General features: G+C 68.3%; 106 protein-coding genes, 4 tRNA genes and 1 pseudogene (1 of these 111 only partly in view). 49 read left to right on the top strand and 62 right to left on the bottom strand.

What is annotated here, in order from left to right; genetic code table 11:
- The 10 genes from QWI33_RS24595 to QWI33_RS24550 all read left to right on the top strand — a co-directional run.
- On the top strand, positions 1-909 hold the 3' portion of the coding sequence (locus QWI33_RS24595; RefSeq protein ID WP_289957797.1) for an ABC transporter substrate-binding protein. Its footprint begins 411 nt before the window's first position; 909 of the gene's 1,320 nt are visible here — the last part of the coding sequence; the start codon falls outside the window, past its left edge; the stop codon is at positions 907-909.
- A gap of 9 nt (positions 910-918) precedes the next feature.
- The gene (locus tag QWI33_RS24590) at positions 919-1,893 is read left to right on the top strand and encodes a carbohydrate ABC transporter permease (RefSeq protein ID WP_289957798.1); all 975 of its coding nucleotides are present in this window, start codon (positions 919-921) and stop codon (positions 1,891-1,893) included.
- Positions 1,890-2,747, top strand: coding sequence for a carbohydrate ABC transporter permease (locus QWI33_RS24585; RefSeq protein ID WP_289957799.1), 858 nt, complete (start codon positions 1,890-1,892; stop codon positions 2,745-2,747). Before QWI33_RS24590 ends, QWI33_RS24585 begins: the two co-directional genes overlap by 4 nt.
- Positions 2,744-3,697, top strand: a complete 954-nt coding sequence (locus QWI33_RS24580) for a glycoside hydrolase family 113 (protein WP_289957800.1) — start codon at positions 2,744-2,746, stop codon at positions 3,695-3,697. Before QWI33_RS24585 ends, QWI33_RS24580 begins: the two co-directional genes overlap by 4 nt.
- Positions 3,694-4,635 carry an N-acetylglucosamine kinase gene (locus QWI33_RS24575; RefSeq protein ID WP_289957801.1) on the top strand — a complete coding sequence of 314 codons (942 nt, stop codon included), beginning with the start codon at positions 3,694-3,696 and terminating at the stop codon, positions 4,633-4,635. The genes QWI33_RS24580 and QWI33_RS24575 overlap by 4 nt, the downstream gene beginning before the upstream one ends.
- Positions 4,636-5,024: 389 nt before the next feature.
- Positions 5,025-6,257 carry a mannose-6-phosphate isomerase, class I gene (gene manA / locus QWI33_RS24570; protein ID WP_289957802.1) on the top strand — a complete coding sequence of 411 codons (1,233 nt, stop codon included), beginning with the start codon at positions 5,025-5,027 and terminating at the stop codon, positions 6,255-6,257.
- On the top strand, positions 6,254-8,788 hold the full coding sequence (locus QWI33_RS24565) for a glycoside hydrolase family 2 protein (RefSeq protein WP_289957803.1): 2,535 nt from the start codon (positions 6,254-6,256) through the stop codon (positions 8,786-8,788). The genes manA and QWI33_RS24565 overlap by 4 nt, the downstream gene beginning before the upstream one ends.
- A gap of 82 nt (positions 8,789-8,870) precedes the next feature.
- Complete coding sequence (locus tag QWI33_RS24560; protein ID WP_289957804.1) at positions 8,871-9,989, top strand: sulfite oxidase; 1,119 nt, start codon at positions 8,871-8,873, stop codon at positions 9,987-9,989.
- Positions 9,990-10,238: 249 nt separating this feature from the next.
- Positions 10,239-10,685 (top strand): hypothetical protein, encoded by a 447-nt coding sequence (locus tag QWI33_RS24555; RefSeq protein WP_289957805.1) that lies wholly within the window; start codon positions 10,239-10,241, stop codon positions 10,683-10,685.
- Positions 10,686-10,819: 134 nt separating this feature from the next.
- The gene (locus QWI33_RS24550) at positions 10,820-11,686 is read left to right on the top strand and encodes a PD-(D/E)XK nuclease domain-containing protein (RefSeq protein WP_289957806.1); all 867 of its coding nucleotides are present in this window, start codon (positions 10,820-10,822) and stop codon (positions 11,684-11,686) included.
- 37 nt (positions 11,687-11,723) lie between these two features.
- Here QWI33_RS24550 and QWI33_RS24545 read toward each other — a convergent pair whose 3' ends face one another.
- The 3 genes from QWI33_RS24545 to QWI33_RS29485 are packed head-to-tail and all read right to left on the bottom strand — an operon-like array spanning position 11,724 to position 13,791.
- Positions 11,724-12,614: a hypothetical protein gene (locus tag QWI33_RS24545; RefSeq protein ID WP_289957807.1), complete on the bottom strand. Its 891-nt coding sequence runs from the start codon at positions 12,612-12,614 to the stop codon at positions 11,724-11,726.
- Positions 12,615-12,663: 49 nt separating this feature from the next.
- The gene (locus QWI33_RS24540) at positions 12,664-13,413 is read right to left on the bottom strand and encodes an SDR family NAD(P)-dependent oxidoreductase (protein WP_289957808.1); all 750 of its coding nucleotides are present in this window, start codon (positions 13,411-13,413) and stop codon (positions 12,664-12,666) included.
- 51 nt (positions 13,414-13,464) lie between these two features.
- Entirely contained in the window at positions 13,465-13,791 is a 327-nt protein-coding gene (locus QWI33_RS29485) for a 2OG-Fe(II) oxygenase (RefSeq protein ID WP_353895552.1), read from the bottom strand.
- 605 nt (positions 13,792-14,396) lie between these two features.
- Between QWI33_RS29485 and QWI33_RS24535 the strand changes: the two genes are divergently transcribed.
- Entirely contained in the window at positions 14,397-15,212 is an 816-nt protein-coding gene (locus QWI33_RS24535; protein WP_289957809.1) for an ATP cone domain-containing protein, read from the top strand.
- 212 nt (positions 15,213-15,424) lie between these two features.
- Here the strand turns inward: QWI33_RS24535 and QWI33_RS24530 are convergent, their stop codons facing one another.
- Together QWI33_RS24530 and QWI33_RS24525 are read right to left on the bottom strand one after the other, a co-directional pair.
- Positions 15,425-15,718 (bottom strand): hypothetical protein, encoded by a 294-nt coding sequence (locus QWI33_RS24530; RefSeq protein ID WP_289957810.1) that lies wholly within the window; start codon positions 15,716-15,718, stop codon positions 15,425-15,427.
- The gene (locus QWI33_RS24525; RefSeq protein ID WP_289957811.1) at positions 15,715-16,038 is read right to left on the bottom strand and encodes a hypothetical protein; all 324 of its coding nucleotides are present in this window, start codon (positions 16,036-16,038) and stop codon (positions 15,715-15,717) included. Before QWI33_RS24525 ends, QWI33_RS24530 begins: the two co-directional genes overlap by 4 nt.
- Before the next feature lie 359 nt (positions 16,039-16,397).
- On the opposite strand from QWI33_RS24525, the gene QWI33_RS24520 reads away from it, so the two are divergent.
- Both QWI33_RS24520 and QWI33_RS29480 read left to right on the top strand, forming a co-directional pair.
- The gene (locus tag QWI33_RS24520; RefSeq protein WP_289957812.1) at positions 16,398-17,786 is read left to right on the top strand and encodes a helix-turn-helix domain-containing protein; all 1,389 of its coding nucleotides are present in this window, start codon (positions 16,398-16,400) and stop codon (positions 17,784-17,786) included.
- Positions 17,783-18,688, top strand: coding sequence for a flavoprotein (locus tag QWI33_RS29480; protein WP_353895473.1), 906 nt, complete (start codon positions 17,783-17,785; stop codon positions 18,686-18,688). Before QWI33_RS24520 ends, QWI33_RS29480 begins: the two co-directional genes overlap by 4 nt.
- Before the next feature lie 187 nt (positions 18,689-18,875).
- Here QWI33_RS29480 and QWI33_RS24515 read toward each other — a convergent pair whose 3' ends face one another.
- Positions 18,876-20,033, bottom strand: a complete 1,158-nt coding sequence (locus QWI33_RS24515; protein WP_289957813.1) for a hypothetical protein — start codon at positions 20,031-20,033, stop codon at positions 18,876-18,878.
- Positions 20,034-20,199: 166 nt separating this feature from the next.
- Here QWI33_RS24515 and QWI33_RS24510 point away from each other — a divergent pair, with 166 nt between their 5' ends.
- From QWI33_RS24510 to QWI33_RS24470, 9 genes are all read left to right on the top strand, one after another.
- Positions 20,200-20,595: a hypothetical protein gene (locus tag QWI33_RS24510; RefSeq protein ID WP_289957815.1), complete on the top strand. Its 396-nt coding sequence runs from the start codon at positions 20,200-20,202 to the stop codon at positions 20,593-20,595.
- A gap of 354 nt (positions 20,596-20,949) precedes the next feature.
- Entirely contained in the window at positions 20,950-21,087 is a 138-nt protein-coding gene (locus QWI33_RS24505; protein ID WP_289957816.1) for a hypothetical protein, read from the top strand.
- Positions 21,084-21,332 carry a hypothetical protein gene (locus tag QWI33_RS24500; RefSeq protein WP_289957817.1) on the top strand — a complete coding sequence of 83 codons (249 nt, stop codon included), beginning with the start codon at positions 21,084-21,086 and terminating at the stop codon, positions 21,330-21,332. The genes QWI33_RS24505 and QWI33_RS24500 overlap by 4 nt, the downstream gene beginning before the upstream one ends.
- A 79-nt stretch (positions 21,333-21,411) precedes the next feature.
- Positions 21,412-21,588 carry a hypothetical protein gene (locus tag QWI33_RS24495; RefSeq protein ID WP_289957818.1) on the top strand — a complete coding sequence of 59 codons (177 nt, stop codon included), beginning with the start codon at positions 21,412-21,414 and terminating at the stop codon, positions 21,586-21,588.
- Positions 21,589-21,654: 66 nt separating this feature from the next.
- Positions 21,655-21,870 carry a hypothetical protein gene (locus QWI33_RS24490; protein ID WP_289957819.1) on the top strand — a complete coding sequence of 72 codons (216 nt, stop codon included), beginning with the start codon at positions 21,655-21,657 and terminating at the stop codon, positions 21,868-21,870.
- Between the two features lie 504 nt (positions 21,871-22,374).
- Complete coding sequence (locus QWI33_RS24485; protein WP_289957820.1) at positions 22,375-24,564, top strand: type IV secretory system conjugative DNA transfer family protein; 2,190 nt, start codon at positions 22,375-22,377, stop codon at positions 24,562-24,564.
- Positions 24,561-25,511 (top strand): replication-relaxation family protein, encoded by a 951-nt coding sequence (locus tag QWI33_RS24480; RefSeq protein ID WP_289957821.1) that lies wholly within the window; start codon positions 24,561-24,563, stop codon positions 25,509-25,511. Before QWI33_RS24485 ends, QWI33_RS24480 begins: the two co-directional genes overlap by 4 nt.
- Complete coding sequence (locus tag QWI33_RS24475) at positions 25,508-26,557, top strand: DNA-methyltransferase (protein ID WP_289957822.1); 1,050 nt, start codon at positions 25,508-25,510, stop codon at positions 26,555-26,557. The genes QWI33_RS24480 and QWI33_RS24475 overlap by 4 nt, the downstream gene beginning before the upstream one ends.
- A gap of 89 nt (positions 26,558-26,646) precedes the next feature.
- Positions 26,647-26,955: a ribbon-helix-helix domain-containing protein gene (locus QWI33_RS24470; RefSeq protein WP_289957824.1), complete on the top strand. Its 309-nt coding sequence runs from the start codon at positions 26,647-26,649 to the stop codon at positions 26,953-26,955.
- 53 nt (positions 26,956-27,008) lie between these two features.
- Here the strand turns inward: QWI33_RS24470 and QWI33_RS24465 are convergent, their stop codons facing one another.
- Positions 27,009-27,845 carry a hypothetical protein gene (locus QWI33_RS24465; protein ID WP_289957825.1) on the bottom strand — a complete coding sequence of 279 codons (837 nt, stop codon included), beginning with the start codon at positions 27,843-27,845 and terminating at the stop codon, positions 27,009-27,011.
- A 197-nt stretch (positions 27,846-28,042) separates the two neighbouring features.
- Here QWI33_RS24465 and QWI33_RS29475 point away from each other — a divergent pair.
- Positions 28,043-29,231: pseudogene (locus QWI33_RS29475) on the top strand (recombinase family protein); the annotation flags it as partial.
- Between the two features lie 709 nt (positions 29,232-29,940).
- On the opposite strand, the gene QWI33_RS24450 reads toward QWI33_RS29475, so the two are convergent.
- A tRNA-Leu gene (locus QWI33_RS24450) sits at positions 29,941-30,025 on the bottom strand.
- Positions 30,026-30,181: 156 nt separating this feature from the next.
- Here QWI33_RS24450 and rph point away from each other — a divergent pair.
- Both rph and rdgB read left to right on the top strand, forming a co-directional pair.
- A complete protein-coding gene (gene rph, locus QWI33_RS24445) occupies positions 30,182-30,910 on the top strand; it encodes a ribonuclease PH (RefSeq protein ID WP_270116194.1) in 729 nt (242 codons plus the stop codon).
- The gene (gene rdgB / locus QWI33_RS24440) at positions 30,907-31,491 is read left to right on the top strand and encodes an RdgB/HAM1 family non-canonical purine NTP pyrophosphatase (protein WP_289957828.1); all 585 of its coding nucleotides are present in this window, start codon (positions 30,907-30,909) and stop codon (positions 31,489-31,491) included. The genes rph and rdgB overlap by 4 nt, the downstream gene beginning before the upstream one ends.
- A gap of 211 nt (positions 31,492-31,702) precedes the next feature.
- On the opposite strand, the gene QWI33_RS24435 is transcribed toward rdgB, so the two are convergent.
- Positions 31,703-32,152, bottom strand: coding sequence for a peroxiredoxin (locus QWI33_RS24435; RefSeq protein ID WP_289957829.1), 450 nt, complete (start codon positions 32,150-32,152; stop codon positions 31,703-31,705).
- A gap of 189 nt (positions 32,153-32,341) precedes the next feature.
- Here QWI33_RS24435 and QWI33_RS24430 point away from each other — a divergent pair, with 189 nt between their 5' ends.
- Complete coding sequence (locus QWI33_RS24430; protein ID WP_289957830.1) at positions 32,342-33,472, top strand: lytic polysaccharide monooxygenase; 1,131 nt, start codon at positions 32,342-32,344, stop codon at positions 33,470-33,472.
- Positions 33,473-33,607: 135 nt separating this feature from the next.
- Entirely contained in the window at positions 33,608-34,489 is an 882-nt protein-coding gene (locus QWI33_RS24425) for a CHAD domain-containing protein (RefSeq protein ID WP_289957831.1), read from the top strand.
- A gap of 96 nt (positions 34,490-34,585) precedes the next feature.
- Here the strand turns inward: QWI33_RS24425 and QWI33_RS24420 are convergent, their stop codons facing one another.
- Genes QWI33_RS24420 through QWI33_RS24410 form a run of 3 tightly spaced genes read right to left on the bottom strand, consistent with a single transcriptional unit; the run spans position 34,586 to position 37,258 of the window.
- Positions 34,586-36,244 (bottom strand): DUF885 domain-containing protein, encoded by a 1,659-nt coding sequence (locus QWI33_RS24420; RefSeq protein WP_289957832.1) that lies wholly within the window; start codon positions 36,242-36,244, stop codon positions 34,586-34,588.
- Between the two features lie 10 nt (positions 36,245-36,254).
- On the bottom strand, positions 36,255-36,800 hold the full coding sequence (locus QWI33_RS24415) for an NADH-quinone oxidoreductase subunit J family protein (RefSeq protein WP_289957833.1): 546 nt from the start codon (positions 36,798-36,800) through the stop codon (positions 36,255-36,257).
- Positions 36,797-37,258 carry a 4Fe-4S binding protein gene (locus QWI33_RS24410; protein WP_289957834.1) on the bottom strand — a complete coding sequence of 154 codons (462 nt, stop codon included), beginning with the start codon at positions 37,256-37,258 and terminating at the stop codon, positions 36,797-36,799. Before QWI33_RS24410 ends, QWI33_RS24415 begins: the two co-directional genes overlap by 4 nt.
- Before the next feature lie 423 nt (positions 37,259-37,681).
- On the opposite strand from QWI33_RS24410, the gene QWI33_RS24405 reads away from it, so the two are divergent.
- Complete coding sequence (locus QWI33_RS24405; protein ID WP_289957836.1) at positions 37,682-38,158, top strand: hypothetical protein; 477 nt, start codon at positions 37,682-37,684, stop codon at positions 38,156-38,158.
- A gap of 79 nt (positions 38,159-38,237) precedes the next feature.
- Positions 38,238-38,912: a class F sortase gene (locus QWI33_RS24400; protein WP_289957838.1), complete on the top strand. Its 675-nt coding sequence runs from the start codon at positions 38,238-38,240 to the stop codon at positions 38,910-38,912.
- Between the two features lie 145 nt (positions 38,913-39,057).
- Here QWI33_RS24400 and QWI33_RS24395 read toward each other — a convergent pair whose 3' ends face one another.
- The 5 genes from QWI33_RS24395 to QWI33_RS24375 all read right to left on the bottom strand — a co-directional run bounded on the left by QWI33_RS24395 (position 39,058) and on the right by QWI33_RS24375 (position 45,185).
- Positions 39,058-39,861, bottom strand: coding sequence for a sugar phosphate isomerase/epimerase family protein (locus tag QWI33_RS24395; protein ID WP_353895481.1), 804 nt, complete (start codon positions 39,859-39,861; stop codon positions 39,058-39,060).
- A gap of 5 nt (positions 39,862-39,866) precedes the next feature.
- A complete protein-coding gene (locus QWI33_RS24390; RefSeq protein WP_289957841.1) occupies positions 39,867-40,958 on the bottom strand; it encodes a dihydrodipicolinate synthase family protein in 1,092 nt (363 codons plus the stop codon).
- Positions 40,955-42,109, bottom strand: coding sequence for a Gfo/Idh/MocA family protein (locus QWI33_RS24385; RefSeq protein WP_289957842.1), 1,155 nt, complete (start codon positions 42,107-42,109; stop codon positions 40,955-40,957). Before QWI33_RS24385 ends, QWI33_RS24390 begins: the two co-directional genes overlap by 4 nt.
- A 278-nt stretch (positions 42,110-42,387) precedes the next feature.
- Positions 42,388-42,753 (bottom strand): UCP033725 family protein, encoded by a 366-nt coding sequence (locus QWI33_RS24380; protein ID WP_344473611.1) that lies wholly within the window; start codon positions 42,751-42,753, stop codon positions 42,388-42,390.
- The gene (locus QWI33_RS24375) at positions 42,750-45,185 is read right to left on the bottom strand and encodes an SseB family protein (RefSeq protein ID WP_289957843.1); all 2,436 of its coding nucleotides are present in this window, start codon (positions 45,183-45,185) and stop codon (positions 42,750-42,752) included. Before QWI33_RS24375 ends, QWI33_RS24380 begins: the two co-directional genes overlap by 4 nt.
- 282 nt (positions 45,186-45,467) lie before the next feature.
- Here QWI33_RS24375 and QWI33_RS24370 point away from each other — a divergent pair, with 282 nt between their 5' ends.
- The 9 genes from QWI33_RS24370 to QWI33_RS24330 all read left to right on the top strand — a co-directional run bounded on the left by QWI33_RS24370 (position 45,468) and on the right by QWI33_RS24330 (position 52,978).
- Positions 45,468-46,565 carry a S8 family serine peptidase gene (locus tag QWI33_RS24370; RefSeq protein ID WP_289957844.1) on the top strand — a complete coding sequence of 366 codons (1,098 nt, stop codon included), beginning with the start codon at positions 45,468-45,470 and terminating at the stop codon, positions 46,563-46,565.
- A complete protein-coding gene (gene nth / locus QWI33_RS24365; protein ID WP_289957845.1) occupies positions 46,562-47,326 on the top strand; it encodes an endonuclease III in 765 nt (254 codons plus the stop codon). The genes QWI33_RS24370 and nth overlap by 4 nt, the downstream gene beginning before the upstream one ends.
- Positions 47,323-47,883 (top strand): TlpA family protein disulfide reductase, encoded by a 561-nt coding sequence (locus QWI33_RS24360; RefSeq protein ID WP_289957846.1) that lies wholly within the window; start codon positions 47,323-47,325, stop codon positions 47,881-47,883. Before nth ends, QWI33_RS24360 begins: the two co-directional genes overlap by 4 nt.
- On the top strand, positions 47,880-48,533 hold the full coding sequence (locus QWI33_RS24355) for an NUDIX hydrolase (RefSeq protein ID WP_289957847.1): 654 nt from the start codon (positions 47,880-47,882) through the stop codon (positions 48,531-48,533). The genes QWI33_RS24360 and QWI33_RS24355 overlap by 4 nt, the downstream gene beginning before the upstream one ends.
- 11 nt (positions 48,534-48,544) lie before the next feature.
- Positions 48,545-49,741, top strand: a complete 1,197-nt coding sequence (locus QWI33_RS24350; protein WP_289957848.1) for a MarP family serine protease — start codon at positions 48,545-48,547, stop codon at positions 49,739-49,741.
- A 304-nt stretch (positions 49,742-50,045) separates the two neighbouring features.
- A complete protein-coding gene (locus tag QWI33_RS24345; RefSeq protein ID WP_026924818.1) occupies positions 50,046-50,723 on the top strand; it encodes a Crp/Fnr family transcriptional regulator in 678 nt (225 codons plus the stop codon).
- 164 nt (positions 50,724-50,887) lie between these two features.
- On the top strand, positions 50,888-51,169 hold the full coding sequence (locus QWI33_RS24340; protein WP_289957849.1) for a F0F1 ATP synthase subunit epsilon: 282 nt from the start codon (positions 50,888-50,890) through the stop codon (positions 51,167-51,169).
- A 2-nt stretch (positions 51,170-51,171) separates the two neighbouring features.
- Positions 51,172-51,609, top strand: a complete 438-nt coding sequence (locus QWI33_RS24335) for a DUF2550 domain-containing protein (protein WP_270116170.1) — start codon at positions 51,172-51,174, stop codon at positions 51,607-51,609.
- 118 nt (positions 51,610-51,727) lie between these two features.
- The gene (locus QWI33_RS24330) at positions 51,728-52,978 is read left to right on the top strand and encodes a serine hydrolase domain-containing protein (RefSeq protein WP_289957850.1); all 1,251 of its coding nucleotides are present in this window, start codon (positions 51,728-51,730) and stop codon (positions 52,976-52,978) included.
- A 53-nt stretch (positions 52,979-53,031) separates the two neighbouring features.
- Here the strand turns inward: QWI33_RS24330 and QWI33_RS24325 are convergent, their stop codons facing one another.
- The 9 genes from QWI33_RS24325 to QWI33_RS24285 all read right to left on the bottom strand — a co-directional run bounded on the left by QWI33_RS24325 (position 53,032) and on the right by QWI33_RS24285 (position 62,383).
- Positions 53,032-54,531, bottom strand: coding sequence for an alkaline phosphatase D family protein (locus QWI33_RS24325; RefSeq protein WP_289957851.1), 1,500 nt, complete (start codon positions 54,529-54,531; stop codon positions 53,032-53,034).
- Between the two features lie 195 nt (positions 54,532-54,726).
- Positions 54,727-54,927, bottom strand: a complete 201-nt coding sequence (locus QWI33_RS24320; RefSeq protein ID WP_353895483.1) for a helix-turn-helix transcriptional regulator — start codon at positions 54,925-54,927, stop codon at positions 54,727-54,729.
- Between the two features lie 40 nt (positions 54,928-54,967).
- Positions 54,968-55,819, bottom strand: coding sequence for an ABC transporter permease (locus QWI33_RS24315; protein ID WP_289957853.1), 852 nt, complete (start codon positions 55,817-55,819; stop codon positions 54,968-54,970).
- A complete protein-coding gene (locus QWI33_RS24310) occupies positions 55,816-56,739 on the bottom strand; it encodes an ABC transporter ATP-binding protein (RefSeq protein ID WP_289957854.1) in 924 nt (307 codons plus the stop codon). Before QWI33_RS24310 ends, QWI33_RS24315 begins: the two co-directional genes overlap by 4 nt.
- Before the next feature lie 135 nt (positions 56,740-56,874).
- Positions 56,875-57,903 (bottom strand): ABC transporter permease subunit, encoded by a 1,029-nt coding sequence (locus tag QWI33_RS24305; RefSeq protein WP_289957855.1) that lies wholly within the window; start codon positions 57,901-57,903, stop codon positions 56,875-56,877.
- Positions 57,900-58,949 (bottom strand): ABC transporter permease, encoded by a 1,050-nt coding sequence (locus tag QWI33_RS24300; RefSeq protein WP_289957856.1) that lies wholly within the window; start codon positions 58,947-58,949, stop codon positions 57,900-57,902. The genes QWI33_RS24305 and QWI33_RS24300 overlap by 4 nt, the downstream gene beginning before the upstream one ends.
- Entirely contained in the window at positions 58,946-60,478 is a 1,533-nt protein-coding gene (locus QWI33_RS24295; RefSeq protein WP_289957857.1) for a sugar ABC transporter ATP-binding protein, read from the bottom strand. Before QWI33_RS24295 ends, QWI33_RS24300 begins: the two co-directional genes overlap by 4 nt.
- A 108-nt stretch (positions 60,479-60,586) precedes the next feature.
- On the bottom strand, positions 60,587-61,576 hold the full coding sequence (locus QWI33_RS24290; RefSeq protein WP_289957858.1) for an ABC transporter substrate-binding protein: 990 nt from the start codon (positions 61,574-61,576) through the stop codon (positions 60,587-60,589).
- A 132-nt stretch (positions 61,577-61,708) separates the two neighbouring features.
- On the bottom strand, positions 61,709-62,383 hold the full coding sequence (locus tag QWI33_RS24285; protein ID WP_289957859.1) for a cob(I)yrinic acid a,c-diamide adenosyltransferase: 675 nt from the start codon (positions 62,381-62,383) through the stop codon (positions 61,709-61,711).
- A 24-nt stretch (positions 62,384-62,407) separates the two neighbouring features.
- On the opposite strand from QWI33_RS24285, the gene QWI33_RS24280 reads away from it, so the two are divergent.
- A complete protein-coding gene (locus tag QWI33_RS24280; protein WP_289957860.1) occupies positions 62,408-63,259 on the top strand; it encodes a 3-hydroxyacyl-CoA dehydrogenase family protein in 852 nt (283 codons plus the stop codon).
- A 79-nt stretch (positions 63,260-63,338) separates the two neighbouring features.
- Here QWI33_RS24280 and QWI33_RS24275 read toward each other — a convergent pair whose 3' ends face one another.
- The 7 genes from QWI33_RS24275 to QWI33_RS24245 all read right to left on the bottom strand — a co-directional run bounded on the left by QWI33_RS24275 (position 63,339) and on the right by QWI33_RS24245 (position 67,533).
- A complete protein-coding gene (locus tag QWI33_RS24275) occupies positions 63,339-63,758 on the bottom strand; it encodes a MaoC/PaaZ C-terminal domain-containing protein (protein ID WP_289957861.1) in 420 nt (139 codons plus the stop codon).
- Positions 63,755-64,153, bottom strand: a complete 399-nt coding sequence (locus QWI33_RS24270) for an FAS1-like dehydratase domain-containing protein (RefSeq protein ID WP_289957862.1) — start codon at positions 64,151-64,153, stop codon at positions 63,755-63,757. Before QWI33_RS24270 ends, QWI33_RS24275 begins: the two co-directional genes overlap by 4 nt.
- Positions 64,154-64,171: 18 nt before the next feature.
- Positions 64,172-64,339 (bottom strand): 50S ribosomal protein L33, encoded by a 168-nt coding sequence (rpmG, locus tag QWI33_RS24265; protein ID WP_270116154.1) that lies wholly within the window; start codon positions 64,337-64,339, stop codon positions 64,172-64,174.
- Between the two features lie 101 nt (positions 64,340-64,440).
- Positions 64,441-64,512: transfer RNA gene (locus QWI33_RS24260), tRNA-Met, on the bottom strand.
- A gap of 75 nt (positions 64,513-64,587) precedes the next feature.
- Positions 64,588-64,660, bottom strand: a tRNA-Thr gene (locus QWI33_RS24255).
- Positions 64,661-64,770: 110 nt separating this feature from the next.
- Complete coding sequence (locus QWI33_RS24250) at positions 64,771-67,296, bottom strand: putative bifunctional diguanylate cyclase/phosphodiesterase (RefSeq protein ID WP_289957863.1); 2,526 nt, start codon at positions 67,294-67,296, stop codon at positions 64,771-64,773.
- A gap of 39 nt (positions 67,297-67,335) precedes the next feature.
- Positions 67,336-67,533: a hypothetical protein gene (locus QWI33_RS24245; protein WP_289957864.1), complete on the bottom strand. Its 198-nt coding sequence runs from the start codon at positions 67,531-67,533 to the stop codon at positions 67,336-67,338.
- A 275-nt stretch (positions 67,534-67,808) separates the two neighbouring features.
- Here QWI33_RS24245 and QWI33_RS24240 point away from each other — a divergent pair, with 275 nt between their 5' ends.
- Both QWI33_RS24240 and QWI33_RS24235 read left to right on the top strand, forming a co-directional pair.
- The gene (locus tag QWI33_RS24240) at positions 67,809-68,810 is read left to right on the top strand and encodes a biliverdin-producing heme oxygenase (protein WP_289957865.1); all 1,002 of its coding nucleotides are present in this window, start codon (positions 67,809-67,811) and stop codon (positions 68,808-68,810) included.
- A gap of 263 nt (positions 68,811-69,073) precedes the next feature.
- Positions 69,074-69,853, top strand: coding sequence for a M23 family metallopeptidase (locus tag QWI33_RS24235; protein ID WP_289957866.1), 780 nt, complete (start codon positions 69,074-69,076; stop codon positions 69,851-69,853).
- Positions 69,854-69,963: 110 nt separating this feature from the next.
- Here the strand turns inward: QWI33_RS24235 and pcrA are convergent, their stop codons facing one another.
- The 4 genes from pcrA to QWI33_RS24215 form a co-directional block, all read right to left on the bottom strand.
- Entirely contained in the window at positions 69,964-72,192 is a 2,229-nt protein-coding gene (gene pcrA / locus QWI33_RS24230; RefSeq protein ID WP_289957867.1) for a DNA helicase PcrA, read from the bottom strand.
- A gap of 121 nt (positions 72,193-72,313) precedes the next feature.
- On the bottom strand, positions 72,314-72,577 hold the full coding sequence (locus QWI33_RS24225; RefSeq protein ID WP_289957868.1) for a chorismate mutase: 264 nt from the start codon (positions 72,575-72,577) through the stop codon (positions 72,314-72,316).
- Between the two features lie 277 nt (positions 72,578-72,854).
- Positions 72,855-73,964, bottom strand: a complete 1,110-nt coding sequence (locus QWI33_RS24220) for a Cys-Gln thioester bond-forming surface protein (RefSeq protein ID WP_289957869.1) — start codon at positions 73,962-73,964, stop codon at positions 72,855-72,857.
- Between the two features lie 428 nt (positions 73,965-74,392).
- Positions 74,393-75,520, bottom strand: coding sequence for a Cys-Gln thioester bond-forming surface protein (locus QWI33_RS24215; protein ID WP_289957870.1), 1,128 nt, complete (start codon positions 75,518-75,520; stop codon positions 74,393-74,395).
- Positions 75,521-75,757: 237 nt separating this feature from the next.
- Between QWI33_RS24215 and QWI33_RS24210 the strand changes: the two genes are divergently transcribed.
- Entirely contained in the window at positions 75,758-77,008 is a 1,251-nt protein-coding gene (locus QWI33_RS24210) for a phosphatidylserine decarboxylase (RefSeq protein ID WP_289957871.1), read from the top strand.
- Here QWI33_RS24210 and QWI33_RS24205 read toward each other — a convergent pair.
- Together QWI33_RS24205 and guaA are read right to left on the bottom strand one after the other, a co-directional pair.
- On the bottom strand, positions 77,005-77,922 hold the full coding sequence (locus QWI33_RS24205) for an NUDIX hydrolase (RefSeq protein ID WP_289957872.1): 918 nt from the start codon (positions 77,920-77,922) through the stop codon (positions 77,005-77,007). The two genes, QWI33_RS24210 and QWI33_RS24205, sit on opposite strands and share 4 nt — an antisense overlap.
- A 124-nt stretch (positions 77,923-78,046) precedes the next feature.
- Positions 78,047-79,591 carry a glutamine-hydrolyzing GMP synthase gene (guaA, locus tag QWI33_RS24200; RefSeq protein WP_289957873.1) on the bottom strand — a complete coding sequence of 515 codons (1,545 nt, stop codon included), beginning with the start codon at positions 79,589-79,591 and terminating at the stop codon, positions 78,047-78,049.
- Between the two features lie 57 nt (positions 79,592-79,648).
- Here guaA and QWI33_RS24195 point away from each other — a divergent pair, with 57 nt between their 5' ends.
- Positions 79,649-81,727, top strand: coding sequence for an FUSC family protein (locus QWI33_RS24195; protein ID WP_289957874.1), 2,079 nt, complete (start codon positions 79,649-79,651; stop codon positions 81,725-81,727).
- Here the strand turns inward: QWI33_RS24195 and QWI33_RS24190 are convergent.
- The 3 genes from QWI33_RS24190 to QWI33_RS24180 form a co-directional block, all read right to left on the bottom strand.
- Complete coding sequence (locus QWI33_RS24190) at positions 81,724-82,026, bottom strand: hypothetical protein (RefSeq protein ID WP_289957875.1); 303 nt, start codon at positions 82,024-82,026, stop codon at positions 81,724-81,726. The genes QWI33_RS24195 and QWI33_RS24190 overlap by 4 nt on opposite strands.
- 5 nt (positions 82,027-82,031) lie before the next feature.
- On the bottom strand, positions 82,032-82,817 hold the full coding sequence (locus QWI33_RS24185) for a Bax inhibitor-1/YccA family protein (protein WP_289957876.1): 786 nt from the start codon (positions 82,815-82,817) through the stop codon (positions 82,032-82,034).
- Between the two features lie 154 nt (positions 82,818-82,971).
- Entirely contained in the window at positions 82,972-84,708 is a 1,737-nt protein-coding gene (locus QWI33_RS24180; protein WP_289957877.1) for a bifunctional metallophosphatase/5'-nucleotidase, read from the bottom strand.
- Positions 84,709-85,095: 387 nt separating this feature from the next.
- Here QWI33_RS24180 and QWI33_RS24175 point away from each other — a divergent pair, with 387 nt between their 5' ends.
- Positions 85,096-86,292 carry an acyl-CoA dehydrogenase family protein gene (locus QWI33_RS24175; protein WP_289957878.1) on the top strand — a complete coding sequence of 399 codons (1,197 nt, stop codon included), beginning with the start codon at positions 85,096-85,098 and terminating at the stop codon, positions 86,290-86,292.
- 78 nt (positions 86,293-86,370) lie between these two features.
- Here QWI33_RS24175 and QWI33_RS24170 read toward each other — a convergent pair whose 3' ends face one another.
- The 6 genes from QWI33_RS24170 to QWI33_RS24145 form a co-directional block, all read right to left on the bottom strand.
- Complete coding sequence (locus QWI33_RS24170; RefSeq protein ID WP_289957879.1) at positions 86,371-86,964, bottom strand: GAF domain-containing protein; 594 nt, start codon at positions 86,962-86,964, stop codon at positions 86,371-86,373.
- An 11-nt stretch (positions 86,965-86,975) separates the two neighbouring features.
- On the bottom strand, positions 86,976-87,578 hold the full coding sequence (locus tag QWI33_RS24165) for a GTP-binding protein (protein WP_289957880.1): 603 nt from the start codon (positions 87,576-87,578) through the stop codon (positions 86,976-86,978).
- Entirely contained in the window at positions 87,556-87,927 is a 372-nt protein-coding gene (locus tag QWI33_RS24160) for a DUF742 domain-containing protein (protein WP_289957881.1), read from the bottom strand. The genes QWI33_RS24165 and QWI33_RS24160 overlap by 23 nt, the downstream gene beginning before the upstream one ends.
- A complete protein-coding gene (locus tag QWI33_RS24155) occupies positions 87,927-88,358 on the bottom strand; it encodes a roadblock/LC7 domain-containing protein (protein WP_289957882.1) in 432 nt (143 codons plus the stop codon). The genes QWI33_RS24160 and QWI33_RS24155 overlap by 1 nt, the downstream gene beginning before the upstream one ends.
- Entirely contained in the window at positions 88,358-90,148 is a 1,791-nt protein-coding gene (locus QWI33_RS24150) for a sensor histidine kinase (RefSeq protein ID WP_289957883.1), read from the bottom strand. The genes QWI33_RS24155 and QWI33_RS24150 overlap by 1 nt, the downstream gene beginning before the upstream one ends.
- Before the next feature lie 366 nt (positions 90,149-90,514).
- A tRNA-Leu gene (locus tag QWI33_RS24145) sits at positions 90,515-90,597 on the bottom strand.
- 494 nt (positions 90,598-91,091) lie between these two features.
- Here QWI33_RS24145 and QWI33_RS24140 point away from each other — a divergent pair.
- On the top strand, positions 91,092-92,777 hold the full coding sequence (locus QWI33_RS24140) for an HNH endonuclease signature motif containing protein (RefSeq protein ID WP_289957884.1): 1,686 nt from the start codon (positions 91,092-91,094) through the stop codon (positions 92,775-92,777).
- Between the two features lie 439 nt (positions 92,778-93,216).
- Entirely contained in the window at positions 93,217-93,591 is a 375-nt protein-coding gene (locus QWI33_RS24135) for a hypothetical protein (RefSeq protein ID WP_289957885.1), read from the top strand.
- 31 nt (positions 93,592-93,622) lie between these two features.
- Here QWI33_RS24135 and QWI33_RS24130 read toward each other — a convergent pair whose 3' ends face one another.
- The 14 genes from QWI33_RS24130 to QWI33_RS24065 form a co-directional block, all read right to left on the bottom strand.
- Positions 93,623-94,141, bottom strand: coding sequence for a hypothetical protein (locus tag QWI33_RS24130; RefSeq protein ID WP_289957886.1), 519 nt, complete (start codon positions 94,139-94,141; stop codon positions 93,623-93,625).
- Between the two features lie 102 nt (positions 94,142-94,243).
- A complete protein-coding gene (locus tag QWI33_RS24125) occupies positions 94,244-95,278 on the bottom strand; it encodes an ABC transporter ATP-binding protein (RefSeq protein ID WP_289958323.1) in 1,035 nt (344 codons plus the stop codon).
- Between the two features lie 5 nt (positions 95,279-95,283).
- A complete protein-coding gene (locus QWI33_RS24120) occupies positions 95,284-96,429 on the bottom strand; it encodes an ABC transporter ATP-binding protein (RefSeq protein WP_289957887.1) in 1,146 nt (381 codons plus the stop codon).
- 2 nt (positions 96,430-96,431) lie between these two features.
- The gene (locus tag QWI33_RS24115; protein WP_289957888.1) at positions 96,432-97,343 is read right to left on the bottom strand and encodes an ABC transporter permease; all 912 of its coding nucleotides are present in this window, start codon (positions 97,341-97,343) and stop codon (positions 96,432-96,434) included.
- Positions 97,336-98,361, bottom strand: coding sequence for an ABC transporter permease (locus tag QWI33_RS24110; RefSeq protein ID WP_289957889.1), 1,026 nt, complete (start codon positions 98,359-98,361; stop codon positions 97,336-97,338). The genes QWI33_RS24115 and QWI33_RS24110 overlap by 8 nt, the downstream gene beginning before the upstream one ends.
- Positions 98,362-98,551: 190 nt before the next feature.
- Entirely contained in the window at positions 98,552-100,285 is a 1,734-nt protein-coding gene (locus tag QWI33_RS24105; RefSeq protein WP_289957890.1) for an ABC transporter family substrate-binding protein, read from the bottom strand.
- A gap of 480 nt (positions 100,286-100,765) precedes the next feature.
- Complete coding sequence (locus QWI33_RS24100; RefSeq protein ID WP_289957891.1) at positions 100,766-102,466, bottom strand: ABC transporter family substrate-binding protein; 1,701 nt, start codon at positions 102,464-102,466, stop codon at positions 100,766-100,768.
- Between the two features lie 345 nt (positions 102,467-102,811).
- The gene (locus tag QWI33_RS24095; protein WP_289957892.1) at positions 102,812-104,512 is read right to left on the bottom strand and encodes an ABC transporter substrate-binding protein; all 1,701 of its coding nucleotides are present in this window, start codon (positions 104,510-104,512) and stop codon (positions 102,812-102,814) included.
- Between the two features lie 241 nt (positions 104,513-104,753).
- Positions 104,754-106,442 carry an ABC transporter family substrate-binding protein gene (locus QWI33_RS24090; RefSeq protein ID WP_289957893.1) on the bottom strand — a complete coding sequence of 563 codons (1,689 nt, stop codon included), beginning with the start codon at positions 106,440-106,442 and terminating at the stop codon, positions 104,754-104,756.
- Positions 106,443-106,562: 120 nt separating this feature from the next.
- Entirely contained in the window at positions 106,563-108,617 is a 2,055-nt protein-coding gene (locus QWI33_RS24085) for a HelD family protein (protein ID WP_289957894.1), read from the bottom strand.
- A gap of 91 nt (positions 108,618-108,708) precedes the next feature.
- Complete coding sequence (locus QWI33_RS24080; protein WP_289957895.1) at positions 108,709-109,215, bottom strand: histidine phosphatase family protein; 507 nt, start codon at positions 109,213-109,215, stop codon at positions 108,709-108,711.
- Between the two features lie 142 nt (positions 109,216-109,357).
- Positions 109,358-109,648 (bottom strand): GNAT family N-acetyltransferase, encoded by a 291-nt coding sequence (locus QWI33_RS24075; protein ID WP_289957896.1) that lies wholly within the window; start codon positions 109,646-109,648, stop codon positions 109,358-109,360.
- A gap of 10 nt (positions 109,649-109,658) precedes the next feature.
- Positions 109,659-111,149 (bottom strand): MFS transporter, encoded by a 1,491-nt coding sequence (locus QWI33_RS24070; protein WP_289957897.1) that lies wholly within the window; start codon positions 111,147-111,149, stop codon positions 109,659-109,661.
- A 1-nt stretch (position 111,150) separates the two neighbouring features.
- Positions 111,151-111,807: an LppX_LprAFG lipoprotein gene (locus QWI33_RS24065; RefSeq protein ID WP_289957898.1), complete on the bottom strand. Its 657-nt coding sequence runs from the start codon at positions 111,805-111,807 to the stop codon at positions 111,151-111,153.
- A 207-nt stretch (positions 111,808-112,014) separates the two neighbouring features.
- Between QWI33_RS24065 and QWI33_RS24060 the strand changes: the two genes are divergently transcribed.
- From QWI33_RS24060 to QWI33_RS24050, 3 genes are all read left to right on the top strand, one after another.
- Positions 112,015-112,332 (top strand): DUF3817 domain-containing protein, encoded by a 318-nt coding sequence (locus tag QWI33_RS24060; protein WP_270116107.1) that lies wholly within the window; start codon positions 112,015-112,017, stop codon positions 112,330-112,332.
- Positions 112,333-112,379: 47 nt separating this feature from the next.
- Positions 112,380-112,619, top strand: a complete 240-nt coding sequence (locus tag QWI33_RS24055; protein ID WP_289957899.1) for a hypothetical protein — start codon at positions 112,380-112,382, stop codon at positions 112,617-112,619.
- 174 nt (positions 112,620-112,793) lie between these two features.
- On the top strand, positions 112,794-113,727 hold a 934-nt coding region (locus QWI33_RS24050), incomplete at its 3' end, for an alpha/beta hydrolase family protein (RefSeq protein WP_289959507.1).

Here is a 113,727-nt window from a genome sequence, read left to right as displayed (position 1 = left end):
ACCCAGTACGGGCTCGCCATCGGCGGCAACGCGAACGGCGTCCTCTACAACAAGCGCGTCTTCGAGCAGGCCGGGATCACCGAGCTGCCCACCACCCCTGAGGCGTTCATCGCCGCGCTGCAGCAGGTCAAGGACAACACCGACGCCATCCCGATGTACACCAACTACAAGGACGGCTGGCCCCTCGGCCAGTCCTTCGGGAACCTCGGCGGCGTCACCGCCAACCCCGACGCCTCCAGCGAGATGGCGAAGGACACCGCGCCCTGGACCGAGGGCAAGGACATGTACGCGATCGACGGCCTGCTCTACGACGCCGTCGCCGCGGGCCTGACCGAAGAGGACCCGCTGACCACGAACTGGGAGCAGTCCAAGATCGACATCGCGACCGGCAAGATCGGCACGATGACCCTCGGCTCCTGGGCGATCTCGCAGATGCAGGCCGCCGCCGAGGCCAACGGCGCCTCCGCCGACGACATCGGCTACATGGCGTTCCCCTCGAACGTCGACGGCACCCAGCACGCGGTCATCGGCGGCGACTACAACCTCGCCGTCAGCCGCCACTCCGAGTCCAAGGCCGCGGCCTGGGCCTGGATCCAGTGGTTCATCGAGGAGTCGGGCTTCGCCGAGAACGAGGCCATGATCTCCACCGTGAAGGCCGACCCGCTGCCCGAGAACCTGGCCGGCCTCGAGGAGAACGGCGTCCAGCTCATGGAGATGAACGCCGCCCCCGCCGGTGAGGAGGGCCTGCTCAACGAGGTCTCCAGCGACTCGCAGGTCGACCTGTTCGGCAACATCTACCGCCAGGAGCTCGTCGACGTCGCCCGCGGCGCCGCCGACGGCGACAAGGAGAGCGTCTTCGCCGACCTGAACGCCCGCTGGGGCGAGTCGGTCGAACGGGTCGCGGGCTAAGGAAACCCCATGGCGATCAACGCAACCGGTGCCGCCTCGGCGGAAACCAGCGCCGACCGCCTCCACCCGGAGGGCCGCCCCGCGCGGCCCTCCGGGGCCGCCCGGCGGCGGACCTGGAGGCAGACGCGGCGCCAGCTCACCCCGTACCTGTTCATCGCGGCGGCCGTGGCGCTGCTGATCCTGCTCACGTACTGGCCCGCGGCGAACCTGCTGTACTTCAGCGTCACCGACTGGGACGGCCTCGACCAGGACCTGAACTACGTGGGCTTCGAGAACTACGTGCAGGTCTTCACCGACCCGCGCATCTTCGAGGTCTTCTACGTCAGCCTCTACTACTTCGGGGCCTCGTTCCTCCAGATCGGGCTGGCCCTGTACTTCGCGACGATCCTGAGCTTCAACACGAAGTTCAGGAACTTCTTCCGCGGCGTGCTGTTCTTCCCCTACCTCATCAACGGCGTCGCCATCGGGTTCGTGTTCCTGTACCTGTTCCAGCCGGACGGGACGCTCGACACGGTCCTGTCGTGGTTCGGCCTCACCGACCCGCCGCAGTGGATCGGCGACCCCGAGATCGCGAACTGGTCCCTCGCCGGCACCAGCGTGTGGCGGTACATGGGCATGAACTTCGTGCTGTTCCTCGGTGCGATCCAGTCGATCCCGAGCGACATCTACGAGGCGGCCGAGCTCGACGGCGCCAACAAGTGGCAGCAGTTCTGGGCGATCATCCTGCCGGGCATCCGCCGGATCATCGGCCTGTGCTTCGTGCTCTCGATCGCGGGCTCGCTCAGCGTCTTCGAGATCCCGTTCATCATGACCGGCGGCGCGAACGGCACCTCCACGTTCGTCATCCAGACCATCCAGACCGCGTTCACCCACCGCCAGGTGGGCACCGCCTCCGCGATGGCCGTCGTCCTGCTCGCGATCGTCCTCGTGGTGACCTTCGTGCAGCGCAAGCTCTTCCCCGACGAGAAGGTGGACCTGACATGACCACCATCCACAATGTCCCGCGGCCGGGCGTGAAGGCGCAGAAGGCCACCGTCGGCACCGCGAAGTACCTCAGCCTGGTCATCGCCGCGGCGTGCACGCTCCTGCCGCTCGTCACCGTGCTGTTCGCGAGCCTGAAGACCTCGGAGGAGTACGGCTCGACCGGTGCGCTGACGCCGCCGTCGAACTGGTTCAACCTGTCGAACTTCGTGACCGCCTTCGACAGCGGCAAGATGCTCGAAGGCATCCTCAACACCGGGATCGTCCTCGTCGTCTCGCTCGCCGGCACGATCTTCATCGGCACCATGGCCGCCTACGGCCTCGACCGGTTCGAGTTCCGCGGCAAGAAGCTCGTGTTCGCCCTGTTCCTCATCGCCACGCTCGTCCCGGGCGTGACGAGCCAGGTCGCCACGTTCCAGGTCATCAACGGCATGGGGCTGTACGACACGAAGGCCGCCCTGATCCTGCTGTTCATGGGCACCGACATCATCGCGATCTACCTGTTCATCCAGTTCATGCAGGCCATCCCGCCGTCCCTGGACGAGGCCGCGATGATCGACGGCGCGAACCGGTGGACGATCTACTGGAAGATCGTGCTCCCGCTGCTGCGGCCGGCGATCGCCACGGTCGTGATCATCAAGGGCATCGCGATCTACAACGAGTTCTACACGCCGTTCCTGTACCTGCCCTCGCAGGACATGATCTCGACCTCGCTGTTCCGCTTCAAGGGGCCGTTCGGCGCGCAGTGGGAGGTCATCTCGGCCGGGACGCTCATCGTCATCATCCCCACCCTCATCGCGTTCCTGTTCCTCCAGCGGTGGATCTACAGGGGCCTCACCTCGGGAGCCGTGAAATGACCGCGAACCCTCTGGCCCCGTACGTCGCGGGTATGACCTGGGGCTGGACCGGCGTGCGCGGGACCTGGGCGGCCCCGGAGGCCGCCGAGTCGATGCGCGCCATGACCGGCATCGGCGCCAACTGGACCGCGCTCGCGTACGCCGCGGTCCAGGAGACCGCGCAATCGACCGAGGTGCCGTTCCGCGAGGCGCCCACGGTCCGCGACGACGAGGTGGTGTGGGCGATCCGCGAGGCGAAGTCCCACGGCCTCAAGGTCTGCCTCAAGCCCGTGGTGAACGTCGGCGACGGCACCTGGCGCGCCCACATCGGCTTCTTCGACCAGGACGTGCCGGGCGAGCCGACATGGGGCGAGTGGTTCGCGTCCTACCGGGAGTTCATCCTGCACGCGGCCCGCATCGCCGAAACCGAGGCCTGCGAGATGCTCTGCGTCGGATGCGAAATGGTCCGCGCCGATGCCCGCGAGGCCGAGTGGCGCGCGCTCATCGCCGACGTGCGCGAGGTGTACTCCGGGCTCGTCACCTACAACTGCGACAAGTACCAGGAGGACCGCGTCACCTGGTGGGACGCCGTCGATGTGGTCTCCTCCTCCGGCTACTACCCGATCGACGGCTGGGAGGCCCAGCTCGACCGCATCGAGCCGGCCGTGGCCGCCGCGGGCAAGCCGTTCTTCTTCATGGAGGCCGGCTGCCCCTCCCGCACCGGCTCCCCCGACAAGCCCAACGACTGGGCCCTGCCCGGGACGCCTTCGGGCGAGGAGCAGGCGCGATACTACGAGGCCATGTTCGCGGCGTGCGACGCCCGGCCGTGGGTCGGCGGGTTCATGCTCTGGGACTGGCCGCCGCGTCTCTACACCGAGGACGAAGCGGCCGCGAACGACGACTACTGCCCCTACGCCAAGCCCGCGGCCGATGTGATCGCCCGCCACTACACCGAGAGGACCGCCCGGTGAACGGTGCGACCGCGACACTGGCGATCGACGCAGGGCAGACCAGTGTCAAAGTGCGCCTTCGGGACGGGGACCGCGCCACCGAGTGGTCGGCCCCCGGCGTCCGCACCGACGGCCCGCTCCTGCCGCAGCTCGCCGCCGTGGTCGACCGGGCCGTCGCCGAAGGCCACGCCTTCGAGCGGCTCGCACTCGGCGTCTCGGGCCTGGAGTCCGCGCACGCCGAGGCGGCCGGGCTCCTCGAGCGGTACCGGCGCGGCGGCGTGCGATCCGTCCACATCGCACACGACTCGGTCTCGGCGTTCCTCGGCGCGCTCGGCGACGGGCGCGGGGCCGTGGTCGCCGCCGGGACCGGCGTCGTGACACTCGCGGTGGGCCGCACCGAGGTCGCCCGCGTCGACGGCTGGGGCCACCTCATCGGCGACGCCGGCAGCGGCTACTGGATCGGGCGGGCCGGCCTGGACGCGGTCATGCGCGCCCACGACGGCCGCGGCGACGCCACCGCACTCACCGACCTGGTCAGGGCCGACTTCCCGGACCTGGAGCGGGCGTACCTCGAACTCCAGGCCGACGCGGACCGCGTGCGCCGCACCGCCGGGTACGCGCGCGCCGTCACCACCGCTGCGGCCGAAGGCGATCCGGTCGCCGCCGCCGTCCTCGGCGCCGCGGGCCGCGAACTCGCACTCTCGGCCCTCGCGGGCCTGCGCCGCACCGGTGAAGACGCCGCCGAACGGCCGCGCGTGCGGGGCATCGGCGGCGTCTTCACCGCCCCGGCGCTGGCCGAGGCGTTCACCCGCGAGGTGTGCGCGAGCCTCCCTGGAGCCGATGTGGCCGTGGGCGAATCGAACCCGCTCGACGGCGCGGGCCTGCTCCCGGACGTCGCCGAGTCGAGCGCCCTCGCCGCACGCATCGCCGCCGCGAGCGTGCCGCAGGCCGACGCCTGAGGAGCATGGTGGCGATGCCGAACGGGATGGAGCGAAGGGGCCTCGGCGGCGCGGGGCTCGGACCTGAGTGCCGCATTCGCTCTGCAGCGCAGCCGGAACGGGGAGGCGGGGGTCCGACCGCCATACCGCTCGGTTCACCGCGCGAACCGGGCGGCACGCCCGGCATCGCAGCGCGATCGGTACGCCTGACGCCGACGCTGCAGGTCGCAGCCCGCAGCACCGCATACCGGCCCCTCCGGCCGAAAGCCGTGCGGCCGGCGCTGGTGCCCGCGGCCCGGCATCGCAGCGCAGCCGGTACGCCTGGCGCCCTCGCTCCGGACCGCGAGCGCGGCCACCGCATCACCGGACCTGACGACGACTCCGCAACAACCTGAAGAGAGGCAACGGCTTTGCTCATCCCCATCGACAACGGCCCCCGCCCGTACGCGTGGGGCGCGGTCGGCCGGATCTCGGCACTGCTCGGCCGCCCGGCCGCGGGCGGCCCCGAAGCCGAGCTGTGGCTGGGCGCCCATGCGGGTTCGCCCGCGCGCGTCCTCGACCCGGCTGCGACCGGCGGCGCCGTCGACCTCCGGGAGTGGATCGCGCAGGATCCGGGGAGCGCTCTCGGAGCGCACGTCGCCGCCGGGGGTCGCCTGCCGTTCCTCCTCAAGGTGCTCGCGGCCGGCTCCCCGCTCTCGCTCCAGGCCCATCCGAACCCGGAGCAGGCGGCCGAGGGCTTCGCCCGCGAGAACGCCGCCGGGCTCGCGCTCGACGCCCCGGACCGCAACTACAAGGACCCGTTCCACAAGCCCGAGCTGATCGTGGCCGTGAGCGAGACGTTCGACGCGCTGTGCGGGTTCCGGCCCGTCGCCGAGGCCCGCTCGATCCTGGACACGATCGTCGAACTCGACGCCGCCTCAGCCGATCCGGAGCCGGAACCGCTGCGGGCGTTCACGAAACACCTCGAGGACGGCTACAGCTCCACGGTCGCGTGGCTCCTCGGAGGCGAGGCCGGACCGGCCGTGGCCCGCATCGTGCACCTCGCAGCAACCGTCCCGGACTGCCCCGCCCCGCTCGCCACGGTCCGCGACCTCGCCGCCGCCTACCCCGGCGATCCCGGTGCGGCCGTGTCGCTCCTGCTCAACCGGGTGCGCCTGCACCGCGGCGAGGCGCTGTACCTGCCGGCCGGGAACATCCACGCCTACCTCGACGGCGTCGGCATCGAACTCATGGCCGCCTCCGACAACGTGCTGCGCGGCGGCCTCACCGCCAAGCACATCGACGTGCCGGAGCTGCTGCGCGTGCTCGACTGCGACCCGCTGCCGGTCCCGCGGCTCGACCCCGAGCGCCCCGCGCCCGGAGTGCGCCTGTTCCGCCCGGACGTGCCCGACTTCGCGCTCTACCAGCTCGACCTCGACACCGCGCCCGCCTCGATCCGCCTCGACGGCCCGGCCATCGCACTCGCGACCAGCGGCCGCGGCCGGATCGTCGGCACCGACTTCGCCCCCGGTACCGCCTGGTACCTCACGCCGGAGGAGTCGCCCGTGACGGTCACCGGCAGCGGCGAGGTCTTCCTGGCCACGGTCGCCGCACCGCCGACCCGGCACCACCTGACACCCGAACACCAAGAGGACCAGCGATGACCGACCTTCCTTCGACCTTCCGCGCGCTCCACGAGGGCTGGACGCTCACCGCCGCCGACCTCGCCGCCGGCGCACCCGAAGCGGTCGCCGCGCCGCTCGCGGACGGCATCCCGGCCGCCGTTCCCGGTGAGGCCCACCTGGATCTGGTCCGCGCCGGATTGATCGACGACCCGTTCGACGGGGACAACGAGTCCGCGCAGCAGTGGATCGGCGACACCGCCTGGCGATTCACCACGGCGTTCGACTGGACCGACGACGGCTCGGCCCGCCACGACCTCGTCGCGCACGGACTCGACACCGTCGCCGTCGTGTCGCTCAACGGGATCGAGATCGGCCGCACCGAGAACCAGCACCGCGGCTACCGCTGGGACGTGCGCAAGGCGCTCCGCGAAGGCGCCAACACGCTCACCGTGGCGTTCGCCGCGCCGGTGCCCGAGACCGAGGCCCGCGCCGAGCGCGACGGCGCGCTGCCCCGCGTGAACCACCACGAGTACAACCAGATCCGGAAGATGGCCTGCTCGTTCGGGTGGGACTGGGGCATCGACGTCGCCGGAGCCGGGATCTGGAAGCCGATCGGCCTCGAATCCTGGTCCGGCGTCCGCGTCGCCGCGGTCCGTCCCCTCGTGGACGTGGTCGAGCGCGTCGGCGGCGGCCATGACGGCGTCCTCACCGCGCATGTCGACATCGAACGCGCCCAAGGCGACGCGCCCGTTCCGGTCACCGTGACGGTGACCGACCCGGACGGCGGAACCCGCCGGGCCACGGGCACCGTCGCGCCCGGCGCGTCCTCGGCGATCGTGGAGATGCGGGTCCCGGACGTGCGCCGCTGGTGGCCGGTCGGCTACGGCGACCAGCCGCTGTACGGCGTCGAAGCCGCCACCGCCGATGCCGCCTGGCGCGGCCGGGTCGGCTTCCGCACCGTCGGACTCGACACCGCCCCCGACGAGGGCGGCGCGCCGTTCCTGCTGCGGGTCAACGGCGAACGCGTCCTCGTGCGCGGCGCGAACTGGATCCCTGACCACGCGTTCCTCACCGAGATCGACGCCGACCGGTACGCGCGCCGCTTCGCGGACGCGTTGGACGCCAACATGAACCTGCTGCGGGTGTGGGGCGGCGGGATCTACGAGGCCGATGCGTTCTACGACCTCGCCGACGAGCGCGGCCTGCTCGTCTGGCAGGACTTCCCGTTCGCCTGCGCCGCCTACAGCGAGGACGCGCAGACCAGGTCCGAAGTGGAGGCCGAGGTCCGCGAGAACGTCACGAGGCTCAGCCCCCACCCCTCGCTCGTGCTCTGGAACGGCAACAACGAGAACACGTGGGGCTCGGTCGACTGGGAGTGGGCGCACCGCGTCGACGAGCGCGGCTGGGGCGACGCCTACTACAGCGAGGTCCTGCCGGGCCTCCTGGCCGAGCTCGACCCGACCCGCCCGTACTCCCCCGCGAGCCCGTACTCCTTCGGGGACTACCGGCACCCCAACGACGAGCGCTACGGGACCATGCACATCTGGGACGTGTGGAACCGCGAGGACTACACGAAGTACGCGGAGTACAAGCCGCGCTTCCTCTCTGAGTTCGGGTTCCAGGCCCCGCCCGCGTGGTCGACCCTCACCGCCGTGGTGCACGACGAGCCGCTCGACCCGTTCGGGCCGCAGATGCTCGTGCACCAGAAGGCGAACCTGGGCAACGCGAAGCTCGAACGGGGCTGGCAGGGCCACCTCCCCGACCCGCAGTCCATTCAGGACTGGCACTGGACGACGCAGCTCAACCAGGCGCACGCGATCCGCTTCGGCGTCGAGCACTGCCGCTCGCTCACCCCGCACAACACGGGCACGATCCTGTGGCAGCTCAACGACAACTGGCCCGTCGTCTCCTGGGCGGCCGTGGACTTCAACGAGCACCGCAAGCCCATGTGGCACGCCCTGCGCGACGCCTACGCCCCGCGCCTGGCCACGCTCCAGCCGCGCGCTTCCGAAGCGGCGCAGGCGAACGCGTGGGAGGGCACCGAGCCCGCGCCCGACCACCTGGCCCTCGTGCTCGTCAACGACACGGGCGAGGACTACGCGGGCGCGTTCACCCTGACCCGCGAGACCTTCGACGGCACCGTGCTCGCCGAGGCCGTGCTCCAGGTCGGCGTCCCCGCACGCGGCAGCGCCCAGCTCGCGGTGCCGGCGGACGTCGCCGCGTTCGGCGACCCGGCGTCCGAAGCGCTCGTCGCCGTCGCCGAGCCCGGCTCCGGGTTCGCCCCCGCGTTCCGCTACGCCGCCGAGGTCGTCGACCAGCGACTCGACCCGAAGCCGCTGCGCGTCGAAGCGGTCGGCGAGGGCGACACGGTCCTGCTGCGCCTGACCGCGACCTCCCTCGTGCGCGACGCGCACTGCCTCGCCGACACCGTCCACCCGAGCGCGAAGCCCGACCGCGGCATGGTCACCCTCCGCGCCGGAGAGACCGCCGAGATCCGCGTCAGCGCGACCGGCGACGCCGACCCGGCCGCGTTCGCGGCGGCCGTCCGCTGCGCCAACGACCTGCTCTGACCGCGTGCGTGCTCAGCGCGAGGGCCCTGGCCTTTGCGCTGAGCACGGCCCTTTTCGGGCCCCTGAGCAGTACGATCGAGGCGTGGTCCGCTTCGAGGACATCAGCTCACCCGCACGGCTGGCCGAGCCCGACGAGGGCATCGGCCCGGACGAGCTCTCGCTCGCCGCCCGCAACCACGGCCTGCCGCTCGAGGGCCTGCGCTACAGCCTCACCCCGCCAGGCATGCACTACGTCCTCACCCACTACGACATCCCGTACGTCCCCGACGACACGTCCTGGGAACTGACCGTGGGCGGCCACGTGGAACACCCGCTGTGCCTCGGCATGGCCGAGCTCCGGGCGCACCATCCGGTCACCACCCGCGTCACCATGGAGTGCGCCGGGAACGGGCGGGCGCTCCTCTCGCCCCGCCCGGTGAGCCAGCCGTGGCTGCTCGAAGCGGTCGGCACCGCGGACTGGACCGGCGTGCCCCTGCGGGCACTGCTCAGTGAGGCCGGCGTGCGGGACGGCGCGGTCGACGTGGTCTTCACCGGCGCCGACCACGGCGTGGAGCGCGGCGTCGAGCAGGACTACCAGCGCGCCCTCCCGCTGGACACGGCCCTTGGCCACACGCCCGAGGTCCTCGTCGCCTACGCGATGAACGGCGCGCCGCTGCCGCCGCAGCACGGGCATCCGCTCCGGCTGGTCGTCCCCGGCTGGTACGGCATGGCGCACGTCAAATGGCTGCGCGACATCACCGTCGCCGAGGAGCCGTTCACGGGCTTCCAGCAGACCGTGGCCTACCGGCTCCGGCAGGAACCGGACGAGGAGGGCACGCCGGTCACCCGGATCGCCCCGCGCGCGCTGATGATCCCGCCCGGCTTCCCCGACTTCATGTCCCGCTCCCGCGTCGTCAGCCCCGGCGACGTGCTGCTCGAAGGCCGCGCCTGGTCCGGCCGGGCGCCCATCATCGCCGTGGACGTCAGCACCGACGAGGGCCGGACCTGGAGCCCCGCGAACCTCGAACCGCCCACCGACCACCGTTGGGCTTGGCGCCATTGGCATGTCACCTGGACGGCCACCCCCGGCAGCCACGTCCTGTGCGCTCGGGCCACCGACGCCGAAGGCCGCACCCAGCCCCTCGAGCAACCCTGGAACCGGGGCGGCTTCGCCAACAACCTCGTCCAACGCGTCCCGGTCCTCTGCGCCGAACCGGACTGACGCGGACAGCGAAAAAGGCCCCGAATGCTCAGGGCCTCTCGATGGTGCACCTTATCGGGGGTCTTTCGAGGCCGGACCCGACCGCTCAACGCCTCCTTGACCAGCAATAACGGCCCTAGGGTCCGTGCCGTGGAGCACGGACCCTTCGCCTTCCCGTGTCCACGATAGTGAGTCTCAGTGCCTCTCAGTGATACACTGGTCATCACAGCGACTAACAGTGGTCGCTGAATAGTCACTAAGAGGTTCATAGTGAAGATTCAGATCCAATTCGACACAACAGAGGACATCGCCTACGACGTGGCACTGTCGGTGGCTCGGGCATACGGGCTGAGCTCCGTCGAGGAGTTCATCGAGCCCGACGACGAGGAAGCAGTCATCGACGACGAACCGACTCCGTCTCCGATCCCTGGCGGCTGGACGAAGACCAAGATGAACCGCTATGTCAAGGCCCTCCAGCCCAACGCGAAGAAGGTGCTGGGGATTATCGCCGAGTATGCGCCGGCTGTGGACGTTGACGTGGTGCAGCGCCGCTCGGGCCTTGAGGGATACACGTACGCGGGGTCCATGTCCTCCTTTGGGTTTGCAGTGCGCAACACCCACGGGGTCAAGGAGAAGCCGTTCACGAAGGTAGGACGCTCCTACCGGATGGATGAGGCGGTTGCGCAGTTGGTACTCACGGTGCTCAAAGAGGCTTAGGATTCTCCTGTGAAAGCCCCGGCTCCGACGAGCCGGGGCTTTCTTGCTCCCCGTTGCCCCTGGGGCAGCGATCTCCAACAGGCAAAGCTCTGAGCGGACGGACAACCCCTGCTCGGTACTATCGAATCGTGAGCATGGAATGGGACGTGTCCGAACTGCTTGAAGAGGCGGAACGCATCGTTGTGCAGGTCGAGGCGATGGTCGAATCGCCCGGAGATCCCGACGAAGACTCGAAGCGGTTGAGGGAGCTCTACTCACCGTGGAAGGCTGCGGCGGTCAGATACCTCAGCGACGAGCAGCGGAAACGATTTGACGCTGAATATACGGGTTCGATGATGTTTCCAAAGATTCGTCGGTGTCTCGAAGGCATCGATAAACGTCCGGGAGTAAGCAGGACCCAGAAGAGCCTTGAAAGCATTTCTGGAAGCTGGCATGAGCAGCTGCCAGCACGTTTCGTTAACCCGATTCGCGAGCAATGCGACATACTTCGGGAGCTCGACGATTTCCAAGTTCTCAGGCCCGAGAAGACCTTGAGTCAGCTTGAAGCGATGGGACGTCGACTCCCCGAGGTATTCAGAGAGCTTCGAGAGCAGACCCGGCGCCACGATGCCTGGGTTATGAAGAACGAATATGACGTTCAGGATGTGCTGTCCTTGATTCTGAAGGGGCAGTTTGATGATGTTCGCGACGAAGAGTCTGCCCCGAGCTTCGCGGGATCGGGCTATAGGATGGATTTTTGGCTCAAGAAAGAGCGGATCGCCATCGAAGTCAAGATGACTCGCCAAGGACTCTCAGCTAAAAAGCTCCGCGATGAGCTTCTTGTCGATATCGTTCAGTACCAGAAGTTCCCTGAGGCGAAGGGGCTTTTTATATACGTGTACGACCCCACCCATCGAGTCGGCAATACGACGGCGTTCGAAACAGACTTGAATCAGGCGGACGCACGCTTTCCGATCCGCACAGTCGTTGGCCGCTTAGGTAGATTCGGCACTTCAAACTGAAATGCACTCGCTAATCTGCGGCTTTACTATATTTTCCCTAGGGCAGAGGTTCAAGCTTGTCAGAGTATGCCAGCAAATTGTCGAAATCAGATCGGCATCGCGAAATCTCGGCATTATTCATCGTTACGTATCCGCGAGCAGTTCCATCGTGAGAGTGTTCATCGATCAATGCAACTCGACTTCCGATTGCAATCAGGCCGTCTCCAACTCGGGTCAGAAGTTGCGGATCAAGGCGTTGAAGACGCTCCCTGAACACATATCGGATATTACTCAACGGGCCGGCTCCGCATTGCTGCACGACAGGTGGTAGTACTCGCACCTTGTCGTAGTCAGCTTGAGGGAACACAAAAATACGCGACAGCCGCACGCCTCGAGCCACTGCGTCCACGTTTAGGTTCAAGAACTCACGCTCTTCAGGTGAGTCGTCCCATTCGCAGTCCATCATCATTGATATGGCCCAAATTTCGGAATCCGGAGTGGCAGTGCGTAGGATGGGCAGGAGCCAGTTGTAGTATTCTCCTGTGAAAAGCGTTCCGGATCGCTTTTGATGAGCAAGCCGATCAAGCTCCATTCGGGCGTCCTCAACTACCCTATCCTTGACCCGCATAAACTCTGGTTCAATTGTGCGGAAATACAGGTCGCAAAGCTGGCGCAATGAATCTGCCTTTGCATGGGCCGTAGTGTCCACAACGTTTGCAAGACCACGAATAGTATCAAGTTCCGTGTCGATTCTCTGGGAGAAAGCCTTCAAATCATCGCGGACTGAACGCGCGAGTGTGTATCGCGCTAGGATCTGGAAAGACCCAATTATCCACGTGATTTGAGCAAGCTCCTTTACGTCCAAGAGAAACAGGAGCAGCCCTAGAAGCCCTGTGGCAGTTATTTCTGCCGCAAGGATAATCCACTGGCGATGGCTGAAACCTTCCATATCATTCCTAGCGGCGAGGGGTACGGGCCAATAGGTCTACGAGGAAAAGCTAGTCCTGCTCGAATTCATGGTCGAATTCATACTTCGAGATCGTATCTACGCCGGAGTACCCGCCGTCGGCAGTCACGGTCGATCCGTTAACGAAACTTGAGTCGCCGCCGAGGAGGAAGGAAACAACCCCCGCAATTTCTTTTGCTTCTCCAAGTCTTGCAAGAGGAGTGATGCGGCGTGACATGTTGAATACTTCATCGGTGTCCATCACTCCACCGATCCAACCAGCAGCAACCGCGTTAACTCGGACTTGCTTGGCACCCGCGATGTTAGCCAATGATTTGACCAAGTTGTGCGTTGCCGCCTTAGTTGATGCGTATGCATGTGCGCCGAACGATCCTATGAAGCCTTCGGTGCTCGTGACGAAGACAGTGGATGACGCGGTATCAAACTTTTCGATCAGGCCGTGGAAAGCCAGTTTCGGAAGAGTGAGATTGACTGCCAGGCTACGGTTCCACTGGGCGAGATCGAAGTTGTTAGGGTCCTCCATTGCAAAATAGAACTCAGCGACTACAAGGCCCGCAAGAGGTCCCTTGATTGAAGCAAGATATTCTTCGACGGCACCGAGGTCTGAATGATCAAGCTCGATGAGGTTCATCGACGGATTCTGGGCGGCGAATTCGTTCCCTTCGTCGGCGTAGTCGTTATCGAATGTTCCCTGTATCGAGTATCCATCTTGCTGAAGCCGAAGAGCAGTTGCCTGGCCATAGCCGGGCCTTCCTGCGCCGAATACAACGATATTCCTCATGATATTCCTTTCCTATTCATAAAACCAGTGTAATGGAATTATGAGCGTGATTCAATCGTCCCCGAAAAGATGCTTTGTAAGATCCGTGGGTCGAGAAGATTCAGGAGAGTCTGGTGTATAAAAGTTCATTGCGGCGACTACCCGCACAGCATCAGAGGACCGCAGAGACCTCACATAGTGGGCGTGCTTACGTGCATCAAAAAGCACCAAGTATCCAGCCTTCGGGTAAATTTGTGCCGAATTCTCCTCGATTTGGGTGATTCCGCTGGCATCATAACACTGGGCTACGACAAGCTCGCCACCCGCCCCCGGGGGGTGGTCAGTGACGTAGAGAAGACCTTGCAGAGGATTCGAATCTACGTGCGCCTCGTATCGCATCTCCGTGCCGACCTGGAGATTCAGATTCACCTTTATTCGTGTGTCAGAGGCAGTGTGCACCCTCGACCCCGCGACTCGGCATGCGAGCTCTCGAAACGCTGATTCATAAAGCGCCAGAAGCCAGGGGGCTTCCTCCTGGAGTTTTATGCCATCGACAGTCGCCAGCACAAGATTCGTAGTTTGTTCGTCCTCGCGAGAAGTTACCGACTCGGGGATGATCTCATTAAAAGTCGCGCTACGCCTGGCAATCTGCACGAGCTCAGCATCCCATCCGGGGGGCAAGAGTGGGCGTACGTCGATTGTGTGCCATACGAACATTTGGTCGGTTACGGGGCTGTAGGTCGAGCGGGCTCCGTCTGTGAAGTTCTCTTCGAGGGGCAAATCTGGCTCCCGGCTAAGCTTGCGAAATGCAGGTTAGTATGCCGACTAATTCCGCACTCTCGCAAGGTGTCTTGTGGCCAGATGTAGCGTCGGATCGTCTTGATAGTCTGTAGGGCGCGCAGGAATCCATATCTGCGGGCTAATTAGGAGAAAGCTTAAGTTGATCTTGATATAGCCCCGCCGCTCGCTCACCCACCGTCTCGGGCGCACCCTAGGATCGTGGCATGACCTGTGCGCACTGCGGAAGCCCGCAAACGCGAGTGAAGGAAACAAGGAAGAGTAAAGCTGAGGTGATTCGTGCCCGAATTTGTCTCAAATGCGGGCAAAAGTTCACTACTTCCGAGCGAATCACTGCTGACTATATTCAGGTGCGTTATCGCGACGGCACAACGCAGCCGTTTGCTCGGGAGAGACTCCGCAAGTCCATCGCTCGAGCTGATCCTGAAGGTTTGCTCTCCTCGGGGGAGATCGACGAGCATGTGAATCGGGTTGTTGAGCTTCTCCAGCCTGACGCACCGAACGTACCAGTTCGAAGCAGCCGCATCGGGGACCTGGTGCTGCAGCAACTTCACCAAAGTGAGCTCGCGGACATTGTGGGCATGCGTTACGCTCTGGCACTGCTTGGGCCCTCCAGTGAACACAAGTTGTTCAGACGACTGCGAGACCTCGCGACTTGGCTACAAGAAGAGCGCGGCAACCCGACGGTCTCGAAGCCGGACCGCATACCCGCGATCGTGATAAAGCGGGGTGACACGAGAGAGAAGTTCGAACCGGATAAGCTCGCTCGAAGCATTGTCAGGGCGGCCGAGGGTTGTGGCACCGAGGCCGACCTACGCAGCCTCGGTAGCCGGGTAGCGTTTGTGGTACAGGATGAGCTGAAGAACCAAGTACTCGTGACCACGGGCCAGATTGCCGCTGAGGCTCTCAAAGAACTTTTGCAGCACAATGAGCTGGCATATCTCCGCTACGCATCGGCCGTCAAGAGATACAGGTCACTAAACGACTTTTGGCTAGACATCCATCCTCTAGTCGAGGATTAAGAAGACTCCACGGTTTCTGTGTCTCTAACACAGCTGCCGAGAGCAGGCGGATGCCCGGCCGCATCCACCCATGCGACCGGGCATTCTCGCCAGCACTCAGAGGCGCGGCGAACTATCCAAGGTCGGAGGGCTGCCCCACCGCAGCGCCAGAACTCCGCCTCAGAGGTTGAGCGACGGCCGGAGGAGTCTCGGCGTTCGCCCGCGAAGAAAGATCAGGGATCGGGGTGCGGCTCTTGTAGCTGCTTGATCAACAGCTGCTGAACCCTCCCGATCAGCTGGATGCGGATATTCGGAGCCCACATCCGTTGCCAGTACTCAACCCAGCGAACCTCTCGGATTCGCCCCCGTTCGTGGATCATCCAGAGCACGGTGTCGGCTTCGCTCGCCCACAGCTTCGCGCGGTAGCGCACCACCGCGTTTGTCTCGTCCAGCTCCACCGAGAACGGAAGTTTCCGCTCAGGCTGCTGGCTGATGGGAATCTCGAACTGGACGACGGTGACCGTCATGCGTCTGACCGTGCTGCATGCCAGTCCGCGAGGATAGCCGCAGCCTTGCTGCGCTGGATTTCCTTCCAGCCGGCCGTCTGCTGGCGCCACAGCTCTTCCCATCGGGTCGAGCGGAGGACACCTCCGGCATGTTCGACCCGTCCGATCTTCCGCGGCATGCCACCGTCGCGCTGCATCCAGATGGAGGCGTACTGTCCGCTGGCCTTGCCGACGAGGGACAAGGTGGTGCCGCCCTCGGTGGTCCACTCGCCCAGGACCTCGGGCAGCTCGCGTTGATCTTGCTCGGTTGGTGGAACTACTCGTAGGCTGGTATTTGGCATCAGAGGTTCGCCCTTCTGGTGTCGCTGCAATGGCGGGCCGCTGACCAGTCGCTCTCACACATCCGGGCAGCGGCCCGTATGAAGTTGTGAACAGTCGCCCTAGGCGTCTCGGCGCTACCCGGTCCACTCGCTGGGTCGATCGGACCGAACAACGGCCGGATCAGTTGAGACGTCCAGACGACCGTCCCGCCGCGCGGGCGGCGAGACACGGCCGGATCGGCCCGTTTTCCCACGTCAGTGGGCTTTCGGGACGGCGGCCGTATCTGTAGTGTGGGACACGGCAAGATCACGATCAAGAATCTCAATGGGACAAGACCGGTCCGGACCGCTTGTCCAATTCGACCGGTCGAGGAGGCGACGTGCCCAAGCCGCTCAAGACCCTGGAGCCGTGGAGGAGCGTCGACCATTGGGTCGGTGCCGAGCTCCGCCACCGCCGGACTGCGGCCGAGTTGGATCAGCCTGAGCTAGCAGCTCGGGCGACCGTGTCGACCTCGCTCATCAGCAAGCTCGAACTCGGTCAGCGCTCGCTCCAGTTGGACATCGCCAAGAAGCTTGATGAGGTGCTCCACTCGGACGGCTTCTTCGTTCGAGCCATGCCGCTCGTGGAAGGCCAAAGAGACAAGGCCACTGCCGAACTGGACAACCCGCTAAACGCGGGCCCGCTTCTTGGCAAACATGCTGGGCTGCGAGGCATGCTGGGGCAAGCTGACCAGTCCATGACCGAGGAGCCCGAGGTGAACCGCAGAGAGTTCTTGGCGAGTACCGGCGCGTGGGCTGCGCTGCTCGCCACGGGGACCACCCGCATGCCGGGTCTCGCAAACTTGATCGCCGTCGTGCTCGACACGGCACCGACCTACTCCGGTGACCTCGCAACTCTGGATGCGCTCGAAGGCGGATTTGCTCTCGCCAAGCGGGAGTATCAGGCCTGCAAGTACCGCGAGGTGCTCGAACGGCTGCCGGGTCTCGTGCAACAACTGCACCTGGCGGAGGGCGAAACGACGGACGCAGATCGCTTGGCGGCCCTGCGGGCCAACGCGTATCAAGTCGTCGCGGGCGTCATGTTGAAGCACTCCGAGCAGACCCTAGCGACCCTGGCCGCCGACCGCTCCATGACATCGGCGAACCTCTTGGGCGACCCGATCGCGGTGGCCTCGAGCGCCCGAGCGGTCACCCACGTATTGCTGCGCACCGGATATGCCGACGTCGCGGCCGACTTCGCGGCCAAGCAAGCGAGCCTGCTTGAATCCGAGGCTCGAACTCCGGTGAACCTCTCTGTCCAAGGCGCGCTGCTCCTACGAGGAGCCGTGGCCGCCGCGGACGCCGGCAGGCGAGCGAAGTCTTCGGAACTGCTCGACGCTGCCGACGTCGCGAGCGCGCAGCTTGATGACGCGGACAACCTGCGCGGCACGGGATTCAACCGGGTGAACGTCTCCCTGCACCGTGTCCGTATTGCCATTGCCCTTGGCGACGCTGGCCGGGCAATCGAGATCGCTCGGGACATCGACATGACCTCGATCAACTTGGTGGAGCGCCAAGTGAGCCTGGCAATCGACGTAGCGCGAGCGTTCGCCTTGTGGGGTCGGTATGAGCGAGCCATGGACACGCTGTACTACGCCGAAGCCACTGCCCCGCAGGAGGTCCGCGTACGAAAGGGTGTGTCTGAATTGCTGACAACGATCGAGGGCGCGGCACCTCCCTCGATTCGCTCTCACGCCCGTGAGTTCGCCAAGAAGTTGGCGACCGTATGAGCAGGGTCGTCTACCTGATCGTCTGCGGCGCTGGTCCCGCGCCGCACGCAGGTGAGTTCATCGCGGCCGCGAAGGCTAAGGGCTGGGACTGCCACGTGATCACGACGCCCGCGGGGCGCGGGTTCGTGGACGTCCAGGCGCTCGAGGAGGCTTCAGGCAACCTGGTGATTTCGGAGCACCGCCGGCCAGGTACGCCGCGCCGGGGGCGACCTCCAGCTGATGCAGTGGTGATAGCTCCCGCGTCGGCTAACACGATCTGCAAGTTGGGGGCCGGGATTGCGGACACCTACGCGCTGGACATCGCTTCGGAGTGCATTGGACTCGGTGTGCCCATGGTGGTGGTGCCGTTCGTGAACTCGGCACTCGCCGGGAGGGCGCCGTATCAACGTGCCGTGACTGCGCTGAACGACGAAGGTGTTGCGGTACTTGGGATCGAGCCGCATGAGCCGAAGCAAGGTGGAGAGCAGATCACGAGCTTTCCATGGCAAGCAGCCCTTGAGCGGATCGGTTCGTTAGAACGCACGCACTTGTCAGAAACCCCATACCTGCAGCCACGGAGGACAAGCACATGGAGGACCCAACTCAGTTCTGGATGCTCTTTTGGACTGCGACGACCGCTGCAGCCACTATCGCCACCGCGATCTCGACGTCATGGGTGCTCTGGCTTCGTAGGAGGGAGCGGCCCGAACCCGACTGGATCATCCATGGGGAGGCTGTCTCGGCTGACGAGGAAAGTATCCGACGCGGAGAGAAGCCGACAATCCTCGGAAGACTCAACAACGTTGGCGACGGGAGGGCGTTTCAAGTTTCACTCACAGGAATCAATTGCGAGGCGAAGGCAACCGAAGAGCAAAAAGGTCATCCTCTCGCTCGTGCTGGAAAAATTCCTGTTGTTGCTCTGATCGAGCCCGGAGCAAGCGTCCGAGTTTCAATAAGTTGGGATCCCGACGAATGGCCTGACGCCAAGGTGAAAATCTCCTGGATATCTCCACCTACTCGTCTTCGTAAAGGCAATTCCACTACCATGACGCTCCGAGAAATTGGGCGATTCATTTCATTACCCCTGGGGTGTTCGACAGTAGGCCGAAGCTAATCCTCGCAGAGTGCGATCCTTTCTGGCGGATCATCACCCGGCACCTTCGGGGTGTTCACGAAGATGTCTGGAATCCAGTAGCCATTATCGAGCTTGTTCCAGACTGGCCAGTCCTCGTCGTACCGAGGTGACACCTCACCATCTGCGAACTCCTCTGCGGTCATGACCTCTCCGTTGCGCTCCTGGCAAACGATGTTGAGGTCCTCACCCTCCGGCAGCGCTTCACCCGGCACGGCATCCCGTGAAGGTCCGGCGTTGGTGATCGCTCCTACGCCGTAGGTGTAGGCGACCTCGTACTGGGTCGAAGCTGGCACGACCGCTGAGTCATCCCCTTCGCCGGGAGTCTCAGAACCGGTGTCTGAGCTAGCGCTGTCCGCCAGCAACTTGCCCGCGAATGCGGAGAGTCCCACCGCGAGGGCCAAGATCAAGGCGGTAATGACGACTCGATTTTTCGGCCAACCAGACGACCGCGCCAAGTTCGAAGGTGACGCAGCCGGCGGGGGCATCGGGGTCGGTACTTCGGGAGGCGGCGGCTGGACCGGTGCAGGTTGGGCTTCCCAGTGGCGCGCATACCTTGAGCTCAGCGTCTCCCGGACTTCAGGGCGTGCCACGTAGACCTTGACCGCAGACAACAGCGCAAGGACACACTCGTCCTCGCGACGCTCCCCAGTTTTCGCCGAGGCTGCCGCCAGCCACAGTGACGCTCGCAGTCGTCGATGGTTGCGTTCGCCCTGGTTGTCGTCCTTCTCGATCAGCTCTGACCATCGCCATGTGGCGTTCTGCATTTCAAGGTGCGTCCTCAATTGGATGAAGCGATCTTCGTCTGAGATCCCCAGTAGCTCACCGGCTGCCGCAACCTTGAAGCAGTCGTCCAAGCTCTGGCGCGACTTACGTATGTCGGCGCGCCGGTTGAACGCCGTCTCTTGTTGCTCACCAATCACCTGGGTGAGCACCTCCCTGACAAGCGTTGCCTGCCAACCCGTCAGGCCATGCTCCGGTACCACGATCGCAGACACGCCAAGCTCATCCAGAATGACCTTGGCGAGCGCCTGACACCCGTGTAGCGAAGTTGGAGTGACGCCGACAGCTGCGAGACCGCGCAGGTTGTCGACAGCGGTTGGTTCACGGTCTGCGGCTTGTCCGTCTACAGACATCCCCCGAAGCTCCTTTGAGTACGTGCCTGAGGTAATCAATACCTCACGGACGGTCCTCCTGGCTAGAGCAACCTCGTGCCAATTCAGATAACGGTCACCTTGACATAAATACCCTAATCAGGCATAAGTAAGTACAGGCTGGCCTTCTACGTCAAAGGAGGCCGCAGTGAGAAATCTAGGTGAAGCCGCAGCCCAGTCGTTTCAAGACTTCGTCGTCGGATTCGACGGTCTTGGGCTCAACGAGGACGGCTCTCTCGACGCCAGGATCACCGGCGACCTATGTCTCGCCGACTACATCGCCGCATGGCTGACTGAGGGCGAGGGTCTGCGCATCTGCTGCGGCAGCCGGGAGATGTTCCTGGAGACCATCATCGCAATCACCGAGGCGTGGGCTGGGGACCCCGAGCTCTTGTACTACGTCGCCGGACAGGGCCGCATCATTCCCCGAACCGTGGATTCCGTCTTCGGCGAGGATGGTTTCGATCATCGAATCCTTGAGCCGTATTGGTTCGAGCGGATCACGTACGACTCACAAAGCAAGACGACCGCACCGAATCACTAGTTCACAAGCCACAGGCCAGCCTGCCCGCTCATCGAGCGGGCTTTCTCTTGTCCTCGGACCGTCGATTTGCTGTCCTCCACCTGTCCTACGACTGTCTTTGCAGGTGGTACAGGGACATACCAGGGACATTTTTGACGCTCCTTAAAGAGGCGTGGATAAAGGAATCACGCACTCAAACGAGAGGAGCAAGAAATGTCAGAGCTGAGTCCACGCCTCGGTGACGCCCTTGCGTCGCTACGCGGAGACGGGCAGACCTCCCGCCTCAAGAGGGAGGTCGCGCGTGAAGTAGACCGTGAGCAGGGCGCCGCCGTCGTGCGGGCTGCCCGCGTCGATGGCCGCGCTCTCGTCGCCCATGTGGCGCTCGCCAGCACGGCGGCGCTGAGCAACGAAGAGGCCCTGTACATCCAGGCCGCGCCGCTGGGCGAAGCCCGGTACAAGGCCATCGTCGATGCCTTCGCCATCGCCGTCGCGAACGAGGTCGGTCACCCGTGACCACCTTCATCGTGGTGCTGGTCCTCATCCTCATTCTCGGCGGTGTCGTAGACGGATGGATCCTGCACCAGTACTGGCACGAGGAGAGGGAGCGCGAGCTTGGTGCTCGTGAAGCCGTCCTCGAGGAACGGTGGCAGGCGCTAGAGCAATCGCAGCGGGTTCACCTCGCGTTCTGGCGGGCGCGAAACCTGATGCGGGACGAGGCCATCAAGGCGCAGCGGGACAAGTTCGGGGACATCACGTAACTCGTCCTTCCATCTCCGGCCGCCTCGATCTGGGGCGGCCGGTCACCAAGCTCAACCACACTCACTTAGGAGGAGTCATGTGCCGAGGCGTACTCGGAAGCAGATCGTCGGCAAGCGCGAGGACCACGAGCGCAGCGAACGTGAAGCGCAGATGCAGGAGCTCGGGAGCGAGCTTCACCGCGACCACGAGTTGAACGAGGCCTTCAGCGGGCCGAAGCGGCGTCGTCGGGCGTCCGCCGCAGAAGAGAAGGACTAGGAACCAGTGGGCAGGTGCGCGCCGCGTACGTGCCCACTTCTCGTGGAAGGAAGTATACGAGGTGAAATGCATCAGGTGCAGCCCCGTGGTGATGCCGGGATGAGCGAGAGGCCGAAGGTGCCGCCCGCCGGCCGCGTCCTTGGGTGGGTGCTCGTGGTGGTTGCAGTAGCGTTCGCGGCCCGCATGGTATGGGAGATCCTGCGCCCGCTGGTGCCGGTGTTGATCGCGCTGCTGGCGGTTGGCATCGTCTACCTGCTGATATTCCGGCGGTGGTTCAGCTGAGTTTCCGTTGTGGACAATACTGTGGTAGGAGCCTGCCGATCGGTGTTGTGAAAGCTGCCAAGTCCCTTTACCGCCGAGTTGTCAAGGCTCACAATAAGAAATGTAGCGAGGGCCTGGGCGCTCGGGACGGAATTCGTCCGGCATCACCAGCGCAGAGATCGCCCCTCGCGTCACGTCTGCTGGTCGTTCCCGGGTCTCGCCGATGCACCCCTGAGCCTTCATGTGGGGTGTGTTCGTGGTGCCCCAAAGACTCTCGAGCGACTGGCTTTTCCCGAAGCGTCATCAACAACGTCACAAGGAGAGGAGGTCGCCTATGAGCAAAGAATCAACGGGACCAGTACACGTCACAGGGGAGGAACGGGAACGACCAGAGATCAGGAAGCTGGCCCGCGCCTGTTTGGAGCTGGCACGCATCGAGATCCAAGCGCAGCATCACCAGGAGCTGCCGCCCGGGGAGGAGAGCGTTCGACCGCGCTCCGAGCCCGAGGACCCGGGAGCCGCGCAATGAGTGAGCTGCGCTGGTTCGACCTCACCCCGCCGCGGGATCTCGATCTCGAGACCGTGACGACCCTCCTTCGTCCGCTCGCCCATCGGCCGCGCGTCGGGTGGCTTCACACAACGCCGCCGGTCGTCCTGGAACTCTGGGGCGAAGGTGAACGCCTCGGCTGGCGGCTTGGGGTAGATGCCCGTGTACTTGGGCATGTAGCCGAAACCTTCCATGCCCACCTGCCACGTCTTGGCATGGCTCCGGTTTCGCCGGAGATTCGTCGGCCGCTCTCGCTTGCTGCGGACGTCCGGCTTTCAAGTCTGGCCGCTCCGCTTCGACTGGATACGGCCGGAGGCACCAGCGCGCAGTTGACCGAGGTTCTCGCCCAACTCACCGGGGATGAGACGGCCTGCCTGCAATGGGTGCTCGGTCCGTCCCAGGGCCGCACCCAACCATCGGGGCCGCTGAACCTGGCGGAGTCGTTGGGACTGCGGGCTCCTTCGACGTCGGACGCCCGAGCCCAACGCTCGTGGCAGCAGAAATCTTCGGAAGCCCTGTTCGCTGCTCAAGGACGGATCGGGGCGATGGCTCGAAACCCTCAGCGAGCGCGAGCGATCATCGGGCGTATCGGTAGTGCACTCAAACTGGCGAACAGCCAACATGCCGCGCTCACTTTCAGCCGGCCGACCGCGGCCAGGGCGCTGCGGCAGCACCATGCGGTCTCGCCGGTGGTCAGCTGGTCCTGCGTTCTCAACGCTGCCGAGCTGGCGGCGCTTCTGGGCTGGCCGGTTCAGGACAGGCTGCCGGAGACGCTGCCAGTGATCGGCGGGCACATCTCGGAGGTGCCGAACAAGCTCCTGACAAACGAAGACGATCGGAAGGCCACTCACCACCGGACGCTCGGCGAGAGTCTGCACCCTGGGCAGCGGGGCCGGCTGGTGGTCGTACCGCCTGCGACGAGCCTGCATCATCTGCACGTCATCGGGCCGACAGGTTCGGGCAAGTCCACACTCCTGTGTGGGCTTTCTCTAGCCGACATCGAAGCTGGGCGCTCGGTGCTCGTGGTTGAGCCTCGTGGCGATCTGGTGCGTGACTTGCTCGCGCGGATTCCTGAGCATCGCCGTAAAGACGTCGTAGTAATCGACCCTGCGGGCGAGCGCAGCGTGGGGATCAACGTGCTTGGTGGGGATCACTCAGGTGCAGAGCGACGGGCGGATCAGATCGTCCATCTGCTTGCGGAGATGCACGGGCCGAACTTCGGGCCGCGCACCACCGACGTGGCGCTGCATGCGCTGGTCGCGGTGAGCCGACTCAAAGACGGCACCATCTGCGACGTGCCCATGCTGCTGACCAACCCAGCGTTCCGGCGACGGGCACTCGCAGAAGTTGGTGACCCGCTCACTCTCGGCCCGTTCTTCGCCTGGTTCGACGGACTCTCGGAAGGTGAACGCGCCCAGGTGATCGCGCCGCTGCTGAACAAGTTGCGAGCACTCACGAGCCGCGAGACCACCCGCCGAATGCTCGGCCAGACTGCACCGAAGTTCGACCTGGAAGAGTTGTTCACCAAGCGTCGGATCGTGTTGGTGAACCTTAACCGTGGACTCCTCGGATCGCCTGCGGCGAACTTGCTGGGTGCGCTGCTGCTGAGCCAAGTTTGGTCGGCGGCGCAGCGGCGCGCGGCTGTACCGCAGGAGAAGCGGCATGAGGTGATGATGGTCGTTGACGAGTTCCAGGATTACCTGCGACTCTCTGGCGGCCTCGACTTCGGGGACGCGCTCGCGCAGTCCCGAGGGCTGGGGGTCGGATGGACGCTGGCGCATCAGCATCTGAACCAGCTCAGTCTGAATCCGAGGGCCGCAGTCCTCGCTAACGCCCGATCACGCGTGACCTTCCGACCCGCAGCTGAGGACGCCAAGGCGCTAGCCGCGTCGCTCGGTGGTGACCTCACGGGCGACGACCTCTTGCGCCTGCGTGCCTTCGAGGCGTGTGCACAGCTTCTTCTTGATCGTCACCCCACCGCGCCATTCTCGGTGAAGACCCAGCCGCTCCCCCCGTGGGTGAGCGACCCGGATGAAGTCCAGCACGAGAGCGAGTCGCGCTACGGTGTCGACGGTGCCGAGCTGGACCGCGCGCAACTTGAACGTTGGGAAGGCGGTGACCTGCCGCCTGTCGGTCCCATCGGGACGAAGCCAAGGAGGTCGGCATGACCGATTGGCCTACCTACAGGGGTGAAACTGGGGCTACCGGTCGGACTGCCGATCGCGCTGAGCAAGGGGTGGCCCCGACGTGCGAAATCAGCTCACAGGACACAACGACTCTTGAGCCGTCTGGTGAGCACTCTCCGACGACTCGTCCCGCGCGCGGCCGGGTGGAGCGGCTGCGACAGAAACTCAGCGAACGAGACTTCGCAGTCCTGCGTTCGCTTCACAAGTTGCGACTCCTTACTGGTGCTCAGATCGCGCGACTTCACGTAGCGGGCGGGTCGAGGGCGACGCAGGCGCGGCGGACACGGGCTTTGCTTCAGCGGTTGAGCGAGCTCAACGTCGTGGTGCGTCTTGGCCAACGCGTCGGCGGCGTGCGAGCTGGATCGGCAGGGTTCATCTACGGGCTGTCCGGCTACGGGCAAGCTGTGCTGGAGGTTGATGGCCCGACCGGCAAGAAGCGGCGACGGGTATGGGAGACCAGTCCGCCCCACCAGCGGCACGTGCTGGCCGTCTCGGAGTTGTTTGTCCAGCTGGTCGAGGCGGATCGAGACGGTCGTGTGGACCTTCTGGAGTTCCAGCCTGAACCGACATGTTGGCGTCGGTTCCCGGGGGCTGCCGGTGGCGTCGTGACCCTCAAACCTGATGCAGCGCTCCGTCTTGGCGTGCGAGCCGTTGAACTGTCGGTCTTCATCGAGGTCGACATGGGCACCGAGAGCACTCCGACGCTCACCAAGAAGTGCCAGTCCTACATCGCTTACTGGCGCAGCGGCATCGAGCAGCAGGCACACGATGTCTTCCCAGTGGTGCTGTGGCTGGCCGAGGCCACACGACGCGCCGACCAGCTCTCCGAGGTAATCCGGCGACTACCGCATGAAACCCAAGCGCTGTTCCGCGTCGCTCTGCTCAGCGAAACCATCCATCTGCTTAGCGCCGAAGGAGGCGAACAATGAACCTCGGCCCCGACCATCTCCCGCTGAGGCGCATCCTCCTCGGTGACGCACGCGAACGGTTGGCCGATCTGCCCGCGAACAGTGTGGACTGCGCGATCACCAGCCCGCCCTACTTCGCTCTTCGCGACTACGGCCACCCGGAGCAGATCGGCTTGGAGAGCGACGTGGACGGCTGGGTACGCGCACTCGTGGATATCTGCCGCCGACTCGCCCGCGTTCTCAAACCGGGCGGCGCCCTGTGGTTGAACGTCGGCGACGGCTACAGCAACCACGTCCGGCAAGGTGCACCCCCGAAGGGCCTGCTGCTTGGGCCGCAGCGCTTGGCTCTGGTGCTGGCCGAGGACGGCTGGATCATGCGCAACCAGATCATCTGGGCCAAGACCAACCCCATTCCATCGAGCGTGGCTGACCGCTTCAGCTGCGGATACGAGGTGCTGTTCCTCCTGGTGCGATCACGGCACTACTTCTTCGACCTCGACGCTGTTCGAGTTCCACCTCGTTCTCGGGCCGGCCGCCGGACCGACGTCGAGGGTTACCGCTACTTGCCCGAGGAGGCGCTGCCGGAGGGTGGCGGCGTCGATGACAACCGCGGGCTCAACCGCATGAAGGGCGCGGGCAAGGTGTCGCATCCCTTGGGCAAGAACCCCGGCGACGTCTGGCAACTGTCCACTGCGGCCTATCGAGGCGAGCACTTCGCCACCTTCCCGCTGGGACTGGTGGAGACGCCGCTACTCGCAACGTGCCCCGAGAAGGTGTGCGCGGAATGCGGCACACCCTGGCTGCGAGCCAAGGTGGATCGCGACCGGCAGCCGCCACAGCTCGGCGAACTTCGCCCAGGTTGCACGTGCGATGCGGAGACGGTGCCGGGCGTGGTGCTCGATCCGTTCATGGGCTCGGGGACGGTGGCGCTGGCTGCGGAGATGCACGGGCGGGACTGGATCGGCTGTGAGCTTAACCCGGTGTACGTCGCGCTGGCTCGACAGCGCTTGGCGGAGTGGCGGGCCGAGCATCGCTCAGCTACCGAGCGGGAGGGCTGCGACCCGTGAGGTGTTCAGGGGCTCGTCGGGGGCCTGCGGCTGAGAATCGTCATCTCTACAGGGAGATGGCCAGCCGCACCACACCGAGGAGGAGCGTTATGGAGCCCAAGAGTTCGGGCATCAAGACGCTAGGCATCAAGCTGCCGGATGAACTGCACGCGCAGTTCACGCTGGTGGCCCAGCTGGACGGGCTGTCCCTCGCCGATGCCCTGCGGCGCGCGGTCGAGGAGTACGTAGCCCGCAAGCGTGCCGAAGGCGACTTCGCCGCTCGTGCCGCTGCTGCGCTCGAGGAGATCGAGCGCGAGGCGGCGGCCCGGCGCGACGCCATCCAGGCGCTGTTCGGGTCTGAGACTCCGGCGAGCGCAGAGGCGAAGACGACGCCTCGTCGCAAGAGCAACCAGAGCTAGAACTTTCTGCTCAGGTCAGGGGTGAAGAGTGGCGTGCTAGCCCCTCTTCACCCTCATTTCCCGGACGGCGCTTCGACTGTGTTCGATTCGCTCCGAAGCGATTGAGGCTGGATCAAAGTAGCTTCCTTCCAGAATTTCTCGATCGTAGCGACGTACGACCGCTGCAAAGATGAAGGTAGAGGGTAGATCACGGTGAGATGACTATGAATACCCGTAAGCGAAGTCCCTAGAAGGGAGACTGTTTTATCCTCGCTGATTATGCAACGGTCATGCAGGTTAGTGCTCGTGGAATACCTCACTTCCAATCGGTCCTTCACCTCAGCCTGAAGATCATGCAATGCGGAAGCAAGCAGTTGGATCGGTCCCGCCTTCTTCTTCGGCGGGTGCTTCGGTTCCTTGACCAGGACTCTTGTAATTTTGGTGCTCCGAAGAAGCCACGGAAGCATGTCTGGAAGAAAATAGGGGTCGACAAGTAGGCCCGCTCCAGCTTCGCTTGTGAATCGAGTTAGCTGGGTGACAGGGAGGCCACTCTCATCTTCTGAGGAGTTGAGAACTTCGCAAACTTGCGTGGCCTCATCCGAGATGCCAGTGAGCATCCGATGGGCTTGTAGAACGTGGCGACCAAGATCAGTAATTATCAATCCATTATCACCATGCGCGACCCAACCAGAATTCAAGAAGAAGTCGACGACTTGCTCCGGCTCACGACGGTACATCATGAGTCTCTGCATTCTCTCGATTGAGGACTCGTATTTCTCGTCTGATGGCATCGGAGTGGAAGAGTAGCCGTCGATTGCGAGCGGATGGGGCTCGTGACCTACGTCATTTAGTGCCGAAATTAGAACTAGGGACCGATACGTCACGTTCGACATGATGGGTGAGTTGCTCATGGCGGAACTATAGCCCACGACTCGATTGAAAGCTGTCAAATCCACAGCTCCCAAGAGTCGAAAAGGCTGAAATAATAAATACATGGGAATGTATTTATATGAACAAAATCGTGTCTGGCGGGGACGTTTTCCCAGGTGTACCCTGCCTGGACTGAGACGCGGATAGACGCGTTCTCGTGAGAGAAAGGAGAATCGGCATGAAAGAAGAATCGTCGTACACGGATCAAGGAATGGATCTTGATCTCACCGGAATCGCGGAGAGCACCCGCATTCGGAACACCAGAACCGCTCGATACCAGGGCAAGCGCGAGCTGCTTATCGAACAGCTCAACGACCCCTCCGGCGGCCTCGGTTCACTGGTTCGCGAGCTACAAGGTGAGGAGCCGCCGTCGCTTGACCACGTGCTCCGAATCGTCATCTACCTGCGGGTGAGCACCGAGGAACAGGCCCGCGTCGGGGGCGAGATGGAGGGCTACTCGATCCCGGCGCAGCGTGAGGCATGCCTGCTCAAGGTGCGACAGCTCGGTGGCATCCTGGTCGAGGAGTACGTGGACGCTGGTGAGTCAGCCAAGTCCGCCAACCGCCCGCTCCTCCAGAAGATGTTGCGCGAGTTGAAGTCTCGCCGAATCGAACGTCGTCGTGCACAAGATCGACCAGCTCGCTCGCAACCGAGCGGACGACGTGGAGATAAACGCCGCGATTGCTCGGGCGGGGGCCAAGCTCATCTCGGTGTCTGAGCCGGTGGACGAGACGCCTGCAGGGCGACTGCTTTACAACATGATGGCCGACGTGGCGCAGTACCACTCGGACAACCTCGCCGTGGAAGTCCTCAAGGGTATGGACGGCAAGGCTAAAGCCGGAGGCACGCCGTACCGAGCGCCGATCGGGTACCTCAACCACCGCGAGTTTCGGGACGGGGCGGACATCCGCACGATCATCGTTGACCCCGAGCGCGGGCCGCTGGTGCGCTGGGCGTTCGAGCAGTATGCCCTTGGCGACTGGGCCATCCGGCAACTGGTCGACGCGCTCAACGCCCAAGGGCTGCGGACTCGCGCCACCCGCAAGCGCACCGCGAAGCCACTCACCATCAACGGCGTCCACCACATGCTGCGCAACCCCTACTACATGGGGGTCGTCCCCTATCGAGGTATCTACCACGAAGGCAAGCACGAGCCACTAGTGAGCAGCGAGACGTGGCTGCGCGTCCAAGACGTGCTTTCAGCCCATCGCCTCACCGGGGAGAAGGAGCGCAAGCACCCGCACTACCTCAAGGGCACGATCTTCTGCGGTGAGTGCGGCGCACGCCTCATCTACTCCGAGAACACCGGCAAGTCCGGTGGCGTCTACGTGTACTACGTCTGCCTGTCGCACCTGACCAAGCGCCAGCCCTGCACCCGCAAATACGTACGACTGGACAAAATCGAGCCCGCCATCGAGGACTTCTACCGCTCGTTGCGGCTGCCAGCCGACCGGGCCGAGATGATCCGCGCAGGCGTCATGAAGGAGCTCGAAAGCGAGCGCGAAGAGGTTGCCCAGAACAAGCGCCGAGCCGAGAAGCGGCTCAAGGACGCCGAAGAACAACGCGCCAAGCTGATCCAGGCTCACTACGCCGGTGCGGTACCGCTCGACCTCATGAAGGGCGAGATGGCCCGGCTCACGCGGGACATTGACGAGGCACGGCAGGCGATCACGGACGCAACGAGAAACGTCACGAACCTGGAGGACACGCTGGATCTCGCCCTGGAGATGGCGAAGGACTGCGCCAACCAGTACCTCGCAGCCAACCCACGCATCCGGAGATTGATTAATCAAGGGCTGTTCAAAAAGCTCTACATCGGCGAAGACGGCGCCGTGGACCGCTTCGAGATGACCGAGCCGTTCGCTACGCTCCTTGATCCGGAGCTGTTGGAGGACCTTGCGAGCGCTGAGCCGGCCACTTCCATTCGCGGCGAGGCGACAGCCGAGCTGCCGCCAGCTACGGATCATGGGGACGAGGCACGGGCCTCGCTCTCACACATGTTCACATGCGAAAAACGGACAAAAAAGAACCAGCCGGACGTTTCGTACGTCCGGCTGGGTTCAAACATGATTACTCTGGTGCGCGAGGGGGGACTCGAACCCCCACGTCCTAGGACACAGGAACCTAAATCCTGCGCGTCTGCCAGTTCCGCCACTCGCGCGCAGCGCGGCGCGGCGGATCGGAAGGATCAGTCGCCACTCGCGCCAGCAGTGGCCGGCGGCATCGTCGCCGATGCGCCGGGTGCCGTGCCGGGTGGTCCGGCGATGGGCAGCAACTAGTGTTTCACACGCGTCAGGGGTCCCGTAGTCTGGTGGGGATGACTCGACCTGACAAGCGCGCCGCCGATGAGCTGCGCCCCGTGAAGTTCACCCGCTCCTGGACCGACCACCCCGAGGGCTCGGTGCTCGTTGAATTCGGCCGCACCCGGGTGCTCTGCACCGCGACGGTGACGCCCGGCGTCCCGCGCTGGCGCCGCGGGTCCGGCGAGGGCTGGGTGACCGCCGAGTACTCGATGCTCCCGCGGTCCACGCACTCGCGCTCCGACCGCGAGTCGATCCGCGGGAAGATCGGCGGCCGGACCCATGAGATCTCGCGTCTCATCGGCCGTTCCCTGCGCGCCTGCATCGACTTCAAAGCCCTCGGCGAGAACACGATCACGCTCGACTGCGATGTGCTGCAGGCGGACGGCGGGACCCGCACAGCCGCGATCACCGGGGCCTACGTGGCCCTGCACGACGCCGTGGACTGGCTCAAGGAGCAGAAGATCGCCCGCAAGCCCGACAAGATCCTGACGACCTCGGTCGCGGCGATCAGCGTCGGCGTGGTCAACGGCGTGCCGGTGCTCGACCTTCCTTACGAGGAGGACGTCGCCGCTTCGGTCGACATGAACGTGGTCTGCACCGGCGAAGGCGACTTCGTCGAGGTCCAGGGCACGGGCGAGGAGGCGGTGTTCAACCGCGCCGAGCTCGACTCGCTGCTGGACCTGGCCCTCAAGGGCTGCAAGGAACTCGCCGGCCTCCAGGCCCGGACCCTGCTCTCGCCATGAGGGTCCTGCTCGCCACCCGCAACGCCGGGAAGATCGACGAGCTGCGGGAGATCCTCGCCGAGGCCGCTCCGCACATCGAGCTCGTCGGCCTGAACGCCGTCGCCGACTACCCCGAGACCCCCGAGACCGAGCTGACGTTCGCAGGGAACGCGCTGCTCAAGGCCCATGACGGTGTCAAGCACACCGGGCTCGCGACGATCGCCGACGACTCCGGTCTCGCCGTTGACGCCCTCAACGGGATGCCCGGCGTGCTCTCGGCCCGCTGGGCCGGCAGCGCCAAGGACGACGCGGCGAACAACGCGCTGCTGCTCGACCAGCTCGCGGACGTCCCTGACGGCCTGCGCGGCGCGAAGTTCGTGTGCGCCGCCGCGATCGTCTGGCCCGACGGGCGCGAGCTCGTGGTCCACGGCGAAATGCACGGGACCGTGGGACGTGAACCGAAGGGCGCCAACGGCTTCGGCTACGACCCGCTCTTCACCCCCGACGGCTTCGACCGCACCAGCGCCGAGCTCACCGCGGCGGAGAAGAACGCGATCTCCCACCGGGGGAAGGCATTCCGGGAGCTTGCGAGCGGAATCTGAGGCTCTGCCGCGAGCTTGCGAGCGGAATCTGAGGCTCTGCCGGGAGCTTGCGACCGGAGTCTGAGGCTCTGCCGAGAACTTGTGAACGGAATCTGAGGCTCGCGAGCCTGCGACTGGCATCTGAGCCACGGCTGGGAGCTTGCGACCTAAAACTGAAGCACCGCAACACCTGAGCGTTGCGATTGAGGCGGCCCTAGGGCCGCCTCTTCGCTTACCGGTTCTTCAGCAGCTCGAGGGCTTTGTCCGCGTGGGCGTTCATGTTCAGCTCGCTCTTGAACGCACCGAGGATGACGCGGCCCTCGCCGATGACGAAGGTCTTGCGCTTGGTGGCGATGATGCCGAGCTTGCGGCGCACGTCGAAGGCCTCGGCGATCTTCCCCTCCGGGTCGGACAGGAGCGGGTAGCCGAAGGAGTGCTTGGCGGCGAACGCGGCCTGGCGGTCGACCGTGTCGTTGGAGATGCCGACCGGGGTGGCGCCGGCAGCCTCGAAGTCGGCGGCGAGGTCGCGGAAGTGGCAGGCCTCGGCGGTGCAGCCCGGTGTCATCGCCTGCGGGTAGAAGAAGAGCACGACGGGGCCGTTCTCGAGGAGCTCGTCGAGGCTGCGGGGCGTCCCCGTCTCGTCGTCGAGGGTGAATGCGGGGGCGGTGTCTCCGGTGTCCATGGAGCCGAGTGTATCCGCGCGTCCGCGAATCGAATCGTTCCTTGCCGGGCGGCCGGATACCGTTGCGTTCCACCAAGTGATATAGATACACTCGAATATCACGATATCGTCAGCAGCAGTCCACAAGATCGCGCTGGCTCTTCGAGGGCCAGGTTGGGAGCGCTCCATGTCCGGCAGAGGAGTAATTCCATGTCCACCACCGCCACGTCGGCGCTCGGCGGCAGACGCCGCAGAATCGCCGCCGTCATGTCAATGGTCCTGGCCGCAGTAACGGCCATGACCATCACGGGGCTCTTCAGCAGAGACGAGGCCGAAGCCCACGGCGCCACGGTCTTCCCGGGCTCGCGCCAGTACTTCTGCTACTTCGACGGCCTCAGCGGGGGCGGCCAGCTCGACCCCTACAACGAAGCCTGCCAGGCCGCCCTCGACCAGGGCGGGTCCACCCCGTTCTACAACTGGTTCGGGAACCTCGACTCCAACGGCGCGGGCAAGACCGTCGGCTACATCCCCGACGGGCAGATCTGCGACGGCGGGGGCCGCGGCCCGTACGACTTCTCGGCGTTCAACGAGCCGGGCAACTGGCCGAAGACCCACGTGACCGCCGGCGCGAACGTCGAGTGGCGCTACAACAACTGGGCCCACCACCCCGGCAAGTTCGACCTCTACATCACCAAGGACGGGTGGGACCCGAACCAGCCGCTCGCCTGGGACGACCTCGAGAAGTTCCAGACCTTCACGAACCCGGCCTCCAACGGCGGGCCCGGGAGCGACGACCACTACTACTACGCGAACCTGAAGCTGCCGCAGAAGTCCGGTTACCACGTGGTCTTCACGCACTGGGTGCGCTCGGACTCGACCGAGAACTTCTACGCCTGCTCCGACGTCGTCTTCGACGGCGGCAACGGCGAGGTCACCGGCATCCGCCCGGGCGCGAACCTGCCGGGCAACGACGGCGGCGTCGTCGACCCGCCGACCGAGACCGAGACCCCCACGGGCGGACCGACCGGCGGCCCGACGGGCGCCTGCACCGCCACCGCCTCCATCTACTCGTGGAGCGGCGGCGCGACGGTCAACATCACCGTCAAGAACACCAGCGCCTCGACCATGAGCGACTGGATGATCCACTGGCTGTGGGCGCCGAACTCCGGCGTCACCATCCGGGACTCGTGGAACACCACGATCACCACGATGGGCGATATGCAGATGGCCGGACCGTCCGGCTGGAACGCGACCATCGCATCGGGCGGGACGGCGAGCTTCGGCTTCAATGTCAGCGGCAACCTGTCGACGATGCCGGCCATGGAGTGCATGCCCGCGTGACAACGCGGTGATTCGTGAAGGCGACGCGCGCAGGGCTGGAACCTGAACGTTCGTCGACATAATCGCCGCTTCGACTCCTCCCTCCGGAGGCCTCCTGGAATACTTGAACCAGCAGGTCTTCCGGGGGGAGGAGCCATGTCAGCACCCGCAGCGCCGGCAAAAGCCGGCCCGCAGCCGATGACGGCGTCGACACGCGCCGGCGTCGTCGTCCAGACCTACATCTCCGATCACGTCGACGCGCTCAACCGCGCCATCGCGGCCTTCGAGCGCCAGGCGCCCGGCTCCGCCGGGACCGTCCGCGTCACCATCCACCAGCTGCGCACCGTGATCCGCGGGTACGCGCACCTGTTCACCGAGACGCCGCCGCGCAGCCAGGAACTCGACCACCTGCTCGAAGCGCTCAAGCACACCGAGGACCTCGAGAAGCTCCGCGTCCACTTCTCCGACCGCTTCGACCAGCTCGCGCTCGAGGCCTCTGAGCACCCGAAATGGTATGCGGCCCTTGAATACGAGATGCGCGAGTCCTACCGCCAGACCGAGGGGATCGCCTCCCAGACCTGGGTCGCGGTCCTGCTCAGCCAGGTGCGGCTCTTCACCGAGCACGCCCGGCTCAGCCGGGACGGCGACAAGCCCGCGTCCTCGCTCATGGGCGTCCTGTCGCAGGCCAGGACGCACCTGCTCGACACCTACGGGCGGCTCAGCCACGCCACCGACCTCGTGCTCGCGCGGGACGAGACGCGCATCGCGGCGCGGGAGGCGCACTACCTCGCCGAAGCCGCCGCGCCCGCGCTCGGGCAGGTCGCCATGGACGTCGTGGCGCCGATGGCGGACCTCGAGCGCCTGCTCGACCGGTACCGCCAGGCCGTGATCGCCCGCAACTGGCTGCTGCGGCTGCCGGGCGCGGACCGGGCCGACCGCCTCACCGCGAGCCTCGCCGAGCTCGAGAAGGAGCACCTGCGCCAGCTGGGCGAGGAGATCGACCGGGCCGCATCGGAGATGGCCGAGCGCTGGTCCTAGAGCAAAGAACAGTGGTCTTGTGAGCGTGACGAAGTCGCGCACCGGAACGGGCCCGAGGCTTTCGCCTCGGGCCCGTTGCTCATGCGTGGATACCGACTACCCGCGCAGCACCGAGGCGAGGTTGTCGAGGCCGATCGGGCCGAGGTTGAGGGCCCTGGTGTGCCAGGCCTTCAGGTCGAAGGCCGCTCCGGCGGCGGCCTGGGCCTCGGCGCGGGCGTCGACCCAGGCGCGTTCGCCGAGCTTGTAGCAGATGGCCTGGCCGGGCCAGCCCGCGTAGCGGACGATCTCCGGGTAGGCGCGGTGCTCGGCGATGCGGCCGCGGGTCTTGAGCACGTCGAGCGCGACGTCGAAGTTCCAGCGCTCGCCGTGGAGCTTGGCCTCGGCGGCGGGCAGCGGCAGGTCGAGGTGCCAGCCGATGTCGATCACGACGCGGGCGGCCCGCAGGGCCGAGCCCTTGAGCATCCCGAGGCGGGTGCCGGTGTCGGCGAACCAGCCGAGCTCGTCGGAGAGCCGCTCGGCGTACAGGGCCCAGCCCTCGGCGTGGCCGGAGACGGAGCCGAAGACCTTCGCGAAGCGGGAGAGGCCGTCGCCGGTGACCTTGGTCTGGCCGATCTGGAGGTGGTGGCCGGGCACGCCCTCGTGGAAGACCGTGGTCAGCTCGCCCCAGGTGCGGAACGTCTCGCGTTCGGCGACGGGCCACCAGGTGCGGCCCGGCCGGGAGAGGTCCTCGCTGGGGCCGGTGTAGTAGGCCGAGCCGGCGGAGGAGCCGTGCACGATCTGAACGTCGAGGTTCATCAGGCGCGGGTCGATGTCGAAGTGGACGCCGTTGAGCGCTTCGAGGGCGCTCTGGTGCTTCTCGGTGAGCCAGGCCAGGTACGCCTCGTGGGTGTCGACGGCCTGGGTGGCGTCGAGGTGGGCGATGACCTCGTCGAGCCCGGCGCCGGAGAGCCGGTGCGCGGCGGCGATGCCCGCGGCCTCGGCGATCATCTCGTCCTCGATGCGGTGCAGTTCGTCCCAGGCCCAGTCGTAGGCCTCGCGGGGGTCGAGGACCGCGCCGAGGGTGGAGCGGGCCGCGAGGAGGTACCGCTCCTCGCCCACGCCGTCGCTCGCGGCGGCGTGCGGGGCGTAGGTGCGCTCCAGGAAGTCGGCGATGCCGTTGAACGCCTGGTAGGCGGCTTCGGCGGCCTCGCGCAGGTCGCGGGCCTGGGGGCCGTCGCCGTACGCGGCGAGGTGCTTGTCGAAGGTGCGCGACTCGGCGTTGCGGCGGGCCTGCTTCGCGCCTTCGGTGACCTGGAGGAGTGCGACGGTCTGGCCCGCCGCGATCCCGGCCTCGAGGGTCTGACGCCAGGTCGTGAGCATCTGGGGGATGGCGCGCATCCGCGAGGCGTTGAGCCGCCAGTCGTTCTCGGTGCGGCGCGGCGTCAGGTCCACATAGCTCACCAGGCTCTGGAGCATGCCGTAGGGCACGCGCAGGGCGCGGCGCCATTCGCCGGCCTCGTGCTGGGCGACGCTCACGTCGAGGCGCTCGGCCATGTGGAGGCGGGCGAGGTCGTCGGCGGGGCCGGTCGAGGTGAGCGCGTTGAGCTTCGCGAGCGTGTCGCGGTCGAGCTCGGCCCGCTCGGCGACGGCCTCGGGGCCGAAATCGGTGGCGACGCCGAAGTCGCCCTTGATGCCGGCCGACCCGGCGAACATGGGGTGCAGCCGGGCGAACGCGGTGATGTACTCGTCGGCCAGTGCGAATATCGGTGAGGTCATGGCCGCCAGCTTACCGCGCGGCTAGTAAACCTTCGTTACGTGATTGTTGCTCGGTGGCGCCGCTGCTCCGGGTCGAGACGACGACCGCTCCGACCAGGGCCGCGAGCAGCAGGAGCGACAGCACTTCGAACGGCAGCACCCAGTCGGCGAAGACCGCTTCGCCCATGACGGCGGCCCCGCCGCTCTCGCGGTCGGCGGTCCCGGCCCTGGTCCAGCCGAAGGCGCCGGTGACGACGGCCGCGAGGCCGAGCCCGACCCCGCCGGCGATGAGCGCGCCGGGCAGCCTCGCCCGGTCGAGGTCGTCGGCCGGATCGGTCGGGGCCCTGGTGAGCATGGTCGCGAAGAGCAGCAGCACCACGATCGCGCCGACGTAGACGAGGACGAGCACCCACGCGAGGAACTCGGCGGTGAGCACGAGCGCGGCCCCCGCGATCCCGGCGAACGCGACCGCGAGCCACAGTCCGGCCCGCACGATCCGCTTCGTGGTCACGACGGCGAGCGCGGCACCGAGCGCGAGGAGCCCGAACGCCAGGAGCAGGACGTCGGCGAGCGTCACTCGACACCGTCCGGCTTCGCGGCGTCCGGGACGGTGCCCATCCACTCCCCCAGGTGCTCCTTGTCGTGGAGCAGGTTGCGGATGTCGCCTTCGGCGTAGGCGAAGTCGGGGGCCCAGAAGAGGGCGTCGAAGGGGCACACGTCGACGCAGATCCCGCAGTACATGCACAGCGAGAAGTCGATGTCGAAGCGGTCGAGGACGTTCACCTGCCGCGGCCGGGCGGCGCCTTCGACCTCGACGGTCTCCTTGTGCGAGTCGATGTAGATGCACCAGTCGGGGCATTCGCGGGCGCACAGCATGCAGGAGGTGCAGTTCGGTTCGTGCAGGGCGATCACGCCCCGGGTGCGCTCGGGCAGTACCGGTTCGTTCTCGGGGTACTGGCTGGTGACCGTGCGGCGCGCGGCGGTGCGCGCGGTCGCGGCGAGACCGCTGACCAGACCGCTCCCGGGAAGCCTCATGCCCTCATCGTGGCAGACGCCGCCGCTTAATTCCAGACCTGCAGCCGCGAAGCGCGGCTTAATTGCCCGTCCGCTTCGCAGCTGGGCCGCCCGTCTTCATCGCAGCTCGGTCGCCGGTCCTCTCCGCGGCGGCATTGCCGGTCCGCTCCGCTGAGGTGCCGGTCCGCTTCGCAGCCGGGTTGTCCCTCCGCTTCGCGACTGGGTTGCCGGTCCGCTTCGCGACTGAGTTGCTCGTCCGCTTCGCGACTGAGTTGCCCGTCCGCTTCGCGGAGCAGCTTGTCCGATTCCCGACTCCGCAGGCGTGTCCGGTAGTGCCGGTTTTCCCTTGAAACCGCCTGCTGCGTCCACAAGAGCCGTTACCGTGAGCCATTGACACGTCACGTGCCGGGCGCGACCCGGCGCCGTTCGGGAGGAACCGTGCCCATGCGAATGACGCAGCCCATCCGAGGGATGCTCGCCGCGCTGAGCCTCAGCGTCGCACTCGTGCTGACCAGCGCCGTTCCTGCGAACGCGGCCATCACCGTCACGCTCTCGCCGACGGCGGGCGCCGTCGGCACCCGGGTGGACGTGCTGGCCGCGAACTGCGACATGGACGCGACGGGCGATGTCGAGAACACCGACACCAGCTTCAAACTGCCGAAGAACAACAACAACGCGCAGGGCAGCTTCACCGTCACGGAGAAGATGAAGCCCGGCACGTACACCGTGACGGTGACCTGCGGCTCCGACACCGCCTCGACGAAGTTCACGGTGACTTCGGGGACTGGCGCCGCCACCGGCGGCGGCTCGACGGCCTCCGATGCGGCCACGGCGGTCCTGTGGACGGGCGCCGCCGCGGTGCTGATCGCCGCCGCGGGGCTCTGGGTGCTCAAGCGCCGCAGCAATGTCACTGCCGTCTGAACCGGCGGGCGACGCGTCGCCCGAGGAACGACCTGAAACCGCAAGACCCTGCCACCGGCCGGAACCCGCGTTCCGGCCGGTGGCCGCTGTCATCCTCTCGTTCGTGCTCGCCGGGGGCCTCGGGCTCATGCTCGGCAGCGTCGTCCCGGTGCCCTCGCTGCGGATGCCGCAGTTCGGGAGCCCGTTCCACGACGACCCGTTCGCCGTCGCCGACCCCGCGGGCGGCACCTGGCTCGACCGCTCGGAGCCGACCCGCGTCGACATCGACGCGGTCGGCGTCCACGCCCCGCTCACCGCGCTCGGCCTCGACTACGAGGGGAACTTCGAGGTCCCCCGCATGTGGCGCCCCCACGAGGCGGGCTGGTTCGAGGCCGGTCCCACGCCCGGCGAGTTCGGGCCCACGGTCCTCATAGGGCACGTGGACACCGAGCGCTCCGGCCCCGCAGTGTTCTTCCCGCTCAGAGAAGTCGACAAGGGCGACCGCATCGAGGTCACCCGGGAGGACGGGATCGTCGTCGCCTTCAAGGTGACCGCGATCGAGTCCTACGCGAAGCGGCGCCTGCCGTACGAAGAGGTCTTCGGCATCGAGCCCGAGCCGGCCCTGCGCCTGATCACCTGCGGCGGCGCCTTCGACCGCGAGACCGGCGACTACACCGAGAACCTGGTGGTCTTCGCGAGCTACACCGGCCACCGCGACGCCACCGAAAAGGACCGCGAGCGCCTCCTCAACGGCCGCGACCACTTCAACGACTGAACCTCCGCACGGCTTGGAAAAACCGACCGCGGGGGCGGGACCGGGGTCTTGACCCCAACCGGTCCCGCCCCCGCGGCATTCCGGGGGGGTCGTCCGCGGGCGCGGGGTCCGGCCAGTCCAACCTGCCGGTCCGCGCCCGCGGCGCCTATGTCAGGACCCGCTCGAAAGCGGCCCTGGTCTCTTCGAAGACCTCCGCGCCCGGGCGGGCCCAGAGCGCGTCGTTGAACAGCTCGACCTCGATCGGGCCGTCGAACCCGGTCGCGTCCACCGCGTCCAGGTACCGGCGCATCTCGATGCAGCCGTCCCCGAGCTGCCCGCGCCCGGTGAGGACCCCCGCCGGGAGCGGGGTGACCCAGTCGGCGAGCTGGAACGAGGCGATGCGCCCTTCGGCGCCGGCCCGCTCGATCCCGTTCCACACCTCCGGGTCCCACCAGAGGTGGTACGTGTCGACCACGACGCCGACGGCGGCCGGGTCGAACGGCGCGGCCAGGTCGAGCGACTCCTTGAGCGTGGTCACCACGCACCGGTCGGAGGCGAACATGGGGTGCAGCGGCTCGATCGCGAGCGTCACGCCCTGCTCGAGCGCGTACGGCGCGAGCTCGGCGAGTGCGGTCTTGACGCCCTCGCGGGCGCTGTCGATGGTGCCGCCCGGCTGGATCGGGCCCGAGACGAGCACGAGCGTCGGCGCGCCGATGGCGGCGGCCTCGTCGATCGCCTTGCGGTTGTCCTCGAGGGCGGCCTCGGTCGGGTCGGTGAAGAACCCGGCCCGGCACAGGCTCGTGACGGCGACGCCGAAGTCCTCGACGAGCTTCGCGCTCGCCTCGACGCCCATCTCCTGCACCGGTTCGCGCCACAGGCCGATCCCGGAGCCGGTGCGCGCGCAGGCCTCGACGGCCTCGCGCTGGTCCCAGAACTTCGCGGTGGCGTGGTTGAAGGAGAACCGCTCCATGATGCTCATGCGAGCGTCCGCTTCGGCTGGCCCGCGACCTTGAGCAGGGCGTTGAAGCGGTCGACGGCGAGCGCTTCGTCGGGGAAGAGGTGCACTTCGAGGGCGAGGTCGACGATCTCACCGAGGTGCGTGATCGACCGGGCCGATTCCAGTCCGCCGACCATCCTGAAGTGGTCCTGGTGGCCCGAGAGCCAGGCCAGGAACACGACGCCGGTCTTGTAGTTGAACGTGGGAACCTCGAAGACCTTGCGCGCCAGCGGGACCGTGGGGTCCAGGATCGCGTGGAAGCCGGCGATGTCGCCTTCGTCCAAGCGCTGCACGGCCTTGGACGCGAGCGGCGCGAGCGGGTCGAAGATGCCCAAGAGCGCGTCGGAGTGCCCGAACTCGTCGCCGGCGATGAGGCGCGGGTAGTTGAAGTCGTCGCCGGTGTAGCAGCGGACCCCTTCGGGGAGCCTGCGGCGCACCGCGATCTCGGCTTCGGCGTCGAGGAGGCTCATCTTGATGCCGTCGATCTTCGCCGCGTTCTCGGTGATGATCTCGATGAACGTGTCCGCGGCGGCCTCGAGGTCCGAGGAGCCCCAGTAGCCTTCGAGCGACGGGTCGAACATCGGGCCGAGCCAGTGCAGGATCGCCTTGCCGCTGACCTCCGAGAGGAGCTCGGCGTAGAGCGCCTTGTAGTCGTCGGCGCTCTTCGCACTCGCGGCGAGGGCCCTGGAGCACATGAGGATCGTGCCCGCGCCGGCGTCCTCGACCACGCCGAGCTGCTCGAGGTAGGTCGCGCGGATCTCGTCCATGGTGGTCGGTGCGGCGCCGAGCTGGTCGGTGCCGACGCCGCAGGCGAGGAGGTCGTCCGGGCCGGCCGCTTCGGCGGAGCGGCGGATGAGCTGCTTGGTGGCCTCCCAGTCCAGGCCCATGCCGCGCTGGGCGGTGTCCATGGCGTCGGCGATGCCGAGGCCGAGGTCCCACAGGTGCCGGCGGTAGGCGATGGTGGCGTCCCAGTCGACCTGGGCGGGGCGGCCGGGGCCGTTGTCCGCCAAGGGGTCCGCGACCACGTGGGCCGCGGAGTAGATGACGCGTGAGGTGAACTTGCGGGTCACAGGACCAGGTCCTCCAGCTCGATGCGGCGGCCTTCGCGGGCGGACCGGTAGCCGGCCTCGGCCAGCTGCACGCCGCGGGCGGCGGCGAGGAAGTCGTGGTGCCACGGCTCGTCGTCCACGACGTGCCGCAGGAACTCCTCCCACTGGATCTTGAAGCCGTTGTCGAAGACCTCGTTGTCGGGGACCTCGTGCCACTGCTGCCGGAACGGGATCGGCTGGTCGATGTCGGGGTTCCAGACGGGCTTGGGGGTGTGGACGCGGTGCTGGGCGCGGGCCTTGCGCAGGCCGGCGATCGCGGAGCCCTCGGTGCCGTCGACGTGGAACTCGACGAGCTCCTCGCGGTCGACGCGGGTGGCCCAGGAGGAGTTCATCTGGACGACGGTGCCGTCCTGGAGTTCGAAGACCGCGTACGCCGCGTCGTCGGCGGTGGCGGCGTAGGCCTTGCCGTGCTCGTCGAAGCGCTCGGGGATGTGGGTGGTGACGTGGGCGGAGACGGACTTGACCTTGGCGAACGTCTCCTCGAAGACGTAGGACCAGTGGGGGAACATGTCGAGGACCATGCCGCCGCCGTCTTCGGCGCGGTAGTTCCAGGAGGGCCGCTGGGCCTCCTGCCAGTCGCCTTCGAAGACCCAGTAGCCGAACTCGCCGCGGACGGAGAGGACCCGGCCGAAGAAGCCGGAGTCGACCAGGCGCTTGAGCTTGCGCAGGCCGGGGAGGTACAGCTTGTCGGCGACCGCGCCGTTCTTGACGCCGGCGTCGCGCGCGGCGCGGGCCAGGGAGAGGGCGTCGTCGAGGTTCGTGGCGATGGGCTTCTCGGTGTACACGTGCTTGCCGGCCTTGATGGCCGAGTTGACGGCGGCGAGGCGGTGCTGGGTGGTGAGGGCGTCGAAGTAGACGTCGATCTTGTCGTCGCCGAGGGCCTCGTCCAGGCTGGTCGTGTACTTGTCGAGGCCGTGGCGGCCGGCGATCTCGGCGAGCTTGTCGGCGCTGCGGCCGACCAGGGTGAGCTCGGGCCAGATCACGCTGCCGTCGGCGCGCTCCACGCCGCCCTGCTCGCGGATGGCGAGGAGTGAGCGCACGAGGTGCTGCCGGTAGCCCATGCGCCCGGTCACCCCGTTGAGGGCGATGCCGACGGTGATTCTCTCTGCCATAGGGATGTGCTCCAGACCTTGCCGAACATGGCTGCGGAAGCGCTTGCCGGCCGGACGCGGAGGCACGGCCGCGGATTCGCCGCGGACTGCGCGAGATCTACGGCTCGCACGCGCCGCCGAAGACGGAGGCAAACGCTTTCTTATTTTCCTGAACTATACATCAAACGGCATCCATGTGAAAGCGGTCTCCTGACACTTTCGCCTCACGGTCGAGCCCAGCGGATTCGCCCGGGCACGCGGAAAGCCCCGGCCGGTCGGCCGGGGCTCGCCAGTAGGTCTTAGAGGTACTGCTCGCTGATGTCGGTGACTTCCTCGGCGGGCGCCCAGATCTGGTACACGCCGTTGTCGTACGGCTCGAGCCCGAGCGAGCGGGCCACGTCGCTGCGGCCGCCGCGGTACTCCAGCCGCAGCCACTCCCCCGACGCGCCGAGCACCAGGAACGGCTCGCCGCGCCAGGTGGCGACGGTGCGCACGTAGAAGAAGTCCTCGAGCTCGCCGATCGGCACGCCGCGCCGGAACCGGCCGTCGGCGACCTCGACGAACCCGTCGCCGCCCGTGGGCGAGTACAGCCGCACGTGGGCGCCGTCGGGGCTCGAGTCGTATTCGGCGCCCTTCCAGCGGGCGATGTAGCCGTCGCGCATCAGGCGTCCTTCCATTCGCGGTCGCGGGTGTCGAGCACGTGCGCGGCCCGCTCCTCGGGCTTGGGCCGCACGAGGTCGTAGTGGCCGTCGGCGTCGCCCCAGGCCTCGCCCAACGCGGAGTCGTACCCGTACGCCTCGCCCATCGGGCCGCTCGGCGCGGGCACGGCCGGCGCGGCGGGCAGCGCCGGCGTCGGCGGGGCCTCGATGGCCGCGGGGCCCTTCGCGTAGGCGCCGTCGATCGGCGTCCACTCGCGGGTGTCGGCGTCGTAGAACGCCAGTTCGGTGACCTCGCCGCGGGAGTCGATCCGGAGGATCTTCGCGCCGTGCGGGAGGCGCACCGAGTCGACCTTGTGCTCGGGGATGCGCTCGTCGCCCTCGGAGGGCGCGAACCCGTCGCCGCGGAACGGGCCGGGCTCGACGACGGTGCCGCCGCGCGCTTCGGCCGTCGCGTAGTCGTTGCCGCCCAAGGCGGTCGGGTAGAGGTCCGTGCGGTAGCCGATCCAGCGGAGCACGTGCACCGAGTCGTCGGCGGGGCTGAACTCCTCGTTCAGGCGGATGAGCCCCAGCGCCAGGTACAGCTGCGCGGGCGTGCGCAGGTGGTCCACGGCCTCGGCCGGGTGCACGAAGCCGCCGACGCGGTCGTAGCCGCGGTCGAGGTAGAACGGCACCTGCTGGTGCGGGATGGTCTTCTGCCACAGGATCGGCTGGACCTTGTGCGACGGCGATTCGGCGCGCGCGGCCGCGGCCTGGCGCTTCTCCATCTCGGTCGCGAACGCGAGCAGGTCCTTCGCCTCGGCCCACTTGATGAGCGGTTCGATCTCGGGGCCGCTCATGTTGGCGCCCACGGAGGTCCCGGGGTTGACGTACAGCGCGTAGTCCTGCGCGGGCCAGTGCTGGATGAGCCAGCCGAACGGGACGACCGTGTGCGGGGTGTCCTCGCCGGCGCGCTCGGCCATGCGCTCGATCGTGGTGTAGACGGTGATGCCGATGATGCCGTCGACGATGTCGCTGGCCCACCGGAACGCCGGGTCGCCGACGCGCAGGTGCGCGGCCTCGGGGTCGCCGATCGGCAGGATCACGCTGGCGCACAGGAGGGTCTGGAGGAACGCTGCGGTGTCGCCGGAGGAGGCGGCCTCGGCGAGCAGCGGCTCGGCCTCGTCGCCGGTGAGCTCGGTCGGCTGCCCCTGGTCCTGCGTCTGGACGCTCGGCTGCGGTTCGTCGGCGGGGCGCCGGCCGAACGCGCTCGACATGGACGCGAACGATTCGGCGGAGCGCGCGTCGGCGTCGAACGGGTCGTTGCCGAAGGCGCCGCCGCCCTGGTACGCCTGTTGCGGCGCGGCCGGGGTCGGGGCGCCGAACGCGGCGGCGCCGCCGAAGGACTCGCCGGCCGGGTACGGGGTGGGCGCGGCGTGCGGCGGGGCCGGTGCGCGGGTCGGCAGCGTCGACGGGTCGGGCTGCTGATCGCGGAGCCAGTCGGGCGCGTCGGGCCACTGGTCCTGCGGGTTCGGCTGGCTCGGCCACTGCGAGTCGCCGGGGAACGCCTGCGGGGTCGGCACGGCCGGCGGCTGCGAGTGGTGCTGCGGCTGGGAGCCGAAGCCCTGGGGCTGCGACCCGAAGCCCTGCGGCTGGGAGCCGAACTCGCGCGGCTGCGATCCGGTGCCGCGCGGCTGGGAGCCGAACCCCTGCGAGCGGGGCTGGGACTGCTCGGGCTCGGGCGGCGGCTGGGACGCGAAGGCGTGCCCGTTGAACCCGTCGGGTTCAGGGGTCTCGTCGCGCGGCGGCTGGCGCAGCGGCAGGCCCGCGGGGGTGGTGCCGCCGACGGTGGACTGCTGCTGCGCGGTGCCGTTCAGGTCCGAGGAGCGCCGCGGGGCGGGCGGCACGTCGGGCACCGGCGGGGCCGGGGGCATGAAGCTCTCGCGGCGCGGCTCGGGGGCGGGCGCCATCGGGTTCGCGAACGGGTCCGACTGCGCGGCCGCGAACGGCGACGCTTGCGCGCCAGAGGAATAGGTGTCGCCGTACGGGTCGGCGGCGGGTTCAGGGGCGGACTCGGCCGGGACCGTGGTCATGCCCTGGGCGACCTGGGTGACGAACCAGGCCGGGAGGTAGCCCTCGATCGGCAGGCCGGGGTTGACGGCGAGCCACCACTCCTCGTCGGGCCAGGCCTCGGCCAGCGCGGCGAAGGAGACGCGGCGGGAGGCGCCGGCGTTGTCGCGCAGGCACGTCTGGAGGGCGGTTTCGGAGGTGAAGGCGAGGATGTGGGTGCGGTCGTCGGTGGTCCAGGTGGCCCAGGTGTCGGCGCCGGACCCGTTCGAGTCCTCATAGGACAATGGAAGGACGAGTTCGATCTGCGCCAGGATGCGGAAGTATCCGTCCTGGTCCTCGGCCCGCAGCGCCTCGCGGAGGCGGTGCTCGATCTCGTTACTGGGTTCCCACATCGATCCCACTCAGCCCTTCCCCCCTACCGGTCTTGGATGGGGCGGTGCACGGTTGCGGCTCGCAAGCTTCGCCGTGCATGTCGAGCGAACGCGGCGTCCCCTCGCGATCGTCACCGTAACGCGAGGGCGCTGTCAAGTTTCCGTCAGTAGGGCGAGAATAACGAATTCATAAAGGAGAACGTGTGTCATTCCCACGCTGTGGGCCTGTCGCTGTGTAACGATCCGGTTCTCATGGGAGACCGCTCTGCACGCTTCGTTCTCGCCTGTCTGTGCTCGACGCTGTTGGCGCTCTTGCTCTCCGCGCACACGGGCCGGGCGTCCGCGCCCGGCGCCTGGCACCTCTCCGCGGTGCGGGCCCCGGAGGCCTGGCCGGTGGCGACGGGCGAGGGGGTCACAGTGGCGGTGATCGACTCGGGTGTGGACGCGGATCACCCGGCCCTGGAGGGGGCGGTGCTCCCCGGCCGCAGTTATGTCGACATCGACCCGGGTGCGGAGCCGCGGCTGCTGGCGTTCGGGTCGGATCCGGGGCCGGTGTACGAGCGGGCGTTCGGGCAGGCCGACCCGGTGGGGCACGGTACGGCCGTGGCGGGGCTGATCGCGGGGAGCGCGGAGTCGCGGCACCCGGGGATCGCCCCGGACGCGGCGATCCTGCCGGTGCGGGTCCTGGACGACGAGAACCGGTACCACGATTCGGCGATGGTGGGCGCGGCGGTCGAGTGGGCGGTCGACAACGGTGCGGACATCGTGAACCTGTCCCTGGGGGGCCATTACGACTCGCCGCCGTTCGCGGAGGCGATCGCGTACGCGGAGCGGCATGACGTGCTGATCGTGGCGTGCACGGGGAACCAGCACGAGGACGCGCCGGACGAGGACGTGTGGTTCCCGGCGCGGGTCTCGGACGTGCTGGCGGTGACGGGCTCGGACCAGCACGGCGACCGGTGGCGGACGGCGGTCACGGGCGGGGAGACGGACCTGGCGGCGCCGGGCGTGGATCTGCACGCGGCGAAACCGGGCGGCGGGTACAAGACGGTGACGGGGACCTCGTTCGCTTCGGCGGTGGTGTCGGGGGCGGCGGCGGTGGTGCGTTCGGCGCATCCGGAGTGGAGCGCCGACCAGGTGCGGCGGGCGCTCACGGAGACGGCGTCCGCGGGCGGGCCGGGCCTGGGCGAGGGGATCGTGGACGTGGCCGCGGCGGTGGCGGCGGAGGTGCTGCCGCGGGCGGCGGCGCCGGTCGAGGCCGGGATCTCACCGGTGTGGAGTGCGGCGGCGACGGCGGCCGGGGGCGGCCTGATCGGGGTGTCCGCGCTGGTGCTGCGGGGCGGGCGCGGCGTGCGGCGAGGCGGTCGGCTGCCCGGGCGCCCGCGTACGATGGCGGGGTGACCGCCGCCGACGCCCGGAAGGGCACTGAAAGCGAGCTGGCCAAGAAGCGCCGGGCCCGCGTCATCGACCGCCTCCTCGCTGCGGCCCACCCGGACGCGCATTGCGAGCTGGACTACACGAATCCGCTGGAGCTGGCGGTGGCGACGATCCTGTCGGCGCAGTGCACGGACGTGCGGGTCAACCTGACGACGCCGGCGCTGTTCAAGAAGTACCGCTCCGCGGAGGACTACGCGGAGGCGAATCCCGAAGAGGTCGAGGCGATCATCCGGCCCACGGGTTTCTACCGCAACAAGGCGAAGTCGATCATGGGCCTGGGGAAGGCCCTGGTCGAGCATCACGGCGGGAGGCTCCCGGAGGACATGGAGTCCCTGGTGAAGCTGCCGGGCATCGGCCGCAAGACGGCGAACGTCATCCGCGGCAACGCGTTCGGCGTTCCGGGGATCACCGTGGACACGCACATGATCCGGATCACGAACCGGCTCGGACTGGTCGCGGGCAAGGACCCGGTGAAGCTCGAGTTCGAGTTGCAGAAGCTCATCGACCACCGAGAGTGGACGATGTTCTCGCACCGGATCATCTTCCACGGCCGCCGCGTCTGCATCGCGCGCAAGCCCGCGTGCGGGGCGTGCACGCTCGCGAAGCAGTGCCCGTCGTACGGCGAGGGCCCCACGGACCCGGCCGAGGCGGCGAAACTCCTCAAGGGCGACAACGTCGACGAGCTGATTCGTCTCGCGGGCGTCGAGAACGCGGTGAGCGCGTGAAGCGGGTCCTGACGGCTGCCGCCGCACTCTGCTTCTTGGCGGCCTGCACGAGCGAGTCCCCGGAGCCGGGCGTCTCGGTCCCCGACGAGGGCGAGCCGACCTGGTCGGTCGCCTGCGCCTCCGGTTCGGCGCCGATCGAGGGGGTCGGCGACCTGGAGCTGGACTGCCTCGGCGACGAGGCGGCGACGTCGGTCGGCCCCGGCGGGAAGCCGATGGTCGTGGTCCTGTGGGCGAGCTGGTGCGGGCCGTGCCAGGCGGAGGCGCCGGAGGTCGAGGCGTTCTACCAGGCGTACGGCGACCAGGTCGACGTGCTGGGGGTGGACACGGCCGATGCGCGGGACGTCGGGCGCTCGTTCGCCGAGGGGTTCGGGATGACCTTCCCTTCGGTGTTCGATCCCGATGAGGCCGTGCGGATCGGGCTCGGTGTGCCGGGCCTGCCGGGCATGGCCTACGTGCGCACGGACGGCACCGTGGCCGCGCTCGTGGCCGAACCGGGCGTCACCACCGAGTCGATGGTCGAGACCGCCGAGTCGGCGTTCGGTCTGGAGCTTTCATGAGCGATCCCCGCCCCGACTGGTGGCCGCCGCTGCTGAAGGCCGCGGCCGAGGCCGAGCCGCCCTCGGTCATGCGGGTGATCGCCGATCACCTGCAGCCGTACGAGGAGGCCGACGCCCGGACCGCTTCGGTCCTGGTGCTGCTCAAGGACGGCGACGAGGGCCCCTCGGTGCTCCTGCAGCAGCGCGCCGCGACCCTGCGCCACCACCCGGGCGAGGTCGCGTTCCCCGGCGGCGGCACCGAACCCGGTGACGCCGACGCCGCGGCGACCGCGCTGCGCGAGGCCGCCGAAGAGCTCGCGGTCGACCCGGCATCGGTGTCCGTCGGCCGGTCGCTCCCGAAACTGTGGATCCCGGTGTCCGGCTTCGCGGTCACGCCCGTGCTGGCCCTGTGGAAGCGCCCGCACCTCGTCGCGCCGCAGGCGGCCTCCGAAGTGGCCGCCGCGCACCAGGTGCCGCTGCCGCTCCTGGCCGACCCGGCCTCCCGTGGCACCGTCAGATTCCCGTCCGGCCGCAGCGGCCCCGGCTTCGAGATCGAAGGCGTGCCCTTGATTTGGGGCTTCACCGCCGGGGTACTGTCGTGGCTGCTGGACCTGGGCGGCTGGGCCCGCCCCTGGGACGCCGAACGGACGATGGAGCTCGAACGGCACTGAACGGAGGGCGCATGGAGCCGACCACTGCCGGACTCCTCGTCGACGTCGTGATCGTGCTGCTGGCGCTCCTGTTCGCCATCAACGGCTACCGCGAGGGCTTCATCGCCTCCGCGACCACGTTCTTCGGCTTCCTCGGCGGAGCGATCCTCGGCACGCAGCTCGCGCCGTTCGCCGCCGACTTCTACACCGAGGCGCTCGCGAAGCTCATCGCCTCGCTCCTGGTCGTCTTCGCACTCGCCTTGGGCGGCATGGCCATCGCCACCTCCATCGGGTACAAGCTCCGCCGGCGGCTGCGCCGGGACGGCTCCAAGCGCCTCGACCACCTCGCGGGCCCGCTCGTCTCCGTCGCCGCGGTGCTCCTGGTCACCTGGGTCGCGGCCGCGCCGCTCGCGAACTCCTCGATGCCCGCGGTCGCCTCCGCCGTCCGCAACTCGAGCCTCCTCACCGGCATCGACGAGCACATGCCCGAGGCGGTCAAGGGCGTCTACGAGTCGATGCGCGAATCGCTCAACACCTCCGGGATGCCGGACGTGTTCTCCGGGCTCGACCCGACCGAGGCCCGCGACGTCGACCCGCCCGACCCCGAGCTCGCCGCCTCCAGCGTGGTCGTCAACGCCGAGGACTCGGTCCTCAAGGTCCACGGCTCGGCCCCCTCCTGCGACCGCCAGATCGAGGGCTCCAGCTTCGTCTACGCCGACGGCCTCGTGGCCACGAACGCGCACGTCGTCGCCGGCACCGAGCAGGTGCAGGTCGAATCCGACGGCGACCTGTACGACGCCGAGGTCATCGTGTTCGAGCCCGAGAAGGACCTCGCGATCCTCAGCGTCCCCGACCTCGACGCCGCACCGCTCCCGCTCCAGTCCGACACCGCCGCCTCCGGCGACGACGCGATCGTCCTCGGCTACCCCGGCGGCGGCCCCTACACCGCGACCGCCGCCCGCATCCGCGAGGCGCGCATCGTCACCGGCCCCGACATCTACGACGACGGCACGGTCACCCGCGAGGTCTACCAGCTCTACGCGCGGATCATCGGCGGCAATTCCGGCGGCCCCCTGCTCAACCCGCACGGCGAGGTGATCGGAGTCATCTTCGCCGCCGCCATCGACGACCCGGAGACCGGATACGCGCTCACCATGGACGAGTCCGCGCCTGTCCTGGACGCGGGGCGCACCGCTTCGGGCCCCGTCGGCACCGGATCTTGTACGTGATCTGTGGGTTCCTGTGGGAATACGCCATTGCCTGATACTGGGCGTGGCGTCACATTGCAGGTAGGCTGTACCGGTCGCTGTCGACGCTTTCCGTTTTCCGGAACGTACACCCTGCTGAGACGGCGTGGTGAGTCTCTCGCGGTGACGCTCGGAACCGACGGAACGCATTCATTCGGATACGAATGTCGATTCCGGCGTCTACGTGCGCATGTGGATTTACGGGGGTCTCGCTCCCGCAATGCGGACAAGAGGCATAGACTCAGTACTTGCACTAGCGGTGCGTTGAAGAAAGGTGCGAACGGACATGGAAGATGTATTGGCCAGGGCCGCCCTGTTCAAGGGCGTAGATCCCGAAGCTGTCGAGTCGCTCATCAAAGAGATGGAGTACGTCGACGTCAACAAGGGCCAGACCGTCTTCACCGAGAACGAGCCGGGTGACAGTCTCTACATCGTCATGTCCGGGAAGGTGAAGCTGGGGCGTCGCTCTGCCGACGGCCGCCAGAACCTGATCGCGGTCATGGGCCCGTCCGACATGGTCGGCGAGCTCGCGCTGTTCGACCCCGGTCCCCGCACCGCCACCGCCACCGCTCTGACCGACACCCGCATGGCCCGCCTGTCGAAGACGGCGCTGCGCCCTTGGCTGGCCAACCGGCCCGAGATCGCCGAGCAGCTGCTGCGCGTGATAGCACGCCGGCTGCGTCGCACGAACGACTCGATGGCGGACCTCATCTTCACCGACGTCCCCGGTCGTGTCGCGAAGGCCCTCCTGCACATGGCGAGCCGCTTCGGCACCCGCGACGGCGGCGTCCTGCGCGTCACCCACGACCTGACGCAGGAGGAGCTCGCCCAGCTGGTCGGCGCCTCCCGCGAGACCGTGAACAAGGCCCTCGCCGACTTCGCCGGCCGCGGCTGGCTGCGCCTGGACGGCAAGAGCGTCATCATCATGGACCCCGAGCGGTTGGCTCGGCGCGCCCGCGTGTAACGCTCACGTGTGAACTTGCAGGCCCCCGGCATCGCCGGGGGCCTTCTTCATTCCCCGGTCAGTGCCGGTGATCACCCCGTCCCCCGCCCTTGGGCGATTCGACGTTCGCACCCGCGTCCGTCTAGACTTCCGGTAACCATCCCGGAGTCTGCTGAAGGAGCGTTGTGGCAGGGCAACTGAACGTCGAAGTCGTAGCAGTCGACTCGAAAGTGTGGTCCGGAGCGGCCAAGGCCGTGTACGCGCGCACCACTGAAGGCGAACTGGGAATCCTCCCGAACCACCAACCCCTGCTGGGCGAGCTGCGGGTCGACAGCACCGTGAGGGTGCAGCCGGTCGACGGCGGCGAACTGGCCTGGCAGATCGAGGGCGGCTTCCTGTCGGTGACCACCGACGGGGTCACCATCCTCGCCGAGACCGCCGAGGCGGTCGCCCCCGCTTCGGCATAGTCATGCTGAAGGCACTGCTCGTCGTCGCCGCACTGGCGGCGGCCGTCGCGGTGTTCTTGGTGCTGACCTACGTCCGCCGCTCCTTCCTGTCCCGCTCGGGCTCGGTCGCCATGGCGGCCAGGCTCTCCCGGCACATGGAGGGGCGCGGCTGGGCCCCCGGCTTCGCCGTCTACGAGAGCGGCACGCTCCGCTGGTACCGGATGTTCTCCCTCGCGTTCGGCCCCCGCTACTCGCTCCTGCGCCACGACGTCCAGGTCTCCGAGCGCCGCAAGCCGGTCGGGCCCGAAGCCCAGATCTTCCCCCCCGAAGTCGCGATCCTGCGATGCAAGAGCGCCACAGGCGAAGTGGAGCTCGCGATGACCACCTCGGCCGTCACCGGCTTCCTCTCCTGGCTCGAGGCCGCCCCACCAGGGGCGGAGTTCTACTCGGGCCGCGACTGACCCGCGCCTCCTCCCCACAACGGAGGAGGCGCTTCGCCGTCGCGTCCTCCTTGCGGCCCATGCGAACTTCAGCCGTTTCGGGGTGGACCCGCCCGATTCGGGCCGATACCGTGGCGGCATGCGCACTCACCTCCCCCTGGCGGGCGCACTCGCGCTCGCGATCATCGCCACCCCCGGCGCCGCGGGCGCCGCACCCACCGGCCTCGATGAGGACCTGCTCGACCGGAAGCTCGAAGCGCTCCACGACGTCGCCGACCACTCCGTCACCGCCGAAGTCCGCCTCGGCGACGACACCTGGGCCGAGACCGCCGGCACCCGCCGCATCGACGGCGGCGGCGGGCAGGTCGACGAGGACGACCGCGTCCGCATCGCCAGCCTCACCAAGTCCATGGTCGCGACCGTGCTCCTCCAGCTCCAGGACGAAGGCGACGTCGACCTCGACCGGCCCCTCAGCGACTACCTCCCCGGCCTCCTCCCCTACGAGCAGGAGCCCACGGTCCGGCAGGTCATGCAGCACACCAGCGGCATGTTCGAGTACTTCTACTACCTGTACGTCTCGCTGTGGGAAGGCGACCCCGCCGACTTCTACGCGAACTACCGGACCCATTACAGCCCAGAGGAACTCGTCGAGATCGGCACCCAGGACCCGCTGCTGTTCGAACCCGGCACGAACTGGTCGTACTCCAACACCGGGTACATCGCGCTCGGCCTCCTCATCGAGGAGCTCACCGGCGACGACCTCCACGAGGTCCTCGACGACCGGGTCTTCGACCCCGCCGACCTGGACGACACGTACCTCCCGAAGGACGACACCTCCGGCATCCGCGGCGCGAACCCGGTCCCGTACCTGACCACCGGCGACCCGCGACACCCCTACTTCGACACCACGAAGCTCTCCAACAACCAGTTCTGGGCCGCGGGCGGCGTCATGTCCACCATGGAGGACGTCAACGACTTCTACGACGCCCTCACCGACGGCACCCTCCTGGACGACGCCGCACTGGCCGAGATGAGCCAGTACGTCGAGACCGGTGACGGCACCGTCTACGGCCTCGGCCTCATCGGGCTCCCGCTCACCTGCCCCGGCGCGTCCGAGCAGGAGGTCTTCCTCGGCCACACCGGCGGCGGCCTCGGCCACCAGACCTACTCGTTCCACTCCGCCGACGGGGAACGGCAGGCGACGTTCACCTGGAACATCGACGACCGGCACGGCGCCGCCGACCCGGCCGAACTGAACTGGGCCCTCAGCGCCCTGCTCATCGCCGGCCTCTGCGGCGCCGACATCGGCGACATGCCCGCCGGCGCGGACCAGCGGGCCCAGGCCGCGCCGCTGATCCCGGCCGTCGAAGACCTGCTGCTCCTCGGCTGACCCGACGCGAGAGGCCCGCGGGAGTCGCCTCCCGCGGGCCTCTCTTCGCACGCCTAAGCGACCGGCTCGAGCGCCTTCGTGAACAGCGTCCCGCCGTCGAGGTCCTTGAGCGACACCGTGAACACCTCCGTCTCGGCGTCGATCGCGACCTCGCCGAAGAACTGGAAGCCCTGCGCCGGCGACGTGTTCGCCGCCGGAGGCGCCTGCACGAACACCGCCTCGGGCCCGAACGTCGCATCGAGCTTGTTGGGCCCGAACGCGCCCGCGTTCAACGGCCCGGACACGAACTCCCAGAACGGGTCGAAGTCCTGGAACACCGCCCGGTCCGGGCTGTAGTGGTGCGCCGCGGTGTAGTGCACGTCCGCGGTCAGCCACACCAGGTTCCTCACGCCCTCGCGCTTCGCGAACGAGAGCAGCCCCGCGATCTCGCCCTCGCGCCCGCCCGGCGCGCCCCCGGCGCCGTTCGAGACCCCTTCCTGCGCACCGGTGCCGTCGCCCACGACCAGACCGATCGGCAGGTCCGCCGCGATCACCTTCCAGGTGGCCTTCGAGCGGCGCAGCTCCCGCTTGAGCCACTCCAGCTGCACCTCGCCCAGCACGGTCCCGGTCGGGCCGTCCGCGTCCGGGTTGGGGCTCTTGAAGGTCCGCATGTCCAGCACGAACACGTCCAGCAGCGGGCCGTACGCGAGCTTCCGGTAGATCCGGCCCGCGGCGTCGAAGCCGCCCGGCGTGAACTCCGCGAAGGCCTGCCGGGCCCGCGCGGCGAGCACGTCCACGTTCTTCTCGGTGTACTGCGGCAGGTCGAGGATCTCGCCGGGGTACCAGTTGTTGGTGACCTCGTGGTCGTCCCACTGGTTCACCATCGGCACGGCCGCCAGGTACGCCCGCAGGTTCTCGTCCAAGAGGTTGTACTTGAACTGGCCCCGGTACTCCTCGAGCGTCTCGGCGACCTTCAGCTTCTCGTCGACGAGCGTGTTCTTCCACGTCGTGCCGTCCGGCAGCGCCACCGACTCCGCGAGCGGGCCGTCGCTGTACACGAAGTCGCCCGAGCACAGGAAGAAGTCCGGTTCGGCGTCGGCCATGGCCTGGAAGATCCGGTACCCGCCGAAGTCCGGGTTGATCCCCCAGCCCTGCCCGGCGAGGTCGCCCGACCACTGGAACCTGATGTCCGCCGGTTCGCATGCGGCCGTGGTGAACGAGCCCTCCAGCGCCTCGGACCGCCGCTCGCCCTCGGCGTGGATCCGGTAGTGGTACCGCTGCCCGGGGCGCAGGCCCTTGAGCCGCACCTTCCCGGTGAAGTCGGTGTCGGCGGTGAGCGACGGGCCGCCGATCTGGCGGGCGTGCTTGAAATCGGGGCGCGTCGCGATCTCCACGCGCATGCGCGAACCGCGGTCGGCGCGGGTCCACAGGACCGCGCCTTGCGCGGTCACGTCTCCGGACTGGACGCCGTGGGTGAGCTTGGGGCGCGAGGACGCGTACGAGATCCCGGGGGTCCCGAGCAGGACCGCGCCGCCGGCTCCGGCGGCCAGCAGCCGCCGACGAGCAATCTGCACTGTTGTCTCCAATGGCTTGGGAATCGGGGTGAACAGCCCTCACCCTCCCAGCCGAGGTCGACGCGCCGGTGGCCGCGACGTGAACAAACGGGCCCCGCGCTCCGGCCGGCCGGGGGCCGTGGTGTTGCCGGAGCGCGGGGCCCGTCTTCCTGGAGTGGGGTCCTTGTCCGTTCAGGCGCCGAGGCGCGACTCTACTCAGGTTCCCGCGCCGAGGCGCGGGAATGGCTTGGTGGAGAACACGACTTCCACGGGCACCTCGAAGTACTCGGCGAGCTTCAGGGCGAGGTGGAGGCTCGGGCTGTATTCGCCGCGTTCGAGGTAGCCGACGGTCTGGTAGTGGACGCCGAGGGCGTCGGCCAGCTGCCGCCGCGAGACGCCCCGTTCGGCGCGCAGCATCGCGATGCGGTTGTAGACCTCGTCCCCGGCCACGCCTCGATCACCAGTCCCTCTGCATGTCGGCGCGGCGCGCCGCCACGGCCGAACCCGATTCGCGCCGCGACATCCGCCGCAGCAGCCTGGGCGCCAACGCCATCGAGGCCACCGCCCACAACGCGAGCACGGCGAACATGGTAACGGTGCGCCATTCGCCGCCGATCTCCACGGCCGCCATCGCGTCCGGCAGCAGCGCGTGCCGCATGCCCAGGCCCATCCAGTAGATCGGGAAGACCTGCCCGACGCCCTGCAGCCAGCCCGGCAGGGCCGTGATCGGGTAGAAGATCCCGGAGATCGCGATCAGGCCCATGATGGGGAGCATGATGAGGCCCATGTTCCGCGGGTTGTCGAGGAGCGCCCCGATGACCGCGCCGATCGGCAGCGCCGCGATGAGCCCCATGAGCAGCACGGCGACGAACATCAGCCACCGGTCGGGGGTCCCGAACTCGAGGCCGTCGAACAGCGGCAGGCCCACGGCGAGGAGCACCACGACCGTGACGCAGATGAACAGCGCCGTGGAGACCAGGTGCCCGACGAGGTAGCCGGTCATGCCGCCGGGCATGGACTTGGCGCGCAGGAGCGTGCCGTTGGTGCGGTCCATCGCGAGCGCGCCGACCATCGCGGTGATGCCGCCGAAGACGACGTTCATGCCGATGAGGCTCGGCATGTTCATGGAGCCCAAGGAGACCGGTGCGCCCTCGAATTCGGCGCGCTGCATGAACAGGAGCACGACGATCGCGATCCCGGTGGGCATGATGAAGCCCATCAGGTCCCCCGGGGAGGTGAGCGAGATCTTCGTCTCGATCAAGCCCCGCTTCCAACCGGTGCGGTACTCGTGGAGGGTGTTGGTGCTCATCGAGTGGCCTCCTTGAAGGTGTCGACGGCGGTCGCGGCCTCGCCGGCCTCGAACTCGGCGACCAGCTCCAGGTAGGCGTCCTCGAGGCTGGCGCGGCGGATCTCGAGGTCGGTGACCCGGCCGTCGTCGGTGGCGAGGAGCTTGCGCACGAAGTCGGTGGCGTCCTCGGTGGCGTGGATCTGGAGCTGCCCGTCCTGGACCCACTTCACCTCGGCGGTGGTCGCGGCGGCGCGGGCGAGCTGGTCGGGCGAGCCGTCGGCGATGATGCGCCCGCCCGCGAGGATGAGGATCCGCTCGGCCAGCTTCTCGGCCTCGTCGAGGTCGTGGGTGGTGAGCAGGATCGTGGTGCCGTCGAGGTCGGTGAGCCGGTGGATGAGCTCGTGGAACTCCCGGCGGGCGTGCGGGTCGAACCCGGTCGTGGGCTCGTCGAGGAACAGCAGGGACGGGCGGCCGATGATGCCGAGGGCCACGTCGAGGCGGCGGCGCTGGCCGCCCGAGAGGGTCCGTACGCGCTGCCCGGACTGGGCGGCGAGGCCGACCATCTCGAGCAGCTCGTCGGCACCCCAGGGCTCGGCGTACGGCCGGTAGTACTCGGCGAAGTGCGCGACGATGTCGCGCACCTTCCACTTGCCGTTGTCCCGCCATTCCTGGAGGACGACGCCGAGCTGGGCGCGCCAGGCCTCGCCGCCGTTCGCGGGGTCGACGCCGAGGACCGAGACGCGCCCGTCCGAGCGGGCGCGGAAGCCTTCGAGGATCTCGATGGTGGTGGTCTTGCCCGCCCCGTTGGGGCCGAGGAGGGCGGTGACCCCGCCGGGCTCGATCTCGAGGTCGAGCCCGGTGAGCACGTCCTTGTCGCCGTAACGCATCCGGAGGTCGGATACGGCGATGGCGGGCCCGTCGTGAGCCGGGGGGTGTCCCATGGTTCATCTCCGCAGTATCAGTTCGCTAATCGATAGCATACATACTACATCTTGGCGTACAGCTCCGTCGAACCGAATAACGACGAGGGCCGCCCATCAGGAGATGGACGGCCCTCGCGGTGCGGAGAGTGGAGCCTAAGTGCGCCGCTTCTCGCCCGAGCGGGCCAGGAAGCGCTGCAGGAGGATGAAGGCCAGCAGGAGCACGCCCATGACGATCCGCGCCCACCACGAGGAGAGTCCGCCGTGGAAGGCGATGAGCGTGTTGAGCAGGCCCCAGACCATGACGCCCGCGACGGTGCCGAGCACGAACCCGGCGCCGCCGGTGAGCAGCGTCCCGCCGATGACGACGGCGGCGATCGCGTCGAGTTCGGCGCCGATGTTGGCCAGCGGGTTGGCGCTCTTGGTCGCGAACGCGGCCAGCACCCCGGCGAGGGCGGCGCAGAAGCCGCTGATCGCGTACACGCCGATCTTGGTGCGCGCCACCGGAAGGCCCATGAGCAGCGCGGACTGCTCCGAGCCGCCCACGGCGTAGACGCCGCGCCCGAACCGGGTGTAGTGGAGGACCACGAAGGCGATGATGACGACCGCGAACGCGATGAACGACAGGTACGGAAGCCAGAAGCCGCCGTCGCGGACCTTCCCGCCGAACTCGACGTGGGTCATGCCCCACTGCCAGAAGTCGACCTCGCGCATGGACACGTCGGTGTCGGAGATCTGGAGCGTCAGGCCGCGGAACAGGAAGAGCCCCACGAGGGTCGCGATGAACGGCTGCACGTTGAAGTAGTGGATGACGGCCCCGATGAGCAGCCCCCACACCGTGCCGAAGGCCAGCACCAGCACCATCGCCAGCGGCGCCGAGACGCCCGCGTCGACGGTGAGCCAGGCGCACGCCATCGTCGAGAACGCCATCACCGAGCCCACGGAGAGGTCGATGCCGCCGGAGAGGATCACGAAGGTCATGCCGATCGCGATGACCAGCAGCGGCGCGTAGTCGATGAAGAGGCCGGCGAGGACCTGCGGGCTGTCGAAGTTCCGGAAGTTCGCGATGCCGCCGAGGTACATCACGACGAGCAGCACCACGGTGGCACCGATCGGGATGTACTTGGTGAGCCCGTCGAACAGGGTCGAGCGCGCGGGGCGCTCGGTCAGTGTCTCGGTGGTCATTTGGCCGGTACCTCCTCGGCGGGCGCGGGCGCGGAGACTTCCGGCTTCGGCTTGAACGGCTTCAGGATCCAGCCCCGGAACTCGGGGCTCTGCAGCAGCGCGACGGCGAAGACCACGATGGCCTTCGCGGTGAACTGCCACTGGCTGGAGAGGCCGACGTTGATGATGGTGTCCTCGAGCGTGCCGATGATGACGACGCCGATGGTGGTGCCCAGCAGGTAGAACCGGCCGCCGAGCAGCGCGGTGCCGCCGATGACCACGGCGAGGATCGCGTCGAGCTCGATCCACAGGCCGCCGTTGTTGGCGTCGGCGCTGCCGAGGTTGGCCGCGCCGATGAGCCCGGCCAGGCCCGCGCACAGCCCGCACACCAGGTACACGAGGACGGTGATGCCCTTGGACCGGATGCCCGCGAGGCGGCTCGCCTCGGGGTTGCCGCCGACGGACTCGAGCAGCATGCCCAGGGCGGTCTTGCGGGTGAGCAGGGCGATCGCGGTGAACACGAGCGCGGCGATCCAGATGGGCAGCGGGATCGTGAGGATCTCGCCGCGGCCGAGCTGCGTGAACGGGCTCGAGTCCTCGACCTTCGGGATCTGGCCGCCGGTGATGAGCTGCGCGATGCCGCGCCCGGCGATCATGAGGATGAGGGTGGCGACGATCGGCTGGATGCCGAAGTACGCCACCATGGTCCCGTTCCACGCGCCGATCACGGCGGTGACGAGGAGCGCGACGGCCACGGCGGTGAAGATGAGGCCAGCGGCGGACTGGTCGGGGGCGTCGATGATCATCTGGCAGGCGATGGCCGCGCCGATGGCGTAGACCGCGCCCACGGAGAGGTCGATGCCCTTGGTGGCGATGACGAGCGTCATGCCGAGCGCGATGAGCAGCAGCGGCGCGGAGCGGCGCAGGATGTTCACGAACGCGCCGCCGAGGCGGCCGTCGTTGACGCTCGGGACGATGAAGTCGATGCCGGTGGCGACGATGTTGACGACGATGAGCGCCAGCAGGATCAGCACCGGCCACATGAGGCGCTTCGCGTAGGCGTTCATCGGTCCCCGCCCTTCGCCACGATGGTGTCGACGATCTTCTCGGTGGTCATGTCGGCCTCGGATTCGAGCACGGCGATGAGTTCGCGGTCGCGCAGGACCGCGATCCGGTCGGAGAGGCGCGTGACCTCGTCGAGCTCGGCGGAGACGAACAGCACCGCCATCCCGTCCGCGGAGAGCTCGGCGACGAGCTTCTGGATGTCGGCCTTGGCGCCGACGTCGATGCCGCGCGTGGGCTCGTCGAGGATGAGGAGCTTGGGCTCGATGAGCATCCAGCGGGCCAGGAGCACCTTCTGCTGGTTGCCGCCCGAGAGGTTCTTCACGGGCATGTCCGGGTTCGCCGGGCGGATGTCGAGCTTCTCGATGAACTCGGCGACGAGCTTGTCGCGGCGGGCCACCGGGATGGACCGGGCCCAGCCGCGGGCGGCCTGCATCGCCAGGATCATGTTCTCGGCCACCGTGAGGTCGCCGACGAGCCCTTCGGTCTTGCGGTTCTCAGGGCAGAACGCGATGCCGCGCGCGGCGGCGGTGCGCGGGTTGTGCCCGCCCATGCGGGAGGCGGTGCTCTCGCCGTCGAAGTGCAGCGACCCGGAGTCGGCGCGGTCGGCGCCGGCGATGAGCCGGATGGTCTCGGTGCGCCCGGAGCCGAGCAGCCCGGCCAGGCCCACGACCTCCCCGCGGCGCACGGTGAGGTCGTACGGGGCGATGGAGCCCTTGCGGCCCAGGCCGGTCGCGGTGACCAGCGGCTCCTCGTCGGCGACGTGGTGCGCGGCGGCGGCCCGCTCGATCTGCTCGAGCGTGGCGGCCTCGCGGCCGAGCATGTGCCCGATGAGGTCGTTCTCCGGCAGGTCCGCGGTCGCCCATTCGCCGACGAGCTTCCCGTTGCGCAGCACCGTCATCCGGTCGGAGATGTCGTAGACCTGCTCGAGGAAGTGGGAGATGAACACCATCGCGGTGCCCTTGGCGGCGAGGCGGCGCATGACGCCGAGGAGGACGGCCACCTCGTCGCGGTCGAGCGAGGAGGTCGGCTCGTCGAGGATGAGGACCTTCGACTCGATGTCGACGGCCCGGGCGATCGCGACGAGCTGCTGCATGGCGATCGAGTAGGAGGACAGGGGCGCGGCGACGTTGAGGTCGATCCCGATGTCGTCCAGGAGCGCCTTCGCCTTGCGGCGCATGGCGCGGAAGTTGATGAACGGGCCGACGCGCGGTTCGCGCCCGGCGAAGAGGTTCTCGGCCACCGACAGGTTGTCGGTGAGGTTGACCTCCTGGTAGACCGTGGAGATGCCGGCGGCCTGGGCCGCGCCCGGGCTGTGGAACCGGACCGGCTTCCCGTCGAGCAGGATGTCGCCGGCATCCGGGTTGTGGACGCCCGTGAGCACCTTGATCAGTGTGGACTTCCCGGCACCGTTCTCCCCCATGACGGCGTGGATCTCTCCTGGCCTGAGGGTGAAGTCCACGCCGTCGAGGGCGCGGACACCGGTGAAGTCCTTTCTGATCCCGGTCATCTGGACGATCGGGTCGTCAGACATGGGATGAGACCTTCGCTTTGGATTGGAGCACTCTGGGGTCGGTGCGCTGCGGGATCGGCATTGTCCGGGCGGGCCTCGCGGGCCCGCCCGGACGGAGGGGGAGTGCCGTTAGAACTGGCGGTTCGGGAGCTCGGCCTCGAACTGGGTGGCGTCGAAGACGCCCTCCTCGACCGGGGTGAACTTCTCGACCTCGTCGCCGGCGACGACCGACTCGAGGACCTCCATCAGCTGCGGGCCGAAGGCGGGGTTGCACTCGACGATGTAGTTGAGCTTGCCGTCGACGCCCGCCTGGAAGCCGGCGGTCGAACCGTCGACGATGATGATCTGGATGTCGGTGCCGGGGACCTTGCCGGCCTCTTCGATGGCCTGGATCGCGCCGAGGCCCATCTCGTCGTTGTGGGCGTACAGCAGGTCGATGCCGTCGAGGCCGTGGGTGGTGATGAAGGTTTCCATGACCGCCTTGCCCTCTTCGGCGGTGAAGTTGCCCGACTGGGAGTCGACGATCTCGTAGTTCAGGCCTTCGGCGTCGAGGACCTCGAAGAACCCGGCCTTGCGGTCGTTCGCGGGAGCGGAGCCGGTGGTGCCCTGGAGCTCCAGGATCTTGGTGCCGTCGGCGTCGTCCGCGAAGGTCTCGGCCGCCCATGCGCCGGCCTTGCGGCCCTCTTCGGCGAAGTCGGAGCCGAGGCGCGTCACGTACAGGTCCTCGTCGGCGGCTTCGACACCGCGGTCGGCCAGGACGACGGGGATGCCCGCGTCCTCGGCCTCCTGGAGGACGTCGGTCCACCCGGTCTCGACCACCGGTGCCAGGACGATGACGTCAACCTGCTGGTTGATGAAGCCGCGGACGGCCTCGATCTGCTTCTCCTGGTCCTGCTGGGCGTCGTTGAACTTCAGCTCGTGGCCCGCGGCCTCGGCCGCGTCCTGGATGGACTTCGAGTTGGCGGTGCGCCAAGCGGATTCGGCGCCGACCTGGGCGAAGCCGATGACGAGGCTGCCGTCGTCGCCGCCGCCTTCAGAGCCGCCGTCGTCGCTGCCGCAAGCGGCCATGGTCAGGAGGAGTGCACCGGCGCCGATGCCGGCGAGAGCTTTTTTGAACACGTGGGGGTCGCCTTTCAAGCGTGTTGAATATGAGGGTTTTCGATATTTGCGTGAACGCATGTTACCGCTCATATCCTGACCCGTGTTATCGCTCTCGTCAAGCTGGAACCCCTGCGCAGAGCAGTAACGATTTCACAACACGCCGGAAAGAAACCTGCTCATTTCCCCCTCGATCAACCCGGCAAGCGGTAACTCGCCGCTTCCCGCGCCGGGCTTCCAGAGCACGTCGCCGCCCGGGCTGGCACCTTCGGCGCCGCTTGCGAGCCGTCGATTCGCACAGCGGGCCAGGACGAACAGCAGGTCGGACAGGCGGTTGAGGTAGGTGACCGGCACCGGGTGCGTCGTGTCCGGCTCGGCGTCGAGCAGCGCCCACACCGACCGCTCGGCCCGCCGCACCACCGTGCACGCCTGGTGCAGCAGCGCCGCGCCCGGCGTCCCGCCGCGCAGGATGAACGACCGGAGCGCCTCCAGATCGGCGTTGCACTCGTCGATCCAGCCCTCCAGGCGCGTCACGTACGAGTCGTCGATGCGCAGCGGCGGGTACTTCGGGTCGGGCGACACCGGCGTCGCGAGGTCGGCGCCCACATCGAACATGTCGTTCTGGACCGCGAGCAGGATCTCCCGCTCCCGCTCCCCGATCTCGCCCTGGTGCAGGGCGAGCGCCGCGCCGATCACCGCGTTCGCCTCGTCCACGTCCCCGTAGGCCGCGAGCCGGACATGCGTCTTCGGGACGCGGGAGAAGTCGGCGAGACCGGTCGTGCCGTCGTCGCCGGTCTTCGTATAAATCCTGGTGAGATTGACCGCCATGCACCGACCATATAGCCTCGCCCCATGGCAAAAGTCACGGTAATCGGTTCGGGACTCATGGGTTCCGGGATCGCGCAGGTCACGAGCCTGGGCGGCCTGGACGTCACACTGATCGACACTGACGCGGGCGCACTCGACCGCGCGCAGGCGGCGATCCGCGGTTCACTCGACCGCTTCGTAGCGAAGGAGAAGGTCACCGCAGCGGACGCCGAGGCGGCCGTCGACCGGATCTCCGTCGCCACCGACCTCGAGGCCGCCGCGGGCTCCCAGATCTGCGTAGAGGCCGTCTTCGAGCGCCTCGCGGTCAAGCAGGAGGTGTTCCGCAAGCTCTCGGCGATCTGCTCGCCCGAGACCGTCTTCGCGACGAACACCTCGGCCATCCCGATCACGGAGATCGCCGCCGCCGCAACGCATCCCGAACGGGTCGTCGGCACCCACTTCTTCTCACCGGTCCCCATGATGCAGCTGTGCGAGCTCGTGCGCGGCATCCACACCACCGACGAGACGCTCGCGGCGGCCCGCAAGTTCGCCGAGACCGCCGGGAAGACCTGCGTCGTCGTCAACCGGGACGTCGCCGGGTTCGCGACCACGCGCCTCATCTGCGCCCTCGTCAACGAGGCGGCCCGGCTCGTCGAAGACGGCGTGATCTCCGCCGAGGACCTCGACACGGCCTGCCGGCTCGGCTTCGGGCACCCGATGGGCCCGCTCGCCACCGCCGACCTCACCGGCATCGACGTGATCACGCACGCGACCGAGAACATCTACGAGGACACCGCCGACCCGCAGTTCTTCCCGCCCGCGCTCCTGCGCCGCCTCGTCGCCGCCGGCGAGATCGGCCGCAAGAGCGGCAAGGGCTTCTTCGACTACCCCTCGTAACGAAGCGAGTTGTCCACAGGCCTGTGGACAAACGAGAACGGCGCTGACCAGGAGGTCAGCGCCGTTCGCTACCGCTTCGCTACTTCGCGGCGAGGGTCGCGCGCGCCGGGGCGAGCACCTTCTCACCGGCGCTCGTCACGGTCATCGCCAGCTCGACCGAGGTCTCGTCGAGCTTGCGGACCTTGCCTTCCACGACCACTTCGGCACCGCCGTCGGCGGGCACCACCACGGGCTTCGCGAAACGCGCGGAGAAGTCCGTGAGTGTCGCGTCGATCCCGGCGCCGGCGGCCCATTCGCGCACCGCGCGCGAGACCAGGCCCATCGTGTACATGCCGTGGGCGATCACATCGGGGAGCCCGGCGGCCTTCGCCGCGGCCTCGTCCTGGTGGATCGGGTTCTGGTCCCCGGAGGCGTCCGCATAGGCGACGAGGTCGGCCCGCGTCACGGGGAACGCCGTGGTGAACACGGTCTCGCCGACGGCCAGTCCGCTCAGACTCATGCGGGGTCTCCAGCCACGAACAGGGTCGTCCACACCTCGGCGGCCAGCACATCGCCGTCCATGACGTCCGTGCGCAGCGCGAGCAGGTCGTTCCCGGCGACGGACTTGATCGACTCGATGGTCGAAGCGCACGACACGGCCGCGCCCGCCCGCAGTTCACGGTGGTACGCGAAACGCTGCTCTCGGTGCAGGACGCGGCTCCAGTCGAGCCCGAAGTCGGGGTCGTCAATGAGCCGCTCCGCCGCGGGCAGCGTGAGCGATATCAAGAATGTGGGCGGAACCGTCCCGTCGTCGTCAAGGCCGAGGGCCTGGGCGAAACGGGTCACCGAATCCGGGGTGATGACCACCGGTTCGGTGGGCGGCAAGGACCGGCCTGCGTACGAAGTGTTGAGCATGTACCGGAGCGGGGAAGACTAGCGGGTCTCTTTGTGGACCTGCGAGGTCTTGCAGCGCGGGCAGTACTTCTTGAGCTCGAGCCGGTCGGGGTGGTTCCGCCGGTTCTTCTTCGTGACGTAGTTGCGCTCCTTGCACTCCACGCACGCCATGGTGATCTTGGGGCGGACGTCAGTAGCCTTGGCCACGATGAGTGCCTTCCTCTAACTCGACCCGCCGGGCGGCGGACCGTTCTTGAACAAAACAAAGCGTCGACCAGCATATCTCGGTGGTCGACGCTTTACAAAAGTAGCGATGGGCAGGATCGAACTGCCGACACAACGATTATGAGTCGTTTGCTCTACCACTGAGCTACACCGCCGTGCGCTCACTGCCACCAGATGGCTCTGTGTGAGCAGTACGGCACTTCGCTGAAAACTGGCTTGAAGTGCTTCCGAGCCCCCATGCGGAATCGAACCGCAGACCTTCTCCTTACCATGGAGACGCTCTACCGACTGAGCTATAGGGGCGATCGCGAGGCTTCCCTCGCGGCCTTGACAAGAGTACATGACGGGCCGCCCAGAACGAACGCGGGGCCCGCCTTGCGGTGCGGGCCACAGTAGTGCGGCCGGGGCCCCTCCTAGACCACCCGGAGGCGGCTCTGACCACGTCCGCCGTCCTGCTGGGCGAGCCACGCCGCGAAGCGGTCGGCCGGCAGCGGACGCGAGAAGTAGTAGCCCTGACCGGCCTCGCACTGCAGCCCGCGCAGCTGCTCGACGGTCTGGTGGGCCTCGATGCCCTCCGCGACGACGTCGATCGCGAAGTGCCGGGCCAGGCCCAGGACCGCCTCCACGATCGCGCGGTCGTCCGCGTCGGTCGCCATGCCCTGCACGAACCGCAGGTCGATCTTGATCTCCTGGACCGGCAGCCGCCGCAGGTACGCGAGCGAGGAGTACCCGGTGCCGAAGTCGTCCACCGAGAGGCGCACGCCCATCTCGTGCAGCCGGTCGAGCGCCGGCGTGAGCCGCGGCTCCCCCGAGACCACGTCGTCCTCGGTGATCTCGAACGTCAACCGCTCCGCAGGGACCCCGTGCCGCTCCAGGAGCGCCGCGACCTTGTCCGGGAAGTCCGCGTCGGCGAGCGTGCGCGGCGACAGGTTCACCGCCATCGGCAGCGCCCCGTCCTCACCGGCCCATTCGGCCGAACGCCGCAGCGCCTCGTCCAGCACCGTCTCCGTGAGCTGCCCGAGCTGACCGGTCGACCCGGCGATCGGAATGAACTCCTCCGGCGCGACGAGCCCGAACGTCGGGTGCGGCCACCGCACGAGCGCCTCCGCGCCCATGACCGCCCCGGAGTCGCCGAGGGCCCGGTCGAGCCGGACCTTCGGCTGGAAGTGCACTTCGAGCTGGCCGCGGTCCAGCGCCCGACGCAGGTCGGAGGCGAGACCGATGCGGCGCAGGCTCTCCGATTCGAGGCCCGAGTGGTAGAGCTGCACGCCGTCCGCCGCGTTCTTGGCCTGCCTGGTGGCCCCGTCGGCGCGCTTGAGGAGCTCGTCGGCGTCCGCGGCGAAGTCCGGGTGCGTGACCACGCCGACGGCCGCTGAGAGGCTCACCGCGACCCCGCCGACCTCGAACGGCCCCTGGACGGCCGCGCGCAGCCGCCGCGCGGTGTCGAGCGCCTCGTCGGTCGAGGCGAGGCGGGTCTGGAGGATGAACTCGTCGGAGTCGATGCGGCCGAGGAACGACGCCGCGGGCGCGTGGTCCTTGAGGCGCTTCGCGAACTCCTTCAGCGCAGTGTCGCCGGCCTCGTGGCCGAGCGCGTCGTTGATCTCGTGCAGCGAGTCCACATCGAACATGAACACGGCGACGACCTCGCCGGGAACGGTGATGGAAAGCGCCTCTTGGAGGGCTTCGAGCGAACGGCGGCGGCTGGCCATGCCGGTGAGGGGGTCGTGGTAGGCGTCGTAGCGGAGCTGGTCGGTGAGCCGGGAGTTGTCGACGGCGACACTCACATGGGCGGCGACCGTCTCCAGCAGCTGCAGGTCGACCGGGAGGAAGCTCGACTCCTGGCCGCCCATGCGGTCGGCGACCGAGAGGCAGCCGTAGACGTCGTCGCCGGCGCGGAGCGGCACCAGCATCACGTTGCGGAGGTCGGCGTCCTCAAGGAGGGCCCGCTGCTCGGCGGTGGCGTTCTTGATGCCCAGGAGCATGGACTCACCGCTGGCGATGACCTCCCGCTGGAAGACGACCGGGACGGGGTCGAGGTCGGTGAGGCCGACGTCGTCGGCTCCCGCCGTGAGGCGGATCTCGGAGTAGCGGCCTTCGGCGGGCACCCACACGGTGGCGGCCTCGGCGGCGAGGATCTCGCGGAGGCGTCCGAGCATCGCATCGATGAGCCGGTTGGAGCGCACCGAGTCCGAGACGAGCTGGGTGAAGTCGTTGAGCTGGGTGAGCACCTGGCGCTGCCGCCGGAGCGCGATGTAGTTCCGTGCGAAGTAGAGCATGGCGACGGTGACGATCCCGACGGGGACCGCGGTCCACAAAGTCGCTTCGAAGAGGATGAGCACGAGGACGCCGGTCGAGGCGGCGAGGACGGGGCCGACCATGTTCAGCAGGAAGCCCGACCAGGCGTTGAGGAGGCTCTTCCAGCCGTCGATGATGAGCAGCATCACCGAGATGAAGACGGTCGTGACGACGCCCGCGATGATGGTGGCGCCGATGAGGACGAGCCAGGTGTAGGGGTCGGCCGCGCCGCGCAGGCCGACTGCGGCGACGAACACGGTCGCCGACGCCGCGCCGAGCGTGGTGAGCGAGGTGTTGAAGAGCGGCTTGAGCGCGCCGATGTCCTGGACGACGTAACGCCGCGCGTAGACGAAGAGCGAGGCGGCCAGCCGGGTCGCGATGACCCAGAACGGGTCGAGGTAGAACAGTGCCAGGACGAGGGGGATGTCCGCGAGGCTGTAGGCGATGCGGTGGTGCCGGAAGTACTGGATGATCAGCAGCGAGTGCGCCGCGGCGAATCCGACCGCGAAGAGCGCGAGCTGCACCGGCGGGCTGCTGTCGGGCAACCCGAAGCGGACGAGCGTTCCCGCGATCAGCGCGAACGGAAGCGCGGTGAACAGCCAGGGCAGGATCCTGAAGATCTGGGGATGGCGCTGGCGGATCATCGACGGCCCCGGCGCACGGCGCTGATCGCGGGACCGTCGCTAGGACAGTTCGCCGGCGTTGGCGATCCCCAGCGCCGTTGCGCCATCGGGCTGCGCGCTGGAGAGCTCGCCGGCGTTCCCGCCGTTCGCCACCACGTCGGCGGAGGCCGAAGAGGCGGCCCCGGCGATGATGCCGAGCGCGAGGAGACCCGCGGAAAGCGCAGCGCCGAGCTTCTTGAAAAGTTTGACCGGTTTCACGAGGCCTCCCGTGAGGTGTGGGAATGTGCTGTCAAGGGGACCAGTAGAGCCCATGGTGCCACAGTCCGCAGGCCCTGGGGAAGGCTTGGGACCGTGATTCTCGCGCTCTTTCTGGTTCAACCGTACGGGTGAGCACGGCTCATGACCATTCTCTCCGATGCCCGCACGAGCCTTGCTCACGGGTCGGGTGTTCGCGCGCCTACCCGCAGGCACCCCTATAGGTTAGGCTCGCCTTACTCAAGAACATGATCGTAGTTCGACAAAGGAATGCGCACATGCCAGCAGACACCGCCGCTGCGAACGGCCCGGCCGACACCGGTACGACCCTCTTCTCGGCCCGGATCCGCGAAGCCTCCTGGTCGCGCCATCAAGGCCTCGACCCCTCGGCCGACGCCGATGCGATCAAGGCCCCGGGCGTGTTCGACCGGCTCTTCGACGGCTCGCTGAGCGTCGGCGACTACACGCGCTGGCACGCCCAGCAGTACTTCGTGTACGAGGCGATCGAGGCCGCGGCCGCGCGCTTCGCCGACGACCCGGTGGCGGGGCCGTTCGTGTTCCCTGAGCTGGCGCGCGTTCCCGCGATCGAGGCGGACCTGCAGTTCCTAATGGGACCGAAGTGGCGCTCAGGGATCGAACCGCTCCCGGAGACGAGGGCCTACGTGGACCGGATCGACGCGGTGACGGCCGACTGGCCCGGCGGCTACATCGCCCACGCGTACACCCGCTACCTGGGCGACCTCTCCGGCGGCCAGGCCTTCGGCAAGGCCGCCCGCCGCAACTACGGCTTCGAGGCCGCGGGCGCGTCGTTCTACGAGTTCGCAGACATCAAGAGCCCCAAGGCGTTCAAGGAGGAGTACCGCTCGCGGCTCGACGGAGTCGACCTCGCCGAGGCCGACCGGGCGCGCGTCATCGAGGAGGTCCTGCTGGCCTACGACCACAACGGGGCGGTGCTCGCGGCACTCGGCGAGGGCCTGGACCGCAACCCGTTCGAGCCGAAGGTGGTCGCCGCGATCTGCCACCACATGAACACCGACCACGCGGCGGACACGCTCGTGATCTGCCGGGGCGCGGGCGGCAGGCGCGATGCAGCGACGGCCCGCATGACCGGCTTCGACGGCGAGGGCGCGGATTTCGCGGTGGTCGTGGACGGCGCCGAGGCGGCGGTCCGGGTCGAGTGGGCCGCTCCGCTGTCGGAGCGGGCCGAGGTGCGGCCGGAGATCGTGCGGCTGTTCACCGAGTCGAAGGCCACGCTTCTCGACGAAGCGCGCGAGTCATGAATCGGCACTTCCTGACGTCTCGCGAGTCATCAATCATCACGGTGAACGCGTGACCACTACCGCCCGGGAATGTCCTGATTGTCGCGACACGCCGGGCGGTGACGAATCTCGCGCGAGCGTCGCTCGCGGCGCTACCGTGTGGCGGTTGCCAAGCCCACGGCCGGCCGGCCCCCCGGGACTCCGAGTCCTCCGCCGCCGCCGATGGGCACCGCCACGAGCCGTGCCGCTTCACGGCTCGCCAGCTTCATCAAGGGTGAGTACGCATGTCCGACACCGGACCGGTATCCGCCGACCAGATCAGGCGTCACGCCGCCCGGCCGCACCGCACGAGGGGCCAGCACCGCGCCTCGTGGGCCGCAGAACTCTCCCCGCTGCTGGCGGGGACGCAACGCCGTTACACCGCCGTCGTCGGCTCGGCCGTGGCCGGGGCGTCGATCGTCGCCATGGCGACGGGGGCCGGGTTCTCCTCCGAAGAGAGCGAACCCGGTACGTCGCAGGCGGTCGCCGACATCGCGGCGCTCGCCGCCGAGGCGAGCGTCCCGGAGACGGGGTCGGACGGCGGGTCCCCTGCCGATGCGCCGCTGGGCGCGGCGACGGCCGAGGAGGTCGTGATGTCGGAGCGGACGTCGCCGGTGACGGGGCAGGACGCGCAGATCAAGTGGGAGCCGATGCTGGACAACATCACGATCACGTCCTTGTTCGGGCAGCGCTGGGGCCGCAACCACAACGGGGTCGACTTCGACGCCGCGACCGGCGACCCGGTGTACGCCGCGTATCCGGGCACGATCACGCACGCCGGGTGGGAGACGGGGTTCGGGAACCTCGTCATCATCGACCACGGCGACGGCGTCGAGACCTACTACGCGCACAACTCCGAGGTGCTCGTGGGCGAGGGCGACTGGGTGGACGCGGGCGGGCAGATCGCGAATGCGGGCAACACGGGCCGCTCGTTCGGCTCGCATGTGCACTTCGAAGTGCATGTGAACGGCGAGCCGGTGGAGCCGCTGAGCTACCTCGCGGAGGTCGGGCTCGACCTGCGCTGAGGCGGCGGGCAGGAGGGCGTACGGGCGGCCCCGGGTACCCTCCCTATCCCACCTTCTCCACTACCAGTGAAAAGGACACCATCCCACACGGGTACGACAGTGAGCGACGCTCACAATTTGCTGACCGGTGCGAGCCTGAGGATGACCCATTTCGGTTCGCCGTCGCCGAAGTCGATGCGCGCCTGGGCCCTGGGGCCCGAGCCTTTGAGCTCGACGACACGGCCGAGGCCCCACTTGTCGTGGGTGACCCTGTCCCCCACGTCGAGTGACGGAATGTCCGCGGCGTTGCGCATGACGATCGGCGAGCCGAAGTTCGCGGTCGACTTCGGCTTCACGACGCGCGGCGGCGGCGCGGACTCGGACCATTCGATGAGGTCGCCCGGGATCTCGGCGAGGAAGCGGCTGGCCGCATAGTACTGCGGCTGCCCGAAGATGTTGCGGGTCCCGGCGCGGGTCAGATGCAAGTGCTTCCTGGCGCGGGTGAGCCCCACGTACGCGAGGCGCCGCTCCTCCTCCATGTCGCCGGGCTTGTTCATCGACCGCTCGTGCGGGAACAGGCCGTCGTCGAGGCCGGTGAGGAACACCGTGTCGAACTCCAGCCCCTTCGCGGTGTGGAGGGTCATCAGCGTGATGACCCCGCCCTCCTCCGCCTCGGGGTCGGGGATCGAGTCGGCGTCGGAGACGAGCGCGACGTGCTCCAGGAACGACGGCACGTCGGCGGTGAGGTCGGCTTCGTCGGCCTCGGTGGTGCCGCGCACGACCGACTCGGTGAACTCGTGGGCGACGGCCACGAGCTCCTGCAGGTTCTCGATGCGGCCCTCGTCCTGCGGGTCCTTGGACTGCTCCAGGCCCTCGAGGTAGCCGGTGTCCCCGATGAGCTTGTCGAGCACCTCTTCGGGCGGGGCGGTCTTCGCGAGTTCCGTTGCCGCGTCGATGATCTCGCAGAACCGCTTGATGCCGGTGCGGGCGCGGCCGGAGACCCCGGGGGCCTCGTCGACGCGGTGCAGCGCGGCCGGGAAGGAGAGCCGCAGCCTGGCCGCGAGCGCTTCGATCTCGGCGACGGCGCGGTCGCCGACGCCGCGCTTGGGCGTGTTGACGACGCGCATCGCCGAGACCGTGTCGTCGGGGTTCGCGGTGAGCTTCAGGTACGCGAGCATGTCGCGGACCTCTTTGCGCTCGTAGAAGCGCACGCCGCCGACGACCTTGTACGGGATGCCGCGGCGCACGAACACTTCTTCGAACGCGCGCGACTGGGCGTTGGTGCGGTAGAAGATCGCGGCGTCGCCGAAGCTGGTCTCGCCGGCGTCGACGAGCTCGTCGATCCGGTTGGCGACCCAGGCCGCCTCGTCGTGCTCGTTGTCGCCGGTGTGGCCGAGGATCGCCGAGCCGGGGCCCTCGTCGCTCCACAGCCGCTTCTCGCGGCCGCGCTCGGTGTTGTTGCGGATGACCCCGTTGGCGGCGTCGAGGATCGTCTGGGTGGAGCGGTAGTTCTGCTCCAGCAGGATCGTCTTGGCGTCGGGGAAGTCCCGCTCGAACTCGATGATGTTGCGGATGGTGGCGCCGCGGAAGGCGTAGATCGACTGGTCGGCGTCGCCGACGACGCACAGCTCGGCGCGGTCCTCGCCGGTGCCGACGAGTTCGCGCACCAGCGTGTACTGGGCGTGGTTGGTGTCCTGGTACTCGTCGACCATGACGTGCCGGAACCGCAGCCGGTACGACTTCGCGACCTCCGGGAACGCCTGGAACAGGTGCACTGTGGACCCGATGATGTCGTCGAAGTCGACGGCCTGGGCGAGGCGCAGGCGCTCGGTGTACTGCCCGTACACGTCGGCGACGAGCTTCCCGCGGGCGTCGTCGGCCTTCGCGGCGGCCTCCTCGGGGCCGATGAGCTCGTTCTTCAACCGGGAGATCTCGGCGGCGAACCAGCGCGGCGACTGCTTCTTGGAGTCGAGCCCGAGGTCCTTGACGATCTGGGTGAGGAGCCGGCGGGCGTCGTCGGTGTCGTAGATCGTGAAGCTGGACTTCCAGCCGAGCCGGTGCGCCTCGCGGCGGAGGATGCGCAGGCACGCGGAGTGGAAGGTGAGCACCCACATCGCGCGCGAGCGCGGGCCGACCAGGGCGTCGACGCGTTCGCGCATCTCGGCGGCGGCCTTGTTGGTGAAGGTGATGGCGAGGATCTCGCCGGGGTGGGCGCCGCGCTCGGCCAGGAGGTGGCCGATGCGGTGGGTGAGGACGCGGGTCTTGCCCGAGCCCGCGCCCGCGACGATGAGCAGCGGGGATCCGGCGTGCTCGACGGCTTGGCGTTGCGGTTCGTTGAGGCCGGTCAGAAGGTCGTTCATCGCGTTCAATTATGCCGCAGCTTGCAAGGCATCACGGAGGCGCAGTTGCCGCGCCGGGCACGACGGTGGTCTTCCAAGGCCCGGCTACGGCGCGGCGTCACTCTTGAGAGCGGTCTGCGGCTTAGAGCGGTCCGCGGCCGGAGCGCAGGACGAGCATCGCGATCTGGATGCCGTCGTCGCCGAGGGCGGAGCGGTACTTCTCGAGGATGGCGCGTTCGCGGTCCAGGACCAGGCGGGTGCCGCCGTTGGCCATGCGGATCTCGCCGACGCGCTTGGAGACTTCGGCGCGGCGCTGCCACAGGCGGATGATCTCGGCGTCCAGGGCGTCGATCTCGGTGCGCAGGTCCTGGAGTTCGTCAGGTGCGATTTCGGCGGATGCGGTCATCAGGGCTTCTCCTTAGAGCGATGCGTGTATCGAACTCCGGGCGGTAGCCGCCTCGCGGCGGCGCTGGCGAGCCGTACATTTGCCCAGGCGTGAAAAAAGCCCCGGGCTGTTCGCCCGGGGCCGGTAGGTCGGTGTGTCAGCGCGACGACCTACGGCTCGGACGGTTCCGGCCGTAGTAAAAGTAAAATCGCGCGCTCTGAGTCACGCGGCAAGTATGCCACACGCCCGCCGGTGTGACCAGCGGGCGTGTGGCGTTTGTCGCAGTGTTCAGTCGCTGTTAAGCGTCCGAGCCCCAGTCCGCGCGGGCGGCGCGGCGGCGCATGAGCACCATCGCGGCGACGCCGGCGAGCAGGACCGCGCCGCCGACGGTGGCGACGGTGGTCAGGCTGGAACCGGTGACGGGCAGCTGCGGCTTCGGGGACTCACTCGGGACCTCGTCGACGGTGATCTCGAAGGGGATCTCGAAGTAGAACTCCTCGGTGAACTCCTCGGCGAGGATGAGGCGCTGGCCCTCGACGTCGGCGCCGTCGGCGTCGACCGGGACGAAGGTGCGGCCGGCCGGGGTGGTCCATTCGACGATGTCGGTGATGATCGTGACCGATGCGGTCTCGGCCTTGTCGAACTTCACGGAGAAGACCTGGCCGTCGGTGAGGGTGGTGAGCTCCTCGCCGTTCTCGTCGACGACGGTGGCGCCTTCGGGCTGCTCGAAGCTGAGCGAGTCGATGTTGGTGTCGACGGTGAACGGGCCGACGGTGGTGCCTTCGACCTTGGCGTCGGTGGCGTCGTAGTCGAAGTAGGGCTCTTCGGGCTCCTCGACGGGCGCGGAGTTCTCGAGCAGCCAGGCCTGGAGCGCCGGGACGATCTCGTCGGCGACGTCGTCACCGGTCGGGTCGGTGGCGTCGAGGGTCCAGCCGTCGGTCAGCGACCAGATGGCGGACTGGGTGGCCGCGTAGGCCAGCTGGTCCTGGGTGACGTCGCCGTAGTCGTCGCTCGCCAGGCCCGCCTCTTCGAGGAGCTCGCCGGCGTTGGTGCCGTCGTAGCCGGCGAGGAGGACGCCGAGGACCTTCGGGAGGTCTTCGACGGGGACGTCGTCCCACGGGCGCTCTTCGTGGAGGTACTGCTCTTCGAGGTCGACCTCGAGCTGGATGCAGTAGACGGTGCGGTACTCGCCGTCGCCGGTGTCGAGGGCGATCATCGAGGCGTTCGGCTCCTTCTCCTCACCGCCCGCGGTGCCGTACAGCTCGATGCCGTCGTCCTCGATCACGACGTTGCCGGCGGCGAGGATTCCCGCTTCCTCGTCCTGGGCTTGAGCGGCGGTGACGCCGGTGAGGCCGAGTGCGACGCCGGCAGCAGCGGCCATCGTCCCTTTCAGGGCTTTGGTCATCATTGGTTGAAGTCCCTTTGCTTTTCCGAGGGATTGACGCGGTCTGAGGGTGCTTGCGAGTCTTGAATCGGTACCGACTCTTCATGCGACACGTTAGCGGCACGCTGCCGGTTGCATTCGGCGGCAGGAAATCTCCGAGCTGGGTTTCGACTGCGCGGCAAGGGAAATGGCGCGAGCTCGGAGAGCCGCGCCACTATAACGATTCGGTATAGGCCGGGCCGTCGGCGAAGGACGGTGGCGAGTGGGTACCGGTGGGACGGAAGTGGCCGGGGCCAGGGGGGATCGCTTCCCCCGGCCCCGGCCGCACCATGCACCGGGCTTTCTTGGAACCGCGGAGCGCGCCCGGGTCCGGACCGTTCGACGTGGTCCGGAACGCTCCTGCGGCAGCGGGCGCTCGCCATCGGCAAGCGGGCGCCCGCATCCTTCAGGTCTTAGTGGTCGGAAGCCTTGCGGCGCTTGCCCAGCGCGATCACGGTCATGCCGCCCACCAGGAGCGCCAGGCCCGCCGCGAAGGCGACGCTCAGGGTCGAACCGGTGACGGGCAGCTGCGGCTTCGGCGGGGCGCTGGCCTCCGGCGGCGCGTCGAGGGCGAAGCGCCATTCGGCGGGGACCTCGCCTTCGCGCGGCTGCGCCAGGATGAGCTTCTGCGAGTCGCCCACGGTCATCGGGTTGACCGCGTCGTCCGAGAGCGCTTCGTCGGTGGTGGCCAGGAAGACCCGGCCCACCGGCAGGTCGTAGGCGGCGGTGCCCTTGACGGTGATCTCGTTCGTGTCCTCGTCGAGGACGATCCAGAACTCCTCGCCGTCCTTGCGGGACTCGACCGCGTCGCCGCCCTCGGTCTCGAGGCGGCCGCCTTCGGCGGTGAGCTCGACGGGGCCGGCGTTGGAGCGGATCGTGTAGGGGCCGAAGCGCCCGTCGACGAAGGTCGCCGACTCCTCGCCCTCGAGGTCCACGGTGAACTCGGACGGGTCCGGGACGCGCCCGGTGTCCTCGGTGAGGTGCTCGTAGACCGCGAGGACCGCCTCGTCCTCGCCGCTGTTGCCGCCCTTGACCGGGTTGTCCGCCAAGAGGTCCCAGGCGTCCGTGAAGTGCCAGACGGCGGCCTGCGTGCCCGCGTAGGCGACCTCGGCGACCTCCTCATCGGACCAGTCGGGGTTCACCTCGCCGCCGGAGGTCTCGATGAGCTCCTCGGCGCCCACGTTCGGGAAGCCGTTGAACAGGACCCAGCGGACCTCTTCGAGGTTCGCGACCTCCGACTCCTCCCAGTCGCCCTCGGTGTAGGGGCTCTCGGTGTCGAGCGGGGTGTGGATGTCGATGCAGTAGACGACGAGCGTCTCCTCGCCGCCGTGCGGCTTGAGGCCGAGGACGTTCGCCCACACGTCGTAGCGCTCCTCCGCGAACCGCCCGCGCAGCTCCAGGCCGGGGGCGGTGACGATGTCGCCGGAGACCGGCTCGGGCTCCTCGGCCCGGGCGGGGGCGCCCGCGGCCGTGCTCATGAGAGCGGCGGCGAGGAGCGCGGCGGTGCCCGCGAGCGGAGTGCGGATCGTCTTGAGTCTCATCGTGGTTCGGTCCTCCTGGGAGCGGACTTGAGGCGGCAGGTCGTGAGTGGAGTGCCGGGTCGGCCTGACAAGAGGGGAAACGAGACGACCCAGAGTGACGGCGCGGCCACTCATCCGAACGATGTGCAGAACCCGCCGAAAGTACGATCCCAAACCAGGGCAATGGTCGCGTCTCACCCTTGCGCAACACGCGAACGCGACCCGGACCCGTCAGACAGGCGCTCTATAGTCGAAGCCATGCCGATCTCGAAAGCCGCCGCTCGCGGCATCACCGACGAATTCGCTCGCCGGAGGGGCCCCAAGACCGGCCTGGTCGTGGGCGCGGCCTGGGGGAACCCGGTCCTCACCGCCGCGCTCGAGGCGCTGATGCCCGCCGACCGGCTCACCGTCGTCGCCGACCCGGTCTCCATTGAGGACCTGAAGGCCTCTCTTGCGGCCGAGGGCTCCTGGACCGCCGGGAACGTCACCGCCGTCGCCGCGCTCGCCGACGCCGAACCGGCCGAAGAGGTCATGCTCGCCTCCCCCGTCACCGTCGAGGCCGAGGCGTTCATCGCCGACATCGAGCTGCTGCGGGGGAAGGTCGCGCCCGGCGGCGTGCTCTCCTTCGCCGCCACGCTCACCGCGCCCGCCCGCGAGGAGATCGCCGAGCTCGTCGCCGAGTACGGCATCGGCACCGACCTCATCGTCCGGTCGCTCCCGCCCGTGCGCATCCACAAGCTCCGCATCGGCTCCGCCGCCAAGCGCGAAGGCGAACCGCACGCGATCGCCCCCGCCGAAGACCTCGCCCCCGCGTGGCGCGCCTCCTCGGTCGCCGTCACGCCCTCGATGCACCTCGACTCGAACGGCGTGATCGCCGCCGGGCTGCTCTTCGGGGCCGCTTGGGCCGCGAAGCAGATCAGGCCCTCCTCGAAGGCGTGGGTCCTGCCCGCGCTCGCCGCCGTCCCGGTCGCCGCGTTCTTCCGCGACCCGCAGCGCGAAGCGGACCTGCGCGGCGAGGACGACGAGCCCGAAGCGGTGCTCGCCGCCTCGGACGGGCGCGTCATGGCCGTCGAGACCGTCGTCGACGAGCGCTTCGGCGCCGCCACCGGCACCGCCGGCGCCGAATGGCTGCGCATCAGCGCGTACCTCTCGGTCACCGACGTGCACATCAACCGCGCGCCCGTCGCCGGTGAAGTCGTGGACGTGTTCACCGAACGCGGCGGCTACGCCAAAGTGAGCGCGCCCGAAGCCGAGCACAACGCCGCCTGCTACACGGTCCTGTCGACCCCGCGCGGCCGCGTCGTCGTCGCCCAGCGCACCGGCGCGCTCCTGCGCCGCATCGTCAACCGCACCAAACCCGGTGCGGCCGTGGCGAAAGGCGAACGGTACGGCCTCATCCGGTTCGGCTCCCGCACCGACGTGTACCTGCCCGCGGGCGCCGCCGAAGCCGCGGTCGTCCCGGGAGAGACCATCCGCGCCGGAGAGACGGTGCTCGCGCGCTGGCGTTAGGCCTGGGCTGCGAGATTCTTCAAGTCGACCACTTGGAGGGCGTCCTCGACGGCCGCCGACAGCGGCAGGTCGTCGAGCGCGTCCGCGTCCCACCAGCGCGATTCGCTCGTGGAGCCGCCCGCGGCCTCGATCACCTGCGCGGCGGAGGGGTCCTCGACGGTGGCCGAGTAGATGGCGCGCACGCCGTGCCAGTCGAGCGGGTACCCCTCGGGGCCGATCGCGCGGCGGTGGCGGAACGACGTGACGTTGAGGAGTTCGCCGACCTGGGCGGCCTGGCCGGTCTCCTCGTAGATCTCGCGGGAGACGGCCGCGCGCGGGGACTCCCCGAAGTCGACGCCGCCGCCGGGCAGGTGCCAGGTGCCGCCGCCGGGGTAGCCCTCGGCGATGCGGGCGAGGAGGATGCGGCCGTCGCCGTCGGCGACGACCCCGTACGCGCCGAAGCGCTGGCCCCGTCTGCGGCGGCCCTTCTTGGCTTTCGAGGGCGGGACGGGCCGGGTCTCCTGCGGGGCCTTGTCGACGCGTCCGGCGAGCCGGTCGTCGGCGAGGTGCAGGCAGGCGGAGACGAACGGCGAATGGGATTCGGCGGCCGCGCGGGCCGGTTCGACCCATTCGGCGGCGTCGCCTTCGAAGTCGTCGCCGGGTTCGCCGGTGACCTTCGCGGTGTAGATGATCGCGTTGGTGTGGACGCCCCGCCTGGCGACGGCGACCGCTTCGAGGGGCGCGCCGACGGCGACCTCGTAGCCGGTGTGCTCGCCGACCAGGCGTCCGGCGGCCCGCTTCGGGGGCTCGCCGTGGTCGAGCACGCCGCCCGGCAGGTGCCAGGGGCCCGCTTCGCGCCCGCGGGTCCGCCTCGTCAGCAGGACCCGGCCGTTCTCGTCACGGACCTCCCCGTACGCAGCTATCCGGAATTGCATCCCTCAACTGTACGGCGTGATCACGGCGCCACGGTGAAGCTTGCGAGCCGTGCGTGAGCAGAGGGGCGACGCTTGCGGGCCGTGTATGAGCCGAGAGGCGACGCTTGCGGGCCGTGCGCTGAGGCTATTCCCATTCGATGGTGCCCGGGGGCTTGGAGGTGACGTCGAGCACGACGCGGTTGACGTCGGCGACCTCGTTGGTGATGCGCGTGGAGATCTTCGCGAGGAGCTCGTAGGGCAGGCGGGACCAGTCGGCGGTCATCGCGTCCTCGGAGGAGACCGGGCGGAGCACGATCGGGTGGCCGTAGGTGCGGCCGTCGCCCTGGACGCCCACGGAGCGGACGTCGGCGAGGAGCACGACCGGGAACTGCCACACGGACCGGTCGAGGCCGGCGGCGGTGAGTTCGGCGCGGGCGATCGCGTCGGCGGCCTTGAGCAGGTCGAGGCGTTCGCGGGTGATCTCGCCGACGATGCGGATCCCCAGGCCGGGGCCGGGGAACGGGTGGCGCCAGATCATGGCCTCGGGCAGGCCCAGTTCGAGACCGATCGCGCGGACCTCGTCCTTGAAGAGGGTGCGCAGCGGTTCGATGAGCGCGAACTGGAGGTCGTCGGGCAGGCCGCCCACGTTGTGGTGGCTCTTGATGTTGGCGGTGCCGGTGCCGCCGCCGGACTCGACGACGTCGGGGTACAGGGTGCCCTGGACGAGGAACTCGATGTCCTTCTCGGCGGCGATCTCGCGGGCGGCGGCCTCGAAGGTGCGGATGAACTCGCGGCCGATGATCTTGCGCTTCTCCTCGGGGTCCGTGACGCCCTTGAGGGCGGTGAGGAACTGCTCGGAGACGTCCACGGCGCGCACGTCGATGCCGGTGAGCTGCGCGTAGTCCTTCTCGACCTGCTCGGCCTCGCCGGCGCGGAGCAGCCCGTGGTCGACGAAGACGCAGGTCAGCTGGTCGCCGACGGCGCGGTGCACGAGTGCGGCGGCCACGGAGGAGTCGACGCCGCCGGAGAGGGCGCAGAGGACGCGCTTGTCGCCGACCTGCTCGCGGATGGCGGCGACCTGCTCGTCGATGATCGCCGAGTTCGTCCAGTTCGGCTTGATGCCGGCGATGTCGTGCAGGAAGTGGCGGATGACGGCCTGGCCGTGCGGGGTGTGGGCGACCTCGGGGTGGTACTGGACGCCCGCGAGGCGCGCCTCGAGGTTCTCGAACGCCGCGACGGGGGCGCCGTTGGTGCGGGCCACGACCTCGAACCCGGCGGGGGCCTCGGTCACGGAGTCGCCGTGGCTCATCCACACCGACTGGTGGTCGGGGAGCCCGTCGAGGAGCTTCGAGGGGCAGAGCACGTCGAGCTGGGTGCCGCCGTACTCGGAGAGCCCGGTCCTGGCCACGGTCCCGCCGAGCGAGGCGGCCATGGCCTGGAAGCCGTAGCAGATGCCGAGCACGGGCACGCCGGCCTCGAACAGGGCCTTCTCCACCTGCGGGGCGCCTTCGGCGTACACGCTCGAAGGACCGCCCGAGAGGATGATCGCGGCCGGCTCCTTGGCGAGCATCTCGCTCGCGGGCATCGAGGAGGGCACGATCTCCGAGTAGACGTTCGCTTCGCGGACGCGCCGCGCAATGAGCTGCGCGTACTGCGCACCGAAGTCGACCACCAGCACCGTTTGTCGCATGCCACCAGGGTAACCGGTAAGGGGCCTCACACCGGAAGGCGCGGCTACCCTGATGACGTGCTCAACCCTGGGGTCCGCGAATCGTTCCGCCGGGTCGGCCGGGACCTGCGGTCATGGACGCCGGGCGAGGCCGTGCCGGTCCTCGCGGTGCGCGCCGCGTTCGGCATCGCGGTCGCCATGAGCGCCGTCGCGTTCGCCGGCCACCCCTCGTGGGGGCAGGCCGCGGTCATGGGCGCGTGGCTCGGCGGCGTCGCGATGCTGACCCCCGGCACCCGCACCGGGCCCTCGCTGCCGCTGCTGGTCGGCGCGGCCGGCGCGCTCGGGGTCGTGCTCGGCTCGATCGGCGACCCGATCGTGCTCATCGCCGCGGCGGCCGCCTACGCGTTCACGCTCACGTTCATCGGCTCGGTCACGCACATCGCGGGCGTCACGTTCACCGTCTCCGGCATCATGTTCTTCCTCGCCGATCACCTCACCGCCGAAGCCGGGGTGCTCCTCGCGGCGGTCGCGTGCGCGGCGGGCGGCGCGGTGCAGGCGCTGACGGCGCTCCTGCCCCCGTACTACCGGTGGGCCGAGGACCGGCGCACCCTCGCCGACGCCTGGCTGGCCCTCGCGGCCGAAGCGGACGCGCTCGCCGCCGACCCCAACGCGCCGTTCCGCACCGAGCCGCTCTTCGAGGCCGCGCAGGAACTCGACCGCCGCCGGGCCCTGCCCGCGGCGGTCCTGGAGGCGCGCCGCCAGATCTACGCCGTGTCGACCGCGATCGGCCGGGTCGCCTCGGCGCGCGCCCGCGCCGACGCGCAGGACCGCGACACCGTCGAGTTCTATTCGGAGGCTTTGGAACTCGCCGCCCGGCTCCTCGGCCACTTCGCCGAGCAGATCACCTCCCGCGCCCCCACCGAACTCGACTGGGACGCCCTCCTCGACGGCCTCTCGCAGAACCCGATGGCCACCGCCACCGGCACCATGCCCACCGAGATCGGCGGGCTCCTGCGCACCCTCCACGAGACCGGCGGGTTCGCCGAGCGCCTCACCGCCGGCGGCGACGACGTCGTCGCCGACCCCGCGCTCGCGCACGCCGCCGGCACCGCCCGCCAGGCCGTGGGCCAGCTCCGGGCCCGCCTGCACCGCCGCGACCCGGTGATCCACCACGCGCTGCGCCGCGCCGGCGTCATCGCGCTCGCCATGACCATCGGCCTCGCCTGGCCCACCGGCCACGGCTACTGGATCCCGCTCACCGCCTGGCTGGTGCTGCAGGCCGATTTCGCCGGGACCCTCACCCGCGGCGTCACCCGCGCGGTCGGCACCACCGGCGGCGTCGTCTTCGCCTCGCTCCTGGGGATGCTGCTGCCGCAGGACCAGCTGTGGCTGAGCCTGGTCGTGCTCGCGTACGCGCTCATCGCCTATCTGACGCGGCCGGTGTCGATGCTCGTGTTCGCCGCGGCCGTCTCCGGTTTCACCGTGTTCCAGATCGACCTCTCGGGTGAGAACCCGATCGCCGCCGCACTCGACCGGGGCGCCTGCACCCTCGTGGGCGCGGCGCTCGCGATCGGCTTCTACACGCTCGCCCCCACCTGGCAGACCCGCCGCCTCGGCGACCTCCTGGGGGACCTCGTGGACGCCTACCGCGACTACGCCCGGCTCTCCCTGGACCGCCAGGCGCACCCGGCCGACTACGACCGCAAGGTCATGCACGCCGCGATCGACCAGATCCGGGCCCGCCGCTCCGCCCTCACCGCCGCCGCCGACCAGGCGAAGGCCGAACCGGTCGCCGGGCCGGGCCCGCTCTCGGCGGACGCACTCGGTGCGGAGGCGGCATTGTCAAGGGCGGCAAGGGCCCTGGTGGCGGTGAATGCGACGCTGGGCCGGGACGAGCAGGCGACGGGCCTCGCGGGGGTCGACGCGTTCGCGGACTCGCTCGACACGGCCTACCTGCGGCTGGCGGCGCTGGCCCGGGGCGACGCGCCGCCGCGCGGCATCGACCTCAGCGAGGCCGTGCAGCGCCTCGACTTCCGCCTCGCGGCCATCGAGGACCGGGACACGCGGACGCGGCGCAGCGTGCTGCGCTGGGAGTCCGACAACGTGGTGGAGGCCCTGGACGACGCCGCCCTGCTCATGGCCGGCTGGAACGCCTAGAACAGCGCGGACCGGGCCCGCTGGATCGCCGCTTCGGCGGCGGCCCGCTGCTCCTCGGTGAGCTTCGACTCGAACTCGAGGAGGTCGAGGCCGATCACCTGCAGCTGGTCGGGCAGGTGCGTGTCGTTCGGCAGGCGCGGCACGATCCGCCGCGGCTGGCCCTCGGCGTCGGCCGCGAGGTCGGCCAGGGCCTGGACGAGGGCGTGCATCGCCGTCGCCCGAGAGGACAGGCGAGCGGGCGACCAGTGGCGCGTGCCTTCGACGACACGCCCGATCGCCCGCTCGAGTTCGGTGCTCAAAGCCGCTAGTCGCCCTGGAAGTAGGACAGGAGGCGCAGCAGGTTCCAGTACAGGAAGATGAGGCCCGCGGTGAGGCCGAAGGCCCCCGCCCAGGCGTACTTCTTCGCGGCGCCGTTGTTCGCGGCGTACTCGATCATGTCGAAGTCGAGGATGAACGAGAACGCGGCCCACAGCGTGATGCCGATCGCGATGATCCACTGGAGCGCCGAGGCCGACTCGCCGGGAGCGGCGAACAGGCCCAGGTCCATGCCGAACGCGCCCGCGATGAGGTTGACCATCGAGAGGGCGAAGATGCCGATGCCCGCGCCGACGATGACCTTGGTGAACATCGGCGAGTTCTTCAGGATGCGGAACTTGTACAGCGCGAGCATCGCGCCGAACACGAGGATGGTCGCCAGGAGGGCGTTCACGACGATGCCCGGCCACTGCTGCTCGAACACGGCGGAGACGCCGCCGAGGAGCAGGCCCTGGCCGATCGCGTACGCGAAGGCCACGAACGGGTTCGTGACCGGCTTGAACATCGAGAAGATCATGATGCCGAGGCCCACGACCATGCCGATCGTCCCGAGCATCATGGCGGTGCCGATGGCGTCCGCGTCGTTGTTCGCGATGCCGTCGGCGACCATCGAGTACGTGAGGATCGCCGCGACGAAGGTCGCGCCGACCAGCGCCACAGTACGGACGATGACGTCGTCGATCCGCATGGTCTCAGCCTGCGGAGCCTGGGTCATCTGCCCGTAAGGCCCGTACGCGGCACCCATGTGCTGCTCGTTGTACTGGGTCTTCACCATATTTCGAAGGGATGAGTTCCTGCTCTGCATTGCCATGACCTGCGGTCCTCCGTTGGAATTTCAAGGGTGATTATCAGCCTATCCGGTCACTGCCCTGAACACGACACAGCGGCGAAGCATTCCCTGCTCCGCCGCTGTGAATCCACTCAGACAGCTAGGAGATCACTGTGACCCGTCCGAGCTCGGGCGCCTGGAGCGGCGCCGCGGCGGTGCCGAACTCCGCGAGGTAGTCCTCGAACGCGTCCACATCGAGTTCGCCGAAGAGGCGGTTGGTGCCGTCCTTGAACGCGGTGAACGAGTCGCCGCCGTCGGCGAGGAACGAGTTCATCGTGACCCGGTAGGTCTGGTCCATGGCGATCGGCTCGCCGTTGAGCATGAGCGAGTCGGCCACGATCTGGTCCGTGCCCGTCTTGGTCTTGTCCCATGTGTACGTGAAGCCCTCGGAGACCTGGAGCTGCAGGGTCGTCGAGCGGGCCGCGCTCGGCAGCTGCTGCTGGAGCCCGGCCAGGATCTGCGCGCCGGTCAGGTCGAGCGTGACCACGTAGTTCGCGAACGGCTGGACCTCGAAGACCTCCTTGTACGTGACCTCGCCGGGGGTGCCGGCGCCGTACACGAGGTCCTGGCGCACCCCGCCGGGGTTCATGAGGGCCAGCTCGGCTCCGCCGGTGTCGGCGCTCGCGGTGTTCCACAGCTGCGCGTCGGCGATGAGGCTCCCGAGGGGGAACTCGACGGCGCGGTTGCCGTTCGGCGCGCGCTTGATGTCCTCGGCGATGAGGCAGACCAGGCGGTTGGCGACCTCGTCGTAGCCCTCGCCCGTGTAGGAGGCGATGATGTCCTGCTGCTCGCCGTTCGGCTCCACGTCGCGGGTGACGATCGTGTTCGAACCGGTCACCGACGAGCGCACGATGTCCTTGGTGCGCTTGTCATACGTCGCGTCGATCTGCGTGAACACGCGGCCGTACGAGGACGCGGAGGTGACCATGCGCGGGTTCCCGGCCGGGTCGGGCACCGAGCACACGTACTCGTTGTGGGTGTGGCCGGTGACCAGGACGTCAACGAGCGGGGTCATGTTCTCGGCGATGTCCACGATCGGGCCGGACATGCCGACCGCCGTGCCGTCCAGCGACTCGCACTCGTGGCCGGTGTCCTCGGCGACCGGGACGCCGCCCTCGTGCATGAGCACCACGATCGCGTTGACGCCCTTGCGCTTGAGCTCCTTGGCGTACTTGTTGGCCGTCTCCACCTCGTCGGTGAACTCCAGGCCCGCGATGCCGGACTGGGAGACGATGTCGCCCGTGCCCTCCAGGGTCATGCCGATGAAGCCGACCTTGATGCCGCGGCCGAAGTCCTTGACCCAGTACGGGTCCAGGACGGGCTTGCCGGTGGCCTCGTCGACGACGTTCGCGCCGAGGTATGGGAAGTCCGCGCCCTCGAAGTCCCCGTCGCCTTCGATGATGCGGTTGAGCTCGTCGAACCCGGCGTCGAACTCGTGGTTGCCGACCGAGGAGACCTCGACGCCCATGGCGTTCAGGGACTCGATCGTCGGCTCGTCGTCGTACACGGCGGAGAGGAAGGGGCTGGCGCCGATGAGGTCGCCGGCGGCCACGGTCGTGGAGTAGCGCTCGCCTTCGCGGGCCTTTTCGAGGTGGGTCGCCAGGTACTCGGCGCCGCCCACGGGCGTGTTCACGCCGTCGATCGGCCACGTGTTGGAGGCGCTGGCCTCGATGTAGCCGTGGAAGTCGTTGAGGGCCAGCAGCTGCAGGTCCACCTCGCGGTTGGGGTGGTGCTGGCCGGCGTTGGCCGACCACGCGCCGACGGCGAGCGTGGTCGCGGCGAGCGCCGCGGCGCCGACGACGGCCACGGCGCGGCGCTTCCTTCTGATGGTGAACATGGCACTCCGTTGGAGGTCGATGGGATGGCGGGCCGGGGCTGCCCCCAGTCAGATCCAATCATGGGACGATTGCACCCGAGTCAACGCAGCATAACGCCTTCACAACGCCCCGATAACAGTAAAGACGGCCTATCCCGTAGCACAATGCGACGGTTAGCGCACCCTCACTCTCGCGATACGAGACTCGTATTCGCGCACGTGATCCCTTGCAGCACAGCGACTTGTTACTGACCCGTCACAACTGCGTGTCCACATTGTCGACCCTTGCCCCATGCGAAACCGGTTGCTACAGTCACTGCGAATACAACTCGCATATACAGCTCGTCACCGGTGGGGACTGCTGCGGAGCGGTCATAGGCGAGCAAGACGCCCACAGGGGGTTACCCGTTGACGACCGGCTACTTCACCAATGAACAGCACGACGCCCTCAGAGCCGAGGTCCGGGCCTTCGCCGAACGCGAAGTGCGCCCGCGCGTCCCCGAGATGGAGACCCAGAAGACCGTCCACCACGAGCTCTCCCGCCTCATCGCCGCCCAAGGCTGGCTCGGAGTCACCATCCCCGTCGACTACGGCGGGATGGGCATGGGGCACTTGGCGAAGACCATCATCATCGAAGAACTGGCCCGAGTCTCCGGTGCCATGGGCGCGATGGTGCAGGCCTCCCAGCTCGGGGTCGCCAAGATCCTCCATTACGGCTCGGACGAGCAGAAGAAGACCTGGCTGCCCAAGGTCGCCTACGGCGACTGCCTCCCCACGATCGCCGTCACCGAATCCGCCTCCGGCGGCCACGTGCTCGGCATGCGCGCCAGGGCCGTCCGCGACGGCGACGACTACATCCTCAACGGCCACAAGGTCTTCGTCGGCAACAGCCATGTCGGCGACCTCCACGGCGTGGTCGTGCGCACCGGCTTGGGCCCCAAGGGGCTCACGGCGTTCCTCGTCGAGTCCGACCGGCCCGGGTTCGCACTGGCCCCGCAGCAGTCCACGATGGGCCTGCACGGGTTCAGCTTCGGGGAGCTCCTGTTCGAGAACTGCCGCGTGCCCGCCACGAACCGGCTCGGCGAAGAGGGCCAAGGCCTCTCGGTCGCCTACTCCTCGTCGATCCTGTACGGGCGCTCCAACCTGACGGCGGTGTCGCTCGGCATCCACCAGGCGATCCTCGACGAGACCGTCGCCTACGCGTCCCAACGGGAGCTGTACGGGAAGCCCCTCGCCGAGCTCGACAACATCAAGCAGAAGATCGGACAGATCACCTCACGGCTCATGACGGCCAGGATCACCGCCTACCACGCGGTGCACCTGCTCGACCAGGGCATGCCCTGCGACATCGAGCTGATGAACGCCAAGCTCGTCAACGTGGAGTCCGCACTGGACTCGGCGCGCGAGGCGATGGAGATCCATGCCGCGATCGGCCTCACCACCGAGCGGCCGATCGAGCGGTTCCTGCGGGACGCGTACCACATCTTCGCCCCCGCAGGCACCTCCGACGTGCAGCGCCTGCGCCTCGCCGAGGCGGCGATGGGACGGACCAAGGGCCAGTGGTCCGAGCGCATCGTCAACGGCGAGGCGGTCGCAGTGCACTAGAGCGCGAGATCCGGAGGATCGGCCGGAAGCTCGGGCATGCAGCAATGGGGAGGCGGCGTCGGCCGCCTCCCCATTCGTTCACCCCTGCAGAGAATTGCCGGACTGGATCCCGGCGTTGCGCTCCCGGATCCGGTCCATCACCTTGGCGGCCATGCCCTTGATGATCTCCAGGCCCGGGCGGCCCCAGTCGTGGGTCTCCGTGTCGACCACGCACACCGTACCCAGCGTGTTCCCCTCGTCGTCGATCAGCGGCGCCCCCAGATAGGAGCGGATGCCGATCTTGTCGACCACCGGGTTCCCCGCGAACCGGGGGTAGTCGCAGACGTCCCCCAGGACGAGGGCCTTGCCGCGCACCACCACATGCGGGCAGTAACCGTGGTCGCGGTCCATCTCGCGGCCGACCTCGGGGGCCTCGGAGGCCCCCGCGATCGCCTGGCTGGCCGCATCCGGGGTCGGGGCCGCGAGGCCCGCGAAGTACTGGTGCTCCTCGTCGATGAAGTTCACCATCGCGTAAGGCGCACCGGTGAGCTCGGTCAGCTCGTGGGCGAGCTCATCGAACTCGGGGTCGGGCAGATTGCCGATCCCCAGGTCGCGCAGGCGCTTGGCCCGCTCGGTGGCTCCCGGGTCATCGGGCGTGATCGTGAGTCGGAACTCGCTCTCGGGCATGGACATGCTGGGCTCCTTCACCGGACGCTGGAAGCAGCGGCCGACATCAGGTGCTTGGTCAACGTGACCAGCACCAAGGTCGCGGAACGTGGATCGCGTGCGTCGCAGCAGACGATCGGGATATTCGGTTTGAGGTCCAATGCGGCCCTGACCTCTTCCGGCTCGTAGTGGAAGCCGGATTCGAACTCGTTGACCGCCACGATGAACGACGTGCCCCGCCGCTCGAAGAAGTCGAGCGCCGGGAAGCAGTCCTCCAAGCGCCGCGTGTCCGCCAGCACCACCGCGCCGAAGGCCCCGTCCGAAAGCTCATTCCACATGAACCAGAACCGGTCCTGACCGGGCGTGCCGAACAGGTACAGGATGTGCTGCCGGTCGAGGGTGATACGGCCGAAGTCCAACGCCACGGTCGTCGTCACCTTGTCTCCGACGCCGGTGAGGTCGTCCGTGCCGATCGAGGCCATCGTGATGGTCTCCTCGGTGCTCAGCGGCTCGATCTCCGAGACCGCCCCGACGAAGGTGGTCTTGCCGACGCCGAACCCCCCGGCGACGAGCAGCTTGATGGCAGTGGGCAGTGCTGGTTGTTGTGCTGGCGAGCGGTCAAAGTCGCCGTTGTAGGCCATTGAGGAGTGCCTCCAATACGGTTTGGTCAGTGGGGTCGACGGCCGGGTCCGGAGCGTGGGTGACGATCGCTCCGCAGTCGACGAGATCGGAGAGCAACACCTTGATGACCATCGCCGGCAGGCGCATGTGCGCCGAGACCTCGGCGACCGAGATCGGCTCCCGGCACAGGAGCAGGGTCTCGGCGTGCTCGGCCTCCAACTGCGCCGGCCGCATCTGCCCGGTCGACCGGACCAGCGACAGCAGGTCCATCTTCTTCGTCGGCACGGTGCGGCCGTTCGACACGGTGTAGGGCCGCACCAGCGGCCCCGCATCGTCGTCGAGCAGCGGCTGATGCTCGAAGTCGGCCATCAGCCGACCATTTCACCGCTGGCGGCCGCGGCCCTGCGCACGGGCGTCTCCAGATACGGGCGCACACTCTTGACCAGAATGGACATCTCGTAGCCGAGGACTCCCGCGTCCGCCTCGCGTCCCGCCGCCACGGCCAGGACGGCGCCCTGGCCCGCGGTCGACACGAACAGCAGCGTGTCGTCGAGCTCCGCCACCACCTGGCGAACGCCCGCCGACGAACCGAACTGCACGCCCGCGCTCCGCGCCAGCGAGAACATGCCCGACGCGATCGCCGAGAGCTGGTCGGCCTGGTCGACGCCCATGCCGTGGAACGCCTTCTTGATACCGTCCGAGGACAGCAGGAGTGCGCTTCGCGTGTGCGGAACCTTCCTCACCAGCCCGGCCAACAGCCAGCTGAGATCTGAAGGCGCGCCTGCCTCATCGCCTGCCATTACAACTCCTCATTCCTGTACGGAGAAACGGAACCATCGGATGCGGGGATCTGCGGATCGAAGTCCGCGCGCTGTCGGCCCTGCTGGAACGCCTTCATCAGACCCGGGTCGTGGCCGGCCTCCGAACCTCGGGCCCCGTGCTGCGGCGCATCGCGCAACTGCGGCGCCAGGTGCGTCTGCTTCGCGCGTTTCGGAAGCTCCGGACGAGTGCCCGAACCGAAGCCGTGCCCGCCCGGGTGATCGGGATCCACCTCGGGGATCTCGGCCGTCACCGGCAGGGCACCGGTGTCGACCCTCGTGGCTGCAGTGCTGTGGCCGTTGACCGGTCCGTCCATGCGAGCTTGAGGCACGGAACCACCGTAGTGTCGGGTACCCGCGGTAGGCAAGGGGCGCAGCTGCACCGAGGGAAGGTGCGGCGACGGCGCCGCCGCCCCCGGCTGGCGCACCGGCATCGCCTGCACCGGCGGCGCAGGCAGCTCCCGCGGCGCGGGGGCCTTGGGCGTGTCGTCGCCCAGCAGCACCTCGGGAATCACCAGGATCGCCTGCGTGCCGCCGAAGATGTTGGACTGCAACTGCACCGTCAGCTCATGGCGGTGCGCCAGCGACGAGACCACGTACAGGCCGATGCGGCCGTCCGCGAGCAGCTCGTCCAGATCCACCTGGTCCGGCGTCGCCAGCATCGTGTTGAACCGGTCCCGCTCGTGCGCCTCCATGCCCAGGCCGCGGTCCTCGACCTCGACGGCCAGGCCCGTGCGCACCCGGGCGACCCGGATGAGCACCTGCGTGTTCGGCGCCGAGAACGTCGTCGCGTTCTCCACCAGCTCCGCCACCAGGTGGATGACGTCCGCGACCGCGTGGCCCTTGAGCGTGCCGTCGATGGGGCGCACCAGCTTCACTCGCGCGTACTGCTCCACCTCCGCGACGGCGCTGCGGAGCGCTTCGTAGACGTTGACCGGACGCGACCACTGCCGGTGCGAGGTCGCACCGCCCAGGACCGCCAGGTTCTCCGCGTGGCGGCGGATGCGCGTCGCCAAGTGGTCGACCGAGAACAGGCCCTTGAGGAGATCAGGGTCCTCCACCTGGTTCTCGAGCTCGTCGAGCTGCTCGATCTCCCGGTGCACCAGTGACTGCAGGCGCCGGGCCAGATTCACGAAGATGCCCACGCGCGAATGCACGCTCACCGCATCGATCGGACCCGAAGTCGTCGCAGGCTGCGGACTGCGGGCCGGCGCTTGCGGGGCGGGACGCCCGCTTCGCGCCGTGACCGCCTCGGCGGCCGCACGGAGTTGCCGGGCCTCCGCGGCCAGGAGCCGCAACGCCTCGCCGGTCGTGGCCGCACTGGCCGAGGCGTTGGGGAGCGGAACCGACCATCGCTGGTCGACGGGCAGCTCCCGCTGCAGGTCGTCGAGGACCTGCCAGACCTTGAAATGCGTCTCGACAGTGGCTCGACGGACCGCGACCACCTGACGGCCCAGGTCGGCGTCGACCTTGGAGGCGGCGCTGGCGGACAGGTAGGCCACGAGCGCGATGAGCACCGCGGCGAGGCCGAGCACCGCCGGAGCGGTCCATGAGGGACCGTCCGTTGGAGCCAGATTGAAGAAGACCACGACACCGGCACCGACCAGCACCGCGGATACGAGCGGCAGGAGTGCGATGCGCAGCAGACGGGCCTTGAGATCCCCCGACTCCCCGGGTCCCTCTGCGGCAATGGAACCGTAGGGATGAGGCGGCGGCGGACCGGTGGGCTGGAAAGTTTGAGTTGTGGACAGAGGTGTTTCGGGCATCGCCATCCTCACGACACTGGCCTACGGCTTCCGCGATACCGGGGAAGTGACAAAGTCATTGCAGCACAATGGAAAGCCATGTCCCCACCGGCCGTTTCGACAAAATGGTATCGCGCTCGCCTCCCTGGATAGCACGGTGTCCCTGCGCAGTCAACCTGTCCATGCAGTCCGTACCGAGCCTGAAACTCCCGGTTCACAGAACCGATCCACCAGGTCATCGACGGTGCGAACACAGAGCGTGACGTTATCCGGGGGCTGGGCGACCATCACCCGTTCGGACGGCGATGCCGGGAATGCGAGGAACGACACTCCGAGGGTCGGACGGCCCCACTCCGTCCGATCCCGTTGGCCGACAAGTTCATCCCACCTCCGTGCCCGAGACGGGATTTGAACCCGCAAGTCTCACGACGGCCGGTTTTAAGCCGACTGTGTCTACCAGATTCCACCACTCGGGCCCGTATGCTGCCACGCTAGCGGGAATCCGAGCGTGATGGACCCCCCAAGTTTCCCGTCCGGCGCGCTCACCTGAGGGAACACCGAAGTGTCGTGATTCCGACAGTTGGCGGTCCACTTCCCTTGCGGTACAAGCAACGGCGACAAGCGGCGTGTGCCTCCAGTGTCCCACTTCGACTTTCGGCGTGCTGTACACAAAGTTCAAGCGGCGGCGACAAAGAGGCAGTACGAAGCCCAGGTCGGATGTCGGCCCGCGGCCCGCATTCCGAGCCATCTCGGTCCACAATGGCCTGATATTCACCCCTTCGAGTGATGCCACCAAGACCATTACCTGTCATCATTAATCTATAACCGCCACAAGACTAATCGGATAACTCCCAAGGGGGTGAGCAGGATGAATGGCACAGATCGAAACTCTCAGGCGGCAGTCCTGCGCCCCCGGATCGATTCCCTCACCTCTCAGCTCTGCGCAGTCGAGGCCAATCTCCTGCAAGCAGTGATCGCCTACACCTCTCAAGGGCTCCACAAGGAATGCGACGGCTTCTCCGGCATCCGCGACTGGATCAAGGAGTCCTTCAGTCTCAATGAGGCCTGCGCGGGCCAGATCGCCTCCATTGCCCGCCTTTCCCCGAAGTTCAAGCACCTCACCGAGGCCGCCCTCGCAGGGGCCGCCCGCATCGACGCCATCGCCTACGCCATGCGCCGCATCGAGCGCGAGGGCCTGGCCGTCTACTCCCGGGTCCCCTACCCCGCCCCGGTCGAATCCCCGTACGGCGCAGTGCTCTGCCGAACTCCCGAGGAGCTGATCCGGGAGTACTGCATCCACTCCACCCGCGCCGAACTCGCCGAGCACCTCGACCGCATCTGCGCCGAGCTCTTCGACCAGCAGTCGCTCCTCGACGAGCTGAGCCAGCAGTCCCTGGCCTGGCTGGAGGTCAACCAGCGCCCTGATGGCATGTGGGACATCGAAGGCCTGCTCACCGATGACACTGGGAAGCTCATCAGCAACGCCCTGAAGACCGCCGTTCCCCCTCCTCGCCAAGAGGACAAGGACGCCGATGGTCTACTCCCCCGAGTCTCCGGCCGGAATGCCGAAGCGCTGCACCAGATGGCAGCGGCCTACGGCACCGACCCCTCGGCTCCCAAGCGCCACGGCCACACCGCCACCCTGAACCTCACCTGCGACCTCGCGACCCTGCGCGGCGAGAAGACCGGTCGGCTCCCCATGCTCGACGGCAAGCCGGTCTCCGTCGCCAAGGCCCGCCTCCTCGCCTGCGAAGCCGGGGTCATCCCCTCGGTCTTCGACTACAGCACCGGCGAAGCCATCGAACTGGGCCGAGCCAAGCGCCTCCCCAACACGGCCCTCCGCCACAAACTCGAACTCGAGCAGCCAACCGGGTGCGCCTGGTCCGGTTGCCGGGCTCCGATCGCTTGGACCGAGGCGCATCACTTGGAGCATTGGGCAGACGGGGGCTTGACGGCCGCTGAGAACCTGGTCCTCCTCTGCAGGTTCCATCACGGTCGGATACATACGGGCAAATGGGATATTGAGAAGACCGGCCCGGGCCGCGTCTCGATCCGGCACAAGAGCACCGGCTGCACCGACGAGGAGTGGGAAGCGGACCTTTTCAAGGACTTGCCGAACGGGCATGACTCCACGGAATGGTCGCCCACGTATCGACGCGAGCTGACCGACTATGCCGCCTGGTACGCCCAGAAGAGCATGGAAGCCGTGATCGTCAAGACCCGGGAGCGGTTCCGGAAGACCGAGGCCGCCAAAGAGACGGCACCCGTGGCGATGCGGGAGGACCCGGGCGATCCACCGTTCTTAACCTGCCCTCAGCGGGCGACTGCTGAGGGGAGCGCGGGTCATGGCCAGCGCAGCCCGATTCCCAAGGGGGACCGGGCCCCTCAGCATGTCCAGGGTCGAAAGGGGCACCTGGGATGCGCCCTCGCGGAGTCAGCGGGGAGATCCGACCCGCAGGCCGCAGTGCGACCGGGGAGGGAGCGCACCTCTTGTCGCTGCCAGGTTGAACCCGGGCCAGGTGAGGGCCAAGGGCCGGACTGCAACCGGGGAAGGTGCCATCCCTTTGCCGCTGCCAGGTTGCACCCGCACCCCGTCAAGCCGGTCGGCCGCAACCCAGCCTGGCCGCTACCCCACCCCTTCGTCGCTGCCGGTTGAACCGGAGGGAAATCGGGCCCGGGTCCCGCATCCGGACCTCGCCCTGCCCCTGCCGCTTCGTCGGTGCCCGCTTGAGCCTGGGCCTAGCCGAGCCGGAGGCCCGCATCCGGACCTCGCCCTGCCCCTGCCGCTTCGTCGCTGCCGGTTGAACCGGAGGGAATTCGGGCCCGGGACCCGCATCCGGACCTCGCCCTGCCCCTTCGTCGCTGCCCGCTTGAACCAGGCTCCAGCCAAGCCGGAGGCCCGCGTCCCAACCCCGCATTGACTCTGCCCCTTCGTCGGCGCCCGCTTGAAGCCGCGCCAAGTCCGTCCCGAGAGGGAGTCGGGTCGGCCCCCGTTATCGTCTTTCCGACAATCGGGCGCCGGCGATTCAGGCCACCGGGATCGCCTGCCGCTGCGAGCATGGGGCGGCATTGTCGTCCTACAACGAGGTGGTCAAATGCGACGAGTTCTGGCCAGTGCGGCCGCTGCTCTGGCGATCGGGGCGGTGTGGGCCGCTCCCGCCGCGGCAGAGCCGGTCGGGTCCGAGGTTCCGGTGGCGGTCCAGGCGGCCGACGACACCGAGAGCGTGTACTGCAGCGCGGCGTTCAGCGTCGCGACCGTGGTGCGCGAGTACCCGAGCGCGAGTGCGAAGCAGATCGGGCCGAAGATCCCGGCCGGGACCTGGGTCGACGGGTCCTGGTGCTCGCCGTTCACCGACGGCGGGCAGCACAAGACCTGCGGGTCCTCGTCGAAGGTGTGGGTCGCCGTGGACTGGAACGACACATGGGGCTTCGCGCACGTGGGCTGCATGCAGGCGTACCACGTCGACTGACCGAGTCGTTGCAGACCGGACCGCGGGTCTCTCAGCCGCGGCCCGGTTTCGCCTTCCCGGCGGCCTTGGCGGCGTAGTAGACGGCCTCGCAGAGGTCGTCGACGTCGTCGTTGTCGCGCCAGTCGTCGAAGTCGGCGACGAACACCATCCTCGCCTCGAGCTGCCGGTCGCCCCTGAGGAGCTTGAGGACCTGCTTCCAGTCCGCCAGGTTCGGGTGGTCGTAGTCCCGGCACGCCCCGGCCGGTTCGAGGAGGCGGATCGCCTGCTGCAGGGTGGCCGCGTCCACCTCGTACGACTCCGAGCCGCCCTCGTGGCCGAGGATCGTGGCCATGACCGCGGCCGGGAGCGGGTGGTCGCCGGTGTTCTTGTGGCCGAAGACCAGTTCGCCGGAGACGTCGTAGACCCCGAGTCCGTAGGCGGCCGGGACCTTCCAGCCGGGGAGGTCGGCGGTGAGGCGCTCCCGGGCGGCGGCGATCTTCTCGCGGGTCTCCCACCGGTCGCCGAGTTCGGCGAGCAGGGCGGTCACGGTGGCTTTGGCTGATGCGGTCATGGCGGAAGTCTCGCACTGGAGGGCGCGGGCGCGCGAACCGATGAGGGAGAAAGAGACGGGGCCGCCCCACCGGAAAGGTGGAACGGCCCCGTGCAGCGTTCGCTAGACGAGCTGCTTCGGCTCCGCGTAGTGGCAGGCCGCGCGGGTCAGGCCCGCGTGGTCGGACCGCAGGAGCGGCTCGACGTCGATGCACTTGGCCTGCTGCGATTCCCCGAGTTCCTGGAACAGCGGGCAGCGGGTGCGGAAGCGGCAGCCCGAAGGCGGGTTGGACGGGCTCGGCACGTCGCCTTGGAGGACGATGCGCTCGCGGGTCCGCTCCTTGCGCGGGTCCGGCAGCGGGATCGCCGACATGAGGGCCTGCGTGTACGGGTGGGCCGGGCCGGCGAAGAGCTGGTCCGTGGTCCCTTCCTCGACGATCTTGCCGAGGTACATGACCGCGACCTTGTCGGCGATGTGCCGCACCACCGAGAGGTCGTGCGAGACGAACAGGTACGACAGCCCCAGTTCGTCCTGCAGGTCCTCCAGTAGGTTGATCACGCCGGCCTGGATCGACACGTCGAGGGCCGACACCGGCTCGTCGAGCATGAGCACCTTCGGCTGGAGCGCGAGCGCACGGGCGATGCCGATGCGCTGGCGCTGGCCGCCGGAGAACTCGTGCGGGTACCGGTTGCGGTGCTCCGGGTTCAGGCCGACGATCTCGATCAGGCTGTTGACCCGGTCGCGGCCGCCGTTCTTGAACAGGTTGTGCACGCGCAGCGGCTCGGCGATGATCTCGAAGACCGTCATGCGCGGGTCCAGCGAGGCCATCGGGTCCTGGAACACCAGCTGGAGGTCCCGGCGGATCGGCCGCATCTGGTTGCGCGAGAGCTTCGTCAGGTCGCGGCCCTCGTAGAGGATCTCGCCCGACGTCGGCGGGATGAGGTTCATCATCAGCCGCGCGGTCGTGGACTTGCCGCAGCCGGACTCGCCGACGAGCGCGAGCGTCTCGGTCTGGCCGATCTCCAGGCTCACGCCCGAGACGGCGTGGACCGCCCCGACCTTGCGCCGGAGGATCCCCTTGGCGCGCACGGGGAACTCCTTGACCAGGTTCCTCCCGGCGATGACGGGGTTCGCCGCGGTCTGCGGAGTGTCGAGCATGGCGTTCACTTCTCCTCCTCCTGAGCGTGCAGGGCGGCGGCCTCGGCCTCGGCGGCTTCGACCTCCGCTTCGACCGACAGGTCGGTGGCCACGGCCGCGAACACGTCGTCGGGGGCCTTGCCCTCGAGCTGGTCCGAGAAGTGGCAGGCCGAGACGTGCCCGGTGGGGCCGATCGGCATGAGGGCCGGCTCGACCTCCGCGCAGATGTCCTGGTGCATGGGGCACCGCGGGCGGAACGGGCAGCCCGGCGGCAGGTTGAGCATCGACGGCGGCGTGCCGTGGACGGGGGTGAGCCGCTGGCTGCGGTCCTCGTCCATGCGCGGCAGCGATCCGATCAGGCCCAGCGTGTAGGGCATGCGCGGCTCGTAGAAGATCTCGTCGACGGAGCCCTGCTCGACCGGTTTGCCCGCGTACATGACGAGGACGTCGTCGGTGTGCCCGGCGATGACCCCGAGGTCGTGCGTGATGAGGATCAGCGCGGCGTTGACCTCTTCGCGGGCCTTCTCCAGGGCCTCGAGGACCTGGGCTTGGACCGTGACGTCGAGGGCCGTGGTGGGTTCGTCGGCGATGATGACGTCCGGGTTGTTCGCCATGGCGATGGCGATGACCACGCGCTGGCGCATGCCGCCGGAGAGCTCGTGCGGGTAGGCGTCGACACGCTGCTGCGGGTTCGGGATGCCGACCGAGTCGAGCAGGTCGATGCAGCGCTTGCGGGCCTCGGCCTTGTTGACGTCCGGGTAGTGGACGCGGATGGCCTCGGACAGCTGGAAGCCGACCGTGTAGACCGGGTTGAGGCTGGTCAGCGGGTCCTGGAAGATCATGGAGATCTTCTTGCCGCGGATGCGGGAGAGTTCGGCGTCGCCGAGGCCGAGGAGCTCGTCGCCCTCGAGCCGGGCGGAGCCGGTGATCTGGGCGGTCTTGGGCAGGAGGCCCATGATCGCCATGGAGGTCACCGACTTGCCGGAGCCGGACTCGCCGACGATGCCGAGGCTCTGGCCGCGGCGCAGCTCGTAGGTCACGCCGCGCACGGCGTGGACGAGGCCGTCGTCGGTCGGGAACGACACGTTGAGGTCGTTCACCTCCAGGACCATGTCGCCCTTGGTGCCGGTGGAGCGCTTGGCGCCGTTGGTGCTCACTGAGATGTTCGACATCGCTATCGCCTCACCATCGTCTGCCGCGGGTCCATGGCGTCGCGCAGGCCGTCACCGATGAAGTTGATGGTGAGCGCGATGAGAATGATCATGAGACCCGGGATGTAGAACAGGTACCAGTGCTCGTTGAACGCCGACGCGCCCGCCGCCTCGATGAGGAGGCCCAGCGACGTGTCGGGGCTCTGGATGCCCAGACCGAGGAAGGACAGGGTCGTCTCCGACAGGATGGCGAAGGCGATCTGCAGCGTCACCGAGACGATGATGACGCTCATCGTGTTCGGGATCAGGTGCTTCACGATGATGTGCCAGTCCGAGCCCCCCGCCGAGCGGGCGGCTTCGATGAACTCCTTCTCCCTCAGGGATAGCACTTCGGCGCGCACGGCGCGGGCGATCGAGGTCCAGCCGAAGATCGCGAGGATGAACGCCATGTGGTACCAGCGGACGCTGGAGTCGATGGCGCCCGCGATCGCACCGGTGATGACCAGGAAGGGGATCACGAACATGATGTCGAGGAAGCGCATCATGATCGAGTCGACCCAGCCGCGGTAGAAGCCGGCGACGGCGCCGTAGAGCGCGCCGAGGACGGTGGAGCCGATGGCCACGACGAGCGAGACGTTGAGCGACTGCTTCGTCGCCTGCATCATCGCGCCGAGCATGTCGCGCCCGGCCTTGTCGGTGCCGAACGGGTGGTCCAGGCTCGGGGCGGCCCACGAGGGGATCTCCGAGTGGATCTTGTAGTCCCACTTCCACAGGAAGGGGCCCAGGTAGGCGAACAGCACGATCAGCAGGAAGATGACGAGGCTGACGACGGCGGCGCGGTGCCGGAAGAAGCGGCGGCCCACCATCTCCCACTGGCCGCGTTCCTTGCTGGTGAGGGCCTCCGCGTCAAGGCGGGGCGATGCGGTGTTACTCATAGCGGATCCTCGGGTCGAGCACGCCGTACAGGATGTCGGAGATCAGGACGCCGATGAGGACGACCAGACCTGAGATGAGCACGTAGGCCATGACGACGAACGTGTCGCCGGCGCGGATGGCGTCCAGGGAGTAGACGCCCAGGCCGCGCCAGCCGAAGATGCTCTCGGTGACCATGGCGCCGCCCATCGCGCCGGAGAGGGCGAGGGGCGCGAAGGTCGCGACCGGGATGAGCGCGGTCCGCAGGGCGTGCCGGCGCATGACGGTGCGGTTGCGAACGCCTTTGGCGCGGGCGAGCCGCACGTAGTCGGAGTTCATGACCTCGAGCATGGAGGCGCGCTGGTACCGCGAGATCGCGGCGTAGCCGCCGAGCATGAGCACCAGGGTCGGCACGATGAGGTAGGGCAGGGAGTCGGCGAAGACCTCCCAGCCGTTGCCTCGGAAGCCGGTGGAGCCGGAGCCGTAGGTCTGGAAGACCGTGGAGCCGAGGATCTTGTTCAGCTGCACCGCGCCTTCCTTGAACAGCGAGCCGAGCCAGAACACCGGCATGGCCAGGAACAGGAAGCCCAGGAAGGTCAGCGTGTAGTCAGTGCGAGAATACTGCTTGACCGCGCTGACGACACCGGAGAGAATGGCGAGGCCGATGGACGCGAGGGTCGCGAACAGGACCAGCCGGAGGGTGATCCAGAAGCGGGTGGAGATCTCGTAGCCGATGTCCATGGCGGAGCCCTCGATGGAGGGGCCCCATTCGCCCTTGAGGAGGCCGATGTCGCCGTTGGTGTCACCGATGCCGGTGAGCCAGATCCAGTAGCGCTCGGGGATGGACCGGTCGTAGTACAGCGACTCCTCGAGGGCGTCGACGGTCGACTGGGGCACCGGTTCGCCGGTGGACTGCTGGATCTCGAAGACCATGTCCTGGACGGGGTCGTTCACCGCGTCGACCAGGACAAAGCACAAGATAGTGGCTCCCAGCAGCACCGGGATCATCAGTAGGATGCGCCGGATTATGAATACAACCATAATGCCTCGTTAACGGTTTCTCTGGTGTGGACCGGTTCGCCTGCCGACCGGCCCGGCCGCGCAGCGACGCGGCCTCTCCTACGGCTCACTGACTCCCCATTCTGCGGCCGGGTCCGTGAGCCCCTGGCACTGTTCCAAACTTCTTCCGGTTCGCGGTGCGCCTGCGGCTCCGCTCGGGTTCTGCTCGAGGTCACTCAGCGGCCACGCCCCACTCTGCAATGTTGTACGCGGCTCGCTGCTGCGACGCCCAATTGTCGCGGACGTTGACCAACCTATCGGAGACCATGACCGCGACCGGTGTGTCCACGATAGGGAGCGAGTAGGCGTCCTGGACGACCTGCTGGACGGCGGCGTTGGCGCGCACGGCGGCCTCGTCGATGTCGAGGGTGCCGTTGATCTCGGCGATGAGCTCGTCGAGGTCGGGGTCGGAGAGCGCGCCGAAGTTGGATCCGGAGCCGGTCTCCCAGTACTGGGAGGCGGCGGCGACGAACACGGGCTCGGAGCTCCAGCCGAAGTCGATCATGTCGAACTCGCCCTCGCCGAGGACGGTGCCGAGGTCGGCGTCGGGGATGGAGCGCAGCTCGACCTGGATGCCGAGGTCGGCGAGGTTCGCCTGGACGAGCTCGCCGGTGATGCGGCGGTTCTCCTTGGACTCGGAGTAGCGGAAGTCGAGCTCGACGGCCTTGCCGTCGGGGTCCTTCAGCACGCCGCCGTCGAGTTCGTAGCCGGCCTCTTCGAGGAGGTCGTAGGCGAGTTCGATGTCGCCGGTGCCCTGGCCGGTGGCCGAGAGGTAGTCCGTGTAGTAGTCCGAGCCGTTGCGGAAGAGGTGGTTGCCCTTGCGCTCGATGTCGGACTGCACGTACGCGTAGGTGCGCGAGATGATGTTCTCGATGTCTATGGCGGTGAAGATCGCCTGGCGCAGCACGGGGTCGGCGAGGAACTCGTTCTTCGTGTTCAGGTCGATGTGCTCGAAGGAGGGCCCGCCCGCGACCGCGTACTCGAGGCCGTCGGCGCCTTGGAGCTGGGTGATGGTCTCGGCGGTGACCGAGAACGGGGAGGCGCCGTCGATCTCGCCGTTGCGCAGGGCGGTGACGATGTTCTCGAGGCCGTCGATGACGCGGAAGGTGACCTTGTCGAGGGTCACCTCGGTCTCACCGGCCCAGTCGTCGTTGGGCACGTAGATGACGTGCTCGCCGACCTTGGCGTCGTCGATCGTGAAGGGGCCGGTGGTCCACGTGGGGATGGTCTCCGAGAAGTAGTCCTCGGCGGCCTTCATGTCCGCGGGGTCGTTCTGCCAGTCGAAGCCCTGCGCCTCGGCCACGTGGGCGGGCGAGGAGAGGATCTCCTCGTACTGCCACTCGGCTGAGTGGTAGGAGTCCTTGTAGGTCACGGTGACGTGGGCGCCGTCGCCGGTGATGGACTCGACCTGGGAGCCGCGGGTGGTGTTGGCGGGGTCGCAGCCGTCGCAGAGCGACTCGTCCCCGGAGGTGGCGTACCAGTGGTAGATGAAGTCGTCGACGGTGATGTCGGTGCCGTCGCCCCAGTTCGCGCCGTCCTTGAGGGTGTACTCGACGGTGACCGGGTCCTCTTTGACGAGTTCGGGGGCGGAGCCGAGGATGCCTTCGTTGAAGACGTACTCGCCGCTGGGGTCGAACTGGCCGGTGTAGGGCCACATGCCGACGAGCGCGGCGCTGACGTACGCGTTGTTGCCTTCGGAGGTGTTCTGGTTCCAGGTGCCCCACGAGCCGTCGAGGGCCCAGGTGATCTCGCCGCCGTCGGCCCGCTCGCCGGAGTTGCAGCCGGCGGGGTCGGTGAGGCAGGCATCGAGGCTGGAGGTGGCGGACTCGCCGTCCTGTCCGCAACCCGTCAGCACCAGGGCGGTGCAGGCGAGGGCGGCGACGGCCGCCGTGTGGTGTCGCTTCATGGTTCCTCTCGAAGGTTTGCGCCACCGACCGGCGGGAGCACCGAGGTGGGTTCGGGGCTCCGGGCCGTGCCGCCGGGCTCCTGTTCGGATCGGCGGCGGTCAGTGACGCGAGGTACAGCCTTCCACGGGAATCCCGGGTTTCGGACAACCGAACACGAGATGAGCTTCGTTCGTTATGTTCCCGTGACGTTCATTCCCTGAATGGCGGCGATAAGTGAAAATTCACCGTCTGCCAGCGAGAACTCTCGTCTGGCGGTCACCGCCGCAGGGCGTCCGCGCGCGCCGGTCCGGTCGCGGAGACGAGGGCCGCGGTCGGTCCGGGTCGGCCGCGACGGTGCGGCCGAGGCGAAGAGAGGTAGGGCGAGGGATGGCGGAGGAGTGGCGAACGTTCACCTCGCGGCGACGCCGCCGAAACCTCGGCTCTCGAAACGTTGAAGCGGCGGGGCCCAGGGAGGCCCCGCCGCTCAGCTCACTGAGCTCTTAGACGGTCTTCCACTCGGCGCAGTTGAAGATCGGGCCGCCCTGGCTGTTGCCGTTGCCCTTGACGCCCTCGATGAGGTTCTTGTTCCACAGGATGCCCTGCGGCTCGTCGAACAGCGGGAGGGTCAGGGCGAGCGGCACGGCGATCGCCTCGACCTCGTTGGCGAGGGCCGCGGCCTCGGCCTGGTCCGACGTGGTCTTGAGCGCGTCGATCGCCGTGTCGAGCTCGGGGAAGGAGTAGTTCCCGTAGTTGACGCCGGTCTTGAAGTACTGGTTGGGGGCCGCCACGAACGTGGGGCTGCCCGACCAGCCGAAGATGACCAGGTCGAAGTCGCTCTCGGTGAGCACGGTGCCGAGCTCGCCGTCGGGGATCGCCTTGAGGTCGACGGTGAGGCCAATGAGCGCCAGCTGGGACTGGGCCAGTTCGGCGATCGTGGTGCGGGTGGCGTCGCCCTCGCCGAAGCGGAAGACGAGGTTGGGGACCGCGGTGCCGTCCTTGGTCAGCTTCTCGCCCTCGGCCGCGCCGGTGTAGCCGGCCTCGGTGAGGATCTGGGCGGCCTTGACGGGGTCGCCCGAGCCCTGGCCGGTCGGGGTGATGAGGTCCTGGAAGAACTCGCTCTTCTGCCCGAAGAAGTGGTTGAGGCGCTGAGAGACCTTGGTCGACGGGTAAACGCGGCCGATGGCGTCGGCGACGTTGATGGCGGTGAAGATCGCCTGGCGCAGGGCCACGTCCTTGAGCGGTTCGGAGTTCAGGTTGGTGTCGATGTGGAGCCAGACGCCGCCCTCGTAGATCTCCTGGCCGAGGGCCTCGTCCTCGGCGGCCTTGTCGAACTCCTCCTGGGAGAACTCGCTGGGCCACGCGCCGGCGATGGTGCTCTGGCGCAGCTCGGTGACGACCGCCTCGGTGCCCTCGACGACCTTCATGGTGAGCTTCTTGACGGTGGGCTTGACCGAGCCGTTCCACTTGTCGTTGAGCTCGTATGTGATGTACTCGCCCATCTTGAAGTCGACGGGCTTGTAGGGGCCGGTCACGACGTCGGAAAGGTTCTGCTCGAACCAGGCGATGGCGTCGCCCATGACGGCCGGGTCGGTCTGCCAGTCGGCGAAGCCCTCGGCCTCGGCGACGTGCGAGGGCAGGTAGACGGTGGGGCTGAACTGCCACTCGGGGTCGAGGTAGCCGTCGATGAAGGTCACCACGATCTTGCCCTCTTCAGGGGACTCGATGGAGGCGATGTTGGGGCCGTAGCTGGTCGAGGCCGGGAGCGCCTTGGTCTGGTCGGCGTGCTCCTCGAGACCGGAGATGCTGTACCACTGGAAGATGAAGTCCTCGACGCGGACGGGCTTGCCGTCCGACCACTGGGCGTTCTCCTGCAGCGTGTACTGGACCTGGAGCGGGGCCTCGGAGATGATCTCCGAGGAGGCGAAGACGGCGTCGTTGAGGTGGAACTCGCCGTTCTCGTCCCAGTCGCCGGTGGTGTTGCCGTCGAGTCCGTAGCGCATGGGGTACATGGCCTGGTGGCCGTACGAGTTGTTGCCGGACTGAGTGTTCTCGTTCCAGGACTCCCACGCCGAGGGGATCGCCCAGGTGAGCTCGGTGGCACCGGAGCCGCCGTTGCCTTCGTTGCCGCCGCAGGCGGCCAGGGTGAAGGCGGCCGTACCGCCGATGGTCAGGCCGCCGAGAGCTCTACGGGTCAGAGCCATGAGTGTTCTCCTCCAGGTATCGATGCCGAGGGGCCTTCGCGAAGGCGCCGATGCCTCGCGTCCGGATACCCGAGCCCCGAGGGATCGGGTTGGGGAAGGCGTCAGTGGCGCCCTCGGCGGTGTTGTGACAAACACTTGCACAGACGTGAGGGGATTGACATGGTCGCGGCCTCAACTGGAGTTTATTCGTGATGTATTCGTGACTTTGCGCCGCGAAGCCGGTGCCACACATGGACCGTGGGGCCGATGTGGCATCGGCCCCACGGGGGAATTCACTGAATTAACAGGACGGATGGTGGCGAATCCAATACGGCTTCGAGCGGCCGTCCATCCCGGAATGTGGTACTAGGGACGCTTCCACTCCCGGACGTTCCACAGTGCCGAGGCCTGGCTGGCCGGGTTCACTTCAAGGCCACTGACCATCTCGGTGTTCCAGAAGACCGCCATGGGGCTGCTGTAGAGCGGCAGGGTGTATGCCTGCGCCACGGCTTGGGCGCTGATCTGGTTCGCGACCTCGGCCGCCGCGTCGAGCTCGAGCGTGGCGCGGACCTGCGGCAGCAGCTCGTTGATGACCGGGTCGTCGTAGTTGCCGTGGTTCGAGTCCGAATCCGGCGAGAAGAACTGGTCGGGCGAGGTGGTGAACGCCGGATTGCCGACCCAGGAGAAGACGACCAGGTCGAAGTCGCCCTCGGAGAGGGTCGTGGAGAGCTCGTCGTCGCCGAAGCCCTTGAGTTCCAGGTCGATGCCCAGCTCGACCAGCTGCGCCTGGATGATCTCGCCGGTGAGCTTGCGGATCTCGTTCGAGGAGGCGAAGCGGAAGTTGAACAGCACCTGCTCGCCGCCGGGAGCCAGGAGCTTCCCGTCGCCGTTGGTGGTGTAGCCGGCGCCGGTGAGAATCGTCTTGGCCGCCTCGATGTCGCCCTTGCCGTAGTTCGCCGGACCCGTGTAGTCCACGTAGTACGGGCTTTCCTCGGTGAAGAAGTGGTTGCCGAGCCACGGGGCCTCGGTCCCGGGGAAGGCCCGGGACTTGATCTCCTCGATGTCGATGGCGGTGAACACCGCCTGGCGCAGCGCCACGTCCTTGAGGAACGTGTTGTTGACGTTCATGTCGAAGTGCGACCAGGTCGCGCCCGCGTACGTCTCGTACGCCAGCTCCGGCTGGTCTTCGAGCGGCTGCATGATCTCGAGGCTGAAGTCATTGGGCCAGCAGCCGGCGATGGTGCCCTGGCGGAGCTCGGTGACCTGGGCCTCGATGCCCTCGATGGCCTTCATGGTGAGTTTGTCGTACGAGGCCTTGTGCTCGCCCTGGTAGTTCTCGTTCGGCTCGTAGATGACGTACTCGCCGACCTTCCACTCGACCGGCTTGTACGGGCCGATCACGACGTCCCACAGGTCGTCGTTGAAGAAGTTGACCGCGTCGCCCATGACCTCAGGGTCGGTGGCCCATGCCTCGAAGCCGTTGGCCTCGGCCACGTGGCTGGGCAGGTACACGCCACCGTTGAAGATCCACTCGGGGTCGGTGGTGCCCTCCTTGAAGGTGAGGACGATCTTGCCCGGCTCGGGCTCTTCGATGCTCGCGATGTTCGCCATGGCGGTGCCGGCGGGCAGCGCCTTCTCCTGGTTGGCGTGCAGCGGGTCGCCGGAGGTCGAGTACCACTGGAAGATGAAGTCCTCCAGGCGGACCGGCTTGCCGTCCGACCACTGGGCCCCCTCTTTCAGGGTGAGCTGGACCTGCATCGGGGCCTCGTTGAGGAGTTCCGGCGCGCCTTCGAAGATCGCCTCGTCGTAGAAGACGTTGCCCTCGGGGTCGAAGTCGTACCCGAGAGTGCCGACCGGGTTCATCGGGGTCGTGGCGATGTTGGTGGCAGAGGCGTTGCCGGTACCGGTGTTCCGGTTCCAGGCCGACCAGCCCGACGAGACCGCCCAGACGAGTTCGCCGCCCCCTTCGCTGCCGCCGTCACCGTCGTTGCCACCGCATGCGGCCAGCATGAGAGCGGAGGAACCGCCGATCGTGAGGCCGCCGAATGCTCTACGAGTCAGAGCCATGTGTGTTCTCCTCCATAGGGTGTCCGGCCGAGGGGGTTCGCCTGATGCGCCGTTGGGGGCTTCGTCGCCGTCACAGGGGTCGCGGAGGGGCCAGGCGGCCGCTCGGCAGTGCTGGGTGCCACAGTGCCATGTATCACGGGCGAAGGCCACGCATCGGTACGAAGTTGCCTGAGCATTGTTACCTGACCGATACGCAGCGGGGGCGGCCCGTTCAGGCCGCCCCCGCACTGGAATCCGAGCCCTACGCGGGCTTCCACTCCTGGATGTTCCACATCGGGCCCGCCTGGCTGTTGCCGTTGGGGACGAGCCCGGCGAGGTTCCCGTTCAGGTACACGACCGACTGCGGCTCGTCGAAGATCGGCAGCGTGAACGCCTGCGGCACGACCATCGCCTCCACGTCGTTCGCGAACTGCGCCGCCTCGGCGATGTCGGTCGTCGAGCGCACCTTCGCGATCGCCTCGTCGAGGCCGTCGAGCCGGAACTGGCCGAAGTTCGACGACGAGTCCGAGCCGAAGTACTGCTGCGGCGCGGTCGTGAACGCCGGCGTGCCCGACCAGCCGAAGATGACCATGTCGAAGTCCCCTTCGGAGAGGACCGTGCCGAGCTGGCCGTCGGGGATCGCCTCGAGGGTCACGTCGATGCCGATCTCGCTCAGGTAGGACTGCACGAGTTCGCCGGCGAGCGTGCGGGTCGCGTCCCCTTCGCCGTAGCGGAAGTTCAGCGTGACCGCCTCGCCCTCCGGCGTCATCAGCGTCTCGCCGGTGGTGTAGCCCGCGGCCTCCAGCGCCGCGTTGGCCGCGGCCTCGTCGCCGGTGCCCTGCGGCGGGTCGGACGAGCCGATCTCGTCCACGAAGAACTCCGACTGCTGGTTGAAGAAGTGGTTCAGGCGCGCCGAGACCTCGGTGTCCGGGTAGGCCTTCTTGATGATGTCCCCGTTGTCGATCGCCGTGAACACCGCTTGGCGCAGCGCCTGGTCGGCCAGGAACGTGTTGTTCATGTTCGTGTCGATGTGGAGCCAGATCGAGCCCTCGTAGACCTCGGTGGTCACCGCCGAGTCGTCCTTGACCTTGTCGAGCTCCTCCTGGCTGAACTCCGAGGGCCAGGCTCCGTCGATGGAGCCCTGCCGCAGCTCGGTGATGATCGCCTCGGTGCCTTCGACGACCTTCATCGTCAGCTTGTCCAGGGCCGGCTTGGTCGAGCCCTGGTAGTTCTCGTTGGGCTCGAAGACGACGAACTCGCCCGGGGACGCGTCGGTCGGCTTGTACGGCCCGGTGGACCAGGTGGGCGCGTTCTGGGTGAACCAGGTGGCGCTGCCGCCCATCTGGGCCGGGTCGGTGGCCCAGTTCGGGAAGCCGTTGGCCTCGGCGATGTGGGCCGGGTACATCGGCGTCTGGAAGTACTGCCACTCGGGGTCCAGGTAGCCGTCCACATAGGTCATGGTGACGACGTCGCCCTCCTGCTCGATCGAGGCGACGTTCGCACCCCAGTCGGTGGAGGCGGGCAGGCACTGGGTCTGGTCGCAGTGCTCGGCCTTGCCTGACATCTGGTGCCAGATGTAGGTGAAGTCGTCCACGTCGAACGGGTCGCCGTCGGACCACTGGGCGTTCTCGTTGAGCGTGTACGCCACGGTCATCGGCGACTCGCCGGTCAACTCCGGGGCCTTCGCGAGGAGCGCGTCGTTGAAGACCCACTCGGCGTCCTGGTCGAAGTCGCCGAGCGCGGTCGTCCCCGGAGACAGGGCCTGGTGCAGGTATGAGGTGTTGCCGTCGGCCGTGTTCTCGTTCCACGACTCCCAGCCCGAGCTGACCGCCCAGGTGACGTCGGTGTCGCCGCCGCCCGAATCGCTGCCGCCGCCGCAGGCGGCGAGCGCCGCGGCGGCGAGCACCGCCGTTCCGGCGAGGACGCTGGCCCTCGCTTGTGCTGGTCGCATATGACCACTCCCCCGTGTGTGGATCCACTGTGGGCCGCAAAGCCCGCAATTGGATCATCGTTACACCTGGAAGGGCCGGTTTCGGGAAGTTTCGGACAAACAACCGGTAGTGGCGGAGTCTCAGGCCTCCATCTCGGGCGGCAGCGCCCGCGAGTGGACGACGGTGAGCCGCGAGACCGCCCGCGTCAGGGCGACGTAGAGGTGGCGGAGGCCGATGCCCTCGACCGCGGCGCCCTCCGCTCCCGGCGACGCTTGCGGGCCGTGGTTCGGCACGGGCGGGGCGGCGACGATCTCGGCGGGCTCCACGACCACCACGTGGTCGTACTCGAGGCCCTTGGCGAGGCTCGCGGCCACGAGCTCCACCCGCTCGGTGCCCTCCAGCAGGGGCCGCAGCGCGGCGGCCCGGTCGTCGGCGGCGATGACGCCGACGAGGCCCTCCTCCGCGAGCGCCCGGTCGACCGCCTCGCGGACGCCCGCTTCGAGGTCGGCGGTCGCCACCGTGTCGAGGGAGCCGTCGGAGCGGATCGAGCGGGCGGGCGCGACGTCGACCCCCAGGTGCGGCAGGACCCGGTTGGCGAGGGCGATGATGACCGCCGGGACGCGGAAGCCGGTGGTCAGCTCGGTGTGCTCGACCTGCTCCTTGCCGAGGTGGCGCATCTGGTCCTGCCAGGACGACGCGGCCCACGGGGTGGTGCCCTGGGCGAGGTCGCCGAGCACCGTGACCGAGCCCTTGCCGGAGCGGCGGGCGATCACCCGGCACTGCATCGGCGAGAGGTCCTGGGCCTCGTCGATCACGATGTGGCCGAAGGACTCCGAAGGCTCGCGGAGCTTCAGGTGCGACTCGATCTCGTCGAAGATGAGCAGGTCCCCCGGGGTCGGCTTCGTCGGCTTCCCCGCCAGGTGGGCCGCCTCCTCCTCAGTGAGGATGCCGCGCGTGGCGTCGGCGCGGAAGGCCGCGTCGCCGTACAGCTGCTTCATCACCGTCTTGGTGTTGAGCTTCGGCCACACCGCCTCCATGAACGCCTTCACCGACTCGGTGCGCTTGAGCTTCGTGGCCCATTTGCCGTCCGGAGAGTGGCCCGAGCGGATCTCGGCCTGGCGGCGCGCGCCCTGCACGATCGCGTCCTCCACCGCCGCGCGCCCGGCGGTGTAGGTGCGGGTGTGCTTGCGGGCGTTGGCGATCGCCTCGTCGAGGTAGCGCTGGCCGAGGCGCCAGCGCCAGCCGCCGTCGGCGATGAGGAGGCCGTCGTCGGGGGTGACGCCGCCGTCTGCGGCGGTGCCGACGCGGCCCCAGACGGCGCGTTCGCAGACGAGGGCCATGCGGGCGTCGTGCTTGACGAGGGCGGCTTCGTGGGTGTCGGCGGCGAGGGCGGTGTGGGCGCCGGTGAGCTGCTGGACGGTGACCTGCCAGACGGAGGATTCGCCGAGGGTGGGGAGGACGCCGGAGATGTAGGAGAGGAAGCCTTCGTTGGGGCCGACGACGAGGACGCCGGCCTTGTCGAGCTTCTCGGTGTAGTTGTAGAGGAGCCAGGCGGCGCGGTGGAGGCCGACGGCGGTCTTGCCGGTGCCGGGGGCGCCTTGGACGCAGAGGTTGACGGCGGCTTCGCGGCGGATGAGCTCGTCCTGCTCGGGCTGGATGGTGGCGACGATGTCGCGCATCGGGCCGGTGCGGGGGCGTTCGATCTCCTCGGTGAGGATGTCGGAGGCGACTTCTTCGCCGAGGAGGAGGTTCTCGTCTTCGAAGCCGGTGATGCGGGCGCCTTGGAAGCCGAAGCGGCGGCGTTTGGCGACGTCTTGGCGGTTGTGGGCGGAGGCGCGGTAGTACTGCTCGGAGAGCGGGGCGCGCCAGTCGAGGACGACGGGGTCGCCGTGCTCGTCGCGGATGTGGCGGCGGCCGATGTGGAAGTCCTCGCCGTCGTCCATCCAGATGCGGCCGAAGAAGAGGGCGATGTCGCGGTCGGTGAGGTCGGCGAGGCGCGGGACGGTGTAGTTGGCCATGGCCCAGCCGAAGAGGTGGTCGGAGCGGACGTCGCCGAGGCCGAGGTTCTTGGTGGATTCGTTGAAGTCGCCGGAGTAGATGCGGTGGATGCCCTCGGTGAGGTCGCGCATGGCGCTCATCTGGGCGCGGGCGTATTCGTGGTGGTCGAGTTCGGCTTGGAGTTCGCTTGCAGACACGCTTGTCTCCCGGTGGATTTGTACAGGATTGAAGCAGACGAACGGTCGAGCCTACTGTCTCCTGACCTGCGGGAGCAATTGATTTACGGCGTTATCGGGCGGCGAGGGGTTTGACGTCGACGAGGCGGCCGTCGTCGCGGTGGAGGACCCATCCGGTGCCGGGCGGGGCGGTGTCGGGGCCGTCGAGCGGGAGGGTGAGGTCGTGGCCGGCGAGGTCGTGGCCGTCGCGGGCGGCGACGGCGACGAGGAGTGCGGCGAGGACGATGCCTTCGGCGCAGACGACGGTGGTGCGGCGGGGGTCGGGGAGGGTGCGGAGTGCTTTGGCGGCCAGCCAGACCGCGGTGTGGGGGGCGCCGGGGAGTGTGGGGGCGGCGGCGCTGAGGTCGTCGGTGGCGGTGACGCGGAGGTCGAGGCGGCTGGCGAGGGGCGCGAGGGTGTCGGCGCAGGCGCGGCCGGGGCCGCTGAGGAGTGCGGTGGGGTTGTAGAGCTGGAGGAAGTCGGCGAGGGCCCAGGCGCGGCGCGACTGCGCGTCGGTGAGGGGGGCGGGTTCGGCTGCGGGGAGGGCGACGTGGCGCAGGAGGATGAGCGCGGACAGCATCAGCGGCCCCCGTTCGCGCGGAGGCGGGACGAGGACCGGGGTTCGGCGACCGGGAGACGCATATTGAAGATGCTTCATCCCTAAGTGAACTGTGGATGAACCCGAAGTTGAAGCGGAGGTGAACAGTCCGCGGCAGAGGTGTCTAGGGCTGGTAGCGGAGGTCTTCGTACTCGTCGTGGCGCTGGATCCAGCGGTCCACGAACGGGCAGGTCGGGTAGGCCTTGGTGCCTTTGGTCCGCAGGTCGTCGAGGGCGTGGCGCACGAGCCGGTCGCCCCAGCCCTGGCCGCGCAGGGAGCGGTCCACTTCGGTGTGGGGCAGCACGAAGAAGTCCTCGCGGGGGAGGTATTCGAGGTAGCCGAGCACGGCCCCTTCGTCGTCGCGCAGCTCGTACCGGTGCTCGTCGACATTCTCGACCACAGAAAGATCCGCCATGTGGCCAACCCTATCCAGAGAAGGGCCCGGTCAGCGAGGAGTTGCGGTCTCGCACACGTCCGGGAATAGCCAGCGAGACGAGTGCGGCGGCGGCGCAGATGGCGGCGGCGGCGGTGAAGACCTCGGCGTACTGGGCGGCGAGGGCCGCGTTGAAGGCTTTGAGGTATTCCGCTTGGGCCGCAAGGTACTCGGCTTCGGGGACGCCGAAGGGCAGGGGCGTGTCGAGGTCGGCGGTGGCCTGCTGGAAGCGGTGGAGGCTCCAGGAGGTGAGGGCGGCGACGCCGATGAGCATGCCCATCATGCGGGCGACGACGACCGCGGCGGAGGCCGTGCCGTGGCTGTCCTCGGGGGTGGTGCGCAGGGCGGCGGAGGAGAGCGGGGCGATCGTGACGCCGAGGGCGGCCCCGGCGAGGGCGAGGCCCGGTTCGATGTCGGGGACGGCGGTGCCGATCCACCAGTAGGCGGCGGCCGCGGCGGCGAAGCCGGTCACCGTGGGGACGCGTTCGCCGAGGCGGGAGGCGAGGAATCCGCCGAGGAGGGCGCCGGCGGGGAGGCCGATGAGGAACCAGAGCAGGAGCAGCGCGCCGCCCGTGGCGTCGAGGCCGCGGAGGGTCTGGGCGAGGAGCTGCACGTCGACGAGGGTGACCATGAGGACGGCCCCGGCGGCGAGGCTCGCGGCGAGTCCGGCGGCGAAGGGCCGCCAGGAGACCCCGGCCGGGTCGAGGAGGCGGGTGGAGGAGCGCCACTGCTGGAGCCCGAAGGCGATGAGGACGGCGACGCCCGCGAGCACGGTGGGCGGCCCCCAGGAGGGCAGGACGGCGTGCTCGGGGTCGGGGTTGTAGAGCCCGACCGTGAAGAGCCCCAAGGCGGTGGCGAGCAGGAGCCCGCCGAGGTAGTCGACGCGCCCGGCGCCGGGCCGCCGCTCGGTCTTCGGCAGGGCGTAGTGGATCGCCAGCGCGGCGAGCACGGCGAGGGGGACGTTGATCCAGAAGATGCCGCGCCATCCGACGAGGGCGGCGACGGCGGCGCCGAAGAGGGGGCCGAGGACGGCGCCGAGTTCCTGTGCGGCGCCGACCCAGCCGAGGACGGCGGGTCGCCGCCGGGCGGCGAAGAGGTCGGCGGCGAGGGCCATGGTGACCGGCAGGAGGGCGCCGCCGGCGAGTCCTTGGAGGGCGCGTCCGGCGACGAGGGGCCAGAGGTCGGTGGCGGTCGCGCTGATGACGGAGCCGATGGCGAACGCGGCGAGGCAGGCGTGGATGACGGGTGCGCGTCCGAGCCGGTCGGAGAGGCGGCCGAGGAGGGGCATGCCGGCGGTGTAGCCGAGGAGGTAGCCGGTCACGAGCGGGGTGGCGCGTTCGAGGTGGTTGACGGGGATGTCGAACTCGCCGATCATGTCGACCAGGACGGTGACCAGGACGTAGGCGTCGATCGAGCCGATGAGGACGGCGGCTCCGGCGGCGCTGATGGCGAGCCGGCGGCGGCCGGACTCGGTGCGCTTCACGTCAGGGCGCCGCAATCGTCACCGGCTCGTCGTAGTCGGAGAGGAGCAGTGTCACCGTCGCGTCCCCTTGGGAGAACTCGGCTTTGACGATGCGGGAGGTCTCCTGGTCGAACCAGACGGTGGCGGTGTTCCAGTCCCCTTCGGCGGGGATGAGGGCGGCGAAGGCGGCGGGGTCGAACTCGACGGCGTACCGGTAGGTGTCGGTGCCGTCGATGTCCTCGGTGTCTTCGGGTTCGGCGGATTCGGCGGTCTCGAGGAGGGCGGCGACGCCGGAGTCGGGGTCGAGGAGGAGGGTGGGGTCGTAGGGGAGCATGTCGTCGCCGACGGGGATCTGCTGGAAGCCGCCGGTGGGGCCCTTGACCCAGGCGTCTTCGCCGATGATCACGTACTCGGCTTCGATGTCCATGCCGAAGGCGGTGAGGGTGCCGGTGCCCTGCGCGGAGCCGTCGGCGGTGATCTGGCCGTCGGCGGCTTTGATGTCGAGGCCGGGGACGTCGCCGTCCACGGTGAGGTCGAAGCGGACGGTCTCGACGCCGCGCATGGCGGTGGCGGCGTCGGGGAGCATCTCGTCGGCGGGCGGCAGGTCCCCGCCGCCCGAGCAGGCGGCGGCCGCGACGAGCGCGAGTCCGACGGTGACCACGAGGGGTATCGATCGCATGGGCCGATCCTATGCCGTGGCCGACACCGGCCGGAGGCCTCGAGCGCCGCGGTGCGCGCGGCGGCCGGGCGCTGCCCGCTCCCCCGGGCGTGACCTGCCGCAAGGGCGTTGAAGACCACAGGGGCCGTTGAGGATCCCGGTGTTAGTGTCGGCCGCAGGAAACCCCATGTGACACCCCGTGGAACGCCGTCGAAAGGACACCCTGCCGTGCTCGCGAACCCCGTCTTCCGCTACCGCATGCTGACGCTGGCAGAGGGGTGGTCGTTCGTGCTGCTCCTCGTGTTCGGCTCGCTCTTGAGCCGCATCTCGGAGATCGACCTGGTGATGCCGCTCGGGGCCCTGCACGGCGCCCTGTTCGTGCTCCTGGTCCTGGGGACGCTCCTGATCCGCCGCCGCCTCGGCTGGGGCTTCGGCACCACCCTCATCGCCCTGGTCTGCTCGGTGGTGCCGCTGGCGCCGTTCGTCTTCCACCACTGGAAGAAGGACGAGTTCCTGGCGGCCGAGCGCACCGCCCAGCCGGCTTAGGTCCCTTCCCGAGCTCATGCGAAGCGGTCGTCCCGGCGGCGCTGGCCGTGCTCCAGGAGAGCGCGGCGCCGTCCGCTGACGAAGAGGGGCGGCGCACACCGGTCGCGGTGTGCCCTGGCGTGGACCTGCTCGCCGCTGGCGCTGTGGAAGCGGCCATCGCCCGCGGCCTGTCGGTGACGGGCGCCATCGCCCTCGCGGGCTTCGACGATGCCGCGATCGCCGTCGACGGCGCCGAGGCCACGACCGGCATGCTCCCCACCGGACGGGTCGTCCGCAAATCCGCCTGACCCCGACCCGAACACGACCACCCTTGACGTCATTGAAATGTATCGATATAATCGACGTTGCTGGAAACGTTTTTAGCAACTCGATCGCAAGCCGTTCGAGAGCTGCGGTCGCACTCCCCGAACTCGGCCGGGCGGCACTTCGCCACCGCCCCCACCCTCCATGAAGGAATCCGCATGTCAATGAATCGACGATCCCTGCTGAGCCTGGGCGCGGCCGGAGCGGTCGGTGTGGGCGCGTCCCTCCTCGGCGCCGGGTCCGCGCTCGCCGCCACCGCACCGTCGACGCCGTTCGCGGTAGGCGTGCGGCAGTACACCTGGTCGCGCGGTTCCCGCCAGATCTCGACCTATGTGTACTACCCCGCGACCGGCAGCCCCGGCGGCAACCCGGTCACCAACGCGCCCGTCGCCAACGGGGTCTTCCCCATCTGCGAGTACACGCACGGCTCCGGCGCCAGCCCGCAGCGCGCCCTGAACCACATCCGCCCGCTGGCCGCGGCCGGCTTCATCGTCCCGGCGCCCGTCTTCACCAGCTCCAGCGTCGGCGACGCCTACAACGGCAACCTGTCGCGCGACGTCTCGGAAGTCCTCACCCGGACGCTGGCCCTGAACAGCGGCAGCGACCCGCTCGCGGGCCACATCGACACCGCGGCCGGCGTCGGCGTGTCCGGCTACTCCATGGGCGGCATGACCACCCACGGCCTGCTCACCGCCTGGCCCGACACCCGTATCAAGGCGGCGGTCCCGATCTCCTGCGTGGACGTGGGCAACCCGGGCGGCACGGTCAAGGCCAACGTCCTGTTCATCCACGGCGACCGTGACGAGGTCTGCGCGTACTCCTCCGCGCGGCAGGCCTACTCGGAACTGCCTTCGCCCAAGGGCTTCCTCACCTTCTTCGGCGCGGACCACAGCGGCACCAGCTGGAACACCGCCACCAGCGGCATCGCCCTGAGGACCTGGCACGACTGGATGCGCTGGAGCCTCTACGGCGACACCGCCGCCCGCGACCGCCTGCCCGCCGACGCCTCCGGCTCCGGCACCCGCTGGGAGGCCGCGCTCGGCGACACCACACCCACCGAACCCGGCACCTACCGGCTCGTCGCGCAGCACA

The sequence above is a fragment of the Glycomyces tritici genome (genome assembly GCF_030403505.1).
Note: the sequence above shows the minus strand (reverse complement) of the source record. Positions and strands in the feature narration are given on the sequence as shown.

Coding starts and splice junctions, on each gene's coding strand:
- QWI33_RS24165 (WP_289957880.1), bottom strand. CDS start 87,578: ATGGCCTACAACGGCGACTTTGACCGCTCGCCAGCACAACAACCAGCA.
- guaA (WP_289957873.1), bottom strand. CDS start 79,591: ATGCGACAAACGGTGCTGGTGGTCGACTTCGGTGCGCAGTACGCGCAG.
- QWI33_RS24310 (WP_289957854.1), bottom strand. CDS start 56,739: ATGGGACACCCCCCGGCTCACGACGGGCCCGCCATCGCCGTATCCGAC.
- QWI33_RS24130 (WP_289957886.1), bottom strand. CDS start 94,141: ATGACCGCATCAGCCAAAGCCACCGTGACCGCCCTGCTCGCCGAACTC.
- QWI33_RS24395 (WP_353895481.1), bottom strand. CDS start 39,861: ATGGAGCGGTTCTCCTTCAACCACGCCACCGCGAAGTTCTGGGACCAG.
- QWI33_RS24080 (WP_289957895.1), bottom strand. CDS start 109,215: ATGCTGTCCGCGCTCATCCTCCTGCGCCACGTCGCCCTCCCCGCAGCC.
- QWI33_RS24545 (WP_289957807.1), bottom strand. CDS start 12,614: ATGGAAGGTTTCAGCCATCGCCAGTGGATTATCCTTGCGGCAGAAATA.
- QWI33_RS24485 (WP_289957820.1), top strand. CDS start 22,375: ATGAGTGAGCTGCGCTGGTTCGACCTCACCCCGCCGCGGGATCTCGAT.
- QWI33_RS24180 (WP_289957877.1), bottom strand. CDS start 84,708: ATGTTCACCATCAGAAGGAAGCGCCGCGCCGTGGCCGTCGTCGGCGCC.
- QWI33_RS24275 (WP_289957861.1), bottom strand. CDS start 63,758: ATGAGTCTGAGCGGACTGGCCGTCGGCGAGACCGTGTTCACCACGGCG.
- QWI33_RS24220 (WP_289957869.1), bottom strand. CDS start 73,964: ATGATGACCAAAGCCCTGAAAGGGACGATGGCCGCTGCTGCCGGCGTC.
- QWI33_RS24320 (WP_353895483.1), bottom strand. CDS start 54,927: ATGCTGCGCGCCGAACGGGGCGTCTCGCGGCGGCAGCTGGCCGACGCC.
- QWI33_RS24065 (WP_289957898.1), bottom strand. CDS start 111,807: ATGCGATCGATACCCCTCGTGGTCACCGTCGGACTCGCGCTCGTCGCG.
- QWI33_RS24270 (WP_289957862.1), bottom strand. CDS start 64,153: ATGCTCAACACTTCGTACGCAGGCCGGTCCTTGCCGCCCACCGAACCG.
- QWI33_RS24330 (WP_289957850.1), top strand. CDS start 51,728: ATGCGCACTCACCTCCCCCTGGCGGGCGCACTCGCGCTCGCGATCATC.
- QWI33_RS24590 (WP_289957798.1), top strand. CDS start 919: ATGGCGATCAACGCAACCGGTGCCGCCTCGGCGGAAACCAGCGCCGAC.
- QWI33_RS24405 (WP_289957836.1), top strand. CDS start 37,682: ATGCGAATGACGCAGCCCATCCGAGGGATGCTCGCCGCGCTGAGCCTC.
- QWI33_RS24515 (WP_289957813.1), bottom strand. CDS start 20,033: ATGTCTGTAGACGGACAAGCCGCAGACCGTGAACCAACCGCTGTCGAC.
- QWI33_RS24215 (WP_289957870.1), bottom strand. CDS start 75,520: ATGAGACTCAAGACGATCCGCACTCCGCTCGCGGGCACCGCCGCGCTC.
- QWI33_RS24465 (WP_289957825.1), bottom strand. CDS start 27,845: ATGAGCAACTCACCCATCATGTCGAACGTGACGTATCGGTCCCTAGTT.
- QWI33_RS24155 (WP_289957882.1), bottom strand. CDS start 88,358: ATGGCAGGCGATGAGGCAGGCGCGCCTTCAGATCTCAGCTGGCTGTTG.
- QWI33_RS24530 (WP_289957810.1), bottom strand. CDS start 15,718: ATGACGGTCACCGTCGTCCAGTTCGAGATTCCCATCAGCCAGCAGCCT.
- QWI33_RS24490 (WP_289957819.1), top strand. CDS start 21,655: ATGCATCAGGTGCAGCCCCGTGGTGATGCCGGGATGAGCGAGAGGCCG.
- QWI33_RS24250 (WP_289957863.1), bottom strand. CDS start 67,296: ATGATCCGCCAGCGCCATCCCCAGATCTTCAGGATCCTGCCCTGGCTG.
- QWI33_RS24315 (WP_289957853.1), bottom strand. CDS start 55,819: ATGAGCACCAACACCCTCCACGAGTACCGCACCGGTTGGAAGCGGGGC.
- QWI33_RS24425 (WP_289957831.1), top strand. CDS start 33,608: ATGTCAGCACCCGCAGCGCCGGCAAAAGCCGGCCCGCAGCCGATGACG.
- QWI33_RS24210 (WP_289957871.1), top strand. CDS start 75,758: ATGCCGATCTCGAAAGCCGCCGCTCGCGGCATCACCGACGAATTCGCT.
- QWI33_RS24125 (WP_289958323.1), bottom strand. CDS start 95,278: ATGCTCGACACTCCGCAGACCGCGGCGAACCCCGTCATCGCCGGGAGG.
- QWI33_RS24240 (WP_289957865.1), top strand. CDS start 67,809: ATGCCAGCAGACACCGCCGCTGCGAACGGCCCGGCCGACACCGGTACG.
- QWI33_RS24480 (WP_289957821.1), top strand. CDS start 24,561: ATGACCGATTGGCCTACCTACAGGGGTGAAACTGGGGCTACCGGTCGG.
- QWI33_RS24585 (WP_289957799.1), top strand. CDS start 1,890: ATGACCACCATCCACAATGTCCCGCGGCCGGGCGTGAAGGCGCAGAAG.
- QWI33_RS24535 (WP_289957809.1), top strand. CDS start 14,397: ATGACCTGTGCGCACTGCGGAAGCCCGCAAACGCGAGTGAAGGAAACA.
- QWI33_RS24100 (WP_289957891.1), bottom strand. CDS start 102,466: ATGGCTCTGACCCGTAGAGCTCTCGGCGGCCTGACCATCGGCGGTACG.
- QWI33_RS24205 (WP_289957872.1), bottom strand. CDS start 77,922: ATGCAATTCCGGATAGCTGCGTACGGGGAGGTCCGTGACGAGAACGGC.
- QWI33_RS24420 (WP_289957832.1), bottom strand. CDS start 36,244: ATGACCTCACCGATATTCGCACTGGCCGACGAGTACATCACCGCGTTC.
- QWI33_RS29480 (WP_353895473.1), top strand. CDS start 17,783: ATGAGCAGGGTCGTCTACCTGATCGTCTGCGGCGCTGGTCCCGCGCCG.
- QWI33_RS24160 (WP_289957881.1), bottom strand. CDS start 87,927: ATGGCCGACTTCGAGCATCAGCCGCTGCTCGACGACGATGCGGGGCCG.
- QWI33_RS24375 (WP_289957843.1), bottom strand. CDS start 45,185: ATGTGGGAACCCAGTAACGAGATCGAGCACCGCCTCCGCGAGGCGCTG.
- QWI33_RS24295 (WP_289957857.1), bottom strand. CDS start 60,478: ATGTCTGACGACCCGATCGTCCAGATGACCGGGATCAGAAAGGACTTC.
- QWI33_RS24135 (WP_289957885.1), top strand. CDS start 93,217: ATGCGACGAGTTCTGGCCAGTGCGGCCGCTGCTCTGGCGATCGGGGCG.
- QWI33_RS24335 (WP_270116170.1), top strand. CDS start 51,172: ATGCTGAAGGCACTGCTCGTCGTCGCCGCACTGGCGGCGGCCGTCGCG.
- QWI33_RS24305 (WP_289957855.1), bottom strand. CDS start 57,903: ATGACCACCGAGACACTGACCGAGCGCCCCGCGCGCTCGACCCTGTTC.
- QWI33_RS24540 (WP_289957808.1), bottom strand. CDS start 13,413: ATGAGGAATATCGTTGTATTCGGCGCAGGAAGGCCCGGCTATGGCCAG.
- QWI33_RS24095 (WP_289957892.1), bottom strand. CDS start 104,512: ATGGCTCTGACTCGTAGAGCATTCGGCGGCCTCACGATCGGCGGTTCC.
- rdgB (WP_289957828.1), top strand. CDS start 30,907: ATGAGGGTCCTGCTCGCCACCCGCAACGCCGGGAAGATCGACGAGCTG.
- QWI33_RS24075 (WP_289957896.1), bottom strand. CDS start 109,648: ATGGCGGATCTTTCTGTGGTCGAGAATGTCGACGAGCACCGGTACGAG.
- QWI33_RS24170 (WP_289957879.1), bottom strand. CDS start 86,964: ATGTCCATGCCCGAGAGCGAGTTCCGACTCACGATCACGCCCGATGAC.
- QWI33_RS24120 (WP_289957887.1), bottom strand. CDS start 96,429: ATGTCGAACATCTCAGTGAGCACCAACGGCGCCAAGCGCTCCACCGGC.
- QWI33_RS24150 (WP_289957883.1), bottom strand. CDS start 90,148: ATGGCGATGCCCGAAACACCTCTGTCCACAACTCAAACTTTCCAGCCC.
- QWI33_RS24280 (WP_289957860.1), top strand. CDS start 62,408: ATGGCAAAAGTCACGGTAATCGGTTCGGGACTCATGGGTTCCGGGATC.
- QWI33_RS24475 (WP_289957822.1), top strand. CDS start 25,508: ATGAACCTCGGCCCCGACCATCTCCCGCTGAGGCGCATCCTCCTCGGT.
- QWI33_RS24225 (WP_289957868.1), bottom strand. CDS start 72,577: ATGACCGCATCCGCCGAAATCGCACCTGACGAACTCCAGGACCTGCGC.
- QWI33_RS24410 (WP_289957834.1), bottom strand. CDS start 37,258: ATGAGGCTTCCCGGGAGCGGTCTGGTCAGCGGTCTCGCCGCGACCGCG.
- QWI33_RS24090 (WP_289957893.1), bottom strand. CDS start 106,442: ATGCGACCAGCACAAGCGAGGGCCAGCGTCCTCGCCGGAACGGCGGTG.
- QWI33_RS24470 (WP_289957824.1), top strand. CDS start 26,647: ATGGAGCCCAAGAGTTCGGGCATCAAGACGCTAGGCATCAAGCTGCCG.
- QWI33_RS24580 (WP_289957800.1), top strand. CDS start 2,744: ATGACCGCGAACCCTCTGGCCCCGTACGTCGCGGGTATGACCTGGGGC.
- QWI33_RS24300 (WP_289957856.1), bottom strand. CDS start 58,949: ATGAACGCCTACGCGAAGCGCCTCATGTGGCCGGTGCTGATCCTGCTG.
- QWI33_RS24385 (WP_289957842.1), bottom strand. CDS start 42,109: ATGGCAGAGAGAATCACCGTCGGCATCGCCCTCAACGGGGTGACCGGG.
- QWI33_RS24525 (WP_289957811.1), bottom strand. CDS start 16,038: ATGCCAAATACCAGCCTACGAGTAGTTCCACCAACCGAGCAAGATCAA.
- QWI33_RS24185 (WP_289957876.1), bottom strand. CDS start 82,817: ATGGTGAAGACCCAGTACAACGAGCAGCACATGGGTGCCGCGTACGGG.
- rph (WP_270116194.1), top strand. CDS start 30,182: ATGACTCGACCTGACAAGCGCGCCGCCGATGAGCTGCGCCCCGTGAAG.
- QWI33_RS24565 (WP_289957803.1), top strand. CDS start 6,254: ATGACCGACCTTCCTTCGACCTTCCGCGCGCTCCACGAGGGCTGGACG.
- QWI33_RS24435 (WP_289957829.1), bottom strand. CDS start 32,152: ATGGACACCGGAGACACCGCCCCCGCATTCACCCTCGACGACGAGACG.
- QWI33_RS24345 (WP_026924818.1), top strand. CDS start 50,046: ATGGAAGATGTATTGGCCAGGGCCGCCCTGTTCAAGGGCGTAGATCCC.
- QWI33_RS24430 (WP_289957830.1), top strand. CDS start 32,342: ATGTCCACCACCGCCACGTCGGCGCTCGGCGGCAGACGCCGCAGAATC.
- QWI33_RS29485 (WP_353895552.1), bottom strand. CDS start 13,791: ATGCGATACGAGGCGCACGTAGATTCGAATCCTCTGCAAGGTCTTCTC.
- QWI33_RS24550 (WP_289957806.1), top strand. CDS start 10,820: ATGGAATGGGACGTGTCCGAACTGCTTGAAGAGGCGGAACGCATCGTT.
- QWI33_RS24105 (WP_289957890.1), bottom strand. CDS start 100,285: ATGAAGCGACACCACACGGCGGCCGTCGCCGCCCTCGCCTGCACCGCC.
- QWI33_RS24285 (WP_289957859.1), bottom strand. CDS start 62,383: ATGGCGGTCAATCTCACCAGGATTTATACGAAGACCGGCGACGACGGC.
- QWI33_RS24110 (WP_289957889.1), bottom strand. CDS start 98,361: ATGGTTGTATTCATAATCCGGCGCATCCTACTGATGATCCCGGTGCTG.
- pcrA (WP_289957867.1), bottom strand. CDS start 72,192: ATGAACGACCTTCTGACCGGCCTCAACGAACCGCAACGCCAAGCCGTC.
- QWI33_RS24235 (WP_289957866.1), top strand. CDS start 69,074: ATGTCCGACACCGGACCGGTATCCGCCGACCAGATCAGGCGTCACGCC.
- QWI33_RS24355 (WP_289957847.1), top strand. CDS start 47,880: ATGAGCGATCCCCGCCCCGACTGGTGGCCGCCGCTGCTGAAGGCCGCG.
- QWI33_RS24115 (WP_289957888.1), bottom strand. CDS start 97,343: ATGAGTAACACCGCATCGCCCCGCCTTGACGCGGAGGCCCTCACCAGC.
- QWI33_RS24350 (WP_289957848.1), top strand. CDS start 48,545: ATGGAGCCGACCACTGCCGGACTCCTCGTCGACGTCGTGATCGTGCTG.